The 114,514-nt window shown below is 65.4% G+C and carries 108 protein-coding genes and 1 tRNA gene (2 of these 109 cut by a window edge); 76 read left to right on the top strand and 33 right to left on the bottom strand.

Annotated features, from left to right (window positions below):
- From pyrH to rpsB, 3 genes are all read right to left on the bottom strand, one after another.
- Positions 1–423, bottom strand: the 5' portion of a protein-coding gene (gene pyrH / locus FA85_RS05435) for a UMP kinase (protein ID WP_036111068.1). It extends 300 nt beyond the left edge of the window; the window shows 423 of its 723 coding nt (coding positions 1–423); its start codon is at positions 421–423; the stop codon falls past the left edge of the window.
- Between the two features lie 198 nt (positions 424–621).
- On the bottom strand, positions 622–1,500 hold the full coding sequence (gene tsf / locus FA85_RS05430) for a translation elongation factor Ts (RefSeq protein ID WP_036111071.1): 879 nt from the start codon (positions 1,498–1,500) through the stop codon (positions 622–624).
- An 85-nt stretch (positions 1,501–1,585) separates the two neighbouring features.
- A complete protein-coding gene (rpsB, locus tag FA85_RS05425) occupies positions 1,586–2,434 on the bottom strand; it encodes a 30S ribosomal protein S2 (protein ID WP_036111073.1) in 849 nt (282 codons plus the stop codon).
- 351 nt (positions 2,435–2,785) lie between these two features.
- Between rpsB and map the strand changes: the two genes are divergently transcribed.
- The 6 genes from map (at position 2,786) to FA85_RS05395 (ending at position 10,237) form a co-directional block, all read left to right on the top strand.
- Positions 2,786–3,553 carry a type I methionyl aminopeptidase gene (gene map / locus FA85_RS05420; RefSeq protein ID WP_036111076.1) on the top strand — a complete coding sequence of 256 codons (768 nt, stop codon included), beginning with the start codon at positions 2,786–2,788 and terminating at the stop codon, positions 3,551–3,553.
- Between the two features lie 124 nt (positions 3,554–3,677).
- Positions 3,678–6,248, top strand: a complete 2,571-nt coding sequence (gene glnD / locus FA85_RS05415; RefSeq protein WP_081907643.1) for a [protein-PII] uridylyltransferase — start codon at positions 3,678–3,680, stop codon at positions 6,246–6,248.
- Complete coding sequence (gene dapD, locus FA85_RS05410; protein WP_036117203.1) at positions 6,235–7,062, top strand: 2,3,4,5-tetrahydropyridine-2,6-dicarboxylate N-succinyltransferase; 828 nt, start codon at positions 6,235–6,237, stop codon at positions 7,060–7,062. The genes glnD and dapD overlap by 14 nt, the downstream gene beginning before the upstream one ends.
- A 3-nt stretch (positions 7,063–7,065) precedes the next feature.
- Positions 7,066–7,419, top strand: a complete 354-nt coding sequence (locus FA85_RS05405) for a Spx/MgsR family RNA polymerase-binding regulatory protein (RefSeq protein WP_036111079.1) — start codon at positions 7,066–7,068, stop codon at positions 7,417–7,419.
- Positions 7,420–8,550, top strand: coding sequence for a succinyl-diaminopimelate desuccinylase (gene dapE / locus FA85_RS05400; protein WP_036111083.1), 1,131 nt, complete (start codon positions 7,420–7,422; stop codon positions 8,548–8,550).
- A 100-nt stretch (positions 8,551–8,650) separates the two neighbouring features.
- Complete coding sequence (locus FA85_RS05395; protein ID WP_036111086.1) at positions 8,651–10,237, top strand: hypothetical protein; 1,587 nt, start codon at positions 8,651–8,653, stop codon at positions 10,235–10,237.
- A 2-nt stretch (positions 10,238–10,239) separates the two neighbouring features.
- On the opposite strand, the gene FA85_RS05390 is transcribed toward FA85_RS05395, so the two are convergent.
- Positions 10,240–11,052 carry a phosphodiester glycosidase family protein gene (locus FA85_RS05390; RefSeq protein ID WP_081907389.1) on the bottom strand — a complete coding sequence of 271 codons (813 nt, stop codon included), beginning with the start codon at positions 11,050–11,052 and terminating at the stop codon, positions 10,240–10,242.
- Positions 11,053–11,156: 104 nt separating this feature from the next.
- Here FA85_RS05390 and FA85_RS05385 point away from each other — a divergent pair, with 104 nt between their 5' ends.
- The gene (locus FA85_RS05385; protein WP_036111091.1) at positions 11,157–11,645 is read left to right on the top strand and encodes an NUDIX hydrolase; all 489 of its coding nucleotides are present in this window, start codon (positions 11,157–11,159) and stop codon (positions 11,643–11,645) included.
- An 82-nt stretch (positions 11,646–11,727) separates the two neighbouring features.
- Here the strand turns inward: FA85_RS05385 and parC are convergent, their stop codons facing one another.
- Both parC and FA85_RS05375 read right to left on the bottom strand, forming a co-directional pair.
- Positions 11,728–13,968: a DNA topoisomerase IV subunit A gene (gene parC / locus FA85_RS05380; RefSeq protein WP_036111094.1), complete on the bottom strand. Its 2,241-nt coding sequence runs from the start codon at positions 13,966–13,968 to the stop codon at positions 11,728–11,730.
- Between the two features lie 99 nt (positions 13,969–14,067).
- A complete protein-coding gene (locus tag FA85_RS05375; RefSeq protein WP_036111097.1) occupies positions 14,068–15,108 on the bottom strand; it encodes a proline iminopeptidase-family hydrolase in 1,041 nt (346 codons plus the stop codon).
- 166 nt (positions 15,109–15,274) lie between these two features.
- Between FA85_RS05375 and FA85_RS20775 the strand changes: the two genes are divergently transcribed.
- On the top strand, positions 15,275–16,528 hold the full coding sequence (locus FA85_RS20775; RefSeq protein ID WP_051943365.1) for an acyltransferase family protein: 1,254 nt from the start codon (positions 15,275–15,277) through the stop codon (positions 16,526–16,528).
- On the opposite strand, the gene FA85_RS05365 is transcribed toward FA85_RS20775, so the two are convergent.
- The 3 genes from FA85_RS05365 to FA85_RS05355 are packed head-to-tail and all read right to left on the bottom strand — an operon-like array spanning position 16,514 to position 18,741.
- On the bottom strand, positions 16,514–17,407 hold the full coding sequence (locus FA85_RS05365; RefSeq protein WP_036111100.1) for an NAD(P)/FAD-dependent oxidoreductase: 894 nt from the start codon (positions 17,405–17,407) through the stop codon (positions 16,514–16,516). The genes FA85_RS20775 and FA85_RS05365 overlap by 15 nt on opposite strands.
- A complete protein-coding gene (locus FA85_RS05360; RefSeq protein ID WP_036111104.1) occupies positions 17,397–17,858 on the bottom strand; it encodes an RrF2 family transcriptional regulator in 462 nt (153 codons plus the stop codon). Before FA85_RS05360 ends, FA85_RS05365 begins: the two co-directional genes overlap by 11 nt.
- Positions 17,859–17,907: 49 nt before the next feature.
- Positions 17,908–18,741, bottom strand: coding sequence for an endonuclease/exonuclease/phosphatase family protein (locus FA85_RS05355; protein ID WP_036111106.1), 834 nt, complete (start codon positions 18,739–18,741; stop codon positions 17,908–17,910).
- Positions 18,742–18,909: 168 nt separating this feature from the next.
- Between FA85_RS05355 and FA85_RS05350 the strand changes: the two genes are divergently transcribed.
- The 4 genes from FA85_RS05350 (at position 18,910) to FA85_RS05335 (ending at position 25,079) form a co-directional block, all read left to right on the top strand.
- Positions 18,910–19,392 carry a hypothetical protein gene (locus FA85_RS05350; protein ID WP_036111110.1) on the top strand — a complete coding sequence of 161 codons (483 nt, stop codon included), beginning with the start codon at positions 18,910–18,912 and terminating at the stop codon, positions 19,390–19,392.
- 357 nt (positions 19,393–19,749) lie between these two features.
- A complete protein-coding gene (locus FA85_RS05345) occupies positions 19,750–22,812 on the top strand; it encodes a TonB-dependent receptor (RefSeq protein WP_036111113.1) in 3,063 nt (1,020 codons plus the stop codon).
- Positions 22,813–23,535: 723 nt separating this feature from the next.
- Positions 23,536–24,501, top strand: coding sequence for an RHS repeat-associated core domain-containing protein (locus FA85_RS20770; protein ID WP_051943367.1), 966 nt, complete (start codon positions 23,536–23,538; stop codon positions 24,499–24,501).
- A gap of 2 nt (positions 24,502–24,503) precedes the next feature.
- Entirely contained in the window at positions 24,504–25,079 is a 576-nt protein-coding gene (locus FA85_RS05335) for a hypothetical protein (protein ID WP_036111116.1), read from the top strand.
- A 359-nt stretch (positions 25,080–25,438) separates the two neighbouring features.
- Here the strand turns inward: FA85_RS05335 and FA85_RS05330 are convergent.
- The 5 genes from FA85_RS05330 to ftsY all read right to left on the bottom strand — a co-directional run bounded on the left by FA85_RS05330 (position 25,439) and on the right by ftsY (position 29,144).
- Positions 25,439–25,514, bottom strand: a tRNA-Phe gene (locus tag FA85_RS05330).
- A 66-nt stretch (positions 25,515–25,580) separates the two neighbouring features.
- Positions 25,581–25,859: an oxidative damage protection protein gene (locus tag FA85_RS05325; RefSeq protein WP_036111120.1), complete on the bottom strand. Its 279-nt coding sequence runs from the start codon at positions 25,857–25,859 to the stop codon at positions 25,581–25,583.
- Positions 25,856–26,902: an A/G-specific adenine glycosylase gene (mutY, locus tag FA85_RS05320; protein ID WP_036111123.1), complete on the bottom strand. Its 1,047-nt coding sequence runs from the start codon at positions 26,900–26,902 to the stop codon at positions 25,856–25,858. The genes FA85_RS05325 and mutY overlap by 4 nt, the downstream gene beginning before the upstream one ends.
- A complete protein-coding gene (locus FA85_RS22365) occupies positions 26,899–27,963 on the bottom strand; it encodes an AsmA family protein (protein WP_036111128.1) in 1,065 nt (354 codons plus the stop codon). Before FA85_RS22365 ends, mutY begins: the two co-directional genes overlap by 4 nt.
- A gap of 29 nt (positions 27,964–27,992) precedes the next feature.
- The gene (gene ftsY / locus FA85_RS05310; protein ID WP_036111130.1) at positions 27,993–29,144 is read right to left on the bottom strand and encodes a signal recognition particle-docking protein FtsY; all 1,152 of its coding nucleotides are present in this window, start codon (positions 29,142–29,144) and stop codon (positions 27,993–27,995) included.
- Between the two features lie 64 nt (positions 29,145–29,208).
- On the opposite strand from ftsY, the gene rsmD reads away from it, so the two are divergent.
- The 7 genes from rsmD to FA85_RS05275 all read left to right on the top strand — a co-directional run bounded on the left by rsmD (position 29,209) and on the right by FA85_RS05275 (position 34,434).
- Complete coding sequence (gene rsmD / locus FA85_RS05305; RefSeq protein WP_036111132.1) at positions 29,209–29,778, top strand: 16S rRNA (guanine(966)-N(2))-methyltransferase RsmD; 570 nt, start codon at positions 29,209–29,211, stop codon at positions 29,776–29,778.
- 27 nt (positions 29,779–29,805) lie between these two features.
- On the top strand, positions 29,806–30,309 hold the full coding sequence (gene coaD / locus FA85_RS05300) for a pantetheine-phosphate adenylyltransferase (RefSeq protein WP_036111135.1): 504 nt from the start codon (positions 29,806–29,808) through the stop codon (positions 30,307–30,309).
- Between the two features lie 17 nt (positions 30,310–30,326).
- On the top strand, positions 30,327–30,830 hold the full coding sequence (locus FA85_RS05295; protein WP_036111138.1) for a hypothetical protein: 504 nt from the start codon (positions 30,327–30,329) through the stop codon (positions 30,828–30,830).
- Between the two features lie 74 nt (positions 30,831–30,904).
- Complete coding sequence (locus FA85_RS05290) at positions 30,905–31,162, top strand: YfhL family 4Fe-4S dicluster ferredoxin (protein ID WP_036111140.1); 258 nt, start codon at positions 30,905–30,907, stop codon at positions 31,160–31,162.
- A gap of 63 nt (positions 31,163–31,225) precedes the next feature.
- Entirely contained in the window at positions 31,226–32,926 is a 1,701-nt protein-coding gene (ggt, locus tag FA85_RS05285; protein WP_036111143.1) for a gamma-glutamyltransferase, read from the top strand.
- A 37-nt stretch (positions 32,927–32,963) separates the two neighbouring features.
- Positions 32,964–34,007, top strand: coding sequence for a TMEM43 family protein (locus FA85_RS05280; protein WP_239739761.1), 1,044 nt, complete (start codon positions 32,964–32,966; stop codon positions 34,005–34,007).
- A 16-nt stretch (positions 34,008–34,023) separates the two neighbouring features.
- The gene (locus tag FA85_RS05275) at positions 34,024–34,434 is read left to right on the top strand and encodes an MAPEG family protein (RefSeq protein ID WP_036111149.1); all 411 of its coding nucleotides are present in this window, start codon (positions 34,024–34,026) and stop codon (positions 34,432–34,434) included.
- Positions 34,435–34,446: 12 nt separating this feature from the next.
- On the opposite strand, the gene FA85_RS05270 is transcribed toward FA85_RS05275, so the two are convergent.
- The 5 genes from FA85_RS05270 to FA85_RS05250 form a co-directional block, all read right to left on the bottom strand.
- Positions 34,447–35,715, bottom strand: a complete 1,269-nt coding sequence (locus tag FA85_RS05270; RefSeq protein ID WP_036111151.1) for an EAL and HDOD domain-containing protein — start codon at positions 35,713–35,715, stop codon at positions 34,447–34,449.
- A gap of 53 nt (positions 35,716–35,768) precedes the next feature.
- A complete protein-coding gene (locus tag FA85_RS05265; RefSeq protein WP_036111154.1) occupies positions 35,769–36,212 on the bottom strand; it encodes a flagella synthesis protein FlgN in 444 nt (147 codons plus the stop codon).
- The gene (flgM, locus tag FA85_RS20765) at positions 36,209–36,523 is read right to left on the bottom strand and encodes a flagellar biosynthesis anti-sigma factor FlgM (RefSeq protein ID WP_051943371.1); all 315 of its coding nucleotides are present in this window, start codon (positions 36,521–36,523) and stop codon (positions 36,209–36,211) included. Before flgM ends, FA85_RS05265 begins: the two co-directional genes overlap by 4 nt.
- A gap of 102 nt (positions 36,524–36,625) precedes the next feature.
- Positions 36,626–37,327 (bottom strand): flagellar basal body P-ring formation chaperone FlgA, encoded by a 702-nt coding sequence (gene flgA, locus FA85_RS05255; protein ID WP_036111157.1) that lies wholly within the window; start codon positions 37,325–37,327, stop codon positions 36,626–36,628.
- The gene (locus FA85_RS05250; protein WP_036111160.1) at positions 37,324–38,634 is read right to left on the bottom strand and encodes a methyl-accepting chemotaxis protein; all 1,311 of its coding nucleotides are present in this window, start codon (positions 38,632–38,634) and stop codon (positions 37,324–37,326) included. The genes flgA and FA85_RS05250 overlap by 4 nt, the downstream gene beginning before the upstream one ends.
- A 156-nt stretch (positions 38,635–38,790) precedes the next feature.
- On the opposite strand from FA85_RS05250, the gene FA85_RS05245 reads away from it, so the two are divergent.
- The 48 genes from FA85_RS05245 to FA85_RS05010 all read left to right on the top strand — a co-directional run bounded on the left by FA85_RS05245 (position 38,791) and on the right by FA85_RS05010 (position 83,554).
- The gene (locus FA85_RS05245; protein ID WP_036117211.1) at positions 38,791–39,708 is read left to right on the top strand and encodes a chemotaxis protein; all 918 of its coding nucleotides are present in this window, start codon (positions 38,791–38,793) and stop codon (positions 39,706–39,708) included.
- 173 nt (positions 39,709–39,881) lie between these two features.
- On the top strand, positions 39,882–40,301 hold the full coding sequence (flgB, locus tag FA85_RS05240) for a flagellar basal body rod protein FlgB (protein WP_036111161.1): 420 nt from the start codon (positions 39,882–39,884) through the stop codon (positions 40,299–40,301).
- Positions 40,298–40,711 (top strand): flagellar basal body rod protein FlgC, encoded by a 414-nt coding sequence (gene flgC / locus FA85_RS05235; protein WP_036111164.1) that lies wholly within the window; start codon positions 40,298–40,300, stop codon positions 40,709–40,711. Before flgB ends, flgC begins: the two co-directional genes overlap by 4 nt.
- 9 nt (positions 40,712–40,720) lie before the next feature.
- Positions 40,721–41,368: a flagellar hook assembly protein FlgD gene (locus tag FA85_RS05230; protein WP_036111168.1), complete on the top strand. Its 648-nt coding sequence runs from the start codon at positions 40,721–40,723 to the stop codon at positions 41,366–41,368.
- Positions 41,369–41,389: 21 nt separating this feature from the next.
- On the top strand, positions 41,390–42,613 hold the full coding sequence (gene flgE, locus FA85_RS05225; protein WP_036111170.1) for a flagellar hook protein FlgE: 1,224 nt from the start codon (positions 41,390–41,392) through the stop codon (positions 42,611–42,613).
- Between the two features lie 57 nt (positions 42,614–42,670).
- On the top strand, positions 42,671–43,411 hold the full coding sequence (gene flgF, locus FA85_RS05220) for a flagellar basal-body rod protein FlgF (protein ID WP_036111172.1): 741 nt from the start codon (positions 42,671–42,673) through the stop codon (positions 43,409–43,411).
- A gap of 62 nt (positions 43,412–43,473) precedes the next feature.
- Complete coding sequence (flgG, locus tag FA85_RS05215) at positions 43,474–44,259, top strand: flagellar basal-body rod protein FlgG (RefSeq protein WP_036111173.1); 786 nt, start codon at positions 43,474–43,476, stop codon at positions 44,257–44,259.
- An 8-nt stretch (positions 44,260–44,267) separates the two neighbouring features.
- On the top strand, positions 44,268–44,948 hold the full coding sequence (gene flgH, locus FA85_RS05210) for a flagellar basal body L-ring protein FlgH (protein WP_036111175.1): 681 nt from the start codon (positions 44,268–44,270) through the stop codon (positions 44,946–44,948).
- Positions 44,948–46,072, top strand: a complete 1,125-nt coding sequence (locus FA85_RS05205) for a flagellar basal body P-ring protein FlgI (RefSeq protein WP_036111177.1) — start codon at positions 44,948–44,950, stop codon at positions 46,070–46,072. The genes flgH and FA85_RS05205 overlap by 1 nt, the downstream gene beginning before the upstream one ends.
- A gap of 1 nt (position 46,073) precedes the next feature.
- The gene (gene flgJ, locus FA85_RS05200) at positions 46,074–47,081 is read left to right on the top strand and encodes a flagellar assembly peptidoglycan hydrolase FlgJ (protein WP_156108688.1); all 1,008 of its coding nucleotides are present in this window, start codon (positions 46,074–46,076) and stop codon (positions 47,079–47,081) included.
- Between the two features lie 36 nt (positions 47,082–47,117).
- Positions 47,118–48,989 carry a flagellar hook-associated protein FlgK gene (gene flgK / locus FA85_RS05195; RefSeq protein WP_036111180.1) on the top strand — a complete coding sequence of 624 codons (1,872 nt, stop codon included), beginning with the start codon at positions 47,118–47,120 and terminating at the stop codon, positions 48,987–48,989.
- Between the two features lie 3 nt (positions 48,990–48,992).
- Entirely contained in the window at positions 48,993–50,189 is a 1,197-nt protein-coding gene (gene flgL, locus FA85_RS05190) for a flagellar hook-associated protein FlgL (protein WP_036111183.1), read from the top strand.
- Between the two features lie 228 nt (positions 50,190–50,417).
- The gene (locus FA85_RS05185) at positions 50,418–51,755 is read left to right on the top strand and encodes a flagellin N-terminal helical domain-containing protein (RefSeq protein WP_036111187.1); all 1,338 of its coding nucleotides are present in this window, start codon (positions 50,418–50,420) and stop codon (positions 51,753–51,755) included.
- A gap of 323 nt (positions 51,756–52,078) precedes the next feature.
- The gene (locus tag FA85_RS05180; protein ID WP_036111189.1) at positions 52,079–53,533 is read left to right on the top strand and encodes a flagellin N-terminal helical domain-containing protein; all 1,455 of its coding nucleotides are present in this window, start codon (positions 52,079–52,081) and stop codon (positions 53,531–53,533) included.
- Between the two features lie 134 nt (positions 53,534–53,667).
- A complete protein-coding gene (gene fliD, locus FA85_RS05175; RefSeq protein WP_036111191.1) occupies positions 53,668–55,032 on the top strand; it encodes a flagellar filament capping protein FliD in 1,365 nt (454 codons plus the stop codon).
- A 20-nt stretch (positions 55,033–55,052) separates the two neighbouring features.
- A complete protein-coding gene (gene fliS / locus FA85_RS05170; RefSeq protein ID WP_036111193.1) occupies positions 55,053–55,469 on the top strand; it encodes a flagellar export chaperone FliS in 417 nt (138 codons plus the stop codon).
- The gene (locus tag FA85_RS05165) at positions 55,466–55,762 is read left to right on the top strand and encodes a flagellar protein FliT (RefSeq protein ID WP_051943373.1); all 297 of its coding nucleotides are present in this window, start codon (positions 55,466–55,468) and stop codon (positions 55,760–55,762) included. The genes fliS and FA85_RS05165 overlap by 4 nt, the downstream gene beginning before the upstream one ends.
- Positions 55,763–55,791: 29 nt before the next feature.
- Positions 55,792–56,367, top strand: coding sequence for a PilZ domain-containing protein (locus FA85_RS05160; RefSeq protein WP_051943375.1), 576 nt, complete (start codon positions 55,792–55,794; stop codon positions 56,365–56,367).
- A gap of 291 nt (positions 56,368–56,658) precedes the next feature.
- Entirely contained in the window at positions 56,659–58,083 is a 1,425-nt protein-coding gene (locus FA85_RS05155) for a sigma-54 dependent transcriptional regulator (RefSeq protein WP_036111196.1), read from the top strand.
- A gap of 67 nt (positions 58,084–58,150) precedes the next feature.
- Positions 58,151–58,480: a flagellar hook-basal body complex protein FliE gene (gene fliE, locus FA85_RS05150; protein ID WP_036111201.1), complete on the top strand. Its 330-nt coding sequence runs from the start codon at positions 58,151–58,153 to the stop codon at positions 58,478–58,480.
- Between the two features lie 52 nt (positions 58,481–58,532).
- Positions 58,533–60,245, top strand: a complete 1,713-nt coding sequence (gene fliF / locus FA85_RS05145) for a flagellar basal-body MS-ring/collar protein FliF (RefSeq protein WP_036111204.1) — start codon at positions 58,533–58,535, stop codon at positions 60,243–60,245.
- A gap of 13 nt (positions 60,246–60,258) precedes the next feature.
- Positions 60,259–61,248 (top strand): flagellar motor switch protein FliG, encoded by a 990-nt coding sequence (gene fliG, locus FA85_RS05140; protein ID WP_239709175.1) that lies wholly within the window; start codon positions 60,259–60,261, stop codon positions 61,246–61,248.
- Positions 61,248–61,913, top strand: coding sequence for a FliH/SctL family protein (locus FA85_RS05135; RefSeq protein WP_051943377.1), 666 nt, complete (start codon positions 61,248–61,250; stop codon positions 61,911–61,913). The genes fliG and FA85_RS05135 overlap by 1 nt, the downstream gene beginning before the upstream one ends.
- Positions 61,910–63,271 (top strand): flagellar protein export ATPase FliI, encoded by a 1,362-nt coding sequence (fliI, locus tag FA85_RS05130; protein WP_036111209.1) that lies wholly within the window; start codon positions 61,910–61,912, stop codon positions 63,269–63,271. The genes FA85_RS05135 and fliI overlap by 4 nt, the downstream gene beginning before the upstream one ends.
- On the top strand, positions 63,271–63,705 hold the full coding sequence (gene fliJ, locus FA85_RS05125; protein ID WP_036111212.1) for a flagellar export protein FliJ: 435 nt from the start codon (positions 63,271–63,273) through the stop codon (positions 63,703–63,705). Before fliI ends, fliJ begins: the two co-directional genes overlap by 1 nt.
- Positions 63,706–63,723: 18 nt before the next feature.
- Positions 63,724–64,917, top strand: a complete 1,194-nt coding sequence (locus FA85_RS05120; RefSeq protein ID WP_036111215.1) for a flagellar hook-length control protein FliK — start codon at positions 63,724–63,726, stop codon at positions 64,915–64,917.
- Positions 64,918–65,117: 200 nt separating this feature from the next.
- Positions 65,118–65,618, top strand: coding sequence for a flagellar basal body-associated FliL family protein (locus tag FA85_RS05115; protein ID WP_036111218.1), 501 nt, complete (start codon positions 65,118–65,120; stop codon positions 65,616–65,618).
- Between the two features lie 16 nt (positions 65,619–65,634).
- Complete coding sequence (fliM, locus tag FA85_RS05110; protein ID WP_051943379.1) at positions 65,635–66,657, top strand: flagellar motor switch protein FliM; 1,023 nt, start codon at positions 65,635–65,637, stop codon at positions 66,655–66,657.
- A 210-nt stretch (positions 66,658–66,867) separates the two neighbouring features.
- On the top strand, positions 66,868–67,200 hold the full coding sequence (fliN, locus tag FA85_RS05105) for a flagellar motor switch protein FliN (protein ID WP_051943380.1): 333 nt from the start codon (positions 66,868–66,870) through the stop codon (positions 67,198–67,200).
- A 5-nt stretch (positions 67,201–67,205) separates the two neighbouring features.
- Complete coding sequence (fliO, locus tag FA85_RS05100; RefSeq protein ID WP_239709101.1) at positions 67,206–67,619, top strand: flagellar biosynthetic protein FliO; 414 nt, start codon at positions 67,206–67,208, stop codon at positions 67,617–67,619.
- Between the two features lie 71 nt (positions 67,620–67,690).
- A complete protein-coding gene (fliP, locus tag FA85_RS05095) occupies positions 67,691–68,404 on the top strand; it encodes a flagellar type III secretion system pore protein FliP (protein WP_239739953.1) in 714 nt (237 codons plus the stop codon).
- Positions 68,401–68,670, top strand: coding sequence for a flagellar biosynthesis protein FliQ (gene fliQ / locus FA85_RS05090; protein WP_036111221.1), 270 nt, complete (start codon positions 68,401–68,403; stop codon positions 68,668–68,670). Before fliP ends, fliQ begins: the two co-directional genes overlap by 4 nt.
- Positions 68,670–69,437 carry a flagellar biosynthetic protein FliR gene (gene fliR / locus FA85_RS05085; RefSeq protein WP_036111223.1) on the top strand — a complete coding sequence of 256 codons (768 nt, stop codon included), beginning with the start codon at positions 68,670–68,672 and terminating at the stop codon, positions 69,435–69,437. The genes fliQ and fliR overlap by 1 nt, the downstream gene beginning before the upstream one ends.
- A 6-nt stretch (positions 69,438–69,443) precedes the next feature.
- Complete coding sequence (gene flhB, locus FA85_RS05080) at positions 69,444–70,589, top strand: flagellar biosynthesis protein FlhB (protein WP_036111226.1); 1,146 nt, start codon at positions 69,444–69,446, stop codon at positions 70,587–70,589.
- Between the two features lie 3 nt (positions 70,590–70,592).
- Complete coding sequence (gene flhA, locus FA85_RS05075) at positions 70,593–72,704, top strand: flagellar biosynthesis protein FlhA (RefSeq protein WP_036111227.1); 2,112 nt, start codon at positions 70,593–70,595, stop codon at positions 72,702–72,704.
- 33 nt (positions 72,705–72,737) lie between these two features.
- Positions 72,738–74,105, top strand: coding sequence for a flagellar biosynthesis GTPase FlhF (gene flhF / locus FA85_RS05070; protein ID WP_036111230.1), 1,368 nt, complete (start codon positions 72,738–72,740; stop codon positions 74,103–74,105).
- 70 nt (positions 74,106–74,175) lie between these two features.
- A complete protein-coding gene (locus FA85_RS05065) occupies positions 74,176–75,051 on the top strand; it encodes a MinD/ParA family ATP-binding protein (protein WP_036111233.1) in 876 nt (291 codons plus the stop codon).
- Positions 75,048–75,779, top strand: coding sequence for an RNA polymerase sigma factor FliA (locus FA85_RS05060; protein WP_036111235.1), 732 nt, complete (start codon positions 75,048–75,050; stop codon positions 75,777–75,779). The genes FA85_RS05065 and FA85_RS05060 overlap by 4 nt, the downstream gene beginning before the upstream one ends.
- A gap of 53 nt (positions 75,780–75,832) precedes the next feature.
- Complete coding sequence (gene cheY, locus FA85_RS05055) at positions 75,833–76,234, top strand: chemotaxis response regulator CheY (RefSeq protein ID WP_036111237.1); 402 nt, start codon at positions 75,833–75,835, stop codon at positions 76,232–76,234.
- A gap of 10 nt (positions 76,235–76,244) precedes the next feature.
- Positions 76,245–76,886, top strand: coding sequence for a protein phosphatase CheZ (locus tag FA85_RS05050; protein ID WP_176809059.1), 642 nt, complete (start codon positions 76,245–76,247; stop codon positions 76,884–76,886).
- Between the two features lie 7 nt (positions 76,887–76,893).
- On the top strand, positions 76,894–78,957 hold the full coding sequence (locus tag FA85_RS05045; protein ID WP_036111244.1) for a chemotaxis protein CheA: 2,064 nt from the start codon (positions 76,894–76,896) through the stop codon (positions 78,955–78,957).
- 1 nt (position 78,958) lies between these two features.
- Positions 78,959–79,699: a flagellar motor protein gene (locus FA85_RS05040; protein WP_036111245.1), complete on the top strand. Its 741-nt coding sequence runs from the start codon at positions 78,959–78,961 to the stop codon at positions 79,697–79,699.
- A complete protein-coding gene (gene motD, locus FA85_RS05035) occupies positions 79,696–80,601 on the top strand; it encodes a flagellar motor protein MotD (protein ID WP_051943384.1) in 906 nt (301 codons plus the stop codon). Before FA85_RS05040 ends, motD begins: the two co-directional genes overlap by 4 nt.
- On the top strand, positions 80,601–81,428 hold the full coding sequence (locus FA85_RS05030; protein ID WP_081907393.1) for a ParA family protein: 828 nt from the start codon (positions 80,601–80,603) through the stop codon (positions 81,426–81,428). The genes motD and FA85_RS05030 overlap by 1 nt, the downstream gene beginning before the upstream one ends.
- Positions 81,428–82,000 (top strand): hypothetical protein, encoded by a 573-nt coding sequence (locus FA85_RS05025; protein WP_036111247.1) that lies wholly within the window; start codon positions 81,428–81,430, stop codon positions 81,998–82,000. Before FA85_RS05030 ends, FA85_RS05025 begins: the two co-directional genes overlap by 1 nt.
- Positions 81,997–82,446 (top strand): chemotaxis protein CheW, encoded by a 450-nt coding sequence (locus tag FA85_RS05020; protein WP_239709099.1) that lies wholly within the window; start codon positions 81,997–81,999, stop codon positions 82,444–82,446. The genes FA85_RS05025 and FA85_RS05020 overlap by 4 nt, the downstream gene beginning before the upstream one ends.
- Positions 82,447–82,591: 145 nt before the next feature.
- Positions 82,592–82,996, top strand: coding sequence for a DUF2802 domain-containing protein (locus FA85_RS05015; protein ID WP_036111254.1), 405 nt, complete (start codon positions 82,592–82,594; stop codon positions 82,994–82,996).
- A 102-nt stretch (positions 82,997–83,098) separates the two neighbouring features.
- The gene (locus tag FA85_RS05010) at positions 83,099–83,554 is read left to right on the top strand and encodes a hypothetical protein (protein ID WP_036111257.1); all 456 of its coding nucleotides are present in this window, start codon (positions 83,099–83,101) and stop codon (positions 83,552–83,554) included.
- 84 nt (positions 83,555–83,638) lie between these two features.
- Here the strand turns inward: FA85_RS05010 and FA85_RS05005 are convergent, their stop codons facing one another.
- The 5 genes from FA85_RS05005 to FA85_RS04985 all read right to left on the bottom strand — a co-directional run bounded on the left by FA85_RS05005 (position 83,639) and on the right by FA85_RS04985 (position 95,120).
- Positions 83,639–85,933 carry an FdhF/YdeP family oxidoreductase gene (locus FA85_RS05005; protein ID WP_051943386.1) on the bottom strand — a complete coding sequence of 765 codons (2,295 nt, stop codon included), beginning with the start codon at positions 85,931–85,933 and terminating at the stop codon, positions 83,639–83,641.
- 171 nt (positions 85,934–86,104) lie between these two features.
- On the bottom strand, positions 86,105–89,851 hold the full coding sequence (locus FA85_RS05000) for a translocation/assembly module TamB domain-containing protein (protein ID WP_051944194.1): 3,747 nt from the start codon (positions 89,849–89,851) through the stop codon (positions 86,105–86,107).
- 11 nt (positions 89,852–89,862) lie between these two features.
- Positions 89,863–91,629: an autotransporter assembly complex protein TamA gene (locus FA85_RS04995; protein WP_036117233.1), complete on the bottom strand. Its 1,767-nt coding sequence runs from the start codon at positions 91,627–91,629 to the stop codon at positions 89,863–89,865.
- 149 nt (positions 91,630–91,778) lie between these two features.
- Positions 91,779–94,415, bottom strand: a complete 2,637-nt coding sequence (locus tag FA85_RS04990) for a glycosyltransferase (RefSeq protein ID WP_036111265.1) — start codon at positions 94,413–94,415, stop codon at positions 91,779–91,781.
- 237 nt (positions 94,416–94,652) lie between these two features.
- The gene (locus tag FA85_RS04985; RefSeq protein WP_036111267.1) at positions 94,653–95,120 is read right to left on the bottom strand and encodes a Dps family protein; all 468 of its coding nucleotides are present in this window, start codon (positions 95,118–95,120) and stop codon (positions 94,653–94,655) included.
- A 118-nt stretch (positions 95,121–95,238) separates the two neighbouring features.
- Between FA85_RS04985 and hrpA the strand changes: the two genes are divergently transcribed.
- Both hrpA and FA85_RS04975 read left to right on the top strand, forming a co-directional pair.
- On the top strand, positions 95,239–99,312 hold the full coding sequence (hrpA, locus tag FA85_RS04980; protein ID WP_036111269.1) for an ATP-dependent RNA helicase HrpA: 4,074 nt from the start codon (positions 95,239–95,241) through the stop codon (positions 99,310–99,312).
- A 20-nt stretch (positions 99,313–99,332) separates the two neighbouring features.
- Positions 99,333–101,438 carry a RelA/SpoT family protein gene (locus FA85_RS04975; RefSeq protein WP_051944196.1) on the top strand — a complete coding sequence of 702 codons (2,106 nt, stop codon included), beginning with the start codon at positions 99,333–99,335 and terminating at the stop codon, positions 101,436–101,438.
- Positions 101,439–101,463: 25 nt separating this feature from the next.
- On the opposite strand, the gene FA85_RS04970 is transcribed toward FA85_RS04975, so the two are convergent.
- A complete protein-coding gene (locus tag FA85_RS04970) occupies positions 101,464–102,045 on the bottom strand; it encodes a YggT family protein (protein ID WP_036111272.1) in 582 nt (193 codons plus the stop codon).
- Positions 102,042–102,866: a pyrroline-5-carboxylate reductase gene (gene proC, locus FA85_RS04965; RefSeq protein ID WP_036111275.1), complete on the bottom strand. Its 825-nt coding sequence runs from the start codon at positions 102,864–102,866 to the stop codon at positions 102,042–102,044. Before proC ends, FA85_RS04970 begins: the two co-directional genes overlap by 4 nt.
- 117 nt (positions 102,867–102,983) lie before the next feature.
- Here proC and FA85_RS04960 point away from each other — a divergent pair, with 117 nt between their 5' ends.
- Positions 102,984–104,021 (top strand): type IV pilus twitching motility protein PilT, encoded by a 1,038-nt coding sequence (locus FA85_RS04960; protein WP_036111278.1) that lies wholly within the window; start codon positions 102,984–102,986, stop codon positions 104,019–104,021.
- A 93-nt stretch (positions 104,022–104,114) separates the two neighbouring features.
- The gene (locus FA85_RS04955) at positions 104,115–105,278 is read left to right on the top strand and encodes a PilT/PilU family type 4a pilus ATPase (RefSeq protein ID WP_036111280.1); all 1,164 of its coding nucleotides are present in this window, start codon (positions 104,115–104,117) and stop codon (positions 105,276–105,278) included.
- 123 nt (positions 105,279–105,401) lie between these two features.
- Here the strand turns inward: FA85_RS04955 and FA85_RS04950 are convergent, their stop codons facing one another.
- From FA85_RS04950 to FA85_RS04930, 5 genes are all read right to left on the bottom strand, one after another.
- The gene (locus FA85_RS04950; protein ID WP_036111283.1) at positions 105,402–105,767 is read right to left on the bottom strand and encodes a BON domain-containing protein; all 366 of its coding nucleotides are present in this window, start codon (positions 105,765–105,767) and stop codon (positions 105,402–105,404) included.
- Between the two features lie 217 nt (positions 105,768–105,984).
- A complete protein-coding gene (locus FA85_RS04945; protein ID WP_036111285.1) occupies positions 105,985–107,733 on the bottom strand; it encodes a hypothetical protein in 1,749 nt (582 codons plus the stop codon).
- A gap of 64 nt (positions 107,734–107,797) precedes the next feature.
- A complete protein-coding gene (locus FA85_RS04940; protein WP_036111289.1) occupies positions 107,798–108,724 on the bottom strand; it encodes an aspartate carbamoyltransferase catalytic subunit in 927 nt (308 codons plus the stop codon).
- Positions 108,725–108,748: 24 nt separating this feature from the next.
- Positions 108,749–109,168: a Holliday junction resolvase RuvX gene (ruvX, locus tag FA85_RS04935; protein ID WP_036111291.1), complete on the bottom strand. Its 420-nt coding sequence runs from the start codon at positions 109,166–109,168 to the stop codon at positions 108,749–108,751.
- 13 nt (positions 109,169–109,181) lie between these two features.
- A complete protein-coding gene (locus FA85_RS04930) occupies positions 109,182–109,748 on the bottom strand; it encodes a YqgE/AlgH family protein (RefSeq protein ID WP_036111294.1) in 567 nt (188 codons plus the stop codon).
- 91 nt (positions 109,749–109,839) lie between these two features.
- On the opposite strand from FA85_RS04930, the gene FA85_RS04925 reads away from it, so the two are divergent.
- Positions 109,840–110,169, top strand: a complete 330-nt coding sequence (locus tag FA85_RS04925) for a hypothetical protein (RefSeq protein WP_197056486.1) — start codon at positions 109,840–109,842, stop codon at positions 110,167–110,169.
- Between the two features lie 169 nt (positions 110,170–110,338).
- Here the strand turns inward: FA85_RS04925 and FA85_RS04920 are convergent, their stop codons facing one another.
- Together FA85_RS04920 and gshB are read right to left on the bottom strand one after the other, a co-directional pair.
- Positions 110,339–111,199, bottom strand: coding sequence for an energy transducer TonB (locus FA85_RS04920; RefSeq protein WP_036111297.1), 861 nt, complete (start codon positions 111,197–111,199; stop codon positions 110,339–110,341).
- A complete protein-coding gene (gshB, locus tag FA85_RS04915; protein WP_036111299.1) occupies positions 111,196–112,140 on the bottom strand; it encodes a glutathione synthase in 945 nt (314 codons plus the stop codon). The genes FA85_RS04920 and gshB overlap by 4 nt, the downstream gene beginning before the upstream one ends.
- Positions 112,141–112,440: 300 nt before the next feature.
- Between gshB and pilG the strand changes: the two genes are divergently transcribed.
- The 4 genes from pilG to FA85_RS04895 all read left to right on the top strand — a co-directional run.
- Positions 112,441–112,797: a twitching motility response regulator PilG gene (gene pilG, locus FA85_RS04910; RefSeq protein ID WP_051944199.1), complete on the top strand. Its 357-nt coding sequence runs from the start codon at positions 112,441–112,443 to the stop codon at positions 112,795–112,797.
- A gap of 37 nt (positions 112,798–112,834) precedes the next feature.
- Positions 112,835–113,209 carry a response regulator gene (locus FA85_RS04905; RefSeq protein ID WP_036111303.1) on the top strand — a complete coding sequence of 125 codons (375 nt, stop codon included), beginning with the start codon at positions 112,835–112,837 and terminating at the stop codon, positions 113,207–113,209.
- Positions 113,210–113,216: 7 nt separating this feature from the next.
- Positions 113,217–113,762 carry a chemotaxis protein CheW gene (locus FA85_RS04900; protein WP_036111305.1) on the top strand — a complete coding sequence of 182 codons (546 nt, stop codon included), beginning with the start codon at positions 113,217–113,219 and terminating at the stop codon, positions 113,760–113,762.
- Positions 113,763–113,933: 171 nt separating this feature from the next.
- On the top strand, positions 113,934–114,514 hold the 5' portion of the coding sequence (locus tag FA85_RS04895; RefSeq protein WP_036111308.1) for a methyl-accepting chemotaxis protein. The gene runs 1,453 nt beyond the window's last position; only the first 581 of its 2,034 coding nucleotides appear in the window; it begins with the start codon at positions 113,934–113,936; its stop codon lies off the right edge, out of view.

Raw genomic sequence — 114,514 nt, 5'->3', positions numbered from 1 at the left:
GAAGAACGGGTTGCCGATACCCGCGGCGAACAGGGCGACGCGGCCCTTCTCGAGGTGGCGAATGGCGCGACGACGGATGAAGTCTTCGCAGACTTCGTTGATCTTGATGGCGCTCATCGTGCGGGCTTCGCCACCCAGCTTCTCGATGGCGTCCTGCATGGCGAGCGCATTCATCACGGTGGCCAGCATGCCCATGTGATCGCCGGTGACGCGGTCCATGCCCGAGGCAGCCAGGCCGGCGCCGCGGAAGATGTTGCCGCCGCCGATGACGACGCCGATCTGTACGCCGGCATCGCGCACTTCGAGGATCTCCTTGGCGAGGCGGCCGATCACCTTGGGATCGATACCGTAGTCCTCGGTTCCCATCAGGGCTTCACCGGAGAGTTTGAGCAGGATGCGGCGGTGTTTCAGCGGATTGCTCATTCGGGGATCTCCAGTTTGTGTGGGGCAAAACGGCCGTAGTTTAACGCGTGGTCGGTTGTTACAGCTATGTGAATTCCTGCGCCAAGGTCACGTTTTCCGGGTTTCGCGTTTTCGCTCCTGCGTTCGTTCAGGGTTGTGGAAACAAAAAAAGAGCCGCGATCGCTCGCGGCTCTTTCAGGTCGTGCCAGGAGGTGAGGCTTACGCCAGACCGGCCTGCTTCATGACTTCGGCGGCGAAGTCGTCGACGACCTTCTCGATGCCTTCACCAACGGCCAGACGCTGGACCGAGATGATCTCGGCGCCGGCCTTCTTGAGGGCTTCAGCCACCGTGACGTCACCGTCCAGCACGTACGGCTGGCCGACGAGGGTCACTTCGGCGAGGATCTTGTTGACCTTGCCCGAGACGATCTTGTCGAGGATGTCGGCCGGCTTGGCCTTGTCCTTGTCGGTCATCTTGGACAGCTCGATTTCCTTTTCCTTCTCAAGGAAATCGGCCGGGACGTCTTCGACCTTGACGAACTTCGGGTTCATCGCGGCAACGTGCATGGCGATACCCTTGGCCAGCTCTTCCGAGCCGCCCTTCAGGTTGACCAGCACGCCGATGCGGCCGCTGTGCGAGTAGGCGCCGATGGTGTCGGTGCTCTCGATCTTAGCCATGCGACGGACGTCGAACTTCTCACCGATGGTGAGCGTCAGTGCCTTGGCGCCTTCCTCGACCGTGGTGTCGCCGAGCTTCGCGGCCTTGAGGGCCGTGATGTCGTTGACGCCCGACTCGAGGGCGGCGTTGGCGACGTCCTTGGTGAACTGGATGAACTGCTCGTTGCGCGAGGAGAAGTCGGTTTCGCTGTTGACTTCGATCAGGGCGGCGACGCCGGGCTTCTGTGCGATGGCGACGAGGCCTTCGGCAGCGACGCGGTCAGCCTTCTTGTCAGCCTTGGCCATGCCGTTCTTGCGCAGCCACTCCATCGCCACTTCGATGTCGCCATTGTTTTCGACGAGCGCCTTCTTGCACTCCATCATGCCGACGCCGGAACGCTGACGCAGTTCATTGACGAGCTTGGCGGAAATCTCAGCCATGGTAGTTCCTCAAAGTTTTTATGGGCGCCGCGGCGGACATGCCGCGGCGCCGGATGAAACGGAAGAGCTGGACGGGGTGGGGCGCTTACGCGCGGCCACGACCACCGTCACGGCCGCCTTCGCGACGCGGAGCACCCTTCTTGGCCGGGGCGCCGCGACGATCGCCGCGAGCGGCCTCGTCCTTGGCGACCGGGTTGCCTTCCTCGTCCATCTCGACGAACTCGTTCGCGTCGCCACGGGCGGCGTTCGGAGCGGCGGCCTTGCCTTCCAGGATGGAGTCGGCAGCGGCGCGGGCGTAGAGCTGGATGGCGCGGATGGCGTCGTCGTTACCCGGGATGGCGTAGTCGACGAGGGCCGGGTCGTAGTTGGTATCGACGACGGCGACGACCGGGATGCCGAGCTTGCGGGCTTCCTGGACGGCGATGTCTTCGTGACCGATGTCGACGATGAACAGGGCGTCCGGCAGACGGTTCATGTCCTTGATGCCGCCCAGCGAGTTCTGCAGCTTCTCGCGCTCACGGCGACGGGCGAGCACTTCGTGCTTGACCAGCTTCTCGAACGAACCGTCGGTTTCGGCGGCTTCGAGTTCCTTCAGGCGGGCGACCGACTGCTTGACCGTGCGGAAGTTGGTCAGCATGCCGCCGAGCCAGCGGGCGGTGACGAACGGCTGGCCGGCGCGCGAAGCTTCTTCGGCGAGCGACTCACGAGCCGAACGCTTGGTGCCGACGAACAGGATGGTGCCGCCCTTCTGGGCCAGGCCCGAGAGGAAGTTCATCGCGTCGGTGAAGAGCGGAAGGGTCTTCTCGAGGTTGATGATGTGGATCTTGCCGCGGGCGCCGAAGATGTACGGAGCCATCTTGGGGTTCCAGTAACGGGTCTGGTGGCCGAAATGGACGCCGGCTTCCAGCATCTCGCGCATGGTGACTTGTGCCATGGAATTACTCCTGGGCGAACCGCATCGAGCGGTTCTATGGGGGTTGGGACCTCCACGCATCCCCGGCTTCGACCCGGTCCTCTCGGACCAGGCACCCCGAAGGCGGTGCCGATGCGTGTGTGGCGTTAAATGCGACGGTTTGGCCGGGCCAAGGATGGCTCCATGCGGTTACAATCGCGCTTCGTATCGCCGCCGTGGCCACGGATAAGTGGCTTCGCCGGACAGCAAAACTCGCTAATTGTAGCCTTCGGAACCGCCCAGCCGCAAGATCGGGGTGGAATTCCATCGGGGACGCCGCCATTTTCCTGGCAGGCCCTACACCCCGAGGGCAAAGGAACAGAGAGAACCGCCATGGCAGTCGTACCGAAGACCCCTGAAGAGATCCAGAGCATGCGCGAGGCGGGCCGTCTGGCCGCCGAGGTTCTGGCCATGCTGGTGCCGCACGTGAAGCCGGGTGTGACCACCGAGCACCTGGATCGCCTGGCCCACGACCACATCGTGAACGTCCAGAAGGCGATCCCCGCCAACGTCGGCTACCGGGGCTTCCCGAAAACGGTCTGCACCTCGGTCAACCATGTGATCTGCCACGGTATTCCGACCGAAACCAAGGTCCTCAAGGACGGCGACATCGTCAATATCGACGTCACGGTCATCAAGGATGGCTGGCACGGCGATACCAGCCGCATGTATTTCGTCGGCACGCCCAGCGTGCTGGCCAGACGGCTGGTCGATACCACCTTCGAGGCCATGATGAAGGGCATCGAGGCGGTCAGACCGGGCGCCACGCTGGGCGACGTCGGTGCGGCCATCCAGAAGCACGCCGAAGCCGCCGGTTTTTCGGTCGTCCGCGAGTACTGCGGCCACGGCATCGGCAAGGTCTACCACGACGAGCCGCAGGTGCTGCATTACGGCCGTAACGGCACCGGGCTGGAACTGAAGCCGGGCATGACCTTCACCATCGAACCGATGATCAACGCCGGCAAGCCGCAGACCAAGTCGCTGCCGGATGGCTGGACCGTGGTCACGAAGGATCATTCCCTGTCCGCGCAGTGGGAGCACACGATCGCCGTGACCGACGACGGTTTCGAGATCCTGACGCCCTGGCCGGACGCCGCCTGACACACGATTTTCGTTTTACTCCACCGAGGGCTTCGACGTGACGCTTCCACCGCTTCCACGCCTGCCCGCCGTGGTCCCCCGCTCGGGCGTGTCGCCCGACGCGCGGCGCGCCCTCCGTCAGTTGATGGGCGACGTCGATCGTGCGCTCACCGTCGCCTTCAACGACGGTGAGGATGCTTCCGCGCTGGCCCGTCGCCGGGCCGAGATCGTGGAGCGCGTGGTCGTCCACGCATGGGGCGCCTGCCTGGGCGATCTCGCCGCCGCCGCGCTGTTCGCGGTGGGCGGGTTCGGTCGGGGCATGCTGTTTCCCGCGTCCGATGTCGACCTTCTGGCTCTGGTCGGCGAGAGCTCGCCGGCCCTCTACCGCGCGCTGGAAAACTTCTTCAGCTGCCTGTGGGATATCGGCCTGAAGCCGGGCCACGCCGTGCGGACGGTCGCGCAATGCCGCGAACTGGCCGCGCAGGACGCCAGCGTCTTCACCAGCCTGCTCGACGCGAAGCGTCTGGCCGGCTGGCCGATCCTGGGCCAGGAGCTCCGCGGCATCCTCGACGATCCCGCCCTGTGGTCACCGCGCGCCTACCTGGCCGCGCGCCTGGCGGAGCGCGACGCGCGTCATGCGCGCTACGACGATACCGCCCAGAATCTCGAGCCGAACCTCAAGGACGGGCCGGGTGGTCTGCGCACGCTCGACTCGTTGCGCTGGCTTGGCCGTCGGCTGGCCGATGCCCCGGACTTCGATGCCATGGTCGCCGAGGGTCTGCTGGAACCCGTGGAGGCTGCCCGGCTGACCCGCGCCGAGGAAACCCTGCGTCGTTATCGCTATGCGCTGCATCTGGAGGCGGGGCGTGCCGAAGAGCGCCTCCTGTTCGATTACCAGCGGGCGCTCGCTACCCGGCTTGGCTTCGAGGACGAGCACGCGAAGAACCTCGGCGTCGAGCAGTTCATGCAGGGCTATTACCGCGCCGCCACGCAGATCGAGCGCTCGGGCACGCAGCTGGTCGAACGTTTCGAGGAAATGCTGGATCCGCGGAGCGAGCCCGAGAGCGTGGGCACCGACTACCTGCGCTACGGTTCACGCATCACCGTGCGCGATCCCGAGCTGTTCGTCCGCCGCCCGGCGGCTCTGGTGGAGATTTTCATCGCGCGGCTCGACGAGCCGGGGATCACGGGCTTCACCGCCGAAACGATGCGGCGTATCCAGCACGCGGTATCGTCGCATGGCGAACTGCTTGCCGATGATCCGAGGGTGCTCGAAGCGTTCCTCACGCTGCTGAAGCGCGGGGCGCCGGCCGTCGAGGCGCTATGGCGGATGAATCGCCATGGCCTGCTCGCGGCGATTCTTCCCGCGTTCGGCAAGGTGGTCGGGCGCATGCAATACGACCTGTTCCACGTGTACACGGTCGACGAACACACGCTGCGCGTCCTGCGCAACGTCGCGCGCTTCGCGGATCCGGCGGCGCGCCGCGACTTCCCGATCGCGTGCGAGATCTGGCCGCACATCGACAAGCCCGAACTCATGTTGCTGGCGGCGTTGTTCCATGACATCGCCAAGGGGCGCGGCGGCGATCACTCCGTTCTCGGTGAGGAAGATGCCCGCGCCTTCTGCGCACGCCTCGGTCTTCCGGGCGACGACATCGATCTCGTCGCCTGGCTGGTGCGCCATCACCTGCTGATGAGCACGACGGCGCAGCGTCAGGACATTACCGATCCCGATGTCGTGCATCGATTCGCGGCAACGGTCGGCGACTGGGAGCATCTCGATCATCTTTACCTGCTGACCATCGCCGACATCATCGGCACCAGCCCGAAACTGTGGAATGCCTGGAAGGATCGCCTGCTGGCCGACCTGTACACGGCGACCCGTTTTGCCTTGCGCAGCGATCTCACACCGCCGTCGCACTCGGGCATGCGCGTGCGTGAGTGCCGCGAGCGTGCGCTGGGCATTCTGGTGGGCGAACATGTCGCCGCCGACGAGGTCGCGCGGATCTGGTCCGAATTCCCGGATAGCAGTTTCCTTCGACACCGCCCGGAGCAGATCGCCTGGCAGACCTCGGCCATCCTGCGATCGCGCGGAGCCACGCCGCTGGTGGAGGTGCATCCGTTCTCCGTCCGCGGCAGCACCGAGCTGTTCATCTACACCAGCGACAGGGACGGCCTGTTCGCCACCGTCACCGCGGTCCTCGATCGTCTCCGCTTCTCGGTCGTCGAGGCGCGCGTGCTCGTGTCGAACACGGGCATGGCGCTGGATACCTTCCTGTTGCTGGAGTCGGACTCGCAGGCGCCGGCATCGCTGCAGCGCGCGGAAGAGTTGCGCGCGCGCCTGCGTCACGCGCTCGAGCAACCTGCCGGGCAGGGGCCGCCCAAGCGGAGCATCTCCCGCCACCTTCGCCATTTCCAGATGACGCCACGCATCGAGTTCGTCGATGCGGGCGAGCGCACCCAGCTCGCGCTGGTATGCACCGATCGCCCCGGCCTGCTCGCCGCCGTGGCGCAGGCGCTGGCCGAAGCCGAGGTGCGCGTGCATGATGCGCGGATCGCGACCTTCGGTGAGCGCGTCGAAGATTTCTTCCAACTTACCGATCGCGGCAATGCGCCGTTGTCTTCCGAGCACCGGGAGATCCTGCGCGCCTGCCTGCTTCGCCATATCGGTTTCGAAACCCCCAGGACTGTCGTAAATGCAGATGCAGACGCTTGAATCCGTAATCGATGACGCCTTCGAGCGTCGCGCCGACCTCACCCAGAACGAAATCGAGGCTGGCCTCCGCGACACCGTGAACCAGGTGCTCGATCTGCTCGAATCGGGTGAGCACCGCGTCGCCGAGCCCGATGGCAACGGCGGCTGGAAGGTCAACCAGTGGCTGAAAAAAGCCGTGCTGCTGTATTTCCGGATGAACGGCAACGTCGTCGTCGACGGCGGTCCGTCCAGCGCGTTCGACAAGGTGCCGTTGCGTTTCACCGATGGCGATGCCACCGAATACGGGCGGCTCGGTGCGCGCGTCGTGCCCGGTGCGCTGGTCCGTCGCGGCGCGCACATCGCGAAAGACGTCGTGCTCATGCCCAGCTACACCAACATCGGCGCCTTCGTCGGTGCCGGCACCATGGTCGATACGTGGGCGACGGTCGGGTCGTGCGCGCAGATCGGCGCGGGTGTACACCTGTCCGGCGGCGTCGGCATCGGTGGCGTGCTCGAGCCACTGCAGGCCAATCCGACCATCATCGAAGACAACTGCTTCATCGGTGCCCGCTCCGAAGTCGTCGAGGGTGTCGTGGTCGAGAAGGGCTCGGTGATCGGCATGGGCGTGTTCCTCGGCCAGTCGACGCGTATCTACAACCGCGCCACGGGCGAGATTTCCTACGGCCGCGTGCCGGCGGGCAGCGTCGTCGTCTCCGGCAGTCTGCCGTCGAAGGACGGGAGCCATAGCCTGTATGCGGCGATCATCGTCAAGCAGGTCGATGAAAAGACCCGTTCGAAGACCGGCATCAACGAACTCCTGCGCAGCGGCGACTGAGTCATGGCGATCATCGTTTACGGTTTGCCGAACTGCGATACGTGCAAGAAAGCGCGCAACTGGCTTGGCCGGTTCGAGGTGGAACACGAGTTCGTCGACTACCGGGCGAACCCGGTGCCTGCGTCGACGCTGAAAGCGTGGTCGGAGAAGCTCGGTGGCTGGGACAAGCTGATCAACAAGGCGTCGACCACGTGGCGCACGTTGTTGCCGCAGCGCAAGGATCCGCGCAGCGACCCGGAGTGGACGCTGCTGCTCAAGGAATATCCGGCGTTGATCAAGCGTCCCGTGGTGGTCGACGGCGACGAGGTCAGCGTCGGCTTCACGGACAATGCCTTCAAAAAACGCTTCGGAAAATAAATGTCCGCCGTCCTCGACCTGACCTGTGACCTCATCCGCCGCCGTTCGGTCACGCCGGACGATGCCGGCTGTCTGCCGCTGATCGCCGGGCGTCTTGCGGCGGTGGGCTTTCGCATCGAGCATCTGCGTTTTGGCGATGTCGACAATCTCTGGGCGACGCATGGCGACGGCGGTCCGGTGCTGGCCTTTCTCGGCCACACCGACGTCGTGCCGACCGGTCCGGAAGGCGCATGGGCATCGCCACCGTTCGAGCCGACGGAACGCGACGGCGCTCTCTACGGTCGTGGCGCCGCGGACATGAAGGGCTCGGTCGCGGCGATGGTGGTCGCGCTCGAGCGCTTCGTATCGGCGCATCCCGCGCACGCCGGCACGGTCGGCTTGCTGCTGACCAGCGACGAGGAAGGTGTGGCCTTGCACGGCGTCCGTGAGGTGGTCGAGCACTTCGGGAGAACCGGGCAGCGGATCGATGCGTGCGTCGTGGGCGAGCCTTCGGCGAAAGAGCGCCTGGGCGATCTCATCCGCGTCGGTCGCCGGGGTTCGTTGTCGGGGACGCTTACGGTGCGTGGCGTGCAAGGTCACGTGGCCTATCCCGAGAAGGCGAACAATCCGATCCACGTTTTCGCACCCGCACTCGCCGCGCTGGCGGCGGAACGCTGGGATGAAGGCAACGCCGACTTTCCGCCGACCTCGTTCCAGGTCTCCAACATCAACGCGGGTACGGGGGCGAACAACGTCATCCCCGGCGAGCTGGTGGCCCTCGTCAACTTTCGTTTTTCCACGGCGAGTACCGCTGACGGCCTGCGCGAGCGGGCGGAAACGATCCTGCGCGCCCATGGCGTCGACTTCTCCATCGACTGGCAGCTCTCGGGGCATCCGTTTCTGGCCACGCCGGGCGGGCGCTTGCGCGAGGTCGTCGTCGGCGTCTGTCGCAATGTGTGCGGCATCGATCCCGAGCAGAGCACGGGCGGCGGTACCAGCGACGGCCGGTTCGTCGCGCCGATGGGTGCGGAGGTGATCGAGCTCGGCCCGGTGAACGCGACGATCCACAAGGTCGACGAGTGCGTGTCGGTGACGGACCTAGAGCGTTTGCCGGACCTCTACGAGGCCATTTGCGCACGTATGCTTTCGTAAGCTGAGGCCTCTCGCCGACACCCGGATGTGTCGGTCGCGGGCAGCGTGTGCGCCTTTCGGGTGCGAGCATTCGCCACCCAACCGTTCAAGGAAGAACAGCATGAGGCACTGCTTCGTGGCATCCGCGCTGCTATGCGCCCTGGCGCCACTCCCCGGATTCGCCCTCTCGGTCGATGAGGTCAGCGTTCCATCCGTGACGATCCTGACCGTCGAGGCGACCGATACGCCGGACGTCGTGCGAGGTCTCCTGGACAGGCTCGTCGGCGAGGGCGGTCGGATCGCGCTGGCCGGGTCTCCGGACGTCCTCGCGCGCATGCGGCCATCGTTCGTCCGCGTATGGCCGGAAACGAACACGATCCTCCTCGACGCCGCCACGGGGCTGGGCATCTTCGGTCTGAACAGTGAGGACGATGCGGCGCGCAAGGCCGCACTCTCGCGCTGGCCGTGGGACGATCCCCTGCCTGCCGCCCGTCGGACCCCGCGCGCTGCCGCCCCGCGCGCTGCCGCCCCGCTCGCTGCCGCCCCGCTCGCTGCCGCCCCGCGCGCTGCCGCCCCGCTCGCTGCCGCCCCGCGCGAAGGACGACACGTCGACTTCCGCGTCCTCGCCACATCGCCTTCATCGGTGTGCCGCAGCTTCAGTCGCGAAATGCTGCGCGTCCTGTTCGACGGGCGCCTGCCCAGCTCGGAGGAGCGTCACGATTTCCGCCGCGAGGTCCGTCGCTGGTGCCAGTACGGGACGTTGTCGCTGCACCGTGCGGAGGCACCGCAGTTCACCATCGAACCGTTCGCCTCGTCCGATGTGCCCCGTCTGACGCTGGCGACCGAATGGGCGCTGATCCGTCGTGAGGATCAGACGCAGGGCGGCACGGCAAGCTACCTGCTATGGGCCAAGACGCTGGGCGACGGCGCCGGAACCGGGTTCACCCGGCGCGACGGTTTCCACGCCTTCCTCGACCCGTCGCGGAACGAACTCCGTTATCTGATGGACGTGGCGATCCATTCGGGCTGGGGCAGCATCGAACACCGCGATGTCGTCACCGCGTGGCCGCTGAACTCGACGTTTCCGGCGACCGGCGATACCCATGTCTTCCGGTGTGACGCGCCACGCGCCTTCCGGCCGGACGACTGCCCGGTGTCTCCGGTACTCCGCAAGCTTTATCCGCAGGATTCGTCGGGCGGTAACGTCAACGTGTCCTTCGGCGAAAGCTGGGCATTCGGCGGCGAGGTCAAATTCTCGCGCTCGATGGATTCGGAGGGCAAGCAGGGCATCTCCATGACCTTCGGTTTCAACCTGATGCGGACCGAAGCCACGTCGGCGGGCATCGACCTGCCTCTCGTACGCGTGCGGAGCAGCGCCGTCAACGAGTCCTATCGCAGCACGTGGTGGACGCCCGACGTACCGGCGCTGTTCCAGTGGATACTGGCGCGCCGATACCATGGAAGCCTGGCCGACGTCACCGCTCTGGCCTCGACGCTCAATCCCCGGCACGAAATCGTCTGGGAGATTCCGCTGACCGGCAACGAAGGGCGCCAGCTCCCGTACCACGTGGTGTACGAGGCCGGACTGAACACCTGCGCCAATGGGCCGGCCTGCACCTCGTATCAGCTGTCGTACGACCCGACCTACCGTGCGAAGGCGCGTGTCGGGTGGTCGGACGGCATGACCGTCAGTCTGCCTTATCGCTAGGGTTATCGGCCCTTGGGGAACACCGCGACCATGCCCGCGTAGGGCTTGGTCATGAAGGCGGGCGCACCGGCGTAGCCGTCATCCGGGGTGAACGCCTGCGAGATGGTTCCATCGAGAAACAGCGCGTCCCGGCAGCCCAGTTCGTCGCGGAACAGCCGGGCGAAACTGTGGAAGTTCACGGGCGCCCGGCTGACGACGAAGACGGCCTCATGCGATGACTTCGCGCAGACGCCGCTACGCCACTTCATGCTGTCCGATCCGTTGTCGAACTGCGTGTTGACCTCGCCGTCGATCACCAGCATCGGTCCCGACTGCGTCGCCCAGCGCGGTTTGCGCGCGGCGGCCCTGAAGGCTTCCGTCGTGCGCACCTCGACACTGCCGTCGTCATAGACGGCGAAGACACCGTTGGGCAGCAGCGAAAAGTTGCCGGAGCGCGGATTGCCATGAGCGAGGTTGAGCGGGACCAGCGCCTTGCCGTCTTCGACGTAGAGGCCCAGCGGCTTGTAGTCGCGATCGTAGATGCCCGCGTTGGTCGCGAACGACAGCGGCCGGCCCTTGCTCGTGGTCCAGGTCTTCAGTGCCTCGATGCTGCCGAAGGGCTGGGCGGTGTCGGGGTTGCGCCAGTGCAGTTCGATGTCTTCCTGCCGGGTGTCGACGGTGACGGCGAAGTACGACTGGCTGTCGAACACCACCTCGCGGCTGTCGACGGCATCGGCGGCCGGCGCACAGCCCATGGCTGACGCGGTGACGGCGGCGGCGACCATGGCGCGGAGGAGGAAAGCGGGGGTCACGCGGGGAAGAGACGGGTGGGGCATGCGCCGATGGTCGCCGGGTCGGACGGGCGGCGCAAGGGGCCAGACGGCGTCTTCGCGTCCGGAGGGCGTAAACTCCCGGGTTTTTCCCCGGTAGCGTCATCGCCATGCCCTATACGCCCATCGTCGCCACGCTCGGCTACGTGCTCTCGCCAGACGGCCAGCGTGTGCTCATGATCCATCGCAACGCCCGCAAGGACGATCACCACCTGGGCAAGTACAACGGCCTCGGCGGAAAGATGGAACCCGGCGAAGATATCGCCGCCTGCATGCGCCGCGAAATCCTCGAGGAGGCGGGCATCGAATGCCAGGAAATGCGTCTGCGCGGCACGCTGAACTGGCCGGGCTTCGGCAAGCACGGCGAGGACTGGCTGGGTTTCATCTTCATCATCGACCGCTATAGCGGCACGCCGATGGAGTCCAACCCCGAGGGTGCGCTCGAGTGGGTGCCGGTGGATGGGCTGGACGCCCTGCCGATGTGGGAAGGCGACCGTCACTTCCTGCCGCTGGTCTTCGATGACGACCCGCGGCCGTTTCACGGGGTGATGCCGTACAAGGACGGGCGGATGGTGTCCTGGAGTGTCACCCGGCTCTAGAGCCGTATCGCCGGCCCTGATGGCGATGGCCCCGGCAGGGCCGCATTCAACCGCGGCCCGCCGGGTTCACGAAATCACCCGATCAACCGGTGGTTTCGATCCGCTCCACGCGACGCAGTCCGCGCGGCAGCACGCCGCCGCGAGTGGCACGGCTGCCGCCGTACTCGACCAGATCGGCCCACTTCAGCGTCAGCTTGCGTTGTCCCGCATACAGCGTGACCTCGCCCTTGCCTTCGGTGACAACGGCCACGCCAACGACGCGTTCCTCGCCCGAGGCCAGCTTGGCCTTCGGAATCTCGATCAGCTTGTTGCCCTTGCCCTTGTCCAGTTCCGGCAGCTCGGCCACCGAGAACATGAGCAGGTGGCCTTCGCCGGTGACGACCACGATACGGTCGCGCGACGGGTCCGCGGTGATCGCCGGGGCGAGCACGCGCGCGCCATCGCTCAGGCTGATGATCTGCTTGCCCGCCTTCTGGCGACCCGTGAGCGCCTCGAAACGCGTCACGAAGCCGTAGCCGAAGTCCGTGGCAAGGACGATGCGGGTGTCGTTGTCGGCGGTGACCACCGCGTCGAAGCGGGCGCCGGCAGGTGGACTGAAACGCCCGGTCAGCGGCTCGCCATTGCCGCGTGCGGAAGGCAGCGTATGTGCCGCCGTGGCGTAGGCGCGACCGGTCGAGTCGATGAAGGCGACCTGCTGCGTGGTGCGCGCACGCGAGATCGCCAGCAGACTGTCGCCGTCGCGGTAGGACAACGCTTCGCCATCGATCTCGTGGCCCTTGCCGGCACGTACCCAGCCCTTCTGCGACAGGACGACGGTGACCGGCTCGGAGGCGACCAGCGCGCTCTCGTCCAGGGCCTGGGCCACGCTGCGCTCGATCAGGGGCGAGCGGCGCTCATCGCCGAACTTCTCGGCGTCGCCGCGCAGTTCTTCCTTGATCAGGCTCTTCAGCTTGGCCGGCGACTTCAGCAGCACGTTGATGCGCGCGCGCTCTTCTTCGAGCTTGTCGCGCTCTTCGTTGAGTTTGAATTCTTCCAGGCGGGCCAGCTGGCGCAGCTTGGTTTCGAGGATGTAGTCGGCCTGTTCGTCATCGAGACGGAAGCGCTCCATGAGCACCGGCTTCGGCTCGTCCTCCGTACGGACGATGCGGATGACTTCGTCGATGTTGAGATAAGCGATGCGCAGCGCTTCGAGCAGGTGAAGGCGACGCTCGACGCGGCCCAGACGATGAGTGAGCCGGCGCGTGACCGTATCGGTACGGAAACGCAGCCACTCGCTCAGGATCATTTTCAGATCCTTCACCTGCGGCCGGCCGTCGAGGCCGATCATGTTCATGTTGACGCGGAAGCTCTTCTCCAGATCCGTCGTGGCGAAGAGGTGCTGCATCATTTCTTCGACGTCGACACGGCTGGAGCGCGGCACGAGGACGAGGCGGATCGGGTTCTCGTGATCGGACTCGTCGCGCAGGTCTTCGATCATCGGCAGTTTCTTCGCGCGCATCTGCGCGGCGATCTGCTCGAGGATCTTGGAAGGCGACACCTGGTGCGGCAGCGCCGTGATGACGATGTTGCCCTCGTCACGCACGTAGACGGCACGCGCGCGCACCGAGCCGGTACCGTTCTGGTACATGGCGGCGAGTTCACGGCGTGGCGTGATGATCTCGGCGTCGGTCGGGTAGTCCGGCCCCTGTACGTGCTCGCAGAGGTCGGCAATCGTCGCGTCGGGGTCGTCGAGCAGGCGGATACAGGCGCTGGCTACCTCGCGCAGGTTGTGCGGAGGGATGTCGGTGGCCATGCCGACCGCGATGCCCATGGAGCCGTTGAGCAGCACGTGCGGGACGCGAGCCGGGAGCCACGAGGGCTCGTTCATGGTGCCGTCGAAGTTCGGTACCCAGTCGACTGTGCCGTGGCCCAGCTCGGAGAGCAGGACCTCGGCGATAGGCGTCAGGCGCGACTCCGTGTACCGCATGGCGGCGAAGCTCTTCGGATCGTCCGGCGAGCCGAAGTTGCCGTGGCCGTCGACCAGCGGGTAGCGATACGAGAACGGCTGGGCCATGAGGACCATCGCCTCGTAGCACGCCGAGTCGCCATGGGGATGGAACTTGCCGATGACGTCGCCGATGGTGCGGGCCGACTTCTTCGGCTTGGCGGTGGCGCCCAGCGCCAGTTCGCTCATGGCGTAGATGATGCGGCGCTGGACCGGCTTCAGGCCGTCGCCCACGAAGGGCAGGGCGCGATCCAGCACCACATACATGGAATAGTCGAGATAGGCCCGCTCGGCGTAGTCCTTGAGCGGGATCTGTTCGTAATTGGCTTGCAGATTCATGGGTTTGGCTGTCCGGCTGGCGCGCATCAGCGCGTCGTTAACCGGGTGATGTTGCCAGAAAGCCGTCTCAGGAGCGAAGACTGCCGAAGGACCACGTCCTCAGCGAAGGGGTTTACCCGCGTCCACGTCCTTCAGGAATCCGATCAGCCCCGTGAAGTACGTGGTCTGGTCGTCGTACATCGCCATATGCGCGCCCCTGGGGCAGAGCAGGAAGCGCGCGTCCGGCATCTTCTTCGCCATGGCTTCCATGTACCTGGGGTCCATCGTGTCGTAACGGGCGCCGATGACCAGAGTCGGCACCCTGATGTTCTTCAGGTCATTGCTGCGGTCCCAGTGCAGCAGCTTGCCGCTGGCACCGAGTTCGCTGGGGCCCTGCATCGACACGTAGATCTGCTCGTTGATGTGGCCGAACGCGCGCTCCACGGGCTCGGGCCACTGGTCGGCCGGCATGCGCAGCACGTGCTGCTCATAGTGCATCGGCATCAGCAGTGCCATGTAGGCGGGGTCGGCAGTCTTATTCTCCGCCTCCATGCGCTTGACCTGGGCGAGCTTCTTCTGGTCCATAGCGGGCATGAGCACCTTGTTCGCGTACTCGTTGTACGCGGGGATGCTGTCGACCATGTTGGAGATGATCAGGCCCTTGAGGTGCTGCGGGTACTTGAGCGCGTACTCGATCGCAAGCACGCCGCCCCAGGAATGGCCGAGGAGGTAGAAGTTATCCTTGTCCAGGTGAAGCGCCCGGCGGACCTGCTCCACTTCGTCGACGAAACGGGGAATTTCCCACAGTGATTCATCGGTGGGTTTGTCGCTGAAGGCCGAACCCAGCTGGTCGTAGTAGTAATACTCGATGCCGGCGCCGGGGAAGTAGCTGTCGAACGCCTCGAAATACTCGTGCGTGGCGCCCGGCCCGCCGTGCAGGAGCAGAACCTTGATCGTCGGATTGTTGCCGACGCGCTTGGTCCAGACCTTGAACTTGCCTTTGGGCGTATCGATGACGATCGACTTCTGACCGCCCGAGAGCACGTCGTCGCGTCCGGTGTTGTCGAAATACGAAGCTGGCGCGGTCTGTGAGGCCGGCGAGTCGGCAAAGGCACAGAGCGCGGCAAACGTGAAAGTCACGGCGGCTATCAGGCGGCGCATGGTGTATCCCCCGGCATCGATGGCCGATTCTTGCCGGGCGTCGGCCTGCTCCGCAAGTCCTCACGCGACCGTCATCTTCCCAAAGCCAGCCCGAACGGAAGAACCTGCGTTCACCGTACGGCCAACCGGGGCTTGTTTCCATGACCTTTTTGCAGCGGGAAGGTCGATGCGTAAAGACATCTCAGCCGACGGCCTGCGCGGTCTCGCCGCGGTGAACGTGCTCTTGTGCCATCTCTTCCTGGCTTTCCTGCCGGGCGGCTTCGCCTGGATCTACCCGGATACCACCACGCCGGACGCCATGCGTGGCGTGGTTGATCATGTGATCGCCTTCCAGCCGCTTTCGGTGCTTTGGAACGGCGAGTTCGCGGTATGCATCTTCTTCGTGCTCAGCGGGTATGTGCTGACCAAGTCCTTCATCGACACAGGCGATACAGGCTCGTTCCGGTTGCGCGCGTCGCGTCGCTACCTGCGCCTCGGCGTACCGATCTTCGGGTCGGTGATGTTCGCCTGGTTCGTCATGGCGATGGGGTGGAGTCACGCGGTTGAGGCGGGTCACCTGTCCGGTTCGACCTGGCTGGCTGATTTCTGGAAGAAGCCGCCGGACTTCATCGAGGCGCTGCGCGATGGTACGTACGGCACGATTCTCGGTGGATGGTCGCGTTTCAATCCGACCCTCTGGACGATGAAGATCGAGCTGCTCGGCTCGATGTTCGTCTTCGCCTATCGCTCATTGACGCTGCCGGGGCGTGCGGCGCCGCTCAACTTCGCGTTCGCGGTGGCGTTGCTCGCGTGGTTCTTTCCCCATGACTGGCCGTACTACACGGCGTTCCTTGCCGGCAGCCATGTTGGCGAGGCACGCCTCACGTCGTCGAAACCGCTGCTGGCCCTGGCCGTCGTCGGAGCGATTATCTGCGGTGGCTTCGACGTATCGCCCTGGTACGACTGGACGCACGCGCTGCCGCTTGCGGACAACGAGCGCAAAGCACTCTTCAACGTCGTCGGCGGGATTCTGTTGCTATACGTCGTCCGCTGCGGAAGCTTCGACCGTGTATTGCAGAGTCGGCCCGCGCAGTTCATGGGGCGCATCTCTTATGCGTTCTACCTTGTCCACCTGCCGATTCTGCTGAGCTTCTCGGCCTGGTTTTTCACCGTCATGGCGGGGCGGCTGGCCCTCGATCCGGTCACCGCGGCGATGCTCACCGTCCCGGCGACCTTCGCGGTCGTCATCGCCGTCGCGATGGTGTTCGATCGCACGTTCGATCGCTGGGGCATCCAGCTGGCAGGCCGCGTCTTTCGGGCACCGCGCTCGTCCGCGAAGACGGTGGCGCTTCGGAGTGTCGACGGTTTCCGCCGTCGCGTTCGCTACCACCGTCGTCGCGTGATTGAAAAAGACGTGTCGCGTCGCTCAGGCCATCAGTGACTGGTGCGCGCCGACGCCCGCGGTGACACCGGAGGCGACCGCAAAGCTGGCGTTGTGCATGGCGGTCGATACGTCGCCAGCGGAATAGACGCCCGGGACCGACGTCTGCTTCCACTCGTCGACGCGCACGTAAGGTCCGAGCGGGCCTTCCTCCGTCGCGCAGCCCAGTTGCTCGAACATCGGGCTCGACGGCCGCACGCGCGGTGCGACGAACAACGCCCCGATCGGCAGCCGTCTTCCGTCTGCCAGATCCACCGCGGTCAGGCCCGGCGCGTCCCCGTGCAGGGCGACGACGGGGCTGCGCTCGATCGTGACACCTCGCGCCTGCAGGCGAGTGAGCTGATCTTCGTCGGGCTCGAACTCGCCCTGGGTGAAGTACGTGGTGGGGCCCCAGTCGGGCAGCATGGCGGCTTGATGAGCGGACAGCGGCGACGTTGCCAATGAGCCGAGCAGGCGGTCGCTTACCTCATAGCCGTGGCAATAAGGGCAATGAATCACCGTGCTACCCCAGCGTTCCCACAAGCCCTTCAGCGGAGGCAGTTCATCGATGACGCCGGTGGCGAGGATCAGCCGCTTAGTCGTTTCGCAGGTCCCATCGGCAAGCGCGATCTCGAAGATGTCACCGATGCGCCTGGCGCTCACGACTTCGCCGTCGACGAAACCGGCCGTAGGGTAGGTCAGGAGCTGGCGCGTCGCCTCCTGAACGATGGCGCGCGGTGGCTTGCCATCGTGGCCGACGATACCGTGCGCGGCCTTTGCAAAACGGTTTCTTGGCTTTGCCGCGTCAATGACAAGTACCCGACGGCGTGCGCGTGCGAGCTGGATGGCAGCGGCTTGCCCCGCAAAGCTGCCGCCGATAACGATCACGTCATACGACATGGTGGTTGGCTCCGAATGAGTGGCCGGTGGCTTTGGCGATTCGCCGGACATCTTTTGCCAGGTCGGCCAGGGTGATCTTCGCCAGACGGGCTTCAACGACGCGCTCTGCTTCGAGCAACGCATCGTCGACCGCGTCGACTACCGCGCGTTCGACCAGGCAGCCGGGCGATTCCTCGCGGGCGGCGACGGCTACGATGTGGCCGCCGAGTGCCTGCTGTACGTCCATGAGCGAGACCTCGCGCGGTGCTCGCGCCAGCCGCCAGCCGCCACCGTGGCCTTTGTCCGACTGGACGATACCGGCTTCACGCAGGCCGGCGAAGCTTCGCCGGATGACGACGGGGTTGGTATCCACACACGCCGCCATTTCGGCGGACGTCATGGGCTCGCCGTCGCGCTCGACCATGTGCAGCAGGACGTGCAGGGCGACGGAAAGGCGCTCGTTTCGTTTCATGTAACAAAAACTATTACATGAAACGAAACGACGTCAAGTCGTGCCTAAGTCAGAGGGTGAAGTCGGCCTGCACAGGGAAGTGATCCGAGGGATAACGGCCGTCCTTCGACACCGTAATCGTCCGTACCGAGTTCGCCTCGACACCGCGATAAAGGATCCAGTCGATCCGCTTGGTCGCCTTGCCGGTGAAGTCGTGGAAGGTCTCGGCCGGACCCTCGTGCTTCGGCGCGGCGATCCATGCGTCCTTGAACGTGGCGGTCAGCGCCTTATGCGTTTCGCTGTCCGGGCCCGTGTTGAAGTCGCCGGTGAGAATGATGGGGACATTCGCCGGGAGCTTCGCGATCCACGCGGCGATCTCATGCGCGCTGCGCGAACGCGCATCTTCATCCTGATCGCGGTAAGGGAAGTGCGTGTCGAGCAGATAGAACCGCTTGTGATCGGAGGTCCGCTCGAAAAGCGCCCAGTTGACCATGCGCGGGAAGATATTGCCCCACGTGATACTGGCCACTTTGTCCGGGGTGTCGGAAAGCCAGAAGTCGCCCGATTCGACGATCTTCAGGCGATCCTTGCGATAGAAGATGCCCATGTGCTCGTCGCGATGATCGCCATAGCGATCGCGGCCGAACCACGTGTACTCCGGCAGGCGTTCGATCGTGTCGTCGCCTTGCGCCTTGTACAGCTCCTGGGTGCCGATCACATCGGGATGCAGCTGACGGATGGTGTCGGCGAAGAGGTCGCGGCGATGCGTCCAGCCATTGAGGCCATCGTTGCCGGTCATGGTGCGCACGTTGAAGGACATGACCTTGAGGTCTTCCGCCGTGGCGGGTGTGGCAAGGATGGCAGCGAGGCCGGCAATCAGCGCGAGTTGACGGAAACGAGGCATGGCGGGCGGGGTCCTTCGGTTCGGAATGAGCACCCGACTATAGCCACGTAAACACGTCATTGCCGTGACCGGGTCACAGGGTCGAGGCGCGACATTGCGTCGTGACGCAGCGGTGCCGGCAATGGGGCAAACTACAGCGTTGCCATCGACAGCCATCCGGAAACCGACATGACCGAGCTCGATCCCCAGACGGAGCCTTCGAAGGCGAACGGGCGCCGCACGGCACTCATCGTCATTCTGGTGGCGTTTGTGGCGTCGGCGACGACAGCGATCCTGGCGATCAGTGAATCGCACCGGGCCCGCAAATCCGATGCGGCGGCCCTCAGCGCCGATGTCAGCGATCTTCGCGGCATGGCCGCGGACTGGACCGCGCGCGTCGACGATCTCGAACACGCCTCCGTCGACGCACAGCCCGCTCGCCTCGAGGCGCTGAAGCCGCGTATCGACCAGCTTGCGTCGTGGAAGGCGCGTACCCCGTGCGGCCACGACGCCCGTGATGCACTCCGGGCGTCGGTCGACACGCGCGTGCTGTACCTGCGGCGCGTGCTGGCGAAGGAGACCGTACCGGAGGCGCGGATCGACGAGAGGCGCGCGCTCGAAGACAGCCTGAAGCGCTGTGCCAGCGAGCAGGGCGCTGACGTCAACATCTGAGGCGGGTGGGGACCAGAGGTGGGGAGGCAGGTTTCGCTTGCCAAGTCCTTGACCGGGTCCCGCTTTCGGAGAAATACCTGTCTAGGAATATTTCTTACGAAAAATCTCAAATTTTTGTTTGACAGGGCTGCTGCCAGTCCCTAAGTTCATACGTGCCTCATGTATGAAACACCGTCATCTCATCGGCGGCGAGGTGAACGCGTCGCACGGACTCGCGATGGGAAAGCTTAAAGTCGCGCCGGCTCGGGGGAGCATGCGCGACTGGCGGGACGTACCAGGTTTCTTTATTTGCGGGTTCGCGCGAAGCGCAACTTTTTAATGGCCCTTGCTAAGGGTCGTTTTTTCGGGGAGACACCAATGCAGCACCAGATCATCCGCCGTCGCGGAGGCCTTCGGCCGTCCGCGCTGGCGCTAGCGCTCGCCCTTGGCGTGGGTGCGACCGCACCGGCGTTTGCACAGTCCACGACCGGTGACATCTTCGGTCAGGTACCCGCGGCCGCAGGCGAAACCGTATCGGTCACCGGCAGCACGGGTTTTACACGCGAAGTGCCGGTCGACGCACAGGGCCGGTATCGCATCGGCAACCTTCCCCTCGGGTTGTACACCGTCAGCCTCAAGCGCGATGGCGCCGTCGTCGATTCGCGCAAAGATGTTGCGCTGAAGGTCGGTGGCGCCACCGATGTGTCGTTCCAGGCCCCGGCCACCGCAGCCAGCGCTCAGGCACTGGACTCGGTGACGGTAACGGCCAACAGCCTGCCGCCCATCGACACCACCGCGGTCGATTCGCGCACCGTCGTCACCGCGCAGACGCTGGCGCGTCTTCCGCTGGGACGCAATGCCGAGGCGATCGCCCTGCTGGCGCCGGGTGCCGTCCCGGGCTCGAGCAACCTGGGTAACGGTCGCTACCGCACCGTGTCGTTCGGCGGCTCCGGTGCCTCCGAGAACGCCTACTACGTCAACGGCTACAACTCGTCCGACCCGTACCGCAACCTTGGCGGCGTCGGTCTGCCGTACGGCGCGATCGATCAGCAGGAAGTCTATACGGGCGGTTACAGCGCCAAGTACGGTCGCTCGGATGGCGGCGTCATCAGCCAGGTCGGCAAGCGCGGTACCAACGACTGGCACTTCGGTGCACAGGTGCTGTGGGAGCCGAAGTTCGCCTCGTCGACGCCGGGCAGCATCTATTACTCGAACAAAGCCCTCCCGGCCGGTTACGGCTACGCCGACGACACCCTTCCGGGCTCGATCTACCGCAATCGTCAGGACAACACCAAGTGGACGACCACGTACAGCGCGTACGTCGGTGGTCCGCTGATCAAGGACAAGCTGTTCTTCTTCGTCGCCGCGGAAGCCGAGAAGTCCGAAGGCACGAGCACGGCGTCGGTCGAAGCCAACCCGGTGGCCAACAACCACTACACGTACAACCTGCCGAAGTACTACGCCAAGCTCGACTGGAACATCAACGACTCGAACATCCTCGAGTTGACGGGTATCCATTCCACCGATGAGCAGCGCGGCAAGTATTACGGCTACGACTACGACACGCGCACCGTGGGTGGCCCGCTCGGTTCGGATGCCGACACCAGCAAGATCACCACGAAGTACGCCATCGCCAAGTACACCAGCTACATCACCGACGACATCACGCTGACCGCGACCTACGGCAAGGGCTGGACCGACGACTATCTGCAGAACCCGACACCGGGCCTTGCGCAGCAGCCGTATATCGACAGCCCGTACCTGCAGAACCCGGCTCTGAACGGCGGCACGCCGATCACCAATCTCAACTCGTCGTCGACCGCGCAGGATCCGAACGCCGGCAGCAAGACGCACGGCCTTCGCCTCGACCTCGAGTGGCAGGTCGGCGATCACCACCTCGCCGGCGGTATCGACAACATGAGCTACGACGCGAGCAACGAAGGCTCGTCGACCAGCGGTCCGGGTTACTACCTGCGCTATCGCAAGGTGGCGGCTGGCAACGAGAACATTCCGATCAGCACGTCGCTCGGCGTCGGCGCTCCGGGTGGTGACGGCTACTACGTCACCCAGCGAGTGTTCAGCACCGTCACCAGCATGTCCGTGGACCAGAGGGCTCAGTACCTGGAAGACCGCTGGCAGGTGACCGACCGCTGGCTGCTTAGCCTCGGCGTACGCAACGACCGCTTCAAGAACTTCAACGACAAGAACCGTCCGTACGTCAACAATGCGGCGCAGTGGGCACCGCGTCTGGGCGCCAGCTGGGACGTCTACGGCGACTCGTCGCTGAAGCTGTACGCCAACTTCGGCCGCTACTACCTCGCGCTGCCGAACAACGTGGCCGTGCGCGGTGCCTCGCCCTCGACCTATACCGACATCTACTACACCTACACCGGCATCGATCAGCTCGGTCGTCCCACGGGTCTGACCGAGATCTCGCCGGGCGCCGTGTCGTCGGACGGCGAGTACGGTCAGGCGGTCGACCCGATCGCGGTCAGCGCGCGTGACCTGAAATCGCAGTATCAGGACGAAGGCATCATCGGCTTCGACAAGACCCTGGGTGACGGCTGGGTCACCGGTGCCAAGGTGACGTTGCGCAGGCTGCGTACCGCCATCGACGACGTCTGCGACACCGGCCTGCTGGCAGACAAGATCACCGCGCAGGGTGGCGATCCCAACTCCGTGGTCATTCCTGGCTGCGTGATCTTCAACCCGGGCTCATCCAACACCTTCAGCCTCGCCAACGTCGACGGTTCGGGTCGCACCGAAGTCAAGATGAGCAAGGACGACTGGGGCTTCTCCACCGGCGCCAAGCGTGCCTACTACGCGCTCGACATGTACCTGGAGCACCCGTTCGACGGTAAGTGGCAGGGGCGCCTGGACTACACGTTCTCGCGCAGCTACGGCAACACCGAAGGCCAGACCAAGTCCGACATCGGCCAGACCGATATCTCGAAGACGGAAGACTGGGATTCGGCTGAGCTGATGCGTTACGCCAATGGTCTGCTGTCGAATGACCGTACCCATCAGATCAAGGCTTACGGCGCGTATCAGCTGACGCCGGAATGGCTGGTCTCGGGCAACCTCCGTCTCGCCTCCGGTGCGCCGAAGTCGTGCCTCGGTTATGAAGACGGTGAGGAAGATCCGGATCCGATCGGCTACGGCTCGGCTTATCACAACTGCAACGGTCAGCCGTCGCATCCGGGTGAGAAGCGCAACCCGTGGTACCGCCAGGTCGATCTGGCCGTTACCTATCGTCCGGGCTACTTCGACGGCAAGATGGCTTTCGGCCTGAGCGTGTTCAACGTGACCAACGAACGCAAGCCGTTGAACAGCTTCTCCACGTACGAGTCGGCACCGACCACGGTCAACAACAACTACGACCTGGGTCAGTACTACCAGACGCCGCGCTATGCCCGCCTCACGGCGACATACGACTTCTGATCAGCGCCACTTCAGTGATCGCGTAACCAGACAAACGGTCCAGGGAAGGACCCGCTGCAAATCCTCGGATCGCCGCCCGCTCCCACGGGCGGCTTTTTTTGTTTGCGTTGGGTGGCGAAGGCGCGTGAGAGGGCGGCGCCATCACTGGTTCTCTGCCGCTCACGTGACGCCCGGTTGTTTAGAGCAAAGCGGCTCACGGCCGCTTCGAGGGCCGACGTTGGCGTGCCCAAGGAAAGCTCCTGTTCTCTTAGAGACTATCGTCGGTCTGCAGGCTCATAATGCACAAGCGCTCACCTCGGCCCCGCACTACATCACGGCCGGTAACGGTGAGCCAGACGTCGTTCCTGACGAAATTAACTCAATCGATGCCGCCGATCTCCGATGGTGTCGACTTCTCGACGAAGCCATGGGCCACCAGGTTTTGTCTACACCGTCACTGACGCCAACGGTCAGCTCATCGATGCCACACAGGGGCCGTCCTTCACGTCGGCCACGGCACTCAGCCCAATTCTTGTCCCGATGACGGCATCCATCGCGGGAGGCCACAGGCTCCCGGATGGGGACTACCGCGGCAGCTTAACCCTCACCGTCGATTTTTGATTCCCCACAGCCACCCAAGGAGGTATTCCGGCCCCGCGAGGGCCCCTTCCTGTAGGGGTTCGCCTACAGACGGGGCGTCGCGGCAGGGTGACAATCGGGCAACGCAATAATCAGGGGACGATGATGAAAGGCGCGTCCAGATTCCAACGCTGGTGGGGCACCCTCGCACTTATTTTTCTTATCGCCACCCAAGCCAATGCGGCAGGGCAAACCGAGACCGTAACTTACTACTACACCGACCCCAATGGTACGGTGCTTGCCACATCGGATGCGGCCGGAAATGTCGCCCGCGCGATCGATTACCGCCCCTACGGCACGCAGGCGCTCGGGACTCCTTCACCGGGTCCTGGTTACACGGGCCACGTTAATGACCCGGATTCCGGGCTTGTCTACATGCAAGCCCGGTACTACGACCCGTCCATTGGGCGGTTTCTGAGTACGGACCCGGCGAGAACCGGTGAAGGCAGCCTCGACCAGTTCAACCGCTTCGCTTATGCCAAAAACAATCCGGTATCAAACATTGACCCGGACGGCCGACAGACGGTGCCGAGGGATGCGTATTCGCAATATTGGTCCTCCGCACCAGCGAATGACCTGTTTACGCAGCAAAATGGCAACGCCGCGTTTGTCGTGTCGATGATAACGCAGTCGGATGTTTTGGATGTTGCGCCAGCCGGAAGCGGAAGCGGTGCAGTCGCCTCCAGCGGGTTCCCCGGAGAATTCCTTGCTGCCGGGGCGCTGACGAGGGGAGCCGGCATGCTGGCGTCTGCGACGCGGAGCGCGTTGGCAGGTGGGTCGGAAGTGGCAGCCCTTCCGCGCATGAGGCTGACGGACGTCACAGCAAAGGGGGCCCGCATGCAAAACTACGCGATGAACTGGACGAAGGGGCAATTCGAGGGCCATTTGCAGGCCAACGGATATACTTCCAGGGCCGCTGGTCCCGTGACATTGTGGTCGGACAGGAGCGGGGTCAAAGTTTTCACAACGCGCGACTTTTCAAAGAGCGGTGGTCCCACGGGCGAGCTCTTTCACAGCGGACAGGACTCTCCCGTCGCAAAATTTCGTTTCGATCAAAACCCGGGGCCGTGACGATGCTCAAACCGTTGGTAATGAGGGATCCAGAATTGTTGGGCTGGACGACCTTGTCAGGGGACGACCCGGAGCAGCCATTTGAGCGCACGGTGGGGCGCGCGTGCCACTATTTTTCTTTTTCCGACTACACGTCGCTTTTTTTGCCGGAAACCATTCGGGAAGCATGCGACTGGTCGACAAGGTATGACGCTCGGCCGTTCGCTATGTTCTTCACGATTCCCGACGCCAACGACTGCTCGGATTGGGGTGTGTCTTTCAGCGGGCTCGTGGCAACAGGGGCCGACAAAGGAGATGGTATAGAGTCGTTTCTGATGCAAACCGGTCACACCGGGCCATCCCTGTCTTTGTACGACATCTCTCATCGTTTCATTATCGTGCCCGATGACCGCTCCTGGTTGTGGATGGGCGACAGGGATGCGGACCTTGCCATTTTCGGTTTCACCTTGGAAGCGGAGCAGCAGCGGTTCGCGTCTACGGCCGGGTTTCAGATGTTTGCATCGGTCGACGAGGCGGCTTCCCATGCAAAGTCTTTCATGAATTATTCGTTGGATAAGACGAGCCTTTTACAGCGTTGAGACCGATCGCTTCGGCCGGATGGCGATCCGATCATCGGTCCGAATTGGCAAACCTTCCGCGTAAAGTGAAAAAGAAGGCCCCACTCGGAGCCTGCTTCCCGGCCTTCCCACAGGCCTGCCCGCCTTGCGCAGGAGTGACGGGCTACGAGGGCAGGATTGCGCTGGGCGATGACCAAAGAGGCGCACTGGCGGGCGTCCGGAAAAGGGCTGGGCGTCCAGTCGGGCGCACATGCCGCCGAGGGAGGCGGCGTCTTCGACCAGCAGCCAGCGCACCGTGTCGTCCCACGCGGCGCCTGCGGCCGCAGAGCGGCCATAAACGAAAAAGGCCACCCGGAAGGTGGCCTAAGTCACTGAATAAATGGTGGCTCGGGACGGAATCGAACCGCCGACACGGGGATTTTCAATCCCCTGCTCTACCAACTGAGCTACCGAGCCACAGGTGCCTGCAACGATCGTTGCGGCGAGTGGAGCCGCGTATTAAATCGGGTGCGGGCTCCGGCGTCAAGCCTCTTGTTCAGGCGGGACGTAACCGGCGGGCTGAACCACATCGCCGCCGAAGAAATACTTCTCCATTTCGCCGCTGAGGAACGTGCGCGTCTTCGGGTCGAGGGGCGACAGGCGCATCTCGTTGATCAGCATGGTCTGGTGGGACAGCCACTGGGCCCACGCTTCTTTCGAGACGCTGTCGTAGACGCGTTTGCCCAGGTCGCCGGGCCAGGGGGCGAAGTCGAGGCCTTCGGCGTCGCGGCCGAGCTTTACGCAGTGGACCATGCGCGTCATGGGGATATCTCCGGAAGGTTGTCGAGCAGCGTGCGGACGGGCGCCGGCAGGCCGAGCGTGGTGAGCTCGTCGCGTGCGCACCAGCGCTGATCGTCGCGATCTGCGACGGCCGTCAGCGGGGCCGCATGGTCGAACAGGATGGGCGAAACGTCCAGCCGGTAGTGGCTGAAGACGTGGGTAAAGGCGGGCAGGGGATCGGCGGAGCCGACGCGTGCCAGACTGAGCGCGACCGTGGGTGCGGCGTCAACATCGGGTGCCTCGGGCAGACTCCACAGGCCGGACCACACGCCCTGCGGGCCACGCTTCTCCAGCAGCACCCGGCCCTGCGCGTCGCGCAACAACAGCATCGCTAGGGCGCGCGTGGGTACCTTTTTGCCGGGCTTGGCGGTGGGCAGTACGGCGGTCAGTCCGTCACGATGCGCGACGCAGGTGGCCGCCTGCGGGCAGAGCATGCAGGCCGGCTTGCTGCGCACACAGACGGTGGCGCCGAGATCCATGATCGCCTGCGTGTAGTCGGCGGTACGGGTCGCCGGTGTGTGCTCATCCGCATGAATCCACAGGCGCTTCTCGACCGCGCTTTCGCCCGGGTGCCCGGCGATGCCGTGATAGCGGGTCAGCACGCGCTTGACGTTGCCATCGAGGATGGGGAAGCGCAGCCCATAGGCCTGCGCCAGGATCGCGCCGGCGGTGGAGCGGCCGATGCCGGGCAGGGCGATCAGCGCATCGAGATCGCGCGGCAGCTCACCGGCGTGACGTTCGACGCACAGCTGCGCGGCACGGTGCAGAAACCGTGCTCGCCGGTAGTAGCCGAGCCCCGACCAGAGTGCGAGGACGGTGTCCTCGTCGGCTTCGGCAAGTGAGGTCAGCGTAGGCAGCCGCTCGACGAACCGCTGGAAGTAACCGATGACGGTGATCACCTGGGTCTGCTGCAGCATGATCTCGGACAGCCACACGCGGTAAGCATCGCGCGGATGCTGCCAGGGCAGGTCCTTGCGCCCGTGGTGGTCGTACCAGCGCAGCAGTTCACGGGCGAACGGATTCACGGCGTGAGCCCGGTGGCCGGGCGCGAAGCGGTGCTCGCTGACGCTGGCGCGGTTGCCGGCGTGACGTCCGGCGTCGCGCGGATACGCAAGCCCTTGATGTGCACGCTGTCGGTGTCGACGGCCGCCGCGTCGACGCTGCCAAGCAGGGGCGGAAGCGTCGGTGCGCCGCCCGCGTTGATGCCGCTCCACCATTCGGCCACGGCCAGCGGTGGCACGCGCAGGTCGGCATGGTCGGTCGGACCGTCGAGCTTCAGCGCGACGAACAGGGGATCCTGCTGATTCGCGGGTGTGACGTTGAGGACCACGTCGAAGGGCGACGCATCGTGCCGCGTCATGCGCCCGGCCAGCGAGGCACCGACGTCGGCACCGCCGCGCCAGGTGGCTTCGCCGCGCAGGCTCGCGGCGAAGCGATCCTGGCTGGCGAGATCGAGCGTGAGCTCGTTGAGCGTGAGCACGCCACGCGAAAGGACCGGGCGAGTGCGAAGCGTCATCGAGTACGGCTTTTCGCTGGACGATGCCGCGAGTCTGAGGTCGAACACACGGCCATCGGCCAGGCGGCCCGCATCGATGTCCACGTTGGACAGGAGAAGACGGTTGCCCCGGGTCAGCGTGCCACGGGTGACGCGGAACCCCGCGTCGATACCCGGCAGGATCGCGCCCGCGGTCGACGGTCGCGACGGGAGCGTGTCGATGTACGCGGACACGGCGTCCATGTCGATGCGCGCGCCTTCCACTTCGAGTCGCGACACCGTGGTGTCCTGACCGAGCAATGTGCGCCACGGCAGCACCAGCTTGCCGCGCGAAGCGACGATCAGAGGTGTGCCCGAGCCACGGGCGCGCAAGGTCAGTCCCTCGAGCTCGAGCGCCGGCTTGGGCCAGAGCGTCGGACTGGCCGGGCTGGCCAGCCCGAGGTCGAGACCCGCCTCCTCGGCACGCGATTGCAGCATCGCCGTGAATCGCTCCGGCTGCAGAACCACATAAGTGGCGACCAGTGCCGCGACGAGGATGCCCATGAGCAGCCCGCCGACGGCGAGCAATCCGATGCGTAGTCGCCGGTTCACGGCAGCGACCTGTCAGGCATGCGCGTCACTCAGCCGCCAAGGTTGGCAGGGAGCAGGCCGTCCACGAAAGCGGCGGCGTCGAACACGCGCAGATCGGTCGCGGTTTCGCCCAGTCCGACGTAGCGGATCGGCAGGCTGAACTCGCGGGCGAGAGCGAACATCACGCCGCCCTTGGCGGTACCGTCGAGCTTGGTCACCACGAGTCCCGTGACACCCGCCGTATCGCGGAACTGGCGGAGCTGGCTGATGGCGTTCTGACCGGTGGTGCCGTCGATCACCATGAGGACTTCATGTGGCGCAGCGGCGTCGAGCTTCTTCATAACGCGGACGATCTTGCCCAGTTCATCCATCAGCCCGCCCTGCGTGTGCAGACGACCGGCGGTGTCGGCGATAAGCACCTGCGTGCCGCGCGAGCGCGCCGCCTGCAGGGCATCGAAGATGACGCTGGCGGAGTCGGCGTCCTGGCCCTGCGAGACGACCGGGACCTTGTTGCGCTCGCCCCAGGTTTTCAGCTGTTCGACGGCGGCGGCGCGGAAGGTGTCGCCCGCCGCGAGCATTACGCCGCGGCCTTCGTCGACGTAGCGGCGCGCGAGCTTGCCGATGGTCGTGGTCTTGCCCACACCGTTGATGCCGACGGTGAGGATGACGAACGGGCTGTGCGTCGAGACGTCGAGCGGCTTTTCCACCGGCTTGAGCAGCGCGACCAGTTCGTCGCGCAGCACCTTGAGCATCGCGCCGGCGTCGGCGAACTCGCGCTTGTGCATGCGTTTGCGCAGGCCCTCGACCAGCTGGGTGCTGGCTTCGACGCCGACATCGGCGGTGATCAGGGCGGTTTCCAGCTCGTCGAGCAGGTCGTCGTCGAGCTTGGGGTGGCGGACAAACAGCGCGCCCAGGCTCCTGGCGAAACCACTGCCGGACAGCCGGTCGCGCCAGCTGCGCTTTGCGGACGCCTCGGGCGCGGGTGTGGCCTCATGCGCGGCCTCGGCCACGAGGGTGTCTTCCGCCTCGGGCTCGACCTCGGGAGCCTCGGGCTCGGGGGCTGACGTTTCCGCCAGTGCCTCGGCGACCAGGCTGCCCAGGTCGGTGGCGGCTGGGTCGGCGGCGCGATCGACGCGCTCGTCCGTAACCGGGGCCTCGGTCGTCGCCGGTTCGGCGGGCTTCTTCTTCCAGAACTTGAGCATTGCGGGAGGGATTCAAAGACAATAGGCGAATGCTAGCACTCCCGCCCACACTGGCCGCTGAGCGATGACCGCCTCCGGCCGCATCCGCGTCATCGGCGGAAACCTGCGCAACTCCCGGCTCGACGTGCCCGATCTGCCGGGGCTGCGGCCCACGGCCGAGCGCGTGCGGGAAACCCTGTTCAACTGGCTGCAGCCGGTGGTGGCGGGCTCCCGCTGCCTCGACGCCTTCGCCGGCACCGGTGCCCTCGGCATCGAGGCCCTGTCGCGCGGCGCGGGCAGCGTCACCTTCGTCGAGCGGGAGCCCCCGCTGGCGGCGGCGCTCAAGGCGAACCTGTCGCGGCTGAAGACCGACGGAGAGGTGGTCGGCGATGACGCGGCTCGCTGGCTGAAGGGGTCCGGCAAGCCGTTCGATCTGGTTTTTCTCGATCCGCCTTTCGCGCTGGATGCCTGGGCCGGGATCGCCGCACAGCTCGAAAGCGGGGGCTGGCTGACGCCGACGGCCTGGATCTACGTGGAGTCGCCGCGTGGCGCGGTCTTCACCTTGCCTCCGACCTGGCTCGCGCACCGGCAGGGACAGGCGGGAGAGGTGACGTACACCCTCTATCGCCGCGCCCCGGCCGATCCGCTAAGCTAGCCCGCGTTTTCCCTGACCCCAGTGTCCATGACTCATCCGCCGGCCAATCCCCGACTTGCCGTTTATCCGGGCACGTTCGATCCCATCACGAACGGTCACGCCGACCTCGTGTCGCGTGCCGCGCCGCTGTTCGACCGGATCGTGGTCGCGGTGGCGGAGAGTCGTAACAAGGGCCCCGGTTTCAGCCTGGGCGAGCGCATCGCGCTGGCCCGTCTGGCGCTGGCCGACCTGCCGAACGTGGAGGTGCGCGGTTTCGACTGCCTGCTCGCCCACTTCGTGACGGAAATCGGCGCGGGTGTGATCCTTCGCGGTCTGCGCGCCGTGTCGGACTTCGAATACGAATTCCAGCTCGCCAGCATGAACCGTCACCTGATTCCTCAGGCCGAGACGCTGTTCCTGACCCCGGCGGAGCAATACAGCTTTATCTCTTCCTCGCTCGTGCGTGAAATCGGTCGCCTGGGTGGCGATATCTCCGGCTTCGTGCATCCGGCGGTGCAGCAGGCCATGCGCCAACGCTGGCGCAACTCTTGAAATCAAAGGTGATCATCATGCGTAAGTTCGTCCTCGCCGCGTCCGTGGCCCTGACCGCCGCCCTGGCCCTCTCGGCCTGCAACAAGTCCGAAGATGCCGATCAGGCCGCCACGACGCAGGAAGCTGCCGTCGCCAAGCCGTCCAACCCGACCGACACCAAGGCCTGGAGCCAGTATTTCGGCCAGATCGTGCGGAAGAACATGCAGGGCATGACGGCTGACCGTCCGTTCCCGTACTTCGTTCCGGCCGGTGACGACCAGAACGGCCAGGACGGTCGCGCGCGTCAGCTCGAGAACGTGCAGGGCACCGTCGCCCGCGGCGTCACGCCGGGCAACATGCTCGTCTTCGGTGGCCCGGAGTCGGCCAAGACCGCCGACCTCATCGTCGAAGCCTTCAAGAGCGCCAACGCGGGTTCGTTCAAGGGCGTGATCATCCTGTTCATCGGCGACCAGGCCGATCAGCAGCGCGTCACCGACGCCCTGACGCCGACCGGCGCCACGGTCCGCTTCGTCGCGATGTAATCGTTTCGGACGCGAATCGCGTAAACGAAGGGCGCCTCAGGGCGCCCTTCTCGTAAACGCGCTAAAATGCGCGCATGTCCCTGATCATCCTCGACACCTGTGTCAACTGCGACGTCTGCGAACCGGTGTGCCCGAACAAGGCCATTTCGCTCGGCGAGCAGTACTACGTGATCGATCCCGCCCTGTGCACCGAGTGTGTCGGCCATTTCGACAACCCGCAGTGCGTGGAGGTCTGCCCGGTGGAGTGCATCCCGCACGATCCCGACCGCGTGGAAACGCACGATCAGCTGATGCTGAAGTACGAGCATCTGATGGCCCGCGCGGCCTCGTAAGCGCCTCGCGCGCGTCCATGGGTTAATCTCGCGGGTAGCGATATTCCCACCCGGAGAAATTTCATGGTCCATGCCCCGTCGTGGCGCGTGCTCGCCGCGAGCCTTGTCGTTGTCTTCAGTGCCGGCGCGCTCAACGCGCAGAACGCCCCGGCCGCTTCCGGTGGCCCCGGACACGCCGCCATCGCCAGTGCCAATTTCATGGCGACCAACGCGGGCTTCGAGGTCCTGGGCAAGGGCGGTAACGCTTTCGACGCCGCGGTGGCCGTGTCGTCCACGCTCGCCGTGGTCGAGCAGCAGAGTTCAGGCATCGGCGGTGGCTTCATGGCCCTGCTGCATCGTGCATCGGACAACCGCGATGTCTTCATCGACGCGCGCGAAACCGCGCCGAAGGCCGTCGACATGAAGGTCTACGTCGGCAAGGACGGCAAGCCCAACCGCGACACGTCGACCAACGGCCCGCTCTCGTCCGGCATTCCCGGCGAGCCCGCCGGTATCGTCTGGATGGCGGAGCATTACGGCAAACTGCCTTTGTCGGTATCGCTGGCGCCTGCCATCCGCATCGCGAAAGAGGGCTTTCAGCCCGATTCGCGGTTTCTCGGCACCATCGAGGATCGCAAGGACGTGCTGGCGCGCTATCCCGCCTCGTCGGCCATCTTCCTGCCCGGCGGCAAGGTCCCGTCTCCCGGTTGGACGCTGCGCCAGCCCGACCTGGCGAAGACGCTGGAACGCATCGCCGCCAGGGGCCACGACGGCTTTTACAAAGGCGAGACCGCGAAGCTGATGGTTTCGGCATCGCGTGCCGCCGGCGGTAACTGGACCGCGGCCGATCTGGATGGCTACAAGGTCAAGGAGCGCGAGCCGCTCAGCGTCGACTACAAGGGCTATCGCATCGTTACCGCGCCACCGCCATCGTCGGGAGGTGTCGCGATCGCCGAGGTGCTGAACATCCTCTCCGGCTTCGACCTGAGCAAGGCGGACCTGGCTCATTCGACGCATCTCACCATCGAGGCCATGCGTCGGGCGTTCCGCGATCACAACGAATACCTGGGTGACCCGGACTTCGTGAAGATGCCGCTCGACATGCTTCTGTCGAAGTACTACGCGGACGGCCTGCGCGCGACGATCTCACCCGACAAGGCCACCCCGTCGGATCTGCTGCCCACCTCGATGGCGCCCGAGCCGGGCATGCACACCACGCATTTCTCGGTGATCGACGCGGACGGCAACATGGTGGCGTCCACCCTGACGGTGAACCTCGAGTTCGGTTCGGCCTTCGTGGCGAAGGGTACCGGCGTAGTGCTCAACGACGAGATGGATGACTTCGCCCTGGTGCCGGGACAGCCGAATGCGTTTGGCCTGCGTGGGGCGCTGGCCAATGCGCCGGAGCCGGGCAAGCGCATGCTTTCATCGATGTCGCCGAGCTTCGTGTTCGGTGCGGATCGCACGGCGGTGCTCGGTTCGCCGGGTGGTTCGACCATCATCACGCAGGTGCTCGAGGGCATCCTCGCCTTTATCGATGGCAAGAGCGCCTCGGAAATCACCGCGCAGAAGCGTTACCACCACCAGTACCTGCCGGACCGCGTCGACGTGGAAGCCGGCGTCTTCGACGATGCCACGGCCAGGGCGCTGACCGACATGGGCCACGTGTTGAAGAATCGCTCGCCGTGGGGTTTCATGAACGTCGTCACCTGGGATCACCGTACCGGTAAGCTTGACGCCGCCAGCGATCCGCGTCGTCCGTCCGGTCTCGGCAAGGTGCAGTAAGTTGCGTTACGGGGGCAGGATGAGGTCGAAGCAAAAAGTGAAACACACCGGGATGGCCTGGGGAACGCGTCTGTCCGGTGCGGTCCTGCTTCTGGTCGGGCTCGGCCTGATCGCCTGGAACGAGCGCCGTGTGATGGATTACGGCGCCGCCCTGGCGCGTCACGGTGGCTCACCTGTGCTCGATCTCGGCGCCGAAGGCCGGCCCGCGGCGGGCCAGTTCGGTGCACTGACCCGCGTCAGTGGCATGCCGAAGATCATGGATGCGCCGCGCGACCGCGAATTCAACGTCCGCGCCGACTCGCCCGTCCTCATTCGCCATGTCGAGATGTACCAGTGGCGCGAGATCACCGTGGGCGGCAACACGCACTATGAGGTGGACTGGGTCGACCGGCCGATCGATGCGACGAATTTCGCCAGGCCCGCGGGCCACGTGAACCCGGGTGCGTTCCCGATCCAGGGACGGCAGTTCGAGGCCGGCGAGGTCAAGCTCGGTAACTTCAAGCTGTCGGCACCCATCCTGCGCGCGTTCCCGGGGCAGGTCGACGTCACGCCGGACGAAAAAGCGTTGCCCTCCAATTTCGCGGCGACCTTCCAGCGTGTCGGCGACGCGCTGGTGACCAGTGCGAAGCCGTCCAATCCGCGCCTGGGCGACCTCCGCATCACATGGCAGGCCGTGCCGTTGCAGGCGATGACCGTACTTGCCCGGATCGAGGGCGACACGCTGGTGCCGGGCACGCCCGCGCGCGAGGGCGACGCCGGTTTCGATGTGCAGGTAGGCGACCGTAGCTTGCTGGACGTCATGCCCGCGCTCCCCGAACCTCCGGGCGCGGTGTTGCCGGTGCGCATCGCGGCGTTCCTTGCCGCTTCGCTGGGTGCGCTTTTGCTCGCCTGGACCAGCCGCCTGCGGCGCGACGTTCTCTTCGCCGCCGGCACCGGCGCGGTCATCATCGCGGCGGTCGCCGGGGCGATGTGGATGGCTGGCGACGCGATGGCGGCAAGCGTATGGTTGCTCGTCGCTGTGCTGGGGGCAGGCCTGGCCATCTGGCGCGTGCAGCAACGAACTTCATCGGCATCGAACTGAAGCGGGAAATCGCGCCATGCGTATTACTGGACTATATGCGGCCCTCGTCGCGCTGCTGATGATCTTCCTCGGCGCGCGCGTGATGCTCTTACGTCGTCGTACGAGCATCGGACTGGGCGACGGCGGCAACCGTGCCGTGGCCTGCGCCGCGCGGGCACACGGTAACGCGACGGAGTACGTGCCGATCGCGTTGATCCTGCTGCTGATACTGGAACTCAATCAGACGTTGCCGATGCTGCTACACGTGTTCGGCATCGTGCTGGTGATCGCGCGCGTGCTGCATGCGATCGGGCTGTCGAAGACACCCGGGACATCGCCCGGGCGTCTTTTCGGCGCCGGGCTGACCTTGCTGGTGATCGCCGCGATGGCGGCGATGCTCATCTGGCAATACGTGGTGATTCACGTGATCGCGCCCTCGCTGGTCTGAGGGCGGGCTGGCTCAGGCCGCGGCGGACCCATCGGCGAAGGCGTAGACGTGATCGGCCCAGCTCGTGGCTTCGACGTACATCGTGGCCATGGTCGCCATGTGCTGGTCGTGCAGCGCGTTATCGCTTTCCACTTCGCCCTGTTCCCAGTGGCGCACCTGATCCAGGATGCCGGCGAACGGACCGGTTCCGTCGAGCAGCGCTTCGCGGATTTCGATAGCCAGGGGCAGATGCTCGAGCACGTACGCCATCGACACGTTCATCAGCGTGTCCAGTAGCGAGAACAGGCCGGCGGTGAACGCCATCTCCTGCAACTCCGGCTTGATGCTGCGCGCAAGCTTCTCGCACATGTGCGCACGGACCAGCGCAAGACGCAGCAGTTCCGGCGGACGCTCATCCATGCCCGATACGGCCATGGTGAAGATCCAGTTGCGCATGCGGTTGACGCCGAAGAACACCGCGGCCTGTTCCACCGACTTCAGCTGGCGGGGCAGGGCGAAATAAGCGGAATTCACGCAACCCAGCAGCTTGTAGCTGAGGATGGCGTCGTCGCGGACGATCTTGCCGAGTTCGACGGGGCCGTTTTCCGGATCCTGCAGCGCGCCCATCAGGCGCAGCACGCCGAGTTTGCTGGGGGTGAGTCGCGGCATGTCGACGCGCTCGGGGCGGAGCAGATATTTACCCTGGAAGCCGTCGACGTCCTGATCGGCGTAATCCACGAAGGTTTCGTGGGTATCGATGCCGGTGACGATGACTTTGACCCCGAACGCCTGGACGTAGTCCATGTGAGCGCGGGCGGCGACCGGATGGCGATGATCGACGGCGACCTTGGCGAACTGGACGATGCGCAGCAAGGCGTCGACGCCGGCGCGGTGTTCCGGATCGGCGGGGAGGTTGAAGTCTTCGAGCATGAACAGGCAGCCGTGGCTCTTGAGCTCACGCAGCTTGACCAGCAGTTGTTCATCGCTGCCCACGTCGGCGCTGATGCTCGCGCCCAGGCGCGCGTTGTGACGCAGGATGTCGGCATGTTCGAGCAGCAGCTCGCGCGACATGTGCAGGAAGGCACGGTTGTCGCGCACGAGGCGCTTGAGGCTGCCATCCGCGATCGCGCTGAGCGTGGCCTGCGTATGCGCCACGGCGGCCGCTTCGATATCGGTACCGACCGGCCGCGGAAAAATCAGTTCGTAAGCGAACAGCGACTGTTTCTTGTCGAGGATGGGGACGCGGACGATGGGGAGGATGCCGTCGTCGTTCACCGCTGTCGGCTGGGGGGATGCTGCCATTGCTTTCTCTTACGCCGTCTGGGTGAGCCTGCAGTATCGCGTGTTCCGTTGCGTCAGACCTGTGCAAGCGTCCCGGAACGGAGTCTTACTTTTGAAACGCCGTTCGGTCCGTAAGTGGAGCCGCCCGGCGCATCGCCCGAAAGGAGCGAGAGCGCGTGACGCACATGATTCATGCGCTGCGCCACGATGCGCCCGTTGACGTCGTTGAGCCGACGGCATTCGAGCAGGCGCTCGATGGTCGGCGACCAGCGTTCGTCCTGCAGGCTGTCGACGCCCGCGGCATCGCTGAGCTGACGGCGCTCGACATCGAGTTTCTCGATGCGGTCGAGCAGTCTGCTCTTGGTCCGGCCTGCGACTTCCAGTGCGGGCATGTTCGCCTGATCGAGCGCCATGCGCTCGTCGATCAGGCTGGCGTGCAGCGCATCGACGTCACGGGCGAGGTCGCCCATGACGGCGCCGAGCGCCGCGTCGAAGTCGGAGGCGGATGCCGCGGTCATGCGCTGCCTGCGCCTCCGAGCTGGCTTTCCATCGAAAGAAATTTGCTGGCGATCGCCTGCGAGTCCGGCTTGTAGGTACCGGACTCGATGTCCGTACGCAGCTTCTCGAGCTTCGCGGCGCGGCCGGGATCGTCGGCGCGGCTGGCGGCGTCGAGCGCCTTGGCCGAGTCGGTGATATTGACGCTGTCGTCGCTGGCGCGGACCGGGCTGGCGGTCTGCGTCGAGGCGGTCGAACCGGCGGCCGTGTTCTGGGTGCGAAGCTGCACCGGCGGCTGCTGGTTCGGAATACCGGGCTTGATGGTCGTGGTCATGATCTTTCCTCGGATCTGATGTCCTTCAGAATCCTTATCGGCGGTCCATCGGGGAACTTTAACTGGCGCGGCGCCAGAAATGTGACGCGATTGGTATTTCGTTCACGGAAGCACCGCGACGACCCCCGGCCCGCGTACCACGGCGTCCAGCACCTTCCCGGAAGACGCATTGCGGACCTTGAGGCGTGATCCCATGTCACCGGCGCCCATGGCCACCCCGTCCGCACGGATGACCACGCCGTCGACGCTGGCTTCCATGCTCACGGCATCGCCGATGCGCACGGCCTGTCGCCCGGCGAGCATGCCTGGGGTGAGTACGGTACCTGCGTTGAGCGGCCGGGCCAGCGCACGGCCTCCGACCTGGTCCAGGGCGGCGATGTAGCCGTAGGCGAGGGTGGCGACGTCGCGTTCTTCCGTGTGGACATCCGCGGGGCCGAGGCCGTCGCCGCGAGTCAGCGGCCGGCTGGTGACCAGCACGGGCGCGAAGAGCTGGACCTTGACCGGTACCCGCACCGTCCAGCCCCCCGGCATGGGGCAATGGACCGTCACGCTGACGCGCGCGCCCAGAGCCCGGTTACCCGGCAACGACGCGTCGAGTGGCGCGGCACAGTCGGCCAGCTTCAGGCGGCTGTCGAGCGGCACGGCCTCGAGCACCATGCGGGAGCCCGGCGGGGCGCGGTTCGCCCGCAACCAGTTCACCGCGGCGTCGCGCACCCCGTCGACGGACTGCGTGGCCGCCGCCGGAAGCGGGCAGCCGAGCAGGGCCGCGAGGGCGAGTCCGCCAGCGACGAACCGGTGAATCATGCAGCGCGCTCCGCGAGGGACGCCGAGAGGCCCTGCGTGACGGCGTCGAGTTCCTTGTTGAGCCCAGGGACCATGTGGCTGGCGTCGGCGTGACGGCCTTCGCCAAGGGTGATGGCATACGTCGAGGCCAGCGCGGTGAAACGCTCGCCCGCCGCGCGGATACCGTCGGCGGCCGCATCGGGGCGGCGTTCGCGGAACTGGTCGATGCAGCGCATGAGTGGCGTCGTGTCGAGCCAGCGGCGATCGAGGCTGGCCGGATCGCGCGACGCCAGTTCGACGGCGTAGCGCAGGCCCTGGCAAGCTTCGCGGATCATCTGGCTGAGGCTGGCCGCGTCGAGCGCGCCCTCGGTCTCCAGGCGCGCCAGGCTGAGGCGGTGAGCGAGCACGGCGGCGCGCGCGGCGGCATCGGCCTGGCGGCGCGATTCATTGCCGATGCGGCCGAGCGAGGTCTGCGTGGTCTGGATCGCGGTGATCCGACCGGCCAGCGCGGTCATGCCTTCGCGTGCCGCGTCGAGGCTGCCGCGGGCGCCGCGCACGGCGTCATCCACGCGACCCAGCGATGCCTGCATACCGGCGATGCCGGACTGGGTCTGGTCGAGGCGACGCAGGCTGTTCTGCACGGCGTCGTCGAGCTGGCCCGAGAATTCACCGACCGTCTGCGTGACCTGGTCGATTTCCGCGGTGGCCTGGGTGGTCTTCTCGGCCAGCTGCTTCACTTCGTCGGCGACGACGGCGAAACCGCGACCGGCTTCACCGGCGCGCGCGGCTTCGATCGCGGCGTTGAGCGCGACGAGGTTGGTCTGATGGGCGATATCCTGCACGGCCGCGGTGAGCTTGCGGATCGCCGTGAAATATTCGGAGAACTGAGCGTGGTTGCGGCTCATGCCCGAGAGGGCGCTGCGCAGGAGGCGCAGCTGGCCGTCGAGGTCGCCCGCGGTCGCCTGGCCCTGACTGCCGGATTCAGCCATGCCGGTGACGCTGCCGTGGGCATGGTCGATCGCCGTCGAGATCCTGGCGCTGGCTTCCGTCAATCGACCGGCGGTATCGCGCGCGCCTTCGAGGTTGCCGACCAGTTCCTGCAGGCTGACGCCGAGCGCCTGCGCATTGGTCAGGACCATGCCTTGCTGCTCGATGGCCTGGATCGTCGTCGCCGGTGCGGTGCGCGGCGCCTCCGCAGGCTTGAGCAGTGCGCCCAGGGCGCTGGCGGCCGCCGGGTACTGCGCGGAGAGGGCGCGGACTCGTGCGGCGTCACCGGTGGCGGCGGCGCTGGCGAGAAGGCGTACGTGCTGGCTCCAGAGGAGGGTCATGATTTCGCTTTCGCTTGTTCGGATGGTCGCCCCTAGTAATCGTCCAGGAGCCGTCGTTCTTGAGCCAAGCAATCCGTGTGCCAGTCGGGTACCTCAAGGTATGGGTGACCGCGCCGATACGTTCCGCGACACCTTATGCAGATGCCCAGGCACGACATGGCCCGCCCGTTGCTCGACACCGTGGAAACCTTTACCCGCCTGGCGGGACACAACCGCGTGGCCATGCTGCTGTTCCGTCTCGGCGACCGCCAGGCGTTCGGCATCAATGTCTTCAAGGTACGTGAGGTGCTCCGCCGGCCGCGTCTGGAGCGTATGCCCAGCATGCACGCGCTGGTGTCGGGCAGCTTCGACTACCGGGGCAGCACCATCCCCGTGATCGACCTGGCCGCCGCCATGGGCTACCCGCCGCTGGCCACCGTGGACAGCGCGCACCTCATCGTGACCGAGTTCAACCGCTCCGTGCAGGGTTTCCTGGTATCCGACGTGGATCGGATCGTCCACGTCGACGGCACGAATATGGCCGCGCCGCCGCCGGCGCTCGGCTATGGGGCGCGGGTCAACGCCGTGACGCGTCTCGACGGCGACCTGCTCGCCGTGGTCGACGTCGAGCAGGTGCTGGCCCATGTGGATCCCCGGGCGGTGGAGCTGTCCGACCGCGTGCAGCAGGCCGCCCATGTCCAGCACGCCGGCAGTCGCCGTGTCCTCGTGGTGGACGACTCGCTGGTCGCCCGCACGCAGATCGTCGACCTGTTCCGCAAGATGGACCTGGAATGTGTCGTGGCCAAAGACGGCAAGGAAGGCCTTGAAAAGCTGCGCGAACTCGCGGCGGGTCCGGTCGCCGACCGGGTCGCCCTGGTCGTGTCCGATATCGAGATGCCGCTGATGGACGGTTACGCGTTGACGCGTGCCATCCGTGAAGAGGCCGGCCTGCGTCATCACAAGGTCCTGCTGCACAGCTCGCTGAGCGGTGTGTTCAACGAGGCGATGGTCGAGCGCGTAGGCGCCGACCGGTTCATCGCCAAGTTCCAGCCCGACGTGCTTGCCACGGCGGTGCTCGAGCTGCTCCCGGCCTGACGTCGCCCTGACGCGGCACCCCGGCAGGCGCGTCGGAATTCCGGCGCTGGCGGCTTGGGGATCATCGCAAAACCTTGCAAACGGCGCTGCGGCGCCGTTTCGTCGTTAGTCCCCAGCCGTGGCACGGCTCTTGCTCAACCCCTCGGGCCAAGGTCACGAGAGGGGACGAGCCCATGATCGATTCATCCGACAAGCTGTTCGGCGTACACGCCCAGGCCCTTGGCCTGTGGCAGCGCCGTGCCGAGGTCATTTCATCCAACCTCGCCAACGCCGACACCCCGGGCTTCCTCGCCCGCGACCTCGATTTCAAGAAAGCGATGACCGCCGCGACCGGGGCCACCGATGGCCACACCTTGCAGATGGCGTCGACCGAAGACGGTCACATCGGCGGCAACCCCGCCGTGGCGCTCGACCAGGCCAACAAGCTGGCCTACCGCGCCGAGACCCAGCCGACCATGGACGGCAACACCGTCGACACCCAGGTCGAGCAGTCGCAGTTCGCCGCCAACGCGATCCATTACCAGGCATCGCTCAGCTTCATCAACGCGCAGATCCACACCATGCGCCTCGCCATCACCGGGACCGCCTCATGAGTCTCCTGAAGATTTTCGACGTCGCCGGTTCCGGCATGGCCGCGCAGTCCGCGCGACTGAACACCACCGCCAGCAACATGGCCAACGCGGACAGCCTGTCCAGCAGCGAGGCCACCGCCTACCGCGCCAGGCAGCCGACCTTCGCGGCCGTGCAGCAGCAGGTGGACGGCCAGATGGAAAACGGCGGTGTCCGCGCGCTCGGCGTGACCGAGAGCCAGGCACCGATCCAGTCGCGTTACGAGCCGGCCAATCCGCTCGCCGACACGAACGGCTACGTCTATTCGAGCAACGTCAATCCGGTCGACGAGCTGGTCAACATGATCTCCGCGTCGCGCTCCTACCAGAACAACGTCGAAGTCATGAACAGCGCCAAGCAGCTCATGCAGAAGACGCTGGACCTCGGCAAATAAGGCACTCCCATGGTCGCTTCCGTCAGCACTACCAGTTCCACGTCCTCGACGTCTTCCAGCAGCCAGCTGAAGGAACAGACCCTCAGCCAGTCGGATTTCCTGAAACTCATGGTCACCCAGATGACCAACCAGGACCCGACCAAGCCGATGGATTCCACCCAGATGGTGGCGCAGATGGCGCAGTTTTCTCAGGTGGCCGCGACGCAGGAGCTGCAGAGCTCGTTCGACACGCTGGCGACCAACCTCACCGGCGATCAGTTCGTCCGTGCCGCCAGTCTGGTCGGCCAGGAGGTGCTCGTGCCGTCCACCGCGGGACAGCTGACCAACAGCGAGATGGATGGCGCCGTCAACGTCGGTACTTCCGGCACCTACGTCAACGTGCAGATCAAGGACGCCTCCGGCAACGTCGTTCGCACGATTTCCCTGGGCCAGCCCGATGCGGGCCTCACCAAGTTTTCCTGGGACGGTAAATCCGACGACGGCACGCAGCTGACCGACGGTGTCTACCAGATGACCGCTACTTCCGGCGGCAACGCGATCGATACGTTCGTTCGCGGAAAGGTGGAAGGCGTCGGTGCCTCGGGCACGGACGGAACCTATGTGCAGGTGGCCGGCTACGGCGGCGCCCTGCTGAGCCAGATCGCGCAAATCATGTAATTCCAGCGAGGAAACACACCCATGCCTTTCGATATCGCCCTCAGCGGCATCAACGCGGCGTCTTCCGACCTGGAAGTCACCGCCAACAACATCGCCAACGTCAACACCGTCGGCTTCAAGGGCTCGCGCGCCGAGTTCTCGCAGGTGTATTCCGTGGCCGGTGAAAACCTGTCCGCCACGGCGGCGGGCAGCGGCGTCCGCCTGACCAACATCGCGCAGCAGTTCGGCGACGGCAATGTCACCCAGACCGGTAACTCCTACGACTTCGCCCTCAGCGGCGCGGGCTTCTTCACCTTGCGTGATTCTTCGGGTTATTCGTACTCGCGCGCCGGCAACTTTCACCCCGACGACAACGGCAACATCGTCAACGCGACCGGTCAGAACCTGCAGGTGTACCCGCCGACCGCGACCGGCGGCTTCGACATCAGCGCCCTGAAGGACCTGAAGATCAGCACGGGCACCAGCGCGGCCAAGGCCAGCGGCACGATCGGCCTGACCGCCAACCTGTCCTCGTCGGACACGGCCAAGACGGTCGCCTTCGATCCGACCAACGACCAGAGCTACAACTACGTGTCGACCTTCCAGTCGTACGACTCGCTGGGTGCCACGCACACCACCAACGTCTACTACGCCAAGGACGCGACCAATCCCAATACGTGGAACGCGTACATGACGGTGGACGGCACCCAGGTGGGTACCGCTCAGCAGATGGTGTTCAGCTCGGGCGGCTCGCTCACCACGCCGGCCAACGGCAAGCTCAACTTCGGTGCCGCGTCGCCCAACCCCGGCGCCGCGCCGATCAACCTCACGGTCGACATGACCAAGGTGACCCAGTTCGGCGACTCGTACACCACCTCGGCCGTGACCAATGACGGCTTTGCAGCCGGTAAGTTCTCCAAGATCGACGTCTCGACGGACGGCACGGTGTCGGCGGTCTACACCAACGGTGTGTCGACGCCGCTGGGGCAGCTGGCCATCGCGACGTTCGCCAACAACCAGGGTCTGCGCCAGCAGAACGACACCAACTGGGTGGCCTCGACGGATTCGGGTCAGCCGATCCGTGGCGTGGCGGGCTCGGGTGAGGTCGGCACGGTGCAGGCCGGCTCGCTGGAGGCGTCCAACACGGCCGACCTCACCGCCCAGCTGGTCAACATGATCAAGGCGCAGCGTAACTACCAGGCCAACGCGCAGGTCATCTCGACCGACAACACGCTGACCCAGACGATCATCAACATCCGCAACTAAGCGTGACGCGGGTGCGGCTCGGGCCGCACCCGCGACCGGCCGCTAAGGACCGAAGCCATGGACCGTTCCGTATATGTCGCCATGACCGGCGCCGCGCAGATCATGCGGGCGCAGGCCGAAGTGGCACACAACCTCGCCAACGCCAACACGGCCGGCTTCAAGGCCGAGCTGTCCGCGTTTCAGAGCATGCCGGTTCAGGGCGACGGCCTGCAGACGCGTATCAACGGTGTCGCGCAGGGGACCGGCTGGGACACGACGTCCGGTCAGCAGATGCATACCGGCAACGACCTCGATATCTCCGTGCAGGGTGACGGCTGGATCGCGGTGCAGACTCCCGACGGCACCGAGGGCTACACGCGTGCCGGTAACCTGCGCGTCGACGCCGACGGTTTGTTGACGGACATGCGCGGCAATGCCGTGCTCGGCGGCGGCGGTCCGATCACGATCCCGCAGTCGACCAGCGTGAAGATCGGCGAGGACGGCACGATTTCCACCGTTCCGCTGGGTGAAAGTCCGGCCACCGTGGCCACCACCGACCGGATCAAGCTGGTCAACCCCGGCAACGACCAGCTGACGTATGCCAGCGACGGTCTGATGCACATGAAAGACGGATCCCAGGCGCCGGCCGACGCGGACGTGAAAGTGGTCAACGGCACCCTGGAATCCAGCAACGTCAACCCTTCCGACGTGCTCGTGAAGATGATTTCGCTGTCCCGCGAATTCGAAATGCAGGTCCGTTCGATCAAAGCCGCGGACGAAAACGCCCAGTCGGCATCGAAATTGCTACAGGTGGGATAACCACCGCCGCGCGACGCAAAACCGTCGCGGGCTCGTAAAGCGCCAACGCGCAGGAGTCAACGATGTTCACGTCCCTCTGGATCGCCAAGACCGGCCTCGATGCGCAGCAGACGCGCATGGACGTCGTCTCGAACAACCTGGCCAACACGAACACCACGGGCTTCAAACGCGCCCGCGCCGAGTTCGAGGACCTGTCCTACCAGAACCGTGGGCAGGCGGGCGCCCAGACCACCGAGCAGACGCAGTCGCCCACCGGCTTCATGATGGGTACCGGCGTCCGCGTGGTCGGCACGCAGAAGATGTTCGAGCAGGGCGGCGTGCAGCAGACCGACAATCCGCTCGATGTGCGTATCGACGGTCGCGGCTTCCTCCAGGTGACCATGCCGGACGGCACCGTCGGCTACACGCGTGACGGCTCGCTCAAGCGTGACCAGGATGGCCAGATGGTCACCAACGACGGCTACCCGCTGGAACCGTCGATCACCATTCCCGCCAATGCGTCGACGGTCACCATCGGCACCGACGGCACCGTCAGCGTCACCGTGCAGGGTTCGGCCGCCGCGCAGAACGTCGGCACGATCCAGCTGGCCGACTTCGTCAATCCCGCCGGCCTCCAGCCGAAGGGCGACAACCTTTACCTGGAGACCGCCTCGAGCGGCGCTCCGCAGACGGGCACCGCAGGCCTCAACGGTCTCGGCACCCTCAACCAGAACAGCCTCGAAACGTCGAACGTCAACGTGGTCGAGGAAATGGTCAACATGATCGAAACGCAGCGCGCCTACGAGATGAATTCGAAGGCGATCACGGCGTCCGATCAGATGCTCCAGACCATCACCAACAAGACCTGAGACACGTCATGAATCGCATTTACGTCCGTGCTGTTCTCGCTGTGCTGCCGTTCGCGCTCCTCAACGGTTGCGCGATGGTGCCGCCTACGCCCAGGCCGATGTATACCGCCACGCTGCCGGAAGAACCGACGCAGCAGGCGCGCGCCACCGGGTCGCTCTATGCCGATCAGCAGTCGCTGGAGCTCTTCGCGGACCCGCGCGCGCATCGCGTCGGCGACATTTTGACGATCACCCTGGTCGAGTCGACCCAGGCCAGCAAGAAAGCGGCGACCAGCACCAGCAAGAAGAACGGCAACACCATCACCTCGCCCACGGTGCTCGGTCAGGGCCTGCGCATCGGCGGAAAGACCGCCGACAGCTCGCTGGCCAGCAACAACGCTTTCGACGGCGACGGTTCGAGCCAGCAGAGCAATCAGCTTTCCGGCGAGATCACCGTCACCGTCGCGCAGCGCCTGTCCAACGGTGCGCTGGTGGTGCGTGGCGAAAAATGGCTGACGATCAACCAGGGCGACGAGCTGGTCCGCATCTCGGGCATCGTCCGTCCGCAGGATATCGGCAACGACAACATCGTCGCCTCGAGCCGCGTCGCCGACGCGCGTATCGAGTACGTGGGCAAGGGCACGCTCGCGGATTCGAACACGCGTGGCTGGCTCTCGCGCTTCTTCGATTCCAAGTGGATGCCGTTCTGATGAACGTCTCGCTTCGTTTTCGCGCTCTTTTTCACGCCGCCGTGGCCGTCTTCGCGGTCGCCGCCGTCCTTCCGGCGCACGCGGATCGCATTCGCGACCTCGCGCAGGTCGGCGGTGTCCGCAGCAACCAGCTGATCGGTTACGGCCTCGTCGTCGGTCTCGACGGCAGCGGTGACCAGACCAGCCAGGCACCGTTCACCACGCAGAGCCTGGAGAACATGCTTCAGCAGTTCGGCGTCAACGTGCCGGCCAACGTGCGTCCGCAGCTGAAGAACGCCGCCGCGGTCACGATCACCGCCGAGATTCCGCCGTTCGCGAAGCCGGGTCAGCGCATCGACGTGACGGTCGCCTCGATCGCCAATGCCAAGAGCATTCGTGGTGGCGAGTTGCTGATGTCGCCGCTCAAGGGTGCGGACGGGCAGGTCTACGCCATCGCCCAGGGCAGCGTCATCGTCGGTGGTGTCAGCGCGCAGGGTAAGAGCGGTTCGAGCGTGCAGGTGAATATTTCCTCGAGCGGCCGCATCCCTGGCGGCGCGAGCATCGAGCGCAGCGTCGCGACGTCGTTCGACAAGGGCGGCGATCTGATGCTCAACCTCAACACCGCCGATTTCACGACGGCCAACCGTATCGCGCAGGCCGTCAACCAGAACTTCGGCGCCGGCACGGCCAACGCCCTGGATTCCGGCTCGGTGGCGGTCCGCGCGCCGCTCGACCCGTCCCAGCGTGTGGCCTGGCTGTCGACCATCCAGGCACTGGATGTCACGCCGGGCGATGCGCCGGCACGCATCATCGTCAACTCGCGCACCGGCACCGTGGTGATCGGTTCCGACGTCAAGGTCGGCGCCGCCGCGGTGGCACACGGCGCGATCCAGGTCACGATCAGCGAGCAGCCGCAGGTGAGTCAGCCGGGCGCGTTCAGCCGTGGCCAGACGGCCGTCGTGCCGAGCAGCCAGGTCGCCGTGAGCGAAGAGGGCGGCCACATGTTCAAGTTCGGTCCGGGCACCAGCCTCGACGCCATCGTGCGCGCCGTAAATCAGGTGGGCGCCTCTCCGAGCGACCTGATCTCCATTCTGCAGGCGCTGAAGCAGTCGGGCGCCCTGCGCGCCGAACTGGTGGTGATCTGACATGGTGACCGCGGTCGACAACCAGAAGCTTGGCACCTACACGGACATGTCCGGGTTTGCCGGCCTGCGTTCGGCCGCGCAAAAGGATCAGGCGTCCGCCCTTCCCGCCGTCGCCAAGCAGTTCGAATCGATCTTCACGCAGATGATGCTGAAGTCCATACGTGACGCCAGCGCCGCCATGGGTGACGACATCATGGGTTCGCAGGCGTCGAACGCCTATCGCGACATGTTCGACAAGCAGCTCTCCGTGACGTTGTCGCAGGGCAAGGGTATCGGCATCGCCGATATGCTCATCCGCCAGCTTGGCGGCGCATCGTCCGCGCAGGGCGCCTCGTCCGGCAACGGCCTCTTCGCCGGCGTCACGGGCGATGCGAGTACGGTGGATGCGGTCTCGTCCAAGTCTGACCAGGACAGCGGGTTGATGGATTCGCTCGAGCGCATGCTCGGTCGCGCCGGGCAGGCCGTCGGCGACGGCGCCAATGCCGTGGCGAGCGCGGTCGGCAAGCTGTCGATCTCCTCCCCGGAGGAGTTCGTCCAGAAGCTGGCGCCGCACGCGATCGAAGCAGCGAAGAAGCTTGGCGTCTCGGTGCGCGCATTGCTCGCTCAGGCGGCACTGGAGACCGGCTGGGGCAAGCACATGCCGGCGCAGGGCAGCACCACCAGTTTCAACATGTTCGGCATCAAGGCCGGTAGCAGCTGGGACGGCAAGCGCGTCAACGTACCGACTCTCGAATACGAAAACGGGGTCGCCGTGCGCAAGAAGGACAGCTTCCGCGCTTACGACTCACCGTCCGACTCGTTCAAGGACTACGCCGACATGGTCGCGAGTAGCCCACGCTACGCGGATGCGGTGGGTCGCGGTGATGACGTGAAGGGTTTCGCCAAGGCGCTGGTCAACGGTGGTTACGCCACCGATCCCAGCTACGCACAGAAGCTGGCCGACATCGCCAATGGTCCGGTGATGAAACAGGCCCTGGCCGCGCTCGAACGCGTCGCGGCCGACCTGTAATCCACGGGCTGACGAAAGGACAGAAGGAACGTAACGATGGCCGATCTGCTCTCCACAGGTGTCTCGGGTCTGCTTGCCTCGCAAGTGGGTCTGTCCACCGTCGGACACAACATCAGCAACGTCAACACCGCGGGGTATACGCGGCAGACGACGACGTTCAATGCGCGCACGCCTGAATACAACGGCGGTTACTACGTCGGTCAGGGCGCCGATGCGGTCAGCGTGCAGCGGGCGTACAGTCAGTTCCTCACGCAGTCGATGTGGTCGGCCAACTCGGGACAGTCGCGCGCGTCGCAGTACGCCACGCTGACGGCGTCGGTGAATAACATCGTGAGCGGGTCGGCCAATCTGCAGACGGCGCTCGACGGTTTCTTCGGGGCGGTCAGCGACGTGGCCAACGCTCCCGTGGATACCGCCAGTCGTCAGGCCCTGCTGGGCAAGGCCAGTACGCTGGTGTCGACCTTCAAGTCGCTGTCATCGCAGTTTCAGCAGCTGGACCAGTCCACCAACACGCAGATCAGCACCGCGGTCGATTCGATCAATGCGCTGACCAAGACGATCTCCGACCTCAACGGACAGATCCAGCAGGGTTACGCGGGCGGGGCAGTGCCGAACGACCTGCTCGACTCGCGCGACCAGGCGATCTCGCAGCTCTCGCAGCTGGTCGGCGTCAACGTCACCCAGAACGATAATCACATGGTCACCGTCACGGTGGGCAATGGCCTTTCGCTCGTCAATGGCACCGATTCGGCGAAGCTTTCGACGGCCCCCAATCAGTACGATTCGTCCCGGCTCGAAGTGACCGGCCCCGGTGGCTCGGTCATCAGCAGCCAGCTGGGATCGGGTTCGCTCGGCGCGACGTTCGATTTCCGCACAAACGTGCTCGATCCGGCACGCAACCAGCTGGGTCGCGCCGCGATCGCGATGACGGACGCGTTCAATCAGCAGCACGCACAGGGTATCGACCTCAACGGCGACGCGGGCGGAAACTTCTTCACTATCGCCAACCCCGCCGTGTTCAACAGCACGGCCAACAAAGGCACGGGTTCGATCGCGGCCACGGTGTCCGACGTCTCCAGGCTCGATGCATCCGACTACGTCATGCGCTTCGATGGCACGAACTGGAGCGCGACGACCACGGCCGGTGTCACCGTACCGATGACCGGTACGGGCACCGCCACGGACCCGTTCAAGGTCGGCGGTCTGTCCATGGTGGTGAGCGCGGGCGCGGTGGCGGGCGACTCGTTCCAGATCCAGGCGACGCGCAACGCGGCATCGTCCATGAGCGTGGCGATCAGCGATACCAACAAGATCGCCGCGTCGGGTCCGCTGGCGGCCACGAAAGGCTCAGCGAACACGGGTAAGGCCACGCTGGGCGGCCTTACCGTCACCAACGTGGCCGATCCCGCTTTCAATACGCCGGCCAGCATCGTCTTCACGTCCCCGACGACCTACACGATCAATGGGGTGGGTCCGAATACCTACGCCGATGGCGACACGATCACCGGCAATGGCTGGACATTAAAGCTTTCCGGCGTGCCGGCCGCTAACGACACATTCACCGTGAAACCCGCCGGCACCGCCAGCGGTGACAACGGAAATGCGCTGGCGCTGGCCAACGTGGCCAGCAAGGGCGTGCTCGACAACGGTGTGACCACGGTGGGCAAGTCTTACAGCCAGCTGATCGCGCAAGTGGGTACGGCGGGCGCGCAGGCCAACACGGCACTCGATGCGCAGCAGAGCATCCTCGACCAGGCCACGGCGGCGCAGCAAAGCCTGTCCGGTGTGAACATGGATGAAGAAGCGGCCAATCTGTTGCGTTTTCAGCAGGCCTACTCGGCATCCGCCCAGGTCATCACCACGGCGAACACCATCTTTCAGTCCCTCCTGAGCGCGGTACACGGATAACTCATGCGTATTTCGACTTCATGGGGTGCACAGCAAGCGGTCAACCAGATGCTGGATCGCCAGTATCAGCTGTCGCAGACCCAGCTTGCCCTAGGCAACGGCAAGGCCATCCAGACGCCGTCCGACAATCCGGCGGCCGCCGCGCGCGCCGTCGACGTCAGCTCGGCCAGCGCCCAGAACGATCAGTACACGCGCAACATCAACTCGGCGACGACGCGACTGTCGACGGAAGAAACCGCACTCACCTCGGCCGGCAATATCCTCGACCGGATCCGGTCCATCACGCTGGAAGGCGTGAACGGCACGCAGACCGACGAATCCCGCCAGTCCATCGCCACCGAGCTGCGACAGACGCTGAATCAGCTTGTCGCGCTCGGCAACAGCAAGGACGGCCAGGGCGAATACATCTTCGCCGGTAGCCGCACCACCACGCAGCCGTTCACGATCGACGGCCTGTCGGTGAGCTACGGTGGCGACCAGACCCAGCGGATGGTCGCAGCGGCCGCCGGCCTCCAGGTTGCGACGGGCGACAGTGGCGATGACGTCTTCATGTCGATCCGTGGCGGCAATGGCACGTTCGTGACGACCGCGGGTGCAACGAACACCGGAAGCGCCGTTGTCGGCGGAACCTCGGTCACGGACGCCACGCAGTGGGACGGCGGCAATTACACCGTCAACTTCACCTCGGCGACCACCTACGAGATTCACGACGCGGCCGACCCGACGGGCACGCCTCTGTCGACCGGCACGTATACCGGTACCAGCGGCACGATCAGCTTCAAGGGCGCGCAGCTCAATGTCACCGGTACCCCTGCGGCGGGCGATTCGTTCAGTGTAGGTCCGTCGTCGTCGCAGGACGTGTTCTCGACCATCGCCGGCATCATCAGTGCGTTCGAAGCGCCCGGCGGTGGCGCGGCGATGAACAACCAGGTCAACGCCCAGCTGCAGAATCTCGACCAGGCGGCCACCAGCCTGCTGAATACGCGTACCAAGATCGGCGCACGCATGAACACGCTCGATCAGCAGTCGGACATCGGTTCCGACGTCAAGCTTTCTTATGACAGCACCTTGTCGGATCTGACCGAGCTGGACTACGCGAGCGCAGCCAGTAAATACACTCAGCAGCAGACGGCGCTCGATGCCGCACAGCAGGCCTACGTGAAGATGCAGAATCTGTCGCTGTTCAATTACCTGAAATAGAACGCGCCTCGACGTTCGCATTCGCGACATTTCAAGGCGGCCGCAAGGTCGCCTTTTTTGTGCGTGAAATCCGGCCCCATCTTCCTCCGGGCCCCACGTGGAACTCATCCACCGCCGTCACTAGCCCGCCAGCGAACCGCCGATCACCTCTTACGGCGAATTCCCTTTTAGCGGGCACGCGACGCCGTCGCGTAAGCGGCGTGCCCGCCACGAGAGAAGGACATTCTCATGGCTCTCACTATCAGTACCAACATGGCGTCGCTCAACGCGCAGCGACACCTCGGCATGACCCAGAGCAGGCTGGCCGAGGCCATGCAGCGAATCACCTCGGGCAAACGCATCAACAGCGCAAAGGACGACGCCGCCGGTCTCGCTATCGCGACACGCTTCACCACGCAGATCAACGGTCTCGCACAAGCCCGTCGTAACGCCAGCGACGGCATCTCGCTGTCGCAGACCAGTGAGGCGGCGCTCGACGAGGTAACGGCCAACCTGCAGCGCATCCGCGAACTGGCGTTGCAGTCGGCCAACGGCTCCAACTCCGGTGTGGACCGGCGCGCCCTGAACAACGAGGTGGTCGAGCGCCTCGAAGAAATCACCCGCATCGCCACGCAAACCAATTTCAATGGCATGAAAGTGCTGGACGGAAGCGGCTCGCGCTTCACCTTCCAGGTCGGCGCCAACGTGGGCGAAGTGATTCAGGTGGGCCTTGGGCAGGGTATGCGTGCGGATCAGGTCGGTCAGGTGGCGAGCGGCTCGGTGGATATCGCGTCGGCGTTCGTCTCCAAGCCTTACGCGTTCACGCAGGATCCTGCGAAGGACTGGAGCAATGCCAACGGGAAGAGCCTGGGTACGGTGGACTACGATGGCGTCAGGGTGGACTGGTCGCTCTATAAAGGCGACACCGTCGACACTGCGCGTGGCTTTCTCGAAGGCAAGCTCGGTCGTGACTTCAGGGTTGCCGCCAACGGCGACAAACTCGACATCGTGAGGGTAGGGGGCGACCGCCTCAGCCTGGCTAAAGGCGATCTTTCATTTACCAATGGCAGTGGCGAGAGCGTCGACATCATCGGATCGTTCCGGGACACGCAAAGCGTCGCCGATGCCATCAATGCCAACGGACGAAGCGGTCTCTCCGCCTTTGTCGGTGAAAACGGATCGTTACGCTTCGATTCGCGGTCGGTCGTCAGCGTGTCGGGGGCTCTGGCAGGCAAGCTCGGATTTTCCAGTGATTACGCCATGGACACCGCGACATCCCTGGCCGATGGCTCGGTGCTTACGCGAGATGCGGCATACGCCCTGGTGGCACGCGTCGACGCGTCACTGGAATCGGTCAGCTCGACCCGGTCCACGCTGGGTGCCGTGCAGAATCGCCTGGAGTCCACCATTCGCAACCTCGACAGCATCCGGCAGAACATGACGGAGTCACGCAGCACCATCATGGACTCGGACATCGCGGAGGAGACCGCAAAGAAGACGATGGCCATGATCCTTCAGCAATCGGGTGTCTCGGTGCTCGCACAGGCCAATTCGTCTCAACAGCTCATCCTCAAATTGCTGGAGTAATTCCACGGCCAGGCGGCACAGGCTCAGGCGCCCCCGCGAGTCCGCCGGGGCGCGTACTTCCGCTGCCGAATCGACGTATCTGGCGTTATGAAATTGACCCTAAACCCGGAGCCGACCCTGCCGATAAATTGACTGACGGAGCCTGGGCGTCACCGCCTACACGGTTTCGATCAAGAAAGTTGTTGACAGGTAGAAAAAGTTCTCAAGTTTCCTCCCGGCGTGCCGTAAACCTCTCTGAGGCGGAAGGCTTCCTTCACGGAACCCCGCCGGACTACGCCGCACAACCTCCGGCATTTCGGTTCCGCTTAAAAAGGATCAATCCCATGGCACTGACCATCAACACCAACATCATGTCGCTGAATGCTCAGCGTAACCTGAGCACCTCGCAGACGAAGCTCTCGTCCGCGATCGAGCGCCTGTCGTCGGGTAACCGCATCAACAGCGCGAAGGACGACGCCGCCGGCCTCGCGATCTCGACCCGCATGACCACCCAGATCAACGGCCTGAACCGCGCGGTTCAGAACGCCAACGACGGCATCTCGCTGTCGCAGACGACCGAGTCGGCCCTCGACGAAGTCACGAACAACCTTCAGCGCATCCGCGAACTGGCCGTTCAGTCGACCAACGCCTCCAACTCTTCTTCGGACCGCGCCGCGCTCGACGCCGAAGTTCAGCAGCGTCTGTCGGAAGTCACCCGTATCGCCACGCAGACCAACTTCAACGGCATGAAGGTCCTGGACGGTTCCGCCCAGAACCTCAGCTTCCAGGTCGGTGCAAACGTCGGTGAAGTCATCAACGTCAGCCTGAACCAGGGCATGAAGTCCAACCAGGTCGGTCAGCTCGCCACCGGTTCCGCCACCCCGTCCCTCGTCGCTACGGCCGCCGTTGCCGGCAGCAAGGGCACGACGGTCGCCGGTCAGGCTACGACCAACTTCGACTTCTCGACCACCGCGTCGTCGTTCACGGTCAACGGCCAGACGGTCACGCTGGACCAGAACTACACCAACGCCGCTGGCCTCGCCACCGCGATCAACAACCAGCTGTCGGCCAACGGCGCCGGCGCCTCGGTGACGCAGAACGCTGGCACGTTCACCTTCACCAACTCGGCCAACGGTGCAACCTCGCCGACCGTCGGCGGCGCAGGCGCGGCCGCGCTGTTCGGTACCACGACGTCGACGGCCGGTACGGCCGACGTCGCCGTCGGCGACGCCACGCCGATCACGCTGGCTGCGGGCGACCTGACCCTGCAGGTCGGCAGCAATGCCGCCTTCAGCGTCACCGGTACCTTCAAGACCACGCAGGACATGGCCGACGCCATCAATGCTAAGTCGGGCGAAGGCATCAACGCCTATGTCGCCACCGACGGCTCGCTGAAGTTCTCGTCGTCTTCGGCCATCACGGTCGGCGGCACCAAGGCGGCGGCGTCGGGCTTCACCGCTGGTGCGATCGCTGTATCCACCACTTCCACCCTGGCAGATTCCAGCGTGAAGACGGTCGATGGCGCCAACGACACGATCAACCGTATCGATGCCGCCCTGCAGTCGGTCTCCGACCTGCGCTCCACCCTCGGCGCGGTGCAGAACCGCTTCGAGTCCACCATCTCCAACCTGCAGAACATCTCGCAGAACCTGACCTCGTCGAAGTCGGCCATCACCGACGCCGACTTCGCTCAGGAAACGGCGAACATGTCCTCGGCTCAGATCCTGCAGCAGGCCGGCGTCTCGGTCCTCGCCCAGGCCAACCAGAGCCAGCAGATCGTCACCAAGCTCCTCCAGTAATGGTGACACCGCCATCCCAGGGCTTGCCCGGGTTGGCAGGGTAATTGCTTAGTTGTCCACGGCTGGCTCCCACTGGGGGCCAGCCGTCGACAAATTGGCGCCCCGGGCAGTGAGGCGTCTTCACGGAGAGTCTCATGGCCACCAGTAGCAGCACCGTTACGCTCGGATCCAGCTCCATCGACGTCGCATCCATCGTTACGAACCTTGTGAACAACAAGCGTGCGGCGAAGGACAGTCAGATCTCGACGGCTCAGACCAGCACCAGCACGCAGATTTCGGCGATCGGCAATTTCACCTCGTCCCTGACGAGCTTGCAGGCCGCCATCAAGTCCCTGACCGACGGCACCGCGTTCTCCACGCTGAAGACCTCGATCGGCGACTCCACCGTCCTCTCGGCGACGACGGATTCCACGGCCAAGGCCAACGTCTACAACATCGCCGTTACCCAGCTCGCTACCTCGCAGAAGACCACCTCGGGTGCGTTCGCCAGCGCGAAGACGACCGAGGTCGGCACGGGCACCCTGAGCATCGCGGTGGGTGACAAGTCCATGAGCGTCGATATCGCCTCGCCGGCGAACACGCTGCAGGACGTGCGCGACGCGATCAACAACTCAAAGTCCAATCCCGGCGTCACCGCCAGCATCGTCACCGGTACCGACGGCGCGCATCTGGTGCTGACCTCGCAGACCACCGGCGCGGCCAACGCGTTCACGGTCACCTCCAGTGGCGGCGACGGCGGCCTGGCGCAGCTGGATTTCGATCCCGCGACGGATACCCCGACCATCAAGGCGCAGGACGCCTTGTTCACGGTCGACGGCACGGCGGCCAGCAGCCCCACCAATACGACCTCGACGGCGATCGACGGCGTGACACTGTCGCTTGCCAAGACCGGCTCGAGCAGCATCACCATCAGCAACGACACCAGCTCGGTCAGCACGGCGATGCAGTCGCTGGTCACCGCCTATAACTCCTTCGTTTCGACCTACAGCACGCTGACCAAGTACGACGCGACCAACCAGCAGGTCGGCGCCCTGATCGGCGATGCCACGGTCAATTCGATCAAGAGTCAGGTCTCCCAGCTGCTGGGTTCGCAACTGACCGGCGCCACCGCCAGCCCGCGCTCGCTCAGCGACCTGGGTGTGTCTTTCCAGGTCGACGGCACGCTGAAGTTCGACACCACGAAGCTGACCTCCGCGCTGAGCTCGAACCCGAGTGGCGTGAAGGACCTGCTGAGCGGCACCAACGGTATCGCGCCGAAACTCGACAAGCTGGTCACCGGCTGGACCTCGTCCAGCGGCATCCTGACCCAGCGCACCACCAATCTGAATGCCAAGCTCAAGGACCTGGCCGATCAGCAGACCGCCTGGGACTCGACCATGACCGACTACACGAAGCGCCTGACCACGCAGTACACGGCGCTCGACACCATGATGACCAAACTCAGCAGCACCAGCAGCTACCTCACGCAGCAGTTCGACGCGCTGACCAAATCGTCCTGATCGCAGGACAGGAAACCCACATGGCACTTGGATACTCCCGCGGCGCTGGCGCCTACCAGCAGGTCCGCACCGGTGGCGGCCTCGAGCAGGCCGACTCGCACGGTCTCATCACCATGCTCATGGATGGCGGTCTGGAACGCATTCGCCTGGCGCTGGCGTGCATGGCTACGGGCAACGTCGCGGGCAAGGGCGAGGCCATTTCGAAGACGATCGAAATCGTCGGCGGTCTCCAGTCGGGCCTCAATCACGACGTGGCCACGCCGCTGGTTTCCCAGCTGGACGCCCTGTACGACTATATGAGCCGCCGTCTCGTACACGCCAATCTGCATAACGACGCCGAAGCCCTCGAAGAAGTCGCGCGCCTGCTCGGGCAGATCCGCGACAGCTGGGTGGCCATCCCGGTCGAGGCTCGTCAGCTCGCCGGAGCAGGCGCATGAACGACACCCTCTGGTGCGACCTCCCGCGCGTCCTCGACCTGACCGAGTCCATGCATGCGGCCGCCAGCGAAGGTCGCTGGGATGAGCTCACCGAACTCGAAGCCCAGCGCGAGCCTGTCCTGCGGCAGGGCAGCATGCGTCCGGCCCCCGAAACGCTCGAGTCGCTGAAGTCCATCATGTTGCTGGATGGCCTGATCAAGGACCTCGTCTCGGCCGCTCGCGACGAGACCGCGGCGCAGTGGGACACGTCCCGTCGGGTTCGCCGCGCCGTCGCCGCGTATAATTCGTTCTGATCGACACATCCTTTGGCGGGGACGGACGGATGACTGACGAAGCGTGGAAGGCATTCTCCGATCGCGTAGCCTGGGATTCCCGGTTTCACGCCACCTGCGAGATCACCGAGCGTCCCGATCCGGCCGGCCTGGCCTTGATCAACGACCGCAACACCAACGTCCTGGTCGCCGTGTCCGCCCTCATGGACCGGCGCAGCGACACTGGCGAGGACGACAGCCCCCTGACCCAGGAAGTGGCCCGTCTGGACGCCAAGCTCAACGTCCTGATGGAGATCGTCAACCGGCTCCTTCTGCCTCAGTCCGTCCTGCCACCCCGCATTCCGGTCCGCGTGAACGCCGCCGGCGCCGCCTTGCCATGGGACGGCCTGCCCGCCGTGGGCACCCCGGTGATGCTGAAGCTGCATTTCGACGTGTGCCGGGCCCTCCCGCTGGAGCTGCCGGGCGTTCGCCTCGCCGGTCCCACGGACGGCAAGGGCTTCATCGCCTTCGAGGGCCTGACGGAGTCCGTCCGCGACGGTATCGAGCGACTGGTGTTCCGCCAGCACCGCCGCCAGGTCGCCGAAGCACGAGCCCACGCACGGCCTCAGGACGGCTCGGGCGAGTGAAGTGACCTTTTACGTCACGTGACGTAGGAACGTCGCGTGGCGTCCTGCGTCACATTCGTGACGCGTGTTGTCAGGGCTGACACCAAGGGGCGCCCTCACGCCGTCATCACTTGCCGAAAAGGTTTTCCTCACACCTCCGCAAGCCCCGTACTTACGTGAATGTCGGCCTTGTGGCGCCAGAATTCCGGCGTTGGCACGCTCCTTGATTGATACCTTGCAACGAAGGCGACGGGATTCCATCGCGAACCCGCTCACGGGCCTTCGATCACACGCAACGTGAGGTATCTCAGGATGAAGTCTTCCAACTTTCTCGTCGTCGAATCCGACGCATCGCGCGCTGAAACCGTCGCTTCCGCGCTGGCTTTCCTGGGTTACCGTCCCGTGCTCGCTCATCGCATGCAGGCTGCGGACGCCGCCGAAGGCTGGCGCGCCGCTTATGTCGGTACGGTGGAAGACGAAGCCGAACTCGAAGGCTATCTGGCCGCCCTGGGTCGCCACGGCCGCAACCTGCCGCTCCTGGTCTCGGCCGATTCCCCGGTCGCCAGCGCGCTGATCGCCGGCGACGACGCGCAGAGCCTCAACGTCGAGCTGATCGACATGCCGCTCCGCTACGAGCGTCTGTCCGAGGCCCTGCGCACCCTGCAGTCGCGCATGCAGCCGGTTCAGAACCACCTGCGCTTCGTCGGCCAGTCCGGTCCCATGCAGCGCGTCAACGCGCTGATCCGCCAGGTGGCGCCGTTCGATTCGAGCGTCCTCGTGCTGGGTGAGTCCGGCAGCGGTAAGGAGCTGGTCGCCCGCACCATTCACGACTGCTCGCCGCGTCGCGACAAGCCGTTCGTCGCGATCAACTGCGGCGCCATTCCGGCGGAACTGCTCGAAAGCGAACTGTTCGGTCACGAGAAGGGCGCGTTCACCGGCGCGATCAGCACCCGCAAGGGTCGTTTCGAAATGGCCGAGGGCGGCACGCTGTTCCTCGACGAAATCGGCGACATGAGCCTGCCGATGCAGGTGAAGCTGTTGCGCGTCCTGCAGGAGCGCGTTTTCGAGCGCGTCGGCGGTAACCGCCCGCAGCGCTGCGACGTGCGCATCATCGCCGCGACCCATCGCGACCTCGAAGGTGCCATCGAGCGCGGCGGTTTCCGCGAAGACCTGTTCTATCGCCTGAGCGTGTTCCCGCTGGAAATGCCGGCCCTGCGCCAGCGCCTCGAAGACCTGCCGGCCCTGATCGCCGAGTTCAACCAGCGCCTGCTGCAGCGTGGTCTGACCTCGGTGCGCTTCGCGCCGAGCGCCATGACCGCCCTGTGCCGTCACCCGTGGCCGGGCAACGTGCGTGAGCTGTCCAATCTGGTCGAGCGTATGGCCATCCTCATGCCGCAGGGCGAGGTCCGTGCGGCCGACCTGCCGGAAAAGTACCGGGGCGCACTTCCGATCGAGGAAGTGTCGGGTGCGGCACTCATCGCGATGATGGAAGCCGAGCCGGAGCCGGTGGTCGAGACCTTCGGTTTCTCCAACGACAGCGATCCGGCGGTGCTGCCGCTCGGTGGCCTCGACCTGAAGGACCACCTGGCGGGTATCGAGATCGGCCTGATCCGTCAGGCGCTGAACTCGGCCAACGGTGTCGTCGCCCATGCGGCCAAGCTGCTGCGCGTCCAGCGCACCACGCTGGTCGAGAAGCTGCGCAAGTACGGCCTGTCGGAAACCGTGCAGGCCGGTTGAGTCGCGTCGGTTTGGCACACCTCGTGCATCGGGTGTCGGTAAGCCGATAACGCGTTGGAAAACCGTCATGACCACGATCGATGTGAACAGCCTGCTGCTCCAGATGCGCCGCATCAGCGCGCAGACCGAGATGCCCGCGATCCGGGGTGTCGGCGAAACGGGGCAGGCGGCGAAAGGTTCCTTCGGTGACGTGCTCAAACAGTCGATCGACGGTGTCGCGCAGTCGCAGGCCAAGGCATCGCAGATGGCGTCGGCATTCGAGCGCGGGGACCCGGGTATCGATCTGGCGCAAGTGATGATTCAGGGCCAGAAGGCGGATCTCTCCTTCCGTGCCATGACCGAAGTGCGCAACAAGATGGTCGATGCGTACAAAGAAATCATGAACATGTCGATCTGATCGCGTTGATCCGATCCGGCATGAGCAACCTCACAGGATTCGAGTTTTCCCCATGGCAGATAACGGCGTCGCCACCACGGATAGCAGCACGGCCTCGCGCATGGACTCTTTGAAGTCCCTGTCGCAGACGCCGGCCGCCCGTCAGCTCTTCATGCTTGCCGGTATCGCGGGTGCGGTGGCGATCGGTATCGCCGCGGTCATGTGGTCGCGCGCACCGAACTACGGCCTGCTGTATGGCGGCCTCGAGCAGAAGGACGCCGCCGCGGTCACGCAGGCGCTGCAGGCCGGCAATACCCCTTACACGCTCAGCACGGACGGCAGTTCCATCTTCGTCCCGGCCGCCGACGTCGCCGGCGTGCGCCTCAAGCTGGCGGGCCAGGGTCTTCCGCAGGGCAGTGCCGCCGCCGCGCTGCCGCAGGCCGATTCGCCGTTCGGCATGAGCGATATGGCTGAGCGCTCGCGCTACCAGTCGCTGCTCGAAACGGACCTCTCCAACACCATCGCGGGTCTGCAGTCGGTACGTGGCGCGCGGGTGCACCTCGCGCTGCCGAAGCCTTCCGCCTTCGTGCGCGACAACAAGCCGGCTTCGGCGTCGGTGGTCGTGTCGCTTTATCCCGGTCGCCAGCTGGATCAGGGCCAGGTCGCCGCCATCGTTCATCTCGTGGCTGCCAGCGTGCCGGACCTCGATACGCGCCAGGTGTCGGTGATCGATCAGACCGGCAACCTGCTCACCGTCAGCGACCCGGACAGCGCCTCCGCGATCGGCGACAGCCGCCTTCGCCTGTCCAATCGCATCGAAGCCACCTACACGCAGCGCGTCGAAGACCTGCTCACGCCGCTCGTCGGTGCGGGTAAGGTGCGTGCCCAGGTCTTCGCCGACCTGGACTTCTCGCAGACGGAGAAGGCCAGCGAGGTGTTCAATCACGAGAACCCGGCGCTGCGCAGCGAACAGACCAGCAGCGACACGCGTACCGAGCCGAACGGCAACGCCGGTGTGCCCGGTGCGCTGAGCAACCAGCCGCCGAACACCGGTGGTAACCCGACGGCGGCCAACCCGGCCGCCGGTAACGGCAAGCCCGCCGCCGGCCAGAACGCCAGCACGCAGACCGCCGCCACGCCGACGCAGCAGTCGCAGAACGCGACGCGCAACTACGAACTCGATCGCACCGTCAGCCATGTCACGGACCCCGCCGGCAAGGTGGCGCGTCTGTCGGTGGCCGTGGTCGTGGACAACAAGCAGGTGCCGGACAAAGACGGCAAGATGAAGAGCGTGTCGTTCACGCCGGAAGAGCTGACCCGCCTGACCGAACTGACCAAGAACGCGGTGGGCTTCAGCGCGGACCGGGGCGACAGCGTCAGTGTCATCAACGAGCCGTTCCGTGCCGCCGTCGCCGAGGAAGAGCCGCAGGGCATGCCGTTCTACGAGCGTCCCGGCATGCTCGACCTGATCAAGCAGGGGCTGGGCGTGATGATCGCGCTGATCGTCGGCTTCTTCGTCCTGCGCCCGATTCTCAAGGGGCTGCTCAAGCCCGCGCCGATCGCCATGAACAACGTCGCGCTCGCCGGTCCGATGCCTTCGGTGTCGGTCATGGTGGACGACGACGACATGTCGCCGGATCGTGTCAGCACGTCCTCGCCGCAGCTGGGCTCGCCCGCGCTGCTGGCTTACGAACAGAAGGTGGGTCTCGCCAAGCGTATGGCCGCCGAAAATCCGAAGCAGATCGCGCAGGTCGTGAAGAGCTGGGTATCCGACGATGGCAGCTGAGTCGAAAGAGGCCCTGACGGGCGCACAAAAAGCGGCGATCCTGCTTCTCACCCTGGGTGAAGAAGACGCCGCGTCCATCCTCAAACACCTCGGCGCGCGCGACGTGCAGGCCGTGGGCTCGGCGATGGCCGCGCTGAAGAACGTCAGCAAGGAGCAGGTCGAGCTGGTGCTCACCAAGCTTCAGGAAGACGTCGGTCAGCATACGTCGATCGGCGTGGGCACCGAGGAATACATCCGCCGCATCCTCGTCAACGCACTGGGTGAGAACAAGGCCGGCGGTCTCATCGACCGCATCCTGCTCGGTCGCAGCAGCAAGGGTCTCGAATCGCTGAAGTGGATGGAAAGCCGTGCCATCGCCGAGATGATCGGGCAGGAACATCCGCAGATCATCGCGCTGGTGATGGCGCATCTCGAGTCCGATCAGGCCGCCGAAGTCATCGGCTACCTGCCAGGCCGTACGCGCAGCGACGTGGTGATGCGTATCGCCACACTCGACGGTGTGCAGCCGCACGCGCTCAACGAACTCGACGAAATCATGGAACGCCAGTTCTCAGGCAATTCCAACAAGCTGAAGTCGGCGACCGTCGGTGGCCTCAAGGCGGCCGCGGATATCCTCAACGCGATGGAAACCTCGCGTGAGGCCGAACTCATGGCGTCGATCCGCGGCATCGATTCGGGCCTGGGTGAGCGCATCGAAGAACTGATGTTCGTCTTCGACGACCTCGCCGACCTCGACGATCGCAGCATGCAGACGCTGCTGCGCGAAGTACCTTCGGCGCGCCTCATCACGGCCCTCAAGGGTGCCGAGGTGGCCATTCGCGAGAAGATCTTCGCCAACATGTCCAAGCGTGCGGCCGACATGCTGCGCGACGACCTCGAGGTCAAGGGTCCGGTCCGTCTCTCCGAGGTGGATGCGGCACAGAAGGAAGTGCTGGCTACCGCGCGCCGCCTGGCTGACGCGGGCCAGATCAATCTCGCCGGTGGCGGGGAAGAGTTCGTCTGATGAGCCTTACCTCGATCCTCGCTCGCGAGCGCGTCGACCAGTTCGAACGCTGGGAGCTGCCCGTCGTGGGTGGTCCCGAGCCGCGCGAGGTCGTCGAGCAGGAGGACGATGGTCCGCACCGGCCGACCGTGGCCGAGATCGAAGCGATCGAGCGCCAGGCTCGCGAAGAGGGTTTCCATGCCGGCCTGAGCGAAGGTCGTGCGATGGCGAAGCGCGAACTGGATGCACAGGTCGCGCGTCTCGACGCCTTGTTCGCCGCCGTGGAGCGCCCGTTCGCGGATCTCGACGCCGACGTGGCCGGTGATCTCGCCGTGCTCGCCACCGTCATCGCCGAGCGCGTGCTGGGATATGAGATCGCGACGCGCCCCGAAAAGATCGTCGACGTGGTTCGTCAGGCCGTCGACGTGCTGCCGGCTGGCAGCCGTCAGCTGAAGATTCACCTCAACCCGGCGGATGCGGCGATCGTGCGTGAGCACCGGTCGTCGGTCGATCACGAGGGTTCGATCGTCGACGACGCCGCGCTCGAGCGCGGTGACGTGCGCCTGGAGAGCGAGCACTCGCGCCTGGACGCGCGCCTCCGGACGCGACTGGCCGCGGTGATCGACAGCGTGCTGGAAGGCCGTGTCGAAGAGGCGGAAGCCGATGCGCTGGACGAACCGGCATGAACGCCGAATCGCATACCGCCGGACGCGTCGCGCACTGGCGTCAATCGCTGGCGGCGCAGCGCGCAAGCGCCGAGGGCGTCAGCCCGATGCAGGCCGAAGGCAAGCTTCGCCGCGTCGTCGGCCTTACGCTCGAGGCCGTCGGCTGCGAAGCGCCGGTCGGTGCCCGCTGCATGGTGACCTCGGCGAACGGCAAACAGCTCGAAACGGAAGTGGTCGGTTTTTCCGATGGCCGGCTTCTGCTGATGCCCACCGGTGAAATGCACGGTGTGCTGCCCAATGCGCGCGTCACGCCAGTGGCCGCCGTGTCGGGCATTCCCGTCGGTGATTCGCTGCTCGGTCGTGTCATCGGCCCCGACGGCGTCCCGCTCGACGGTCAGGGTCCGTTGCTGGCGCGCGAACGGGTACCGCTGCGCCGCGACCCGATCAACCCGATGCTGCGCCAGCCGATCGATACGCCGCTCGATGTCGGCGTGCGTGCGATCAATTCGTTGTTGACCGTCGGTCGCGGCCAGCGTATCGGCCTGTTCGCCGGTTCCGGCGTCGGCAAGTCGACGCTGATGGGCATGATGACCCGTTTCACCGACGCCGACGTCGTCGTGGTCGGTCTGATTGGCGAACGAGGCCGCGAAGTAAAGGAATTTGTCGACCATACGCTGGGCGAGGAAGGTCGCCGTCGCGCGGTGGTCGTCGCCGCCCCCGCGGACGCGCCGCCGCTCAGTCGCCTGCGCGGCGCTCAGGTCGCGACCGCCGTGGCCGAGCATTTTCGCGACCAGGGCAAGCGCGTCCTGCTGCTGATGGATTCGCTCACCCGTTATGCCCAGGCGCAGCGCGAGATCGCGCTCGCGATCGGCGAACCGCCGGCCACCAAGGGTTATCCGCCGTCCGTATTCGCGATGTTGCCGGCGCTGGTGGAGCGCGCGGGCAACGACGCGGAAGGTCGCGGCTCGATCACGGCGTTCTACACCGTGCTCACCGAAGGCGACGATTACCGCCACGATCCGATCGCCGACTCCGCGCGCGCCATTCTCGACGGTCATATCGTCTTGTCGCGCGACATGGCGGAAGCCGGTCATTACCCGGCGATCGACATCGAAGCGTCGATCAGCCGCGTCATGCCGGCGGTCGTCAGCAAGGATCACATGCGTTCCGCCCAGCGCTTCCGCCAGGTGTATTCGGCGTATCGCCAGCAGCGCGACCTCATCGCGGTGGGGGCGTACCAGAAGGGTAGCGATCCGCGTACGGACGAGGCGATTGCCTTGTATCCGCGTCTTTCGGCCTTCCTGCAGCAGGAAACCGATGTGCCGGTGGATCTGGCCGATGCGGAAGCCGGCCTCGTCGATGTCGCGAGGACTAACTGATGGCCTCGCGTGCCGACCGCCTGCAACCCGTTGTCGATATCGCCGCGGAGAAGGCGGAGGACGCGACGCGTGCGCTCGCCACGCATCAGCGGACGCTTGCCGAGAGCGAACAGCAGCTGGCCGAGCTGCGTCGCTATCGCAACGAGTACGCGGCGATGCCCGATGGCATCGGCGTCAGCGCGTTGCTCAACCGGCAGCAGTTCCTGCAGAAGATCGACATGGCCATCGTGCAGCAGATGAGCGAAGTCCAGCGTCGTGAGCAGGGGCTCGAACGAGCGCGCCAGTCGTGGGCGGAGGCCCGCGGCCGTGCCAAGGCGCTCGAGTCGGTGACCACCAGGTATCGCGACCAGGAACGTAAGTCACAGGATCGTCGGGAGCAGGAACAGGCCGACGAGCGCTCGCAGTACCGCCGTAACCCCAGGGGCTCGGCATGATCTCACCGGAAGCACCGCATGAATAACGCCACTGTCGCCCTCAACCTCGCCCGCCCGGTCAGCCAGGCACCCACGTCCGCGTCGAACGCGACGGCCAGGGCGAACGACGACACGACCCCGTCGAAGCGCTTCGACGCGGTGCTCGACAGCGCGCACGCCCAGGCGCACACCGACGCCGGCGGCACGGTCAGGCCGCATGCGGCTGACGCCCATGCCAGCAGCCGCGGCAACGCACCGTCCGACACGCGTAAGGCGAAGGACGACAGTGCCGATGAGCGCGACGACAAGAGCACGACGTCTGCCAAAGCCGATGACGGCAAGGTCGCGAGTACGAAAGCGGATAAGACCGCCAATCAGGATGACGCGAAGAAGGACGACACGTCCGACAACGACGACACGTCCATTGCCAGCACGATGCTCGCCCTGATCGGCGTACCGCCCAAGGTGACCGAACTGGCGTCGAAGACGCTGGGTGCCCTGAAGGGCGTCGCCGGAAAGACGGGCGATCTCAGCGCTGGCGCGTTGGCCATGGGTCTGCCGAACGCTGCCGCTGCCGCCGTGACGGGTGGCGACGGCAAGGGTGCGATGCTGGCGTCGACCGAGGGCGCCGGTGCCCTTGCCGATGCGACCGCGTCGACGGCCGCCGGATCCCCGCTGGCTGCGCTGCTGGCCGCGCGCACGGTGACCGTGGGCACGGGAAAGGAGGACGCCGCGTCGCCTTCCGATCCGACGACCAGCCCGATGCCGCTGACCCATACGCCCGGTCTGGCACCGGTGGACGGCGCGGCCTTGCAGGTACAGGCCACACAGGCCGCCACCTCGCCGCAGTTCGCCCAGGAACTGGGCGAGCAGATCGCCTGGATGGGCGGTGGTGACGTCAAGGAAGCGCGGATCAAGTTGCACCCCGAAGAGCTGGGCAGCATGGACGTCCGCGTGAATGTCGACGGCGGCAAGGTCAATGTCGCGATCATGGCGCAGCACCCGGCAGCGGTGCATGCCGTCCAGCAGACGCTCTCGCAGCTCGACACCATGCTGGCGCATCACGGCCTGTCGCTCGGCCAGACCGACGTGGGTCAGCGCCAGACCGGGCAGGACGACGGGCATGCCGGCAACGGCGGCGCGGGGCAGGGTGGCGCGGACGATGCACAGGGCGCGACGGTCACCCTGGCGACCTCGCGCGTATCCCGCGGTCTGGTCGACGAAGTGGCCTGACGATCGATTGGGTGACGACGAATTGGCGCGCGTCAATTCGTCGTCGCGGCGACAATGCGTATTCGGGGCGACGACGGCGCGACGCGAGGCGGGATGCGCATCGCGCTACATGTACGCAGATGGCACGTCGCTTGCAACAATACCCGTGAGCCCATCGGGCAACGACGACATCGCATTCGCATCACAGAGGTTTTTCACGCATGGCCGCAGCACAGATGGACGCGCCCGAAGGCGCTCCCGCAAAGAAGAAGGGCAAGGGCAAGTTGCTGATCATCGGCGCGGTCATCGTGCTGGCGGCGGGCGGTGCGGGCGGCTGGTTTCTGATGAAGGGCGGCCACGGCAAGACGAGTGCGGCCGATGCCGCCGCGGCGGCCAAGGCCAAACCGGCGGTTTATCTGCAGCTGGATCCGGCCTTCGTGGTCAATTTCCAGGATGAGGCGGCGCTGCGTTTCCTTCAGGTCGGTGTGAACGTCATGTCTCACGACCCGGAGGCGATCGCCGCGGCGAAGGAAGCCGATCCCGAGATCCGCAATGCCTTGCTGATGCTGTTCTCCGCGCAGGACGTGAAGTCCCTGTCCGACGTCAAGGGCAAGCAGAAGCTGCAGGCCGCCGCGCTCGCCGAGATTCAGCGCGTGCTGAAGGAAAAGATCGGTCGCCCCGGGGTGGACGCGGTCTATTTCACCAGCTTCATCATGCAGTGACGGGACACCCGCAGCCATGAGCGACATTCTCACCCAGGAAGAAATCGACGCCCTGCTCGCGGGTGTGGAAGGCGGTGCCGTCGAAACCGAGGTCGAGCTGCCGCCACCGGGCGGTGTGCACGACTACGATTTCACCCAGCAGGACCGTATCGTGCGCGGGCGTTTGCCCACGCTGGAGATGGTCAACGACCGTTTCGCCCGGTATTTCCGCGCCAACCTGTTCAACGTGCTGCGCAAGTCCTGCGAAGTGTCGGTGCTTGGCGTGAAGATGACCAAGTTCAACGAGTACGTTCACTCGCTGGCGGTGCCGAGCAATCTCAACCTCATTCGCATCAAGCCGCTGCGCGGTACCGCGCTGATGGTGTTCGAGCCGCGCCTGGTGTTCACGGTGATCGACAACTTCTTCGGTGGTGACGGCCGGTACCACGCGCGTATCGAGGGCCGCGACTTCACGCCGACCGAGAACCGCGTGATCCAGATCGTGCTGGCGGAGGCCTTTTCGGCCATGGCGGAAGCATGGGCGCCGGTCCTCAAGATGCAGTTCGAGTTCCTCAATTCCGAGATCAACCCGCAGTTCGCCAACATCGTCAGCCCGACCGAGACGGTGGTGGTGTCGCGCTTCCATATCGAGCTCGACGGCGGCGGCGGTGAAGTCCATCTCACGCTGCCGTATTCGATGGTCGAGCCGATCCGTGAACTGCTCGATGCCGGTGTGCAGAGCGACCGGGCCGAGCGCGATGAGCGCTGGATCCAGAATCTGCACGAGGAAATTCTCGATGCGGAAGTGGAGATCACCTCGATGCTGGCCGAGGCGCGCCTGACCATCGGCGACTTCCTGCACCTGCGCAAGGGCGACATCATCCCGATCAGCCTGCCCGAAACGGCAACGGTCTTTGCCGAAGACGTGCCTATTTTCCGGGGCCGCATGGCCAACTCCGGAGGCAACAAGGCGGTGCAGTTCGATTCGCTGATGCGCAAGCGCGGCGAGGGCAGGGCGATGCCGGTGACCACGACGGAGCCGATGCCCGTACTGGCGTGAAGTGCCGTCAATGGACCGGCTCGGTGACTAACTGCCGTCGAGCGTCAGGTTTCCGCCGAGCGTCACTTTCCGGGCGCGAGACGTGACCGGAAAGCGTCGTTCAAAGCACTGAAAAAACACGGTAAATTTACAGTCTCCAGCGTTTCGACAGCGTGGCACGCGGATTGCTTCATAGCTCCCGTAACCCGGTAACGACACTCTGGAACGGACATGAACGAATCCACGCTCGACAATATCGAAGGCACCGATGCCGCCCTGGCCCGGACCATGGGGCTCGGCAGCGAGGTCAACCTCGACGTCATTCTCGATGTGCCGGTCACCATGGCCATGGAAGTGGGCCGGACCAGGATCAGCATCCGCAACCTGCTGCAGCTCAACCAGGGCTCCGTCGTCGAGCTCGACCGCGCCGCCGGTGAGCCGCTGGACGTCTTCGTCAACGGTACGCTGGTCGCCCACGGCGAAGTCGTGGTCATCAACGAGAAGTTCGGTATCCGGCTGACCGACGTGATCAGCCCGGCCGAGCGCGTCCGCAAGCTGCGGTGATTCCCATGCGCCGTACTGTCGCCGCCTTCGCCGGTGGCTCCCTTCCCTGCGCCCTGATGGCGGCTCCGGTCGCCGCTCCGGCGGTCGATTCGGGCGCGGAACTGGTCCGCGTCCTGATCAGCCTGCTCGGCGTCGTGGCGCTCATTTTCTTCGTCGGCTGGATGGCTCGTCGTGCTCAGGCACGGGTGAGTCCGGGTGGCCGGAAGATCCGCGTCATCGAATCGATGCCCGTGGGCATCAAGGAAAAAGTGATGTTGCTGGAGGTTGGCGGCACGCAGATCCTGGTGGGTGCGTCGCCTGCGGGCGGGCTGCGTACGTTGCATGTGCTGGAGACGCCGGTGTCGGACGATCCTTCCGTGCCCGCGGCCCCTGCGATGCGTGGGTTTCGGGACGTGCTTGCTCAGTGGAAGCGGTCGTGAGGGGGGCTCGCGTCGCCCGCGGGGCGGGCTCCTTCAGGCGCTGCTGCCTGTGGGTGGGGTTTTTTGTGTCGCTGCTGTTGCCGCTGGCTTCGTTCGCGGCGGATCCGCCGGGCATTCAGCTGCTGAACGTGCAGCCGGGCGCCAATGGCGGCCAGACCTGGTCGCTGTCGATCCAGATGCTGGCGCTGATGACGGCGCTCACCGCGCTGCCGGCGATCCTGCTGATGATGACCTCGTTTACGCGGATCATCATCGTCCTGGGTTTCCTGCGCCAGGCGCTGGGTACCAACAGCACGCCACCCAACCAGGTGATCCTGGGGCTGTCGCTGTTCCTCACCCTGTTCGTGATGACGCCGGTGATCAACAAGGCGTATGACGCCGGGATCAGGCCGTACATGGACGGTCAGATGACCGTGCAGGACGCGCTGCCGCTGGCCGCCGCACCGTTCCGTCACTTCATGCTCGAGCAGACGCGTGAGCCCGACCTGCAGCTGTTCACCAGGCTGGCCGGCGAGCAGCCGTACGCCGACAAGGACGCCGTGCCGTATCGCGTGGCGTTGCCCGCCTTCGTCACCAGCGAGCTGAAAACCGCCTTCCAGATGGGCTTCCTGCTGTTCATCCCGTTCCTGATCATCGACCTCGTCGTGGCCTCCGTGCTGATGTCGATGGGCATGATGATGGTCTCGCCGATGATCATCTCGCTGCCGTTCAAGATCATGCTGTTCGTGCTGGTCGACGGCTGGACACTGCTGCTCGGCACGCTGGCGGGGAGCTTCTTCCAGTGACGCCGGAATCGGTCATCGCGTTCGGCCAGCAGGCGCTGCACGTCGCCATGCTGATCGGTGCCCCGCTGTTGCTCACCGCGCTGGCGGTGGGCTTGCTGGTGGGCATGATCCAGGCCGCGACCCAGATCAACGAGCAGACCCTGAGCTTCATCCCGAAGCTGATCTGCATGGCGCTGGTGATGATCATCACCGGCCCGTGGATGCTGCGTACGCTGGTGCAGTTCACCCGCACGCTCATCGAGAGCCTGCCTCAGGCGGTGCGCTGATGCCGATCGACCTGGGCCAGCTCGAGGGGTGGGTCGGCGGCGCCATGTGGGCGCTGGCCCGCATCTCCGGGCTCATGCTGGTCGCGCCGGTACTTGGCTCGACGATGATCCCGATGCGTATCCGCCTCGGTCTGACCGTGCTGCTGACCATGGTGCTGGCCCCGCTGGCGCCGCTGGATATCCGGCCGCTGTCGGCCGCGGGCGTGGCCGTGATGTCGCAGCAGGTGCTGATCGGCGCGGCGCTGGGCTTCATCCTCAAGCTGGTTTTCGAGGCCGTGGCGTTTGGCGGCCAGTTCCTCTCGCAGGCCATGAGCCTGGGTTTCGCCGAGACGGTGAACCCGGGTGTCGGCGGCACCACGCCGGTCATCAGCCAGTTCTACACGATGCTCGTCACCCTGATGTTCCTGGTGTTGAACGGCCATCTCCAGCTCATTTCGCTGCTGGCCGACAGCTTTCGCAGCATGCCCGTGGGCGACGGTGGCATCGGCGCCGATGGCCTGTGGGGCGTCCTGAGCTTCGCGTCGCATCTGTTCTCCGGCGCCGTGCGCGTCGCCCTGCCGGCCCTGACCGCGGTGCTGGTGGTCAACCTCGGTTTCGGCGCCATCAGCCGCTCGGCGCCATCGATGAATCTCTTCGCGGTCGGCTTTCCGATCACGATCTGCCTCGGCGTCCTCGCCGTATGGCTCTCGCTGCGCGCCCTTCCCGGTGCGTTCGACTCGTTGCAGACGGCCGCGTGGGACACCATGCGCCAGTTGATCGGGAGGTAACCGGCCATGGCCGAGGGCGCCGACAACGAGGACAAAACCGAATCACCCAGTGACAAACGCCTTCGCGAAGCCCGCGAGAAGGGCGATCTGCCGCGCTCGCGCGACCTGTCGACCGCCGTGGTGGTGCTGGCGGGCGTCGCCACCCTGATCGCCTCGCGCGACCAGATGTCCATGCACGCGGCCAACATCATGCATGTCGGCCTGCGTTACGGGCGCGATGACCTGTTCGCCGCCAATGGCCTCTACCACGCGATGATGACCGCCGTGATGGAAGGTTTCTGGATGCTGGCGCCCGTGTTCATCGCGACGATGATCGCGTCGGTGGCCGCGCCGACCCTCATGGGCGGACTGAACTTTTCCTTCGAGGCGCTCATTCCGAAGTTCGACCGTCTGGACCCGATCAAGGGCTTCGGCCGGCTGGTGTCCCTCAACGGCCTGGTCGAGCTGGGCAAGTCGGTGCTCAAGCTCATCCTGATCGGCGGCACGCTGGTCTGGTTCCTGCGAAAAAGCACGACCGAGATGTACATGGGCGGCACGGGTCCGGTGGCCGAAGGGATCGCCCGCGCCTTCGGGATCTTCGGCCACGCCTCGCTGATCTTCGCGGTGGCGCTGGGCGCCGTGGCCCTGGTCGACGCGCCCTGGCAGAAGTACAGCTTCACCAAGAAGATGAAGATGACCAAGCAGGAGGTGAAGGACGAGCACAAGGAAAGCGAGGGCAGTCCCGAGCTGAAGTCAAAAGTCCGGCAGATGCAGCATCAGATGGCACGCCGCCGGATGATGGAAGACGTGCCCACGGCGGACGTCATCGTGACCAACCCGACGCACTTCGCCGTGGCCCTGAAATACGACGAAAACCGCATGGGAGCGCCCCGCGTGGTGGCCAAGGGTGTGGACGTCCTGGCCCAGCAGATCCGCGATGTGGCGGGTGGGGCGAAGATTCCTGTGGTCGAAGCGCCTCCGTTGGCACGAGCCTTGTATGCAACTACGGAAATCGGACGCGAAATCCCGTCGGCGCTGTATGTCGCGGTGGCCCAGATTCTGGCCTACGTGTTCCGGCTGAAGCAGGCGATCGCCATGGGCGATCTCCCGCCGGAGCTACCGAAGCAGGAGATCGACCCGGACCTGCTCGGCCCCTACCGCATGGATAACTGACGAATGGCCGCTTCCACCAACCTGATGGGTACGTTCCGGCAGATCGGCCGCCGAGGCGTGGCGGCGCCGGTCGCCATGCTGATCATGCTCGGCATGATGATGCTGCCGCTGCCGCCCTTCATGCTGGACCTGCTGTTCACCTTCAACATCGCGTTGTCGCTGGTGATCCTGCTCGCCACCATGTACGTGATGCGCCCGCTGGAGCTGGCCTCGTTCCCGACGGTGGTGCTGTTCGCCACCTTGCTGCGCCTGGCGCTGAACATCGCTTCCACCCGCGTGGTGCTGCTGCACGGTCATAACGGCCCGGGCGCCGCGGGCAAGGTCATCGAGGCCTTCGCCGAGTTCGTCATCGGCGGCAACTTCGCCGTCGGTTTCGTCGTCTTCGCCATCCTCACCATCATCAACTTCGTGGTCGTCACCAAGGGCGCCACCCGCGTGTCCGAAGTGACCGCCCGCTTCACCCTCGACGCTATGCCCGGCAAGCAGATGGCGATCGACGCCGATCTCAACGCCGGTCTGCTGACCCAGGAACAGGCGCGCGAGCGCCGCCAGGAAGTGCGTGAGGAAGCCGACTTCTACGGCTCGATGGACGGTGCGTCCAAGTTCGTCCGCGGCGATGCCACGGCGGGCATGCTCATCCTCGCCATCAACATGCTGGGTGGCTTCTTCATCGGCATGTTCCAGCATGGCCTGTCGGCCGGCGAAGCCGCGCGTACCTACACGCTGCTGACCATTGGTGACGGCCTCGTCGCCCAGGTCCCCGGCCTGATGCTCTCGATCGCCACGGCGGTCATCGTCACCCGCGTGTCCAAGTCGCAGGAGATGGGCAAGCACGTGATGGGCCAGCTGTTCGGTCAGCCCAAGGCGCTGGGCGTGGCCGCCGCCGTGCTCGGCACGATGGGTCTGATCCCCGGGATGCCGAACATTCCGTTCCTTCTGCTGGCCGGTGGCGCCGGCTTTGCCGCGTGGAAGCTGCAGCAGCGCAAGAACCTCGTTGCCGAGGGTGGCGCCACCGGCACGCCGGGTGCCCCGGGTACCGATCTGGCGCTGGAGTCCGCGCCGCCGGCCGAGCGTCTCGAACTCTCGTGGGAAGACGTGGCGCAGGTCGACACCATCGGCCTGGAAGTCGGCTATCGCCTGATTCCGCTGGTGGACAAGGCGCAGGGCGGCGAGCTCATGGCGCGGATCAAATCCGTGCGTCGCAAGCTGTCGCAGGAGCTCGGCTTTCTCGTCCCGTCCGTCCACATTCGCGACAACCTCGATCTCGCACCGCACGGCTATCGCATTTCGCTGATGGGCGTGCCGATGGGCGAGGCCGAAATCCATACCGAGCGCATGCTCGCGATCGATCCGGGCCGCGTGCACGGCACGATCAACGGCATCGCCACGCGCGATCCCGCCTTCGGCCTCGATGCCGTGTGGATCGAGCCGGGCATGCGCGAGCACGCGCAGACGCTGGGCTACACCGTGGTCGACCCGGCCACCGTCATCGCCACGCACCTGTCGCACATTCTGCAGAACCACGCCCACGAACTCATCGGCCACCAGGACGTACAGCAGCTGCTCGACCGTCTGGCTCAGCAGACGCCGAAGCTGGTCGAAGATCTCGTGCCCAAGCGGCTGTCGCTGGGCGCGGTGGTCAAGGTGCTGCAGAACCTGCTCGCCGAGCGCGTCCCCATCCGCAACTTCCGCGGCATTGTCGAGTCGCTGGCGGAGCACGCGGGTCAGAGTCAGGATCCCGGCGTGCTCGCCGCCGCCGTACGCGTCACGCTCGGTCGTCAGATCGTGCAGGAGATCGCCGGCCTGGGTTCGGAAGTGCCCGTCATTACTTTGGCGCCGGAACTCGAGCAGATCCTGCTGCAGTCGCTGCAGGGTGGCGGTCCGACCGGCGCGGCCGTGGAGCCGGGTCTGGCCGATCGTCTTCAGCAGAACGTCGCCGAGGCCGCACGACGCCAGGAAGCGGCCGGCGAACCGGCGGTATTGCTGGTCTCTCCTGCGCTTCGTCCATGGCTTTCGCGCTTCACGCGTCATGTGGCCCAAAACCTGCATGTACTCGCTTACAACGAAGTTCCGGATAACCGACGCGTCAAGCTGGTGACGGCGCTCGGCAGGTAAGTGGGGAATGAACATGGACACAGGATCGAACGCATGAAAATCAAACGCTTCGTAGCCCCCGACATGCGCCAGGCCATGCGCCAGGTGCGCGACGAGCAGGGCCCGGATGCCGTGATCCTGTCGACCCGTCGGCTGGACGACGGTATCGAGATCATCGCGGCGCTGGATTACGACGAAGCGCTGGTGCGTGAAGCCGGCTTCGGTGTCGATCTTCCGCCGCGCGAGCGCGAGGAAGCCCCGATCCGCGCGCGCCGCGACAACGACTTCGCCGCACGCATCGATCAGGCCAAGGCCGCGACCGCCGCCGCTGTCGAACGTGTGACGCGCGGTGCTCCGGCGCCCGCCGCTCCGCAGGTCGCGAATCCGAATGCGCCGCAGCGTCAGTCGAGCGCCGCGCTCGCCGCCAGCGTCGCCGATGTGGTGCGCGCCGCGACGGTCGCCCCGAACCACAACGCGAACAGCGACGCCGCCGTCAATGGCGTGCGTGCCGAGATCAACAGCCTGCGTGAGATGCTGGAAGTGCAGTTGTCCACGCTCGCCTGGAATCAGATGGACCGCGACCAGCCGCTGCGCGCCCGCGTGCTCCGCGAGATGACCCGCCTGGGCATCGACGGCGACGTGGCTCGCGCGCTCTGCGCCGAGCTACCGCCGGGCATGACCGCCGAGCAGGCCCGCTACCTGCCGCTGGGCATCCTCTCGCGCAACATCCGTACCAGCGGCCGCAACGCCGACACCGCCGGTAGCGCCGTCACCGCTCTGGTCGGAACGACGGGCGTCGGCAAGACCACCACCATCGCCAAGCTTGCGGCGCGTGCGGTGCTCCGCCACGGCGCCTCGAACGTCGCGCTGATCAGTGCCGACCAGTACCGCATCGGTGCGGGCGCCCAGCTGGAACATTACGGCCGCCTGCTCGGCGTGCGCGTTTACAACGCCCACGATGCACAGAGCCTCCGCAACGTGCTGCTCCAGCTGCGTGGCAAGCACACCGTACTGATCGACACCGCCGGCCTGGCCGGTAACGATCCGAAGCTGCAGCAGCAGTTCGACACCCTGCGCGCGATGACCGAGGTGCGTGTCTGCCTCGTGCTTGCCGCGAACGCGCAGGCGCAGGCCATCGACAACGCGATCCGTGCCTACGCGCCGCTGGCGCCGCAGACCGCGATCCTGACCAAGCTCGACGAGGCCCCGCTGATCGGCGGTGCCCTGTCGGCCGTCATCCGCCACGGACTGCCGCTGGACTACAGCACGGATGGCCAGCGCGTGCCGGAAGACATCGCCTCCGCGGATGCGCGCAAACTCGTCTGCCTGGCCGCTCAACTCGTCAAGCAGCGCACCGACGAACCGGACGACGCGATTCTCGCCGACCGTTTCGGCTTCTCCACCGCGCCAGCCATCGCCTGACACCGGGAACTGAAGTAACGTGACCACGGCATCCGCATCCGCACACCCCTTCACGGCAGTGAATTCCTTCATGAACACACACGTCGATTCCACCCAGGCTGCTGGGCTCAACTGGCTCGCCGACCGTCGTCCCACGCGCAGCATCGCGGTGGCGGGCGGCAAGGGCGGCGTGGGCAAGACCACGGTGGCGGTCAACCTCGGCATGGCGCTCGCGATGGGCGGCCGTGACGTGGTCCTGCTGGACGCGGATCTGGCCATGGCGAACATCGATGTGCTGCTGGGCCTGCAGCCCACGCGCCATCTGGGCCACATGCTCGAAGGCGAGTGCCGCATCGAGGACCTGATCCTCCACGCCAACCACGGCCTGAAGGTGATCCCGGCGACCTCGGGCGCGCGCCGCATGGCGCAGCTGCCGAATATCGAGCACGCCGCCGTGATCCGCGCCTTCGACGAATACCCGGTCGCCCCCGAATATCTGATCGTCGACACCGCCGCCGGCATCTCCGACAGCGTGTCGATGTTCGCGGCAGCCTCCGACGAAGTGGTGGTCGTGGTCTGCGACGAGCCGGCCTCGCTGACCGACGCCTACGCGCTGATCAAGGTGATGAGCCGCGAGTTCGACGTGAACCGCTTCCGCATCGTCGCCAACATGGTCCGCCATGCGCAGGAAGGCCGTCAGCTGTTCGAGAAGCTGGCCCGCGTGACCAACCGCTTCCTGGACGTGTCCCTGGATTTCATGGGCATGGTTCCGCACGACGAGTACCTGCGTCAGGCCATCCGCCGTCAGGCGGCCGTGGTCGACGCCTGGCCGAGCAGCCGCTCGGCGGTGGGATTCAAGAATCTGGCCCGGTCGGTCGATACATGGGGTGAACCCGAACCCCGGGTGCAGGGTCGCATCGGCTTTTTCGCCGAACGGAACCACATGGGGGGAGGGCTGCCGCTGTGAGTGTCGCTAGCGAATACCTTGAAATCACTAGAGTTCCAGCGGATCAACTGGTTAAAACGCATGCACCCCTGGTGCGCCGGATCGCCTATCACCTGATGGGCCGCCTGCCGCCAAGCGTGGACGCGAATGACCTCATGCAGGCCGGAATGATCGGACTGCTCGAGGCCGCAAGAAATTACTCGCCGACTCGCGCGGCCAGCTTCGAGACCTATGCGGGCATCCGCATTCGTGGCGCCATGCTGGACGAACTGCGCAAGACGGACTGGACCCCGCGCTCCGTCCACCGGAAGTTGCGCGAGGTGGCTGAAGTAACGAGGCAGATCGAGAACGAAACGGGTGGCGACGCCGAAGACGCGGAAGTGATGAAGCGGCTGGGTATCGACGCCATGGAGTACAACCAGATTCTGGCCGACGCGGCGAGCGCGCGGTTGCTGAGCCTCACGGCGCCGGAAGGCGACGAAGGCGCGGCGATCGACGTCGCGGACCCCGACGCCTCGGGCCCGGAGGGCAACTTCGAGAAGAACGGCCTGCGCGACGCGCTGGCGCAATCGATCGACGGCCTGCCGGAACGCGAGAAGCTGGTGATGTCGCTGTACTACGATGAAGAGCTCAACCTGAAAGAAATCGGTGTGGTACTGGGTGTGAGCGAGTCGCGCGTGTGCCAGATCCATGGCCAGGCCCTGATTCGCCTGCGTGCACGCATGACGGGTTGGAAAGACAAGCAGTGACGGCATCGCGGTGCCGTCGCCGGTAAAGAAAAAGCACGTGGCGGAGAGCAGTTTTGGACAAGAACATGAAGATCCTCGTGGTGGACGACTTTTCCACCATGCGGCGCATCGTCAGGAATCTCCTGGTCGAGTTGGGTTTCACCAACACGCTCATCCAGGAAGCCGAAGACGGTAACGCGGCCCTCGCGTTGCTGCGCTCGCAGCCGATCGACCTCGTCGTCACCGACTGGAACATGCCCAACATGACGGGCATCGACCTGCTTCGCGCCATCCGCGCCGATGCCGGTCTGAAGTCCTTGCCGGTGCTGATGGTGACCGCGGAGAACAACCGCGACCAGATCATCGCCGCCGCGCAGAGCGGTGTTAACGGCTACGTCGTCAAGCCTTTCACGGCGGTCACGCTGAAGGAAAAGCTCGACAAGATCTTCGAACGACTCGCCGCGGCTGCGGGCTAAGGGAATAACGATGAATACGATGCTCTCCCCCGGCCAAGAGGTCGTCCCCGAACTGCGCGAGCTGCTCGAGGCCGACGACGGCGCCGCGTTCGAAAAGGCACTCGACAACCTGATCCGCAGCCGCGAGCAGCACCTGTTCCTGGCGCTGGGCCACCTTGCGCGCGACCTGCACGAATCCGTGCGCCGCCTCGCTTCGGACATTTCGACCGACGGCGTGCCCGGCAACATGAGCGATGCGCGCAAGCATCTGCGTGACGTGCTCGAGATGAGCTCGACCGCGGCGCACCGCACGCTGGACTTCAGCGAAAAGCTGCGTCCGCAGGCCCAGGCGCTGGCGAAGCAGGCCGACGAAGTGCTGGTGCTCGATCATGCCGACCCGGCATTTGGCGCTAACGCGACGGCGCTTGCCGTGCGCGTGGGCGATTTCGCGCAGAGCTGCGACATCGGCCTGGGCGAAATGGTCGAAGCCCAGTCGTGGCAGGATCTTTCCGGTCAGCGCGTGGCGCAGGTCGAGGCGTTCATGGCCAAGGTCGAGTCGTCGCTGGTCGAGCTGGTCCGTCTGACCGGGTCGCTCGCGGGCGGCAATGCGCCGGCCGCGGACAAGGTCAGCCAGGACGAAGTGGATCGCCTCCTCAGCGAATTCGGATTCTGAGCCCGCTATGAGCGTGGAGCTGGACAACGAGCTGCTCAACGTCTTCCTGATCGAAGCGCGCGAACTGCTCGAGAGCCTGGGCGAGCAGCTCGTGGATCTCGAAGCGTCGCCGAACGACACGGAGCTGCTGAACGCGGTCTTCCGTGCGTTCCACACCGTGAAGGGCGGTGCGGGCTTCCTTGGGCTCAATCCCATGGTGGAGCTGTGCCATCGTGGCGAAGATCTTCTGAACGAAGCGCGTAACGGCACGATCGTGCTCAACGCCGCCTTCATGGATGCGCTGCTCGAGTCGCTCGACCTGCTCAACGACATGATGCGCGCCGCCGATGGCGGCGTGCCGATCGAGCCCGCGCCGCGTTCGCTGCTCGACCGGCTGCTGATTCCCGGTCGTGCCGTATCCGCGGCTCCCGTTGCCTTGGCGGTACCGGTCTCTTCGACGGTCGCGGCACCTTCCGCGCCGAAAGCGTACGACCCGATCGAAGATGAATTCGAGGCGATGCTCGACGCCGCGCGCACCGACCGCGCGCCGGCACCGGCCTCGTCCGCGACGATCAACGATGACGAGTTCGAAGCGCTGCTGGATTCGTTGTACGGCACGGGTGCGCCAGGCGCGGACAGCGCAGCGGTTTCCGCATCGGCACCGACGCCCGCACCCGTGGTCGCTGCCGCACCCTTGCCGTCGAGTAACGACGCGATCAGCGACGACGAATTCGAAGCCTTGCTGGATTCCCTTCACGGCACGGCAGCGCCGGGTGCGGTCGGTGGTGCGGCGGCCGTTGTCGCTTCCACGCCTGCGCTCGCCGTGGTTCCCGTCGCTGCACCCGCACCGCCCGCAGTGGCTGCTCCCGCAGCGAAGGTCGCGTCCGCCGCGGCTGGCGAAAAGCGCGCCGCGTCCGCCGCCGACACGACGGTTCGCGTCGACACGCATCGTCTCGACAGCCTGGTCGACGCCGCGGGCGAGCTCGTGCTCGTGCGCAACCGCCTCACCAGCCTCGCCCCGCGCGGTGGTAACGATCCGATGGAACGTGCCATCGGCGAGCTGGAGCGCGTGGCGGAAGACTTGCAGAATGCGGTGCTGCGCATGCGCATGCAGCCCGTCGGCAAACTGTTCTCCCGTTTCCCGCGCATCATTCGTGACCTCGCCCGCCAGCTCGGTAAAGAGATCGAACTCGTCACGGAAGGCGAAGAAACCGATATCGATCGCACCGTGGTCGAGGCGCTCGCCGATCCGCTCGTGCATTTGCTGCGTAACGCGGTGGATCACGGCATCGAGATGCCTGACGTGCGCGCGGCCGAAGGCAAGTCGCGTCTGGGCACGGTGCGCCTCGCCGCTGGCCAGTACGGCGACCGCATCGTCATTACCGTCACCGACGACGGCAAGGGCATGGATCCCGAGGTCCTGCGCCGCAAGGCCGTCGAAAAGGGCCTGATGGACGCCGAGCAGGCCGCGCGTCTGGACGAGCGCGAATGCTACGAAATCGTCTTCCGCCCGGGCTTCTCGACCGCCAGCACGGTGTCCGACATTTCCGGCCGCGGCGTCGGCATGGACGTGGTCAAGACCAAGATCGTCGAACTGGGCGGCACGCTGTCCATCGACTCGCGTGTCGGTCATGGCAGCACGGTACGCCTGTCGGTGCCGCTGACGCTGGCGATCATGCGCGTGCTGATGGTTCGCGTCGGTCATCGTCTGCTTTCGCTCCCGCTGTCCAATGTCACCGAAGTGTTCGAGCTCGTTCCCGGTCAGATCCAGGAGCTCGACGGCCGCATCGTCGCGTCGCACCGTCAGCGCGCCTTGCCGCTCGCCGACCTCGGTCACTGGGCCGGGGTGAGTGGGAAGGGCGGCCATGTCGTCGTCGTGCAGATCGGTCACCAGACACTGGGTTGCCTGGTCGACGAAGTGCTCGGCCGCGAAGACGTCATGGCCAAGCCGCTGGGCCCGTTCCTCAAGGACGTTCCAGGTGTCGCCGGGGCGACCATCACCGGTGACGGGCGTATCTCCCTCGTGCTCGACCTTGCCGGTCTGGCCGATGACAGTGGGCAGGTGCTGCCTTCATTGAGGATGGCTGTCTGACATGGATATCGTGAGCGTCGTCGGCACGATCCTGGCCTTCGTGGTCATCATCGTGGGGACCATCCTCAAAGGCTCGAGTCTCGATGCCCTGTGGAACCCGGCGGCGTTCGTCATCGTCTTCCTCGGCACCCTGGCCGCGCTGCTGGTGCAGACGCCGGGGCCGGTACTCAAGCGTGCGTGGAGCATGCTGCCGTGGGTGTATCGCCCGCCGGATATCGAATCGGAAAACCTCGTCAGCCGCATCGTCGGCTGGAGCGAGATATCCCGGCGCACCGGCCTGCTCGGGCTGGAACCTGCCATCGAGCGCGAATCGGACCCCTTCATCCGTAAGGGGCTTCAGCTTTTGGTGGATGGCACCGAGCCGGACGCCATGCGCTCCGTGCTCGAGGTGGAAGTGCTCGCACGCGAGCACAACGACATCGAAGCCGCCAAGGTGTACGAAAACGCCGGTGCGTACTCGCCGACGATGGGCATCATCGGTGCCGTCATGGGCCTCATGTCGGTCATGCAGAACCTGGCCGAACCGAGCAAGCTCGGCCACGGCATCGCGGCCGCCTTCGTCGCCACCATTTACGGTATCGGCCTGGCCAATCTGCTGGCGCTGCCCATGGCGTCACGCCTGAAAGGCCTGGCCCGTCAGCGGTCGCAGATGCGCGAGATCCTCGTCGAAGGCCTCGTCTCGATCGCCCAGGGCGATAACCCGCGGCACATCGAGAGCAAGCTTCAGGGGTTTCTCTCGTGAAGCGCCGCCACCACGAAGAGCACATCAATCACGAGCGCTGGGCGATCCCCTATGGCGATCTGATCACGTTGCTGCTCGCGTTGTTCGTGGTGATGTACGCGGTATCGGCCGTCAACGAAACCAAGTTCAAGGTGATGGCGCAGTCCATCAACGAAGCCTTCAACGGCACGGGCAAGGTGATCGAGCCGATCCGCGAGGCGACGCCCGCCGCGCAGGTGCCGTTGCCGAATCAGTCGCGTGCGCCGGCCGCCGCGCCCATCGCCCGCATCGACGTGCCCGTTCCGCCGCGCAACCTGCCGCTGCCCGGTCACGAAGGCGCCGCCGCCGAGCGTCAGGAAGCGGCCAGCACGAATACCGCGACGGCGGCGAACACCACGGTCGGCAAGACCGAGGACGCCAGCCTCAGCCAGATTTCCGACGAAGTGAAGCGGGCGATGAAGCCGCTGATCGACAAGAGTCTGGTCAACGTGCGGCAGACGCCGGACTGGCTCGAGATCGAGGTCAAGACCGACATGCTGTTCCCGGTCGGTGTCGCCAGACTGCAGGCGCCGGCCGATGACGTGCTGCGCAAGCTGGCCGGCATCCTCGCGCCGTTTCCGAACCCGATGCGTATCGAGGGCTATACGGATAACACGCCGATCGCCACGCCGACGTTCCCGTCCAACTGGGAGCTGTCCGCGGCACGCGCCGCTACCGTGGCGCGTCTGCTGACGACGACGGGTGTGGATCCGCATCGCGTGGGTATCGTCGGCTGGGGCGAGTTTCGTCCGATCGTGGCGAACGATACCGACGACGGACGCAACCGGAACCGCCGCGTGCTGATTGTCGTGATGAGCGACAAGGCGGCCCCGTCGCGTTTCTACAGCGATGCCGCGGCCGCGCCGGCCGGGGGAAATCGCTGATGATCACCTGGGCGGTCTCCAACCAGAAGGGCGGCGTCGGAAAAACCACGACCACGGTCGCGCTGGGCAGTCTGCTCGCCGCGTCCGGCAAGCGCACGCTGCTCATCGACATGGATCCGCATGCCTCGCTGTCCGGTTACATCGGCGTCGAAGGCGGGGCGCATGGCAGCGTCTACGATCTGTTCGGCATCGGTAACAGTGCGATGCCGCTGCCGGTGCGCACGCTGGTGCACGCCACGCAGTGGGACCGGTTGAGTGTGCTGCCTGCGTCGCCCGCGATGATCACGCTGGACCGTCAGCTGGGTACGCGTCCGGGTATGGGGCTGGTGCTTACCCAGGCGCTCGCCGAGCTCGCGCCCGACTTCGACCATGTGCTGCTCGATTGCCCGCCCACGCTCGGCGTGCTGATGGTCAACGCACTGGCGGCGAGCGATCGTCTGCTGGTGCCGACACAGACCGAAGCACTGGCGCTGGCCGGTCTCGAGCGCATGCTGCGCAGCCTGTCGATGATCGAGCGCTCGCGCGGTCGTCCGCTGCCACGCACGATTGTGCCGACGATGTTCGATTCGCGGACGCACGCCTCGCGCGTCTGCCTGGATCAGTTGCGCGAGCAATACGGCGACAGCGTCAGTCAGGCCGTCATTCCTACCGATACGCAGATCCGCGAAGCCAGTGCGGCCGGTGTGCCGCTCGCCTCGTGGCCGGCCGCACGTCGCGGCGGTCTGGCGTATCGCCAGTTGCTCGATGAATTGCTGGCGCCTCCCGCGGTTGATGCCGCTTCCACCGTTGCGTCGGCCACCGCGCCCGCGACGGATGCCGCCGCGTGATGCGCGCCATGCAGGATGCCGAGCAGATCGTCGCCGACTATCTTGCCGAGCTGCTCACGCCTGCGGCGGTGCCGGCCGTGGTGCCTCCGAACGAAGTCAAAGTGGTGGCCATCGAGACCTGGCGCAACGCGTCGTCCGAGTCCGCTGCGCCGGTCGTCGACAACCGTTACCTGCTTTGCGTTGCCGCCGGCGTCAAGCTGGCCGTGCCGATGGCCGACGTGAGTCACGTCCTGCCCATACCGCCTTTGTCGCCGCCCAATGTACCGAACCCGGTATGCCTCGGGCGCTGGCGTCATCCCAGCGGTGAAGCGCGGGTCGCGGATCTGGCGGCGATCATCTCGCCGGATATGGCGGGAGCGCTGTCGTCATCGGTCGTTCTGCTCGGCCATCGCGGCTGGGCGATCGCCTGCATCGTCGTCGACGAGCCGGTGGAACTCGAGGCCGACGCCATCCAGTGGCGCACCGGCGCGACCACGCGGCCCTGGCTGGCCGGCATGTCGCAAGAACCCAAGTGCGGCGTGGTCAACACCACGGCGCTGATCGAATGGCTGGAAAAGGAGCTGGGTCCGTGACCGACTCGCAACACAACGCGCAGGGCGCCTGGCTGGGCTTTTCACTCAAGGGGCAGCGTTACGCCGTGGCGCTGAACAGCGTGCGCGAAGTCATCCGTCCGGGTGACATCACGCCGGTGCCGGGTGGTCCTGAAGACGTTCTCGGCATCGTCAACCTGCGCGGTCAGATCGTACCCGTGCTGGACGGCCGTCGCCGCTTCGGCCTCGACGGCGCACTCGAACCGGGCGCGGAAGACGCGCGCCGCGTCATCGTCTTCGAAGACAGCGGAACGGCGGTCGGCATGCTCATCGACGTGATCGGAGAGATGCTTCAGTTCGACGCCGACGAAGTCGACCCGCCACCGCCCGGCCGCGCGAACCGCCGCGACGACCCCGTCACCGGCGTCATCACCCGCGACGACGGCTTCATCGCCCTCGTCGACGTCCCCCGCCTCTGCCGCGCCTGACTGCGGCGGCAGAGGTTACCGCCCCCGCTCTTTGTAGGAGCCAGCCCTGCTGGCGACAGGCCTCCCACCACCGCACAAACCTGCATCTTCAGAATTCCCCCCCACTGAGTTACCGTGTCCCCGCTAACCCCGGAAGCCACCCCGCATGAACCCGATCGTCGGATACATCCTCATCGCACTCGCCGCCCTGAACCTGGTCGGCCTGCTGCTGGTGTTCCGCCGCCTCGGTAACGCGCCCGCGAAACCGGCACCCGCGCCCGTCACCGAACCCGTGCAGACTCCCGCACCGCTGGCCGAACCCGCCATCGATCCGACGGCGCTCAACACGATGCTTCGTCGCCTCGAGAATCGCCTTGGCGATATTGAAGAGCAGGTGCGTCGTGCGCCGACGGTGACGATTGCTTCCGAGCCGGGGAGCACGAGTGACCGGTCGCTGGCACTCGCGCAGCGACTGGCCCGGCAGGGGGCTTCGCCGAAGGACATTGCGGAGACATGTGGGATTTCGTTGACTGAGGCTGAGTTGCTGCATCGGTTGCATTCGGGGCGCTGATTTCAATTGCGTCACCGGGCGATCTGCGAACCTTGCAGATGCGGCTGAAAAACAATTCACCGCCGGCATATTGCTCTCGCAGCCGGAGGCGTTGCGTGATACTTGAACGACAGCCTCTTCTGCGATGTGACCCAACTTGTGAGTGAGCTCAAATCGATGCCTGGCATTCTGAGATTCCTGACGGCTATCTCCTTGGCATCGGGCGCTTTCGTGATCGCCACGATTCTGCCTGGGGGTGCCATGATCGGAGATCGCAGTATAGGTGCCCATGAGTGGTGGACGAACGGAAGCGGGGAGCTGTTCACACTGGCGATCAGCACCTTGGTCGGATCCGGAGTGATGATCCTCAAGCGTGCCCGGTTCAGCCGAGAGTGCTACCTGCTGGGATTTTTGCTTCTGTACCCATGCGCGTTCGCTGTCCAGGCCATCAATAGGATTCCCTTCGATGAGTGGGAAGTCGTTTCATCTCTATTGTTTGGCGTAGCGCAGCTGACGGCGATTGCTCTCTATTTCTACGTCAACCGGCGGGCGAAAGAGTATTTTTCTCGGCACGCTTGACCCGCACATTTTCCGCGTTCGTCCACCGATCGGCATTTCAATAAGGACGGAGACGCACGCGTGCGCTGATCCCGCGTCCTCCGATCATGTGGGTTCTTTTCCGACGGAGATTCGCACCGGCACGCCCTTGGCCGCGGGCGTCTTCGAATCCACGTCGTGGTACCACAAGGGCATAAGCGGGTTCATTTCCGGGTAGTACCCGCCGACGCAGCCCGAAGGCAGATTGAACGCCGTAACGGTGAGGCCTCCCACCGACCGTTCGGCGCCGTCGCCAGCATCGCCAACCAGCGTCACCACGTCACCCACGTGGAGCCCATCGCGCTCGATATCCTGCGGGTTCATCAGCAACACGGATCGCGAGCCCTCGAGCCCACGCAACCGGTCACTATGTCCGTAGATCGTCGTGTTGAACTGATCGTTGGACCGCATCGTGATCAGGTGGTACCGGCCAGGCGCGTCACCGACGCCGACGGCCGAGAGGACGGTCGGCGTGGTGAACCTTGCCTTGCCGGTCTCTGTTTTCCAGTCACGTTCACGCGCCGGATTCCCGCGATAGAAGCCGCCGGCATCGAACATGCGCGCGTTGTAATCCTTGAACTGGTCCGGGTACGTCGCTTCGATCAGATCGCGGATCTTGCCGTAGTCGGCGGTCCACTCATCCCAGCGCCATGTCGGGTTGGGAGGCAGCGTCGCCTTGGCGATGCCGGCGACGATGGCGACCTCGGATCGCAGGTGCTCACTGGCCGGTTTCCGCTTGCCGATCGAGCCATGGATGTGGCTGAAGCTGTCCTCCATCGATACGGACTGGCTTCCCGACGCCTGCACGTCGTCCTCGGAACGCGCGAGGCAGGGCAGGAGATAGGAGGCCTTGCCATGCACGAGATGGCTGCGATTGAGCTTGGTCGCGATATAGACCGTGATCGCCTGCGCGGACCACGCGGTCTCCACGATCTCCTGGTCGGGAATGGCTCGGACGAAATTGCCCCCAAGGCTGATAAATCCTTTCACCGTGCCGGCGAGAATGCCTTCGCAGGTTTCCACCGTACCCATACCCTTGTCGCGCGGCGGCTCGAAGTCGAACTGCCTTGCAAGGACATCGAGCGGTACCAGCTCCGGCTTCTCCGAGATGCCGACCGTACGCTGGCCCTGAACGTTGGAATGACCACGCACCGGGCATGCGCCCGCCCCGTCGCGGCCGATATGACCGCCAAGCAGCAGCATGTTCACCAGCATGCCGATGGACTGAGTTCCGTGGACATGCTGCGTCAGTCCCATGCCGTAGACGGCAATGACGTTCTTCGCGGTGGCGTAGACGTCCGCGGCGGCTTCGAGGTCCGCACGCGTAAGACCGGATTCGCGTTCGATATCGTGCCACGCGGTCGCATGTACCTTCGTGGCGAAGTCGTCGAACTCGCTGGTGTGCTGGGCGATGAAGTCACGGTCGAAGACACCGTCTTCGCCACCTTCGCGACGGGCCGCATCGAGGGCGAACGCATGCTTGCACATACCCATCATTGCCGCGATGTCGCCGCCCGGGCGCACCTGCAGATACATGTGCGACAGCTCGGTGGCGTGGCCGCTCAGCATCTGCATCGGGTTCTGCGGATTGATGAAGCGAACCAAGCCTTGTTCGCGTACGGGATTGAACGTGAGGATCTTGCAGCCCCGCTTAACGGCTTCCTGCAGCGGATGGAGAAAGCGCGGACTGTTGGTGCCCGGGTTCTGGCCGAAGTAGAGGATCACGTCGCACGTCTCGAAGTCTTCGAGTATGCAGGTGCCGACCGGTGACCCGATGACCTGCTTCAGGCCGACCGAGGTCGTTTCGTGACACATGTTCGAGCTGTCGGGCAGGTTGTTGTTGCCGTAGAAGCGCGCGGTAAGTCCGTAGAGGTAGGACTGTTCGAGTGCGGACTTGCCGGAGGCGTAGAAAATAACGGACTTCGGGTCCAGCGTCCTGAGTGTCGCTCCGATGCCTGTGAAAGCTTCGTCCCAGGTGCAGGCGAGGTATTTATCCGTCGCCGCGTCGTAGCGCATGGGCTCGGTCAGGCGACCCTGCATTTCGAGGTCGTAGTCCTGCCAGCCGAGCAACTCCGTAACCGTATGGGCGGCGAAGAAGTCGGGCGTGCAGCGATCCGATGTCAGCTCCCATAGGGTCGACTTGGCGCCGTTCTCGCAGAATTCGAATTTGTGCGGATGTTTTGGCTTGCCCCAGGCGCACGATGTACACATGAAGCCGTGGGGTTTGTTCTGGTGAAGCAGGGTGTCGAGGGAGGCCGGCGTTGGCTTTTCTCGCAGGAGCACCTTGGCCATACCGGAGACGGAGCCCCAGCCACCGGAAGCGCCTTCGTGCTGGATCTCTTCGGCTTTGCGGGATGTCATGACTCGTCTCCGATATCTGTATCCATCGGGACGAGGGAATCATGTGGATCGTGATGGGGGTGGGAACCACGTGTGAGGCATCGCCTCGTCGGCTTTAGCGGCGTTGAGGGTTCGCCAGCAGGCTGGCTCCTACCTTTGTGTGCCGCGGCCTGGGGGACGCGGCACCATCGGTCAGCGTTCGAGGCGGTAGTTGAGGCTGGCGCGGCTGAAGTCTGTCGCGTTCTGCGCTTCGAAGTTCCACTTGTGGCTGAAGAGGTAGCGCAGGGTGATGACCTGACCCGGGTCGAACAGGCCCACGCCGTAGCTGAGGTAGAGCCGGGGTGAGAGGTACTTGCCCACGGTGAATGCCGAGGTGCCACCTAGCGCATCGTTGTTCGATACGCCGATGTCGTCGACACCGATCTTCGAGCCGACACTCTTCGCCAGCAGGTCGCCAGCGGCCGAGCCCAGCGCCTGCGCGGCGGCACCCACCATGTTCCCTTCGCCACCCTTCACCTGCGACAGCGGCTTGCCGGTGACGAGGTAGGAGAGGGCATCGGACTGTTCCATCACGGGGTTCGAGAACACGGTGAGGATGGGGCGCTGCGCGGTGCCGGAGACGTACAGGCCGACCTTCTGCCCGTCGTCGATCGTGGCATTCGGGTTGAGCGTACGCGCCGCGCGGATATTGAGGCCGGGATTGTCGATGGGCGTGCTGGCGAACAACAGCTGACCCTGTTCGATCTTCAGGTCCTGACCGTAGGCCTTATAGGTACCGTCGACGCCGATCTGGCCCTGACCCGTCGTCGCACGACCCGGGCGCTCACGTACATCGAGCTGACCGGTGATACGACCATCGATGCCGAAACCGACCAGGTGAACCTTCTGCCCCAGATCGACGCGGATATCCGCGCTGATCGGCGTCGCTTCAGCGGCGGCCTCCTGCTGTTTGTCATCGACGACCACGACGTCGGGCGACGCCTTGGTCGCGCCGGAACCGGGCAGTCGCTCGACGTTGACGTCCGCCAGATCGATACCGACCTTGCCGGTGACGTTCATGCCCTTCGCATCCTGCACGATCGTCAGGTTGGGCGAAATGATCGCCTTCGCCGCGGGGATGTCGACGGCGGTGAATTTGGAGCCTTCCACGCCGATGCGCATTGTCGCGCCGGTACCGATCAGCGCGGTGCCTTTGATGCCGAGCGTGCCGTCGCCGGAGCGCACCGTACCGTCGACAGCGAAGTTCTTCGCATCGGTGGTGTTTACGCTGAAGCGGCCGTCCTTCAGCTTGAGGCCGGCGCTCGGTACTTCCGCCGCGAAGCTATCGACCACGGCCTGGCCGGTGACGGCAGGATTGGCAACGGTGCCGCCGAGGTTGAAGTTCGCATCGAGGCCGCCCTTCACTTCGGCGAGTTCCGTCGTGAACAGCTCGATGAGGCCAAGGTTCTTCAGATGCAGCGCAACGTTGCCGCCGAGCGCCTGCTGCGCGCCGGTGAGCGATACGTTGCCGGCCAGCGTACCGCCGTCATTGAGGTTGGCGCTGAGCGTCAAACGCTGATTATCGGGCGCAAGCTGCGCATTGGCCGTCAGGTTGTCGTATACCAGCAGAGGCTGGTCGGCGTGGTCGGCATAAGCGACCGTGCCGTGTGCGGAGTGAACATTCGCCTGACCTGACAGGGCGCCGGCGGCGGTGCGACGAATGCTGCCGTCACCTTCGATGATGCCGTCGGCACGCATCGGGCTGTCCGACGCCTCGGCGGCGGTCATGAGCAAGGCCAGCGGCACCTGACGCAGGCGGTAGCTCGCGTCGAGGTTGCCACCCTTGTCCTGCTTGGCAGCCACACAGAGCAGCGGATCGCCGGCCGTGAGGCACAGATCGCTCATGCTCATCGCGCCGTCCTTGTACGCGAGCTGGCTCGCGTTCTGCAGGCGCCAGCGCGGCAGGTTCTGGTAGTCGATGTTGAGCGTGGACAGCGTGCCGTTCCAGGCGCCGTCGCGCAGGCCGCCCGACAGCTGCAGGTCGGCGGTGAGCGGGCGGCCCTTCGCGTCGATACTAAGCTGGTGCTTCTCTTGCGTGCCGTTGGCGTTGACGGCAAGGCGCTCGAACAGCAACCCACCCGCATTGACGCCGGTACCGACAACGGCGAGCTTGCCGCCCGGCGCGCTCACGTCGGGCACATCGGCATCGACGGTCAATGCGTCGATCTTCTGCCCTGCGTAGACGATGGCGCTGCCGCGCACGTTCGCTTTCACCGCAAGCTTCGGCACATTGCCCTTCGCCGAAATGTCACCCTGCACGCGTCCACCCGCGTCAGGCAGCCAGTCCCCGAGCGAGGCGATGGCGAGCTTCAGCGTCGCGTCGTTCGAAGTGTCGCCCCTGGCATCCAGACGGATCGTGCTGCCGCCGGAGGCAACGTCGAGCGTGCCGTTGACGACTTCGCTGGGTTTCAGTGTGAGCTCGCCGTTGCCGCGCAGCGGACGCTGGCGCAGTGTGCCGTCGAGCTTGCGCAGCGTGAGCGTGCCCAGCGGCTGGTTGTCGACCAGACGACCTTCGGTCGACATGTCGAGATTCAGCGCACCCGGCCATTCGGCAAGCAACTGGCCAGGATCGAAGCGGTCGCCCTTGACGTCGAGTTTCCACGCGAGCGCGGGCTGCAGCGTCAGCGTGCCGCTGGCGCCGAGGCTGCCGTTGGCCTGCTTGAGCTGCACGGTGTGCATCGTGATGAGGTCGGGCTTGCCGTCGACATCGAGCGTGAACTTGCCGACGTGACCGGGCGGGCCGATGTCGATATCGCCCGCGGCGTGGTACGCCTCGGCGCTGCCCTTGAACCCGAGCTGGCCGGTGCTGGCGAGATCCTGGCCGGCGACGCTGGCCGGGACCAGTACGTCCTTCCAGTTGAGCGCGAGATCCGCCGACAACGGCGTGGCGGCAATCTCCACGGTGCCCTTTGCCGTGAGCGACCCCTTGACCTGCGGTGAGCCGACCGTGAGTTCGTCCAGCGTCAGGCGCTTGTACTCGTGGTCGAACGCGGCCTTCAGCGGGGCGAGATGCACCCTGTAATCGTTGAGGTCGAGATCGCCGGTGAGGTTGGCGCCGTAGCGGTCGCCGCTGCCTTTCACGGCCAGGCCGAGCGAGGTCAGGCTGCTGTCGCCGATCAGCGGCTTGGGATCGAAGCGGGGCGCGTCGATGGACGCCGTCCACGGGAAGTCGCCGCTCTGCGTCAGATTCGCATCGACCTGCGCGACGAGCGGGAGCGTGAGCTTGACGATGGTGTGGGCCTTGTCGCCGTCGCTATGCGCTTCGACATTGCCCGCGTAATCGATATCGCCGATTTTCCAGCGGAAGCTGGCCTTGCCGTCACCCTGATAGTTCTTGCCCACCGCCAGCGTGCCACCGAGGTCGGCCTGACCATCGGGCGCACGCAGCGCGAGCGTCTTCAGGGCAATGCCTTTCGCGGTCCATGACCCGGCGAGATCAAGCGAGTTGGACTCGAACAGCGGCTGGCCCTGCCGGGTCACGCGGACGTGCCCGACCTTGACCTTGTCCAGCACGATGTCGAGCGGCGGCTTGAGCGAGAACGGCTCGGACGGCTGCGTGTCGGGCTCGCTGGGGCCCAGCGCCACGTCGATCCCGTCGGCGGTGAGCGTGTACACGTGCGCCGTCTTGCGCAGCAGTGCGCCGAACGAGAAGTCGAGGTGCGCCGACGCGACGCGCACGTCCATGCCCTTTCCGTCGCGGTAGCGGACGCCAGCGAGATCGAGCGGGCCGGCGAGACGACCTTCGGCTTTGTCGACGGTCAGGGCGTTGTCGGTGAAACCCTGTGCACGGGCGAGCGCAAAGCGCAGGCCGGATGCCGTGCCGACCATCCACCACAAGGCCAGCACGACGACGAGCAGCAGCGCACCGAGCGCGATACCGATACGGAGAAACCATTTCATGCCGGTGCTGCTCACAGGTCGGGCCCGATGACGACGTGAAGGTGGATGCCGTGTTCGTTCTTGTCGCCGACCGGCACGCCGACATCCGCGCGGATCATGCCGACCGGTGACAGCCAGCGGACGCCCAAACCGGCGCCGATGCGCGGGCTGTAATCGGTGCCCGTGAACGCGTTGCCGGCGTCGACGAAGGCGGCCATGCCCCAGTTGCGGGTGAAGTAGTGCTCGACCTCGGTGCTGCCGACCAGCAGACCTTCGCCACCGATCACGCGACCGTAGCTGTTACGCGGACCGATGCTCTCGAAGTCGTAACCGCGCACGGAGCGATCGCCACCGGCGAAGAAGCGCAGCTGCGGCGGCAGATCGCTGAAGTTGTCGGTCCAGATCTTGCCGGCGGTGCCGCGCAGGATCAGACGGTTGCGGCCCCAGAACGACTGAATCCATTTCACGTCGCCGATCACCTGCGAGAAGCTGGCGTCGGAGAGCAGACCGCCCACGGTGCTGCGTCCGGTGACGGTGATCGACCAGCCGCTGCGCACGAAGGTCGGGTTGTCGCCCTTCTTCCTGCTCAGCGTCACCTCGGGGTAGAGCAGGGTGCTGCGACCGTGTTCGAGGCCCGCGGCGCTGTCGGCTTCATCGCCACGCTTGCCGACGGTGAAGGTGCCGGACAAGGCGCTGACGCCGAGCGTGCGCGTCCAGCCATGCCACAGGCGCGTCTCGTTGGCGACCAGCTGCAACGTGCGCGACTGCGAGGTCACGGTGTTGGCGTCGCGGTAATTCGCGCCGAAGTTGAAGCTGCGCTGGTTGGGGCCGGGCATGGGGATCTGGTACAGCGTGGAGATCGTCTTCAGGCGTGTGGCGACGACCAGCTCATTCTTCCACTTGTGACCGCGATCGTTGATCCAGCGCTTCTCGATACCGCCGCGCAGGCCGGGGCCGGTATCCGTGCCGAAGAACGGACCGCCCGTGTAGATGGTCCGCTTGGCCGGCGCCAGTTCGACGTCGATGTCGATCGTGCCTTCCTTCGCGTTGTCCGTATCGGGGATGACGTTGACGACGGCGAAATAGTCGGCGCCGTTCAACGCCTGTTGCAGTTCCAGAAGCTGGCCCTGCGAGAAGTAGTCGCCGCTCTTGAACGGCACGTAGCGATCGAGGAAACCGTCGCGGAACTGCGAGTTCTTGAAGACGACGTGGCCGTACCGATACCGCTGGCCGGCTTCCCACTTCAGGTTAACCGTGGCGCTGTGCTCGGCCCGGTTCACTTCCACGCTGTGCGTGACGAGCCTGGCGTCCAGGTAACCCGTGGCGGTCAGCGCGCCGCTGACCGCGTCGCGCGCGCCGTCGTAGGCGCCGTCGTTCATGGGCTGGTCTTTGAGGTTTTCGACACCGCGGACGGCGCGACGGATCGTCGGCACCTTCTTCGCGTCGTCATCGACCGTGACAATCACCTTCGTGATCTTCACCGGCGTACCGGGGACCACATGCAGCGTCACCTGCCAGTCGTTGCCGACCTGGTTGAGGTCGCCCGTCGCCGTCGCTTCGTAGTAGCCGTAGGGGCGAAGCGCGGTCTGCACCTGGTCGGGCGCCTTCTCGTAAAGGCGGCGAACCTGCGCGGCGGTGACGTCGCGTTTGGCGTACTGGGAGAGGTCGACGCCGGCGACCACGGCGTTCTTCAGGTTCTCGTCGACACCGTCGACACGGAGAACGATGCCGGCATGCGCGAGCGTGGGCAGGAGGAACCACGGCAGAAGCAGCAGTCCATGGCGTCTGGTAAGGCGCATGAGCGTCCTGTTCCGATCGTGATTCACAAACGCCGTCGCGAGGACGGCAGCCAGGCGGGGTCGCATCCAGCGTCCCCTGACGTCAGGTCTTGGCGTAACTTACCGCGACGGGCGTGTAAGGTCGATACACAAACGTGAACGAGGCTGAATCAACCGGCCTCGTCACCCGAGGTATGCGCGATCCACGCGCCGACCAGAGCGGACACGTACGGAATCGACTGCGCGGCCAGGATGAACATCCACAGCTCGCTTTCCGTATAGGCCGTGCCGTAATGCATGGCCATGCCGATCACGGCGCAGAGCAGGGCGATGGCCATGAGGCCTTCTTCGCGCACCGGTGCGAAGGCGGCGAAGCTGCTGCCACCCATGCGCCGGCTCTTGGCCGTCACCACGAATGCGGTCTTCTCACGCGTCAGGCCATGCAGGATGCCGCGCGCGATGGCGTGCGACAGGCCCATGCTGGCCACCGATGCCATGATGGTGTCGTACCAGCCGCACGGGACACGTGCCCGGTACAGCACCACACCGAAGATAGCCTTGGCGAAGAAGAAGCCGATCACGGGGATCATGAACAGCTGCATCGGCAGGTTGAAGTACTCCGGCGCGTAGATCATGCCCGCGGTCCAGAGCAGACCCATCATCGTGAAGATGAAATGCAGCGCGTCGGCGAACCAGCTGAACCAGCCGGTGAGGAAGTGGAAACGCTGACCGGCGGAGAGCGGACCCTTGCGGGTCATCCAGTTCCAGCGGCCCTTGAGGATCTGCATGGCGCCGAACGCCCAGCGGTAGCGCTGGCTCTTGTACGCCTTGAAGTCCGCCGGGGTGAGGCCCTTGCCCATCAGCTCGTCGACGTAGACCAGCTCGTAACCCGAATGCATCAGGCGCAGGCCGAGTTCGGCGTCTTCGCAGATGGTCCATTCGGACCAGCCGCCGGTGCCTTCCAGCGCCGAGCGACGGACCATGGTCATGGTGCCATGCTGGATGATCGCGTTGCGCTCGTTGCGGTGGTGCATGCCGATGCGGAAGAAGCCGTCGAATTCCCAGGCGGTCATGCGGCGGAAGCGGTTCTTCTCGAAGTCGCGGTGGGCCTGCGGGCACTGCACCACGGCGACCTTCGAGTCGTGGAAGTAACCTGTGAGGGAGGCGAGCCAGTCTTCACGCACCACGTAATCGGCATCGATGACGGCCACCACATCGGCGCGCTCGTCGGTCGCGGTCAGGCCGAAGTTCAGCGCGCCGGCCTTGTAGCCGGGCCACGGTTCGAGGTGGAAGAAGCGGAACTTCGGGCCGAGCTGCTCGCAGTACGCCTTGACCGGCTCCCAGACCGCCGGGTCCTTGGTGTTGTTGTCCAGCACCAGGACTTCGTAGTTCTCGTAGTCCAGCGCGGCCAGCGAGTCCAGGGTCATCTGGACCATCTCCGGCGGCTCGTTGTGGCAGGCCAGGTGGATGGAAACGAAGGGCTGACGCTCGACCGGGTCCTTGGGCAGCATGCCCGCATGACGGATCCAGCTGCGGGCCCAGAGGACCTCGGTGAACTCGAAGCCGTTGATCAGCAGGATGCCGAGGATGGCGATCTGCGCGGGGAACAGCAGGATCAGCATCGCCCAGTCGAACGGGCTGAGGTAGAAATTGAACGGCAGGGTCGCCGACCAGACGATCAGGCCGCAGGCCAGCTGGATCAGCGCCATGAAGAACAGGCGCCCCATCAGCTTGAAGCGGCTGAAGCGCAGGCCGAACCACAGCATCGGGAAGAACGCGATGACCGACGCGGCGAGCGCCTTCCAGGGCCAGCCCACGTCCTCGGTGACCGGGCCGGTGAAGGGGAACTTCAGCTGGCGGTCGGCGTTGAACATGCCCCAGTAGGCGCCGGTGCGGCCTTCGCCCAGGTTTTCCTTCCACGGCTGATCGATGGCTTCGAGGACGTAGTAGTCGTCGATGCCCTTGCGCTTGGCCACGTTGAAGAATTCACGGAGGAAGATCGCCTCGTTGGAGACGCTGGGGTACGCGTACTTGTTGCGGTCGCCGTTGGACGGCCAGCCGATCTCGCCGATGACGATGTGCTTGCCGGGGAAGGTCTTCTGCAGGGCCTGGTAGCTGCCGTCGGTGTTGTTGCTGCCGTCCTCGTTGCGGGTGCCGATGGAGTCGGCGACGCCGGCACGGGTCTCGATGCCGTTCCAGTAGGGGAAGAGGTGGACCGTGATGAAGTCGACGTGGTTCGCCAGCTCCGGGTTCTGGATCCAGACGTGGAACGGCTCGGCCACGGAAACCGGTTGGTGCACCGCGGCACGGACCCGGTCGAGGTACGCCATGATCTGCTCGGGCTTCATGTCGCCGCGGAACAGCGACTCGTTGCCCACGATGACCCGGGTGATCGTCTTGGGATAGCGGTTGGCCTGGGCGATCAGCGCTTCGATCTCGCGCTCGTTGTTTTCGAGGCGCGTGTCGATGTTGGCACCCGCCATGACGTCCAGACCTTCCTTCGCGGCCAGGCGAACCGTCTGCGGGTTCTCCAGCATCGAGTAAGTGCGGATGCGGGGCGAATACTTTCGGACCAGCCTGAGATCGCTGTCGATCTCCGGATCCGTGGCGAAGTCGCCCTTCATCGGGTTCTGGTAGCGCTGGTAGGCGGTGAACGCGAAGCCCGGGATCGGGCCGTGCCAGTCGGTCGGCCCGTTGGGCAGATTGGCTACCAGCCAGAGGCCGAAGTTAAGGCCCGCGACGAGGATCGCGAGGATCAGCGCGGCGAGAATCGGATGGCTTCGTTCGGTCTTGGTGGCTGAGCTCAAAACAATCCCCGGACCGGTCGGCCCCCAAATGGAGTCAGAAGGTAACCGGGGGAGCTTAACCAACGCGAGGGACCGGCTCAACGCATTGCAGCAAAGCCGGTCAGGCTGGCCTCAGAGAAAAAGCCGAAACCGGGGGCCGCAAGCGGGTAGGAGCGCGCCCCGCGCGCGAAAAGCCAACAGGGCGGGGGATGCGGGAAATCCATCGCGCGCAAGGCGCGCTCCTACAGGGGCTGCCGCTTATTTCAGGAGGGAGCGCAGCATCCAGGCGGTCTTCTCGTGTTCCTTGAGGCGCCCGGTGACCATGTCGGCGGTGCCTTCGTCACCTGCGGCCTCGGCACCCTTGATCGTGTCACGCGAGGTGGCGGCGGCGATCTCGTGGCCTTCGACCAGCTGGGCCACCATGTCCTTCCACTCGGGCACGCCCGATTCTTCCTTGATCGAGGTGAGCTTGCCGAACTGGCTGTAGGAGCCCGGGGCGAACACGTCGAGGATGCGGATCCGCTCGGCGACCTCGTCGGCGGCCAGCCACAGGGCGTTGTACTGCACCTCGAACATGGCGTGGAGGCTGTTGAACTGCGGCCCGGTCACGTTCCAATGGAAGTTGTGGGTCTTCAGATACAGCGAATACGTGTCCGCCAGCAGCTTGGACAGGTGCTTCGCGACCGCTTCACGGTCTTTCTTGGCAATACCGATATCGATGGCCATCTCACGACTCTCCTTGGAATGATCTTGCTTTGGATTGAAATCTTAACGTTCGGACCGGACGAGGTGAAATGAAACGTTCCGATGCCGTCCATAGGCGCACGCTATTATTGGCGTCCCCATGAGTACAACCACACCTCCCGCCCGTTCCCCGTCGCCCGATCCGCGCCTGCGCGCGATGCGCGATGCGCTCAATCACGTGGCCAGCCGCGATTTCGGTCGCCTGCTCGGGCGCTGGCGCGGTCTCCAGCGCAAGCCGGATCCATCCCGCGTGGACGCCCTCGCCGCCGATATCGAGGTGTCGCGCGCGCGGCGCGCGGCACGAGCCGCGTCCAAGCCGGCGATCACGGTGGATGCCTCGCTGCCCATCGCGGCGCGCGCGGAAGACATCATCAAGCTGATTCGCGAAAATCAGGTCGTCGTGCTGGCCGGTGAGACCGGCTCGGGCAAGACCACGCAGTTGCCGAAGCTGTGCCTTGCGGCCGGGCGCGGCGAGGCGGGGCTGATCGGTTGCACGCAGCCGCGGCGTCTTGCCGCACGTTCGGTCGCCACGCGCGTGGCCGAGGAGCTGGGCACGCCGCTGGGCGACAAGGTCGGCTTCCAGGTGCGCTTCACCGAGAAGGTGTCCGATCAGGCGCTGGTCAAGTTCATGACCGACGGCATCCTCCTGGCCGAGACCCAGTCGGATCCCTGGCTGTCCGCCTACGACACGATCATCATCGACGAGGCGCACGAGCGCAGCCTCAACATCGACTTTCTGTTGGGCTACCTCCGGCGGCTGGCCGAGCGCCGGCCGGACCTGAAGATCATCGTGACCTCGGCGACGATCGACACCGAGCGCTTCGCCACGCATTTCGGCAATGCGCCGGTGGTCGAGGTCGAGGGGCGTACCTACCCGGTCGAGGTTCGCTACCGGCCGCCCGGTGAGCGCGGCGAAGGCAATGTCGCGCAGCAGATCGCGGACGCGATGGACGACATCACGCGTGAGGATCCGCGTGGTGACGTGCTGGTATTCCTGCCCGGCGAGCGCGAAATTCGCGACACCCATCTGTTGTTGTCGCGCAAGCAGTACCGTGAGACCGAGGTGGTGGCGCTCTACGCGCGACTCTCCGCCAGCGAGCAGGATCGTGTGTTCCGCCCCGGGCCGAAGCGGCGCATCGTGCTGGCGACCAACGTGGCCGAAACCTCGTTGACCGTGCCGCGCATCAGGTATGTCGTGGATCCCGGTACCGCGCGCGTCAAACGCTACAGCCAGCGGGGACAGCTGGAGCGGCTGCATATCGAGCCCATTTCGCAGGCCGCCGCCAACCAGCGCAAGGGCCGCTGCGGACGCGTGGGACCGGGCATCTGCTATCGGCTTTACGAAGAAGCCGACTTCAATCTCCGTCCGGAGTTCACGGACCCGGAACTGCTCCGATCCTCGCTCGCCAACGTGATCCTGCGCATGCTGGCGCTGGATCTGGGCGAGGTGGAGGACTTTCCGTTCCTCGAAGCGCCGGATCCCCGCATCGTGGCCGATGGCTACCGCCGCCTCGCCGAGATCGGTGCGATCGACGACGACCGCCGCCTCACGGCGACCGGGCGTACCGTCGCGCGTCTGCCGATCGATGTGCAGCTGGCGCGCATGCTGGTGGAAGCGCGTCGGCTTGGTTCGCTGGCCGAACTGACCACGATCGTCGCGTTCCTCAGCATCCAGGACCCACGCGAGCGTCCGCCGGAAGCGCGCGGCCAGGCCGATGCGGCTCATGCACAGTTTGCCGATCCGAAATCCGACTTCGTCGGCGTGCTGAATCTGTGGCGCGGCTATCTGTCCGCGGCCGAGGAACTCACCTCGTCGAAGCTGCGCGACTGGTGCTCACGTCACTTCCTGAGCTTCATGCGCATGCGCGAATGGCGCGAGCTGCACCGGCAGCTCGTGCTGGTGACGCGCGACCTCGGCTGGTCGGACCGGGATAAGTCCGAGGACAAGGCAGGCCAGGGCAAGCCGGCTGTGGCAGGAGCCAGCCCTGCTGGCGATAAGCGCCGCCGCAACCGTGCGGGCGCCAACAGGGATGGCTCCCACCAAAGCGGGGAGATCGCCAACAGGGTCAGCTCCCACCAAAGCGGGGAGATCGCCAACAGGGTTGGCTCCCACCAGGGAGAGGGCAACGCGGACGCGCTCTTCGAAGCCGTGCACCGCAGCCTCCTCGCGGGCCTGCCGACCCAGGTCGGCCACAAGGACGAGAAGGGCATCTTCCGCGGGACGCGCGAGCGCCGCTTCCAGGTCTTCCCCGGTTCCGCGCTGGCCAAGTCGCCGCCGGCATGGATCTTCGCCGCGCAGATCCTGGATATCGGGGGGCGCATCTGGGCGATGATGAACGCGCGGGTCGATCCGGCGTGGATCGAAACACAGGCCAGTCACCTCGTCCGCGCCACGGCGCGCGACGCCCACTGGTCGCGCAAGCGCGGTACCGTCGTGGCGTACGAACAGGTCACGCTGTTCGGCCTGGTGCTGGTCGAGCGTCGTCCGGTGACCTTCCACCGGCAGGATCCCAGGCTGGCGCACGAGATCTTTCTGCGCGAGGCGCTGGTGCGTGCGGATATCGACAGTCGCGCCGACTTCGTCCGTGCCAATGCGCGCGTGCTCGAGCAGGCGCATGACATCGAAGCCAAGCAGCGCCGCGCCGGGCTGCTGCGTTCCGACGACGACCTGGTCGCCTTCTTCGACGGTAAGCTGCCTGAGGAGATCGCCGACGTACGCGCGCTCGACGCGTGGTACCGGAAGGCATCGCCGGGTGAACAGGCCGCCTTGCGCTGGACGCTCGCCGATGTGATGGACACGGGCAGCGGGCTCGATCCGAAGGCGTTCCCCGCCTCCCTCGATATCGGTCAGCACCGCTACCGGCTCGAATACCGCTTCGTCCCCGGCGATCACGCCGATGGCGTCACCGTGAATGTGCCGCTGGCTTTCCTCAATGCGTTGCCGACGGCGCGGGGCGAGTGGCTGGTCGCTGGCCTGCTCGCCGACAAGGTGGCCGAGCTGATCCGTGCATTGCCGAAGGCGCTGCGGCGCAACTTCGTGCCCGCGCCGGATTTCGCACGCGCGTTCGCCGAAGCCGAGTCGCCGCGTGACGAATCCCTGCCGCTGGCGCTGGCCCGTTTTCTGAAGAAAACCACGGGTGTCGACGTCGACGCCGCGGCGTTCGCCGATGCGGAACTTCCGCCGCACCTGCTGATGCGCTACCGCGTGCACGACGAAAACGGTCGCACCGTGGCCGAAGGCCGTGACCTCGCGGCGATTCGTGCCCAGTGGGAAGGCAAGGCGCGCGAAGCGTTCTCGCGCAAGACCGACATCGAACTCACGCGCGAGGACATCGTCACGTGGGACTTCGAATCGATCCCTGCGGAAGTGACGTCCGAAGCCGGCCTGAAGGCCTACCCCGCGCTGGTCGACCTCGGCGAGGCGGTGGCGTTGCGTGTCTTCGAGCGCGCCGACGAGGCCGCTGAAGCGCATGCGGGTGGTGTGGAGCGGCTGCTGCGTGAAGCGCTCGGGCCTGAATTCAAGCGCGCGAAACGGCAGTTGCCGATCGCCAACCCGCTGTCGCTCAAATACGCGCCGATGGGCAGTGTCGACGGTCTGCGCGAGGACCTCGTGGAGGGTGGCTTCAGCGACCTGCTCGAAGGTCGCAGGCTCGACATGCGCACCCAGGGTGCCTTCGAAGCCTTGCGCACGGAATTCGCCCAGAAACTGTTCGGCGCCGCGATGGCGCGGCAGAAGCTCGCCGAGCCGATTATCGAGGCACAGGCCGAACTCAAGCCGTGGATGGAGCCGCCACTGATGGGCTTCGCCAGGGCCAGCTACGACGACCTGCGCGAGCAACTCGCGGCCTTGTTGCAGCCAGGGTTTCTGCGGGAACTGCCGACCACCCGGCTCGCGCATATCCCTCGGTACCTGAAAGCCATGCGTCTGCGTGGCGAGCGTCTCCGCCAGGATCCGGCGCGTGACCAGTCGCGTATGCTGCAGGTGCTGCCGTACTGGCGCGCGCTGCTGCAAGGCGGCGGCACCGCGCTGGATGCGACGGACTGGAGCGAGCTACGCTGGTTGCTCGAAGAATGGCGCGTGTCCCTGTTTGCCCAGGAGCTGAAAACGGCCGAGCCGGTTTCAGCCAAACGGCTGGCGAAGGCACTGGAAACCGCGCAGGCGGCGTCACGATGAAAACCCGCGAGGATGAAGCCATGAGCGAGATGCGCTCCCCGGAGGCGAAAGGCAACGCGATGCCGCTGACCGAGCGTGCCCGCGAGGCCTGTGCCGTGCTGCCCGTGGCGGCGCGGGCCGAAGGCGAGACCGTCATCGAGCTGTTGCGCCTGCTCGGCTGCGATGACGAAACCTGCGCCTCGGCACTGTGGTTTTCGCTGGTCAACGGGCTGCCCGGCGCGGCCGACGAGGCGGCCAAGACATGGGCGCCCACACTGCGCCGCCTGGTCGAAGGGCAGGGCGAAGCGGAAAAGGTCTGGGCACTGCATGCGCAGCGCGGTCCGGCCAGCGGCGCGGAAGGCCTGCGCCGCCTGTTGCTGGCGATCATCCGCGATCTCCGCGTCGTGTTCGTCCTGCTCGCGCGCCAGCTCGCCGCGATGCGCACCGCCATGGCCTTGCCGGATCACGAACGTCGTGAACTGGCCCAGCTCACGTCCGACATCCATGCGCCGCTCGCCAATCGCCTCGGTATCTGGCAGCTGAAATGGGAGCTGGAGGATCTCGCCTTCCGTTACCTGGAGCCGGACACCTACCGCCGTATCGCGCGGCTGCTCGACGAGCGCCGCACCGATCGCGAGACGTTTATCGCCGCGAGCCTGACGACGCTGCGCGAGACGCTCGACGGTGCCGGCGTGCATGCCGATCTCGCCGGTCGTCCGAAGCACATTTTCTCCATCTGGAAGAAGATGAAGAAGAAGGGGCTGGAGTTCTCCGACCTCTACGACATCCGCGCGGTTCGCATCCTCGTCGACAGCGTCGCCGACTGTTACGCGGCGCTGGGTCTCGTCCACAGCCTGTGGCCGCATCTGCCGGGCGAGTTCGACGACTACGTCGCGCGACCCAAGGGCAACGGTTACCGGTCGCTGCATACCGCCGTGCTGGGCCCGCAGGGTAAGACGCTGGAAGTGCAGATCCGTACGCACGAGATGCACCGCGCTAACGAACTCGGCGTGGCCGCGCACTGGCGTTACAAGGAAGGCGGCGGTGCCGATGCGGAATTCGAGGCGAAGATCGCCTGGATGCGCAAGCTGCTCGAACCGCGCGGTGAAGACGAGGCCGAACTCGCCGCGGGCTTCGAAACCGAGCTGATGGAAGACCGCGTGTATGTGCTGTCGCCCAAGGGCGAGGTCATCGACATGCCGCGGGGTGCGACCGTGCTCGATTTCGCGTACCACATCCATACCGAGGTCGGTCATCGCTGCCGTGGCGCGAAGCTCAACGGCCGCATCGTGCCGCTGACCACGCAGCCGCGTAGCGGCGACCGCATCGAGATCCTCACCACCAAGGTGTCGGAGCCGAGCCGTGACTGGCTCTCGGCCCATCACGGTTACCTGCATACGTCGCGCGCGAAGGAAAAGGTGCGCGGCTGGTTCCGGCGCGAGGCGCACGACGCCAACATCGTGACGGGCAAGATCACCCTCGAGAAGGAGCTGCGCCGGCTGGCGCTCGACGACGTCGATCTGGCCAAGCTGGCCACGCACTTCCGCCTGAAGTCGGTCGACGAGCTCTACGTCACCATCGCACTCGGTGAGGTCACGCTGGGGCAGGTGGCGCGTTCACTGCAGGAGCCGGTGGAACCGGAGATCACGCAGTCGGGCAACCCCGTCGCGTCGCGCGCCGCCCAGCACGACCGCGGGGCGCTGTCGATCGAGGGCCTGGGCAATCTGCTCACGACGCTTGCGCGCTGCTGCCAGCCGCTGCCGGGCGACCCGGTGCGTGGCTTCATCACCCGCGGACGTGGCGTATCGGTTCATCGCTCCGATTGCGCCAGCCTGGCACGGCTCGCACGCCGCAGCCCCGAACGCGTCATCGACGTGAGCTGGGGCCGCGTGGAGGTGCAGAGTTACGAGATCGACATCGAGCTGCGCGGTTACGACCGGAAGGGTCTGCAGAAGGATGTCGCCACCACGATCAGCAACACCGGACCGCATATCGTCGCGTCCTCCAGCCGCGTGCATGTGCGGACGGGCGAGGTCGACATGCGCTTTACGCTGCGAGTGAAGGACTATGAGCAGCTCTCGACGCTGCTCGGTCGGTTGAGCGCGCTGTCCAACGTGACGGATGCGCGGAGGGTGGGAGGCAGGTAGGAGCGCGCCGGGCGCGCTCCTGCCTTCAGCCTGCCGCCCCCATCATCATGGACACGCCCCAGTCCTTGATCGGTGCGGCAATCAGCATCCGCGCCAGGATCAGGCCGAGAATCACCACGGTCGGCGAGAAATCCAGCCCGCCGATCGTCATGCGCCCACGCAGCGGCCTCACCAGTGGCTCGGCCAGGCTCGTGACCAGACGCGCCACCGGGTGGTAGCGATCGGTCGATAGCATGCTCATGATCGACCAGACGAAGACCAGCACCACCCAGGTCAGCAGGAAGATATCCAGCGTCTCGCCCAGGCCGGTGATCGCCAGGCCGAGGACGTTCGGCGCGATGCCCGCCATGGCGGCGATCAGCAGCCACTTGACGCACTCGAGCAGGTACACGATCACGATGCCGCCGGTGTTCACCCGTCGCACGGGCGGCAGCACCTTGCGCAGCGGTCGCAGCACCGGGTTGGTGAACCGGTAGAGGAACTGGCAGATCGGGTTGTGGAAGTCGGCCCGGTACGCTTCGGCGAGGATGCGCAGGATGAAGAGCGTGACGAGTGCGCCGAAAGCGACTTCAAGGAGCAGGCCGCCGGCGTTGGTCAGGTAGTTCACGTGTTCGATTCCATGTCTTCGGATAGTTGAAAGCCGCGTCGGCGCGCCGCGTCGACCGCCCGCGCCACGATGGCAGGGAAATGATCGTCGCGAAAGCTCTCCAGCGCAGCCTGGGTGGTGCCGTTGGGGGAGGTGACGCGTTGCCGCAGCGTGGCGGCGCTCTCACCGGATTCGACCAGCATGCGCCCGGCGCCGAACGCCGTCTGCGCAGCGAGGGCCCGGGCCGTCTCACGGGACAGCCCTTGAGAAAATGCCGCGTTTTCCAGTGCCTCGACCATCAGGAAGAAATACGCCGGGCCCGAGCCGGAGAGGGCGGTGACGATATCCAGCTGGTCCTCGTCAGGCACCCACACGGTCAGGCCGCCCGCGTCCAGCACGTGCTGCGCCTCGGCCCGCTGCGGTGCGCTCACCCGCCCGTTGGCGAACAGCCCGGTGGCGCCGGCGCCGAACATGGCGGGCGTATTGGGCATGGAGCGCACCACGGGCAGGGCGGCATCGAACCAGCGCTCGAGCTGGGCGATGCGGATGCCCGCCGCGATGGAGATGATCACCGGCCGGTATTTCTGTACCGCCGGACGGAGGCCACGGCAGACCTCGGCCATCATCTGCGGCTTGACCGCCAGCACGAGGATCGACGCGCCTTCGGCGGCGTCGAGGTTGTCGGTGTAGGTGGCCACGCCGTATTCGCGGGAGAGCTCCTGCAGTGCCTCGGCGCGGGGCTCGGCCACCGCGATGCCGCCGGGCTGGGCGCCGTGGCGAAGCATGCCGGCGATCAAGGCCGTGGCCATGTTGCCGCCGCCGATAAAGGCGATCCGATTCATGGGGTGGTCCGCTCCGTTCGCGATGGTTTTCACAGTCACCGAAGCATATATGGTGCCGCGCCTTGCCGCCGACCCTCCGGCGTGTTTACCTATGCCCCACATCGAAAGGGGACCCTCATGGATATCGCCGAACTCCTTGCCTTCTCAGTGAAGAACAAGGCCTCCGACCTGCACCTCTCCGCGGGCCTGCCGCCCATGATCCGCGTCGATGGTGACGTGCGGCGTATCAATATCCCCGCGCTGGAGCACAAGCAGGTCCATTCGCTGATCTACGACATCATGTCGGACAAGCAGCGCCGCGACTTCGAAGAGTTCCTCGAGACCGACTTCTCGTTCGAGATCCCCGGGCTGGCGCGCTTCCGCGTCAACGCCTTCAACCACAACCGTGGTGCCGGCGCGGTGTTCCGTACCATTCCTTCCGAGGTGCTCACGCTGGAAGACCTCGGCGCACCGAAGATCTTCCGCGAGCTGATCGAACAGCCGCAGGGCCTGATCCTGGTCACCGGGCCGACCGGTTCGGGCAAGTCCACGACGCTGGCGGCGATGGTCGATCACATCAACAAGAACGAATACGGTCACCTGCTCACCGTCGAGGATCCGATCGAGTTCGTGCATACCTCGCAGAAGTGCCTGGTGAACCAGCGTGAAGTGCACCGCGACACCCATGGCTTCAACGAGGCCCTGCGTTCGGCACTGCGTGAGGATCCCGACTACATCCTGGTCGGCGAGCTTCGCGATCTGGAGACCATCCGCCTGGCGCTGACCGCCGCGGAAACCGGCCATCTGGTGTTCGGTACGCTGCATACCTCGTCGGCCGCCAAGACCATCGACCGCATCATCGACGTGTTCCCGGCAGGCGAAAAGCCGATGGTCCGCTCGATGCTGTCCGAGTCGTTGCGCGCGGTCATTTCGCAGTCCCTGCTGAAGAAGGTGGGTGGCGGTCGTCTGGCGGCCCACGAGATCATGGTCGGCATCCCGGCCATCCGTAACCTGATCCGCGAGGATAAGGTCGCCCAGATGTACTCGGCGATCCAGACCGGTCAGCAGTACGGCATGCAGACCCTCGACCAGAACCTGCTCGATCTGGTCAAGCGCGGCCAGATCACCCGCCAGGAAGGCATGATGTACGCCAAGAACAAGGAATCGTTCCGCTAAGGCGTGAAACAGTCCGCTGCAAGCGCCCCCGTCGCCGGTATATGATCGCGACAGGGGCGCCGGCCCGGTCCGGCACACGGGGACCAGACCGCCATGAGCGAATTCGATTTCACCTCTTTTCTGAAGCTGATGGTGCATAAGCAGGCATCCGACCTGTTCATCACCGCCGGCGTCGCACCTTCCATGAAGGTCCAGGGACGCATCGTTCCCATCACGCAGAGCCCGCTGTCCGCGCAGCAGTCGCGCGACATGGTGCTGAACGTGATGACGCCCGCCCAGCGCGAAGAGTTCGAAAAGACCCACGAGTGCCAGTTCGCCATCAGCGCCTCGGGGGTCGGACGTTTCCGTGTGTCGTGCTTCTACCAGCGCAACTGCGTCGGTATGGTGCTGCGCCGGATCGAGTCGAAGATCCCCACGCCGGAAGAACTGAGTCTGCCGCCGATCATCAAGCAGCTGGCGATGACCAAGCGCGGCATCATCATCTTCGTCGGTGGTACCGGTACCGGTAAGTCCACGTCGCTCGCGTCGATGATCGGCTACCGCAACCAGAACTCCACGGGTCACATCATCACGATCGAAGACCCGATCGAATACGTGCACAAGCACGAAGGCTGCATCATCACCCAGCGCGAACTCGGCATCGATACCGACAACTGGGAAAACGCGCTGAAAAACACGCTGCGCCAGGCGCCCGACGTCATCATGATCGGCGAGGTGCGTACGCGCGAGACGATGGAGCACGCGATCAACTTCTCGGAGACGGGCCACCTGTGCCTGTGCACGCTGCATGCGAACAATGCCAACCAGGCGCTGGACCGTATCCTCCACTTCTTCCCGGAGGATCGTCGCAGCGCGTTGTTCATGGATCTCTCGCTGAACCTCAAGGGCATCGTCGCTCAGCAGCTGATCCCGACGCCGGACGGCAAGTCGCGCCGCGTCGCGGTGGAAGTGCTTCTGGGCACGCCGCTCGCGCAGGATTACATCCGCCAGGGTGAGGTGCATAAGCTCAAGGAGCTGATGCGCGACTCGAATCAGCTCGGCATGCGGACGTTCGACCAGAGCCTGGTCGAGCTGTACCACGCTGGTGAGATCTCTTACGAAGACGCGCTGCGTCACGCGGACAGTTCGAACGAAGTGCGCCTGCGGATCAAGCTGGCCCAGGGCGGCGATGCGCATACGCTGTCGCAGGGGCTGGAAGGTGTCGAGATCGACTCGACGAACGACAAGCAGACGTTCGGCGGGATGCTGAGCCGGTAGGCGGGCGCGTCGCCAGCAGGACTGGCTGGCGGCCATCGGATCAGGCGAGCGCGAAGGCTGCCCGGGACCGCATAAAAAAAGGGAGCCTTTCGGCTCCCTTTTCGATTCCGCCGAAGCGAAGTCTTACTGTGCGGCAGCCGACACGGTCAGGCCGCTCGCGTCGACGCTCTTCACGCCCTTGATCTTCTTGGCGATCATCTCGGCGTGGCTCTTTTCCTTCGCCGTGGCGACCGTACCGGTCAGAGTGACGACGCCGTCAGCGGTCGAGACCGAAATGTCGGTGGCCTTGACGCTCTTGTTGGCGGCGAATTCGGACTTCACCTTGGTGGTGATCCACGTGTCGTCCGCCTTGCCGGCGACCGTCTGGTTGTCGCCCTTGCTCGTGGCCGCCGCGGAGTCCTGTGCATTGACCTGAGCGAACGGGACCGTGCCGAGACCGGCAACGAGAGCGGCGGCGAACAGGGCCTTACGGAGGTTCGAATGGTTCATGGGGAACTCCTTTATACGAATCTGTGATGGGACTGGCGACGGCGCCGCGCACTGTGGCTGCCGTGTCGCGGGGCCTATGGAAACAGCGCATCCGTGAACGATTCGTGCCCGAAAAACCGCTCCGTTCAGCTTTGCCGAAAGGGTGATCAGTGTCTGCTCAGCGCATAAAAAAGGCGGCCCCGGAGGGCCGCCTTCGTCTTTGGCGCCGTAACGCGGCTTACTTGTATTCGACCGCGCCCGAGATCACCAGGCCCTTCTCGTCGACATGCGACTCGCCCGAGACCTGCACGACGCGGGCGGCCTGAGCCTTCATCGCATCGAACTGGGCCTTGGAGCGCTGAGCCGCCGCGGCGGTGTCGGCCTGGCCGTCCGGAGCGCCATCGGCACCGGCGGCTTCCGTCATGTTGCTGGCGAAGGCCTGAGCCTTATCGGCCATCACGTCGACCCACGAGCGGTACATGTCGCCGTTGAGATGCAGGCGGGAGACGCGGCCCGCGTCACCCGTGCTGCCCATGAGGACGTCGTCGAGCTTGGCGTCTTCGCCGGCACCCAGGCCGATGGCGATGGCCTGGCCGTTCATGGCGGCCCAGCCCGGCATACCGAGCATGCCGCTGATGTTCGGCGGCAGAGCGACCGGCTTGCCGTCGCCGGCCAGCTTGAAGTCGCCGCCGAGCATCGCCTGACCCATGGCCAGCAGGCCCGCCGGGTTACGCGTCGCGATCACGACACGGCCGGTGAGCTGCGGCATCTGCTGCGCGTTGGCGGCAGGCTTGAACGAGTCGATCAGCACGCGAAGCCCGCGCAGGTCGCCGATCGGCGGGATGGCCGCCTGCTGCATGGTCGAACCCATTTTGGCGAAGCTGTCATTCATGCTGGCGAAGGCCGGGCATTCGAACGGCTTGGCCGCTACGGCTTCCGCCTGCGCGGTGAAGAACGTGCGCAGCTGTTCGACGGGCAGCGCGAGGCTGATGTCGAACGCGCCGGTCGCGTCGCTACCCAGGCCCGGGACTTCGACCTTGAGACCGGAGAAGGCCTTGGTGATGTCGTCGGCCAGCGCGATGTCCACGCGCTGCTCCTGGTGGTGCAGGTCGAGGCGGGTGTAGCCGAAGCTGACGGAGGGCACGCGCGCGGCGATGCGCGACGCTTCGCTCTGGCAGCTCGGCGGCAGCGTGGGCACAGGCTCGCCGGTCTTGGCCGACTGGTGCTTGAGGAAGGTCGCGAACAGCGGATCCTTGCCCGTGGCGATCAGGGGCAGCAGACGGGTCAGGTCGACCTGGCCGACGGCGTAGTCCTTATAACCCTTGTCCTTGGCCAGATCGGCAAGGCGGCCGTCTTCCTGGATGCTCTTTTCCGGGCGATCGGCACCGAGCGCCTGACGGATCAGCGGCTGGGCCGCGTCGGCCGGCAGCAGCGAAACGACGGCCTGCTTACCGACGGTGGCGATGATCAGCTGGATGCCCGAGTCGGACAGGGCGACGTGGCGGTACGGCTGGCCACCGGCATCGGCGGTCTCGAGCTTCTTGCCATAGGCGGTTTCCAGGCGACCGACGAAGGCGTCCCACGCGGCGGTATCGGCCAGCGTGATGCGCGCGACCGGAGCGAGACCGAGGCCGTAGAAGGCCGTGCCGTTCTTCGCATCCAGGCCCATGTTCTTCAGGGCGGCCTCGGCGGTCTTGCCGTCGAACTCGGCGGCCAGCGCATTGACGAGGTTGGCGCCGTCCTTGTTGCCCTTGCTCTCGAGGTCCGAGGCGAAGGCCTTCATCTGACCCACCTGGCCCGGCAGCTCGCTGTTGGCCTGGGCCAGCATGGCCTCATAGGCGTCGTCGTCGAGCTTGTCGAGGCTTGCGACCACGTACGGCGTATCCGCCGGCACGAAGGCCAGAGGGGCATCCTTGTCTTTGTGGCCGCAGGCCGCCAGCAGCAAGCTGGCGACGCCGAGCGCGAGAAGTCGCTTGGTCGGTCGCATTCTGTATCCCATTGTTTGGTCCCTAGGTCCCGGCATTATGCCGGAACGCAAGGCGCGGTGCCGGTTAGCGGCCGAGCACTTCGCAAAGAACCGCCATCCGCACGAACACCCCGTTGCCGACCTGCTCGAGGATCCGCGACTGGGCGCCATCGGCGACGTCGGAGGCGATCTCGATGCCACGGTTGATCGGGCCCGGGTGCATCACCAGGCACCCCTTCGCCGCCCGGGCGAGGCGCCTGGTGTCAAGGCCATAGCGCTCGAAGTAGGCCGCTTCGTCCGGGAGGTCCGTCGAGGCCATGCGCTCTTTCTGCAGGCGCAGCATGATCACGGCGTCGACACCGGCGATCGCCTCGTCGAAATCCTCGTGGTACGTGACGCCGTTCAACTCGCCTTCGGTGGGCAGCAGCGCGGTCGGCCCCACGATACGGACGTCCTTCACGCCGAGTGCGCTCAGCACATGGACGTCGGAGCGGGCGACACGCGAGTGGCGCACGTCGCCGCAGATGGCAACCTTGACCTTGCGCATGTCCGGGTGGTGGTTGCGGATGGTCAGCGCATCTAGCAGGCCCTGCGTCGGGTGGGCGCGGTTGCCGTCGCCGGCATTCACCACGGACACGCCGCTCATCGCGTGCCTTACCAGTTCCTCGGGCGTTCCGGAGACCTTGTGGCGGACGACGATGGCGTCGAGATGCATGGCTTCGAGCGTGTGCAGGGTGTCGAACAGTTCTTCGCCCTTGCTGGTCGAGGACAGCCCGATGTCGAAATTGACGACATCGGCGCCGAGGCGACGCGCGGCCAGTTCGAACGACGTACGCGTGCGCGTCGAGGGCTCGAAGAACAGGTTGAGCACGGTACGACCGCCGAGCAGGTCCAGCTTGCGCGTGCCATGGGCGCTGGCGTCGCGCATGGAGTTCGCGCGGTCGAGCAGGCGCTCGATCGTTTCGCGCGGCAGGTTCTCGAGGGTGGTCAGATGGCGCAGGCGTTGGGACATGACGGCCTCAAGGTGGGGGATGGATCATGACTGCAGAAGATAAGACTCGAGGATGACCGCGGCGGCCTCGGCATCGATCGAGCGGACATCGGAGCGCTTGCGCGTGCCCGCGGCGCGTCCGGCGGCGAAGCGGCGCGCGGCCTCCTGCGAGCTCATGCGCTCGTCGGCGAAGGTCACGGGCAGGGCGTAGCGCTCGCCGATGCGCTCGGCGAAACGGCGGGCGGTGCGGGTCATCGGTTGTTCCTTGCCCTCGTTGTCGAGGGGCAGGCCGACGATCAGCGCCTCGGGCAGCCACTCGCGGCGAAGCGTGTCGAGCGCCTGCCAGTCGGGCTGGCCGTCGCGCACCGGCACCGCGGCGATGCCGCGGGCCGTTCCGGTAAGGCGGTTGCCGACGGCGACGCCGACGACCTTGGTGCCGACATCGAAACCGAACAGGCAACTCATCGCGAACGGATGCTCAGGCGTGACCGGCGTAGCCGGTCAGCTGGGAGGGGTCCTGCATGCCCAGCTTGCGGGCCGCGGCGACCCAGCGCTCGTCGAGCGGTGTGTCGAAAATGATGTGCTCGTCAGCGCGCGTGGTGAGCCAGGCGTTGTCCATGACTTCCTGTTCGAGCTGGCCGGCTTCCCAGCCCGCGTAGCCGAGCGTGACCACCGCGCGGCGGGGGCCTTCGCCCTTGGCCATGGCGACCAGGATGTCGCGCGAGGTGGTGACGGACCAGTCCTCGTTTACCCGGTAGCTGGAGTCCCAGTTGCCCGGCTCGCGATGGAGGACGAATCCGCGTTCCTGCTGCACCGGCCCGCCGATGAGTACCGGGTAGTCGGCGATCTCGGGGTCCTCGCACTCCAGCTTCATCTGCGCGAGCACATCGCCCAGGCGGTATTCGGAGATCTGGTTGATCAGCAGCCCGACCGCTCCGTCTTCGCCGTGCTGGCAAAGAAACGCGACGCCACGCGCGAACGGCGGTTCGGCCAGCGAGGGCATCGCGATGAGGAATTGACCCGCGAATGTGTTGGCGATCGTCATGACCACATTGTAGCCGCTGTTCGCCCGGGCGTGCGGATGGGTTCAGCGCGCCCGAGGTACCGTGTGCGCCCGGTCACAAGGAGGCAAACTCGTGAAGAAGATGATGTTCGCAAAGGGTTTTGTAGCGGCGACCGGCGCGCTCGCCGCTTCGCTGGCGCAGGCTTCGACGCCGTCGGCATGGAAGGACTATGACCAACGGCTGACGCAGGCCTGCGTCGCGGCAAGCGGCCTGAAGGATGTGAAGCCGGTGGGGCGGCCTATCGCGTATGACGACCGGGTGCCGGTGACGGCGCTGGTGCTGGCGGGGCGTTATCCGCAGAAGCACATGAAGAACCGGCCGGGGCGGGAGCTGTGTGTCTGGGACAGGAAGGCGCAGAAGGCCTACGTGAGTGAGGCGGATCAACTGCTGCCGGCATTGTGAATCGCGTTGGCGTGAATCGCGCGCAGGGCGCGCTCCTACAAGGCGCCTCGCCCCGTAGCAGCGCGCCCCGCGCGCGACCCGGCCCCTGTAGGAGCGCGCCCTGCGCGCGATAAGGTCCCTGTAGGAGCGCGCCCCGCGCGCGACCCGGGCTTCAGCCCGGCCCCCCGCCTCAGTAGTTCCTCAAAACATTCCCCGGCAAAAACTGCCACGTCCGGGTGATGTACAACTCATCCACCTTCGTCTTGTCAGCCGGCAGCGAGGGGAAGGGTGCCGCCAGCCGGACGATGCGCTGGGCGGCGTCATCGAGCAGCTTATGGCCTGAACTCTTGATCACGTCCATGCTCTTGATCGAGCCGTCCTTGTTCAGACCGACGGTGAGGACCAGCTCGCCATACAGCCCCTGGCGGCGGGCTTCGTCCGGGTAGTTGAGGTTGCCCACCCGCTCCACACGACCCACCCAGCCCTTCATGTAAGCGGCGTAGACGTACTCGCGCGTGTTGGACGAAATGAATTTCTTTTTCGGTCGCTTGGCGTAGGCCTGTGACTGTTCGCGCACCTCGGCCGACAGGCGAGCCATCTCCAGCTTGCGCTGGATCTCCTCGTCCGACACGGGCAGCGGGTGCTCCTGGTGCTCGGTCTGCTGTTTCGTCGTATCGACCGCGAAGGCGGTTTCACCGGAACTCGTCAGCAACTGCTGCGGCGTGCGGTCCTGAGGCGCGGGTGCCTGCGCTTCTTTCGGCTCGGGCGTGACGCCGCGCACGGGAGTCGGCAGCGGGCCGGACACCGGCTCCGACGGACGCGCCGCCTTGTCCTTGTCACCGCCGCCCGCGTTGTTCGCCTGGGCCAGGAAGTCGGCCTTGTCAGGCGGCTCCTGGTTGGCGACGTCCACGAGGGTGACGTCGAGCGTGGGAACGCTCGGTTTGGGCTTCTCCGCGTCGAAGGTGATGCCGAGGATGACGACACCGTGCAGCAGCAGCGAGAACAGCAGGGTCGCGCCGAACAGGTCGGCGCCGGTGGTGCGGGTCGTCATCGGGCCTCGATTGCGTCGAACATCAGCCCCGCGATGTTAATGCCGAACTGGGCATCCAGTTCCCGGATACAGGTCGGAGATGTGACGTTGATCTCGGTCAGGTAGTCGCCGATGACGTCCAGACCGACGAAGCGGAGGCCGCGACGCAGCAACTCGGGCGCCACCTGGGCGGCGATCCAGCGGTCACGCTCGGACAGCGGCACGCCTTCGCCACGGCCACCGGCCGCCAGGTTGCCGCGGAATTCGTCGCCCTGGGGAATGCGTGCGAGGGCATAAGGCACCGGTTCGCCGTCGATCAGCAGGATGCGCTTGTCACCCGACGTGATCTCCGGGATGTACTTCTGCGCGATGACGAAGTCGTGGCCTGCCGGACCCAGGAGGGTCTCCAGCATCGAGTTGAGGTTGCTGTCGCCGGCCCGGACGCGGAAGATTCCGCGACCGCCCATCCCGTCCAGCGGCTTCAGGACCGCCTCGCCGTGAAGGGCGACGAAGGCCTTGAGGTCGCCACGGTCGCGCGAGACCAGCGTCGGGGCGATGCACTGCGGGAAATCCAGCGCGAACAGCTTCTCGTTGCAGTCGCGCAGGCTGCGCGGGTCGTTGACGACCCTGGCGCCCGCCCGCTGGGCGCGCTCCAGCACCATGGTGTCGTAGACGAACTGGGCATCGACCGGCGGATCCTTGCGGGCCAGCACGATGTCTATCTCGCCAAGGGGGCGCCAGGCGGCTTCGCCCAGCGTGTACCAACCGGCGGGATCGTCTTTCACGGTGAGCGGCCGCAGGCGTGCCCAGGCCTCGCCGTCGCGCAGGGCCAGGTCGCCCTGCTCCATGTAAAAAAGGGTGTGGCCGCGGCGCGAAGCCTCCAGCAACATGGCGAAGGTGGAGTCCTTGGCGATCTTGATGGCGCGGATCGGGTCCATCAGGACGGCGACGGTGAGGGACATGGCGGGTCCGGCGAGCAGGAAAGGTGCCAAGTCTAGTGGAGCGGGAGGGTCCATTTCACAAGCCCGTCCCCCTTTTAAGAACAATTCATCTTGACGTAACTCTCACCAACCATTAAACAGCGGTCGGGAGGAACGCCGAAGAGCGGGCCGCCGGGACGCAGGTTCCGGACGACGACCCAGCGCACGGAACACGCCCCGGAAAGGGGCTATCCTGCGCGGGGATTTGCGGTTTTTTTTGCGTGGCACGGGGGCGCAGTGAACGAAAGCGGACGCGGTACCGACCTGACCGGTTTGAAGGTCATGGTCATCGACGATTCGAAAACCATCCGGCGCACGGCGGAAACGCTGTTGAAGAAGGAAGGCTGCGACGTCCTCACCGCCGTCGACGGCTTCGAGGCGCTGGCGAAGATCTCGGACCAGAAACCGAACATCATCTTCGTTGACATCATGATGCCGCGCCTGGACGGGTATCAGACCTGCGCGCTGATCAAGAACAACGCCCAGTTCCGCGGTACGCCGGTAATCATGCTGTCCTCCAAGGATGGCCTGTTCGACAAGGCGCGAGGTCGCATCGTCGGGGCCGAGCAGTACCTCACCAAGCCATTCACCCGCGACGAACTTCTCGGCGCGATTCACCGCTATGCGACGGCGAGCTGACCGACCTGATCTCGCTTAACGACGTCCAGGGGGACGTGTGGCAAATATCCTAATCATCGACGACTCGCCCACCGACGTACGCGTGTTCACCACGCTGCTCGAAAAGGCGGGTTTTTCCGTTTCCAGCGTGGACAATGCCGAAGCAGGCATCGCGCGGATCCAGGAGAACAAGCCCGATCTGGTCATCATGGACGTCATCATGCCCGGCATGAACGGCTTCCAGGCCACCCGTTCGCTGAGCCGCGACCCGGCCACGGCGGACGTGCCCGTGGTGATGATCACGACCAAATCGATGGAGACCGACCGCGTGTGGGGCCTGCGCCAGGGTGCGAAGGCCTTCATCACCAAGCCGGTAAACGAGAAGGAGCTTCTCTCGACCATCGCCAGCCTGCTCCCGAACAAGACGCACTGAGGGCGATATGAGCGAGAACGTTGCAACGTCGCCCTTCGAACTGCTCGCCTTCTACGAACGCGCCTGTCTGGCGCATTCGGCCGATGCGCCGGCGCACGTCGACTCGACGGGCCTGTGGCGTGGCATCGGGTTCCGCGTGGGTCGGCGCGCCTTCGTCAGCGGCATCGAGGAAATCAACGAACTGCTGGCGGTTCCCTCGCTGACCAACGTCCCAGGCACGCAGCCCTGGCTGATGGGCGTGGCGAACGTGCGAGGCAACCTGGTGCCGGCGATCGATCTGGGCCGGTTCCTGTTCGACGAACGTACGCCGTCTTCCGAACGTACGCGTCTGCTTCTCGTACGCCAGCACGGCGGCACGGTGGGGCTGCTGGTCGACGAGGTTTTCGGCCAGCGGACGATGGACGACGCCCAGCGCGGTTCGGGCGAAGACGAACGCGATCCGCGCCTGACGCGGTTCGTGGCTGAAAACGTGACACTTGGCGAGCAATCGTTCGGGCTGTTCAGCATGAGCCGTCTGGTTCGTGCGCCGGATTTCCGGCAGGCGGCGCTGTAAGGCGTCTCCAGGGGGACGGGGCGGCCTCTTGGCCGGCCCGTTACAGGATGGGCGGAGGTGGCTTGGCCGCTTTCGCATTGGGAACGGGGGGGCGATCACTTCGGTCGCTTCGTCTTGCCGGCAGCCTCGAGGCGCCGGTGGCTAGCTTTGCCAGGTTTGGGTGAGGTAGATATGAGCACGACAGCAGGCGGCGCAGGCCGGGAACGTGGCTACACGATCGTTATCGTGTTTCTTCTCCTGGCGATCGGTTTGGCGTCGGTCGACTTCTGGTGGCTGAACACCAGGAACGGTGAGGATCGCGAAGCCATCGCGTTGACGACCCAGGTTCAGGTGCTTTCGCAGCAGACCGCGAAGTACGCGCTCGAGGCATCCGACGGCAACCGCGACTCCTTCCGCGAACTGTCGGCCACCCGGAATACGATCGATTCGGCGGTGCAACGCCTGGTCAAGGGCGACGACAAGACCGGCATGCCAGCTTACGCGGACGACAACGGCTCGCAGGCCGGTCGCTCGGTGGGCGCGCTGGCCAACGCCTGGCACCAGCTCGACGCGGACATCGGCAAGATTCTCTCCAATAAAGACCTCGTCCTGTCGTCGGGTGAGCGCGCCGATCTGTTCTCCAGGCAGATGCCGCTGCTGAACGCGCGTACCGACGAGGTGCTCAACATCGTCCAGCAGAAAAACGCTTCGGTGGAGCAGACTTTCACCATCGCGCGCTGGATGCTCATGGCTGACCGCATGATCCGCCGCGT

The organism is Luteibacter mycovicinus (assembly GCF_000745235.1).
GTDB classification, from domain to species: Bacteria; Pseudomonadota; Gammaproteobacteria; order Xanthomonadales; family Rhodanobacteraceae; genus Luteibacter; species Luteibacter mycovicinus.
Note: the sequence above shows the minus strand (reverse complement) of the source record. Positions and strands in the feature narration are given on the sequence as shown.

Excerpts from the sequence above, each read along its gene's own strand:
- FA85_RS04940 (WP_036111289.1), bottom strand. The coding sequence starts at position 108,724 with ATGTCCCAACGCCTGCGCCATCTGACCACCCTCGAGAACCTGCCGCGC.
- FA85_RS05325 (WP_036111120.1), bottom strand. The coding sequence starts at position 25,859 with ATGACGCGCATGGTCCACTGCGTAAAGCTCGGCCGCGACGCCGAAGGC.
- FA85_RS04995 (WP_036117233.1), bottom strand. The coding sequence starts at position 91,629 with ATGCGCCTTACCAGACGCCATGGACTGCTGCTTCTGCCGTGGTTCCTC.
- FA85_RS04950 (WP_036111283.1), bottom strand. The coding sequence starts at position 105,767 with ATGAACCATTCGAACCTCCGTAAGGCCCTGTTCGCCGCCGCTCTCGTT.
- FA85_RS05115 (WP_036111218.1), top strand. The coding sequence starts at position 65,118 with ATGGCCGCAGCACAGATGGACGCGCCCGAAGGCGCTCCCGCAAAGAAG.
- FA85_RS20770 (WP_051943367.1), top strand. The coding sequence starts at position 23,536 with ATGAAAGGCGCGTCCAGATTCCAACGCTGGTGGGGCACCCTCGCACTT.
- FA85_RS05015 (WP_036111254.1), top strand. The coding sequence starts at position 82,592 with ATGAACCCGATCGTCGGATACATCCTCATCGCACTCGCCGCCCTGAAC.
- FA85_RS04985 (WP_036111267.1), bottom strand. The coding sequence starts at position 95,120 with ATGGCCATCGATATCGGTATTGCCAAGAAAGACCGTGAAGCGGTCGCG.
- fliM (WP_051943379.1), top strand. The coding sequence starts at position 65,635 with ATGAGCGACATTCTCACCCAGGAAGAAATCGACGCCCTGCTCGCGGGT.
- flgA (WP_036111157.1), bottom strand. The coding sequence starts at position 37,327 with ATGATTCACCGGTTCGTCGCTGGCGGACTCGCCCTCGCGGCCCTGCTC.
- FA85_RS04975 (WP_051944196.1), top strand. The coding sequence starts at position 99,333 with ATGAGCGAGATGCGCTCCCCGGAGGCGAAAGGCAACGCGATGCCGCTG.
- FA85_RS05270 (WP_036111151.1), bottom strand. The coding sequence starts at position 35,715 with ATGGCAGCATCCCCCCAGCCGACAGCGGTGAACGACGACGGCATCCTC.
- FA85_RS05180 (WP_036111189.1), top strand. The coding sequence starts at position 52,079 with ATGGCACTGACCATCAACACCAACATCATGTCGCTGAATGCTCAGCGT.
- FA85_RS05355 (WP_036111106.1), bottom strand. The coding sequence starts at position 18,741 with ATGCCTCGTTTCCGTCAACTCGCGCTGATTGCCGGCCTCGCTGCCATC.
- FA85_RS20775 (WP_051943365.1), top strand. The coding sequence starts at position 15,275 with ATGCGTAAAGACATCTCAGCCGACGGCCTGCGCGGTCTCGCCGCGGTG.
- ftsY (WP_036111130.1), bottom strand. The coding sequence starts at position 29,144 with ATGCTCAAGTTCTGGAAGAAGAAGCCCGCCGAACCGGCGACGACCGAG.
- FA85_RS04945 (WP_036111285.1), bottom strand. The coding sequence starts at position 107,733 with ATGCGACCGACCAAGCGACTTCTCGCGCTCGGCGTCGCCAGCTTGCTG.
- FA85_RS05290 (WP_036111140.1), top strand. The coding sequence starts at position 30,905 with ATGTCCCTGATCATCCTCGACACCTGTGTCAACTGCGACGTCTGCGAA.
- fliD (WP_036111191.1), top strand. The coding sequence starts at position 53,668 with ATGGCCACCAGTAGCAGCACCGTTACGCTCGGATCCAGCTCCATCGAC.
- fliN (WP_051943380.1), top strand. The coding sequence starts at position 66,868 with ATGAACGAATCCACGCTCGACAATATCGAAGGCACCGATGCCGCCCTG.
- fliO (WP_239709101.1), top strand. The coding sequence starts at position 67,206 with ATGCGCCGTACTGTCGCCGCCTTCGCCGGTGGCTCCCTTCCCTGCGCC.
- flgE (WP_036111170.1), top strand. The coding sequence starts at position 41,390 with ATGCCTTTCGATATCGCCCTCAGCGGCATCAACGCGGCGTCTTCCGAC.
- FA85_RS05385 (WP_036111091.1), top strand. The coding sequence starts at position 11,157 with ATGCCCTATACGCCCATCGTCGCCACGCTCGGCTACGTGCTCTCGCCA.
- flhA (WP_036111227.1), top strand. The coding sequence starts at position 70,593 with ATGGCCGCTTCCACCAACCTGATGGGTACGTTCCGGCAGATCGGCCGC.
- fliI (WP_036111209.1), top strand. The coding sequence starts at position 61,910 with ATGAACGCCGAATCGCATACCGCCGGACGCGTCGCGCACTGGCGTCAA.
- flgJ (WP_156108688.1), top strand. The coding sequence starts at position 46,074 with ATGGTGACCGCGGTCGACAACCAGAAGCTTGGCACCTACACGGACATG.
- ruvX (WP_036111291.1), bottom strand. The coding sequence starts at position 109,168 with ATGAGTTGCCTGTTCGGTTTCGATGTCGGCACCAAGGTCGTCGGCGTC.
- fliR (WP_036111223.1), top strand. The coding sequence starts at position 68,670 with ATGCCGATCGACCTGGGCCAGCTCGAGGGGTGGGTCGGCGGCGCCATG.
- flhB (WP_036111226.1), top strand. The coding sequence starts at position 69,444 with ATGGCCGAGGGCGCCGACAACGAGGACAAAACCGAATCACCCAGTGAC.
- FA85_RS05120 (WP_036111215.1), top strand. The coding sequence starts at position 63,724 with ATGAATAACGCCACTGTCGCCCTCAACCTCGCCCGCCCGGTCAGCCAG.
- FA85_RS05395 (WP_036111086.1), top strand. The coding sequence starts at position 8,651 with ATGAGGCACTGCTTCGTGGCATCCGCGCTGCTATGCGCCCTGGCGCCA.
- ggt (WP_036111143.1), top strand. The coding sequence starts at position 31,226 with ATGGTCCATGCCCCGTCGTGGCGCGTGCTCGCCGCGAGCCTTGTCGTT.
- dapE (WP_036111083.1), top strand. The coding sequence starts at position 7,420 with ATGTCCGCCGTCCTCGACCTGACCTGTGACCTCATCCGCCGCCGTTCG.
- coaD (WP_036111135.1), top strand. The coding sequence starts at position 29,806 with ATGACTCATCCGCCGGCCAATCCCCGACTTGCCGTTTATCCGGGCACG.
- FA85_RS05045 (WP_036111244.1), top strand. The coding sequence starts at position 76,894 with ATGAGCGTGGAGCTGGACAACGAGCTGCTCAACGTCTTCCTGATCGAA.
- FA85_RS05025 (WP_036111247.1), top strand. The coding sequence starts at position 81,428 with ATGCGCGCCATGCAGGATGCCGAGCAGATCGTCGCCGACTATCTTGCC.
- FA85_RS05345 (WP_036111113.1), top strand. The coding sequence starts at position 19,750 with ATGCAGCACCAGATCATCCGCCGTCGCGGAGGCCTTCGGCCGTCCGCG.
- gshB (WP_036111299.1), bottom strand. The coding sequence starts at position 112,140 with ATGTCCCTCACCGTCGCCGTCCTGATGGACCCGATCCGCGCCATCAAG.
- FA85_RS04920 (WP_036111297.1), bottom strand. The coding sequence starts at position 111,199 with ATGACGACCCGCACCACCGGCGCCGACCTGTTCGGCGCGACCCTGCTG.
- rsmD (WP_036111132.1), top strand. The coding sequence starts at position 29,209 with ATGACCGCCTCCGGCCGCATCCGCGTCATCGGCGGAAACCTGCGCAAC.
- FA85_RS05245 (WP_036117211.1), top strand. The coding sequence starts at position 38,791 with ATGGCCCGCCCGTTGCTCGACACCGTGGAAACCTTTACCCGCCTGGCG.
- flgF (WP_036111172.1), top strand. The coding sequence starts at position 42,671 with ATGGACCGTTCCGTATATGTCGCCATGACCGGCGCCGCGCAGATCATG.
- FA85_RS05205 (WP_036111177.1), top strand. The coding sequence starts at position 44,948 with ATGAACGTCTCGCTTCGTTTTCGCGCTCTTTTTCACGCCGCCGTGGCC.
- FA85_RS05335 (WP_036111116.1), top strand. The coding sequence starts at position 24,504 with ATGCTCAAACCGTTGGTAATGAGGGATCCAGAATTGTTGGGCTGGACG.
- fliF (WP_036111204.1), top strand. The coding sequence starts at position 58,533 with ATGGCAGATAACGGCGTCGCCACCACGGATAGCAGCACGGCCTCGCGC.
- FA85_RS05405 (WP_036111079.1), top strand. The coding sequence starts at position 7,066 with ATGGCGATCATCGTTTACGGTTTGCCGAACTGCGATACGTGCAAGAAA.
- FA85_RS05005 (WP_051943386.1), bottom strand. The coding sequence starts at position 85,933 with ATGACATCCCGCAAAGCCGAAGAGATCCAGCACGAAGGCGCTTCCGGT.
- rpsB (WP_036111073.1), bottom strand. The coding sequence starts at position 2,434 with ATGGCACAAGTCACCATGCGCGAGATGCTGGAAGCCGGCGTCCATTTC.
- pilG (WP_051944199.1), top strand. The coding sequence starts at position 112,441 with ATGGTCATCGACGATTCGAAAACCATCCGGCGCACGGCGGAAACGCTG.
- tsf (WP_036111071.1), bottom strand. The coding sequence starts at position 1,500 with ATGGCTGAGATTTCCGCCAAGCTCGTCAATGAACTGCGTCAGCGTTCC.
- FA85_RS05185 (WP_036111187.1), top strand. The coding sequence starts at position 50,418 with ATGGCTCTCACTATCAGTACCAACATGGCGTCGCTCAACGCGCAGCGA.
- FA85_RS05050 (WP_176809059.1), top strand. The coding sequence starts at position 76,245 with ATGAATACGATGCTCTCCCCCGGCCAAGAGGTCGTCCCCGAACTGCGC.
- flgM (WP_051943371.1), bottom strand. The coding sequence starts at position 36,523 with ATGACCACGACCATCAAGCCCGGTATTCCGAACCAGCAGCCGCCGGTG.
- FA85_RS05165 (WP_051943373.1), top strand. The coding sequence starts at position 55,466 with ATGAACGACACCCTCTGGTGCGACCTCCCGCGCGTCCTCGACCTGACC.
- fliE (WP_036111201.1), top strand. The coding sequence starts at position 58,151 with ATGACCACGATCGATGTGAACAGCCTGCTGCTCCAGATGCGCCGCATC.
- FA85_RS05135 (WP_051943377.1), top strand. The coding sequence starts at position 61,248 with ATGAGCCTTACCTCGATCCTCGCTCGCGAGCGCGTCGACCAGTTCGAA.
- flgK (WP_036111180.1), top strand. The coding sequence starts at position 47,118 with ATGGCCGATCTGCTCTCCACAGGTGTCTCGGGTCTGCTTGCCTCGCAA.
- FA85_RS04900 (WP_036111305.1), top strand. The coding sequence starts at position 113,217 with ATGAGCGAGAACGTTGCAACGTCGCCCTTCGAACTGCTCGCCTTCTAC.
- FA85_RS04930 (WP_036111294.1), bottom strand. The coding sequence starts at position 109,748 with ATGACGATCGCCAACACATTCGCGGGTCAATTCCTCATCGCGATGCCC.
- FA85_RS05390 (WP_081907389.1), bottom strand. The coding sequence starts at position 11,052 with ATGCCCCACCCGTCTCTTCCCCGCGTGACCCCCGCTTTCCTCCTCCGC.
- FA85_RS05030 (WP_081907393.1), top strand. The coding sequence starts at position 80,601 with ATGATCACCTGGGCGGTCTCCAACCAGAAGGGCGGCGTCGGAAAAACC.
- flgB (WP_036111161.1), top strand. The coding sequence starts at position 39,882 with ATGATCGATTCATCCGACAAGCTGTTCGGCGTACACGCCCAGGCCCTT.
- FA85_RS05250 (WP_036111160.1), bottom strand. The coding sequence starts at position 38,634 with ATGACCCTCCTCTGGAGCCAGCACGTACGCCTTCTCGCCAGCGCCGCC.
- FA85_RS05365 (WP_036111100.1), bottom strand. The coding sequence starts at position 17,407 with ATGTCGTATGACGTGATCGTTATCGGCGGCAGCTTTGCGGGGCAAGCC.
- fliS (WP_036111193.1), top strand. The coding sequence starts at position 55,053 with ATGGCACTTGGATACTCCCGCGGCGCTGGCGCCTACCAGCAGGTCCGC.
- FA85_RS05230 (WP_036111168.1), top strand. The coding sequence starts at position 40,721 with ATGGTCGCTTCCGTCAGCACTACCAGTTCCACGTCCTCGACGTCTTCC.
- map (WP_036111076.1), top strand. The coding sequence starts at position 2,786 with ATGGCAGTCGTACCGAAGACCCCTGAAGAGATCCAGAGCATGCGCGAG.
- dapD (WP_036117203.1), top strand. The coding sequence starts at position 6,235 with ATGCAGACGCTTGAATCCGTAATCGATGACGCCTTCGAGCGTCGCGCC.
- flgL (WP_036111183.1), top strand. The coding sequence starts at position 48,993 with ATGCGTATTTCGACTTCATGGGGTGCACAGCAAGCGGTCAACCAGATG.
- FA85_RS05275 (WP_036111149.1), top strand. The coding sequence starts at position 34,024 with ATGCGTATTACTGGACTATATGCGGCCCTCGTCGCGCTGCTGATGATC.
- FA85_RS05155 (WP_036111196.1), top strand. The coding sequence starts at position 56,659 with ATGAAGTCTTCCAACTTTCTCGTCGTCGAATCCGACGCATCGCGCGCT.
- FA85_RS05065 (WP_036111233.1), top strand. The coding sequence starts at position 74,176 with ATGAACACACACGTCGATTCCACCCAGGCTGCTGGGCTCAACTGGCTC.
- glnD (WP_081907643.1), top strand. The coding sequence starts at position 3,678 with ATGGGCGACGTCGATCGTGCGCTCACCGTCGCCTTCAACGACGGTGAG.
- FA85_RS05160 (WP_051943375.1), top strand. The coding sequence starts at position 55,792 with ATGACTGACGAAGCGTGGAAGGCATTCTCCGATCGCGTAGCCTGGGAT.
- hrpA (WP_036111269.1), top strand. The coding sequence starts at position 95,239 with ATGAGTACAACCACACCTCCCGCCCGTTCCCCGTCGCCCGATCCGCGC.
- flgG (WP_036111173.1), top strand. The coding sequence starts at position 43,474 with ATGTTCACGTCCCTCTGGATCGCCAAGACCGGCCTCGATGCGCAGCAG.
- FA85_RS05040 (WP_036111245.1), top strand. The coding sequence starts at position 78,959 with ATGGATATCGTGAGCGTCGTCGGCACGATCCTGGCCTTCGTGGTCATC.
- FA85_RS05350 (WP_036111110.1), top strand. The coding sequence starts at position 18,910 with ATGACCGAGCTCGATCCCCAGACGGAGCCTTCGAAGGCGAACGGGCGC.
- FA85_RS05360 (WP_036111104.1), bottom strand. The coding sequence starts at position 17,858 with ATGAAACGAAACGAGCGCCTTTCCGTCGCCCTGCACGTCCTGCTGCAC.
- fliJ (WP_036111212.1), top strand. The coding sequence starts at position 63,271 with ATGGCCTCGCGTGCCGACCGCCTGCAACCCGTTGTCGATATCGCCGCG.
- FA85_RS05295 (WP_036111138.1), top strand. The coding sequence starts at position 30,327 with ATGCGTAAGTTCGTCCTCGCCGCGTCCGTGGCCCTGACCGCCGCCCTG.
- flhF (WP_036111230.1), top strand. The coding sequence starts at position 72,738 with ATGAAAATCAAACGCTTCGTAGCCCCCGACATGCGCCAGGCCATGCGC.
- FA85_RS05265 (WP_036111154.1), bottom strand. The coding sequence starts at position 36,212 with ATGACCGCGGCATCCGCCTCCGACTTCGACGCGGCGCTCGGCGCCGTC.
- flgH (WP_036111175.1), top strand. The coding sequence starts at position 44,268 with ATGAATCGCATTTACGTCCGTGCTGTTCTCGCTGTGCTGCCGTTCGCG.
- FA85_RS04960 (WP_036111278.1), top strand. The coding sequence starts at position 102,984 with ATGGATATCGCCGAACTCCTTGCCTTCTCAGTGAAGAACAAGGCCTCC.
- FA85_RS04955 (WP_036111280.1), top strand. The coding sequence starts at position 104,115 with ATGAGCGAATTCGATTTCACCTCTTTTCTGAAGCTGATGGTGCATAAG.
- proC (WP_036111275.1), bottom strand. The coding sequence starts at position 102,866 with ATGAATCGGATCGCCTTTATCGGCGGCGGCAACATGGCCACGGCCTTG.
- flgC (WP_036111164.1), top strand. The coding sequence starts at position 40,298 with ATGAGTCTCCTGAAGATTTTCGACGTCGCCGGTTCCGGCATGGCCGCG.
- FA85_RS05000 (WP_051944194.1), bottom strand. The coding sequence starts at position 89,851 with ATGAAATGGTTTCTCCGTATCGGTATCGCGCTCGGTGCGCTGCTGCTC.
- parC (WP_036111094.1), bottom strand. The coding sequence starts at position 13,968 with ATGAATCTGCAAGCCAATTACGAACAGATCCCGCTCAAGGACTACGCC.
- FA85_RS05375 (WP_036111097.1), bottom strand. The coding sequence starts at position 15,108 with ATGCGCCGCCTGATAGCCGCCGTGACTTTCACGTTTGCCGCGCTCTGT.